Source organism: Brevundimonas sp. TWP2-1 (assembly GCF_049897645.1).
Classification (GTDB): domain Bacteria; phylum Pseudomonadota; class Alphaproteobacteria; order Caulobacterales; family Caulobacteraceae; genus Brevundimonas.
Map to the genome: position 1 here is coordinate 334,293 of NZ_JAFCWR010000002.1, position 111,061 is coordinate 445,353.

106 protein-coding genes, 2 tRNA genes and 1 pseudogene (2 of these 109 only partly in view) are annotated in these 111,061 nt (G+C 66.3%); 46 read left to right on the forward strand and 63 right to left on the reverse strand.

The window, feature by feature from the left end:
* The 4 genes from ACP7BH_RS11835 to ACP7BH_RS11850 form a co-directional block, all read right to left on the reverse strand.
* Positions 1-1,716 carry the 5' portion of a heme lyase CcmF/NrfE family subunit gene (locus tag ACP7BH_RS11835; RefSeq protein ID WP_425985439.1) on the reverse strand. It extends 273 nt beyond the left edge of the window, so only the first 1,716 of its 1,989 coding nucleotides appear in the window; it begins with the start codon at positions 1,714-1,716; its stop codon lies beyond the left edge, outside the window.
* On the reverse strand, positions 1,713-2,219 hold the full coding sequence (ccmE, locus tag ACP7BH_RS11840; RefSeq protein ID WP_425985441.1) for a cytochrome c maturation protein CcmE: 507 nt from the start codon (positions 2,217-2,219) through the stop codon (positions 1,713-1,715). The genes ACP7BH_RS11835 and ccmE overlap by 4 nt, the downstream gene beginning before the upstream one ends.
* Before the next feature lie 70 nt (positions 2,220-2,289).
* Positions 2,290-3,108, reverse strand: coding sequence for a c-type cytochrome biogenesis protein CcmI (gene ccmI / locus ACP7BH_RS11845; RefSeq protein WP_425985442.1), 819 nt, complete (start codon positions 3,106-3,108; stop codon positions 2,290-2,292).
* Positions 3,109-3,152: 44 nt separating this feature from the next.
* Positions 3,153-4,502, reverse strand: coding sequence for a hypothetical protein (locus ACP7BH_RS11850; RefSeq protein ID WP_425985444.1), 1,350 nt, complete (start codon positions 4,500-4,502; stop codon positions 3,153-3,155).
* 163 nt (positions 4,503-4,665) lie between these two features.
* On the opposite strand from ACP7BH_RS11850, the gene ACP7BH_RS11855 reads away from it, so the two are divergent.
* The 5 genes from ACP7BH_RS11855 to ACP7BH_RS11875 are packed head-to-tail and all read left to right on the forward strand — an operon-like array spanning position 4,666 to position 9,350.
* The gene (locus ACP7BH_RS11855) at positions 4,666-5,598 is read left to right on the forward strand and encodes an ABC transporter ATP-binding protein (RefSeq protein ID WP_425987065.1); all 933 of its coding nucleotides are present in this window, start codon (positions 4,666-4,668) and stop codon (positions 5,596-5,598) included.
* Positions 5,595-6,362, forward strand: coding sequence for an ABC transporter permease (locus tag ACP7BH_RS11860; RefSeq protein ID WP_425985446.1), 768 nt, complete (start codon positions 5,595-5,597; stop codon positions 6,360-6,362). Before ACP7BH_RS11855 ends, ACP7BH_RS11860 begins: the two co-directional genes overlap by 4 nt.
* A gap of 42 nt (positions 6,363-6,404) precedes the next feature.
* Positions 6,405-7,496: a hypothetical protein gene (locus ACP7BH_RS11865; RefSeq protein WP_425985448.1), complete on the forward strand. Its 1,092-nt coding sequence runs from the start codon at positions 6,405-6,407 to the stop codon at positions 7,494-7,496.
* 60 nt (positions 7,497-7,556) lie between these two features.
* A complete protein-coding gene (tldD, locus tag ACP7BH_RS11870) occupies positions 7,557-8,987 on the forward strand; it encodes a metalloprotease TldD (protein WP_425985450.1) in 1,431 nt (476 codons plus the stop codon).
* Positions 8,988-9,047: 60 nt separating this feature from the next.
* Positions 9,048-9,350, forward strand: coding sequence for a hypothetical protein (locus tag ACP7BH_RS11875; RefSeq protein WP_425985452.1), 303 nt, complete (start codon positions 9,048-9,050; stop codon positions 9,348-9,350).
* Positions 9,351-9,357: 7 nt separating this feature from the next.
* Here ACP7BH_RS11875 and ACP7BH_RS11880 read toward each other — a convergent pair whose 3' ends face one another.
* Positions 9,358-10,308, reverse strand: a complete 951-nt coding sequence (locus ACP7BH_RS11880) for a TraB/GumN family protein (RefSeq protein ID WP_425985454.1) — start codon at positions 10,306-10,308, stop codon at positions 9,358-9,360.
* Positions 10,309-10,453: 145 nt separating this feature from the next.
* Between ACP7BH_RS11880 and ACP7BH_RS11885 the strand changes: the two genes are divergently transcribed.
* A complete protein-coding gene (locus ACP7BH_RS11885; RefSeq protein ID WP_425985456.1) occupies positions 10,454-12,541 on the forward strand; it encodes a TonB-dependent receptor plug domain-containing protein in 2,088 nt (695 codons plus the stop codon).
* 72 nt (positions 12,542-12,613) lie between these two features.
* Here ACP7BH_RS11885 and ACP7BH_RS11890 read toward each other — a convergent pair whose 3' ends face one another.
* Positions 12,614-14,377: a peptide MFS transporter gene (locus ACP7BH_RS11890; RefSeq protein WP_425985458.1), complete on the reverse strand. Its 1,764-nt coding sequence runs from the start codon at positions 14,375-14,377 to the stop codon at positions 12,614-12,616.
* Positions 14,378-14,657: 280 nt separating this feature from the next.
* Here ACP7BH_RS11890 and ACP7BH_RS11895 point away from each other — a divergent pair, with 280 nt between their 5' ends.
* Complete coding sequence (locus tag ACP7BH_RS11895) at positions 14,658-15,809, forward strand: N-acetyltransferase (RefSeq protein ID WP_425985460.1); 1,152 nt, start codon at positions 14,658-14,660, stop codon at positions 15,807-15,809.
* Here ACP7BH_RS11895 and mscL read toward each other — a convergent pair whose 3' ends face one another.
* The 6 genes from mscL to aroA form a co-directional block, all read right to left on the reverse strand.
* Entirely contained in the window at positions 15,810-16,232 is a 423-nt protein-coding gene (gene mscL, locus ACP7BH_RS11900; RefSeq protein WP_425985462.1) for a large-conductance mechanosensitive channel protein MscL, read from the reverse strand.
* 38 nt (positions 16,233-16,270) lie between these two features.
* Entirely contained in the window at positions 16,271-16,561 is a 291-nt protein-coding gene (locus ACP7BH_RS11905) for an integration host factor subunit beta (protein ID WP_135193710.1), read from the reverse strand.
* A 246-nt stretch (positions 16,562-16,807) separates the two neighbouring features.
* Positions 16,808-18,511: a 30S ribosomal protein S1 gene (gene rpsA, locus ACP7BH_RS11910; protein WP_135193711.1), complete on the reverse strand. Its 1,704-nt coding sequence runs from the start codon at positions 18,509-18,511 to the stop codon at positions 16,808-16,810.
* 195 nt (positions 18,512-18,706) lie between these two features.
* A complete protein-coding gene (gene cmk / locus ACP7BH_RS11915) occupies positions 18,707-19,351 on the reverse strand; it encodes a (d)CMP kinase (RefSeq protein ID WP_425985464.1) in 645 nt (214 codons plus the stop codon).
* Between the two features lie 123 nt (positions 19,352-19,474).
* A complete protein-coding gene (locus ACP7BH_RS11920; protein WP_425985466.1) occupies positions 19,475-19,741 on the reverse strand; it encodes a hypothetical protein in 267 nt (88 codons plus the stop codon).
* Positions 19,741-21,048, reverse strand: coding sequence for a 3-phosphoshikimate 1-carboxyvinyltransferase (gene aroA, locus ACP7BH_RS11925; protein ID WP_425985468.1), 1,308 nt, complete (start codon positions 21,046-21,048; stop codon positions 19,741-19,743). The genes ACP7BH_RS11920 and aroA overlap by 1 nt, the downstream gene beginning before the upstream one ends.
* Before the next feature lie 125 nt (positions 21,049-21,173).
* Here aroA and ACP7BH_RS11930 point away from each other — a divergent pair, with 125 nt between their 5' ends.
* Both ACP7BH_RS11930 and ACP7BH_RS11935 read left to right on the forward strand, forming a co-directional pair.
* A complete protein-coding gene (locus ACP7BH_RS11930) occupies positions 21,174-21,629 on the forward strand; it encodes a TIGR02300 family protein (RefSeq protein WP_135193715.1) in 456 nt (151 codons plus the stop codon).
* 334 nt (positions 21,630-21,963) lie between these two features.
* Positions 21,964-22,039, forward strand: a tRNA-Ala gene (locus ACP7BH_RS11935).
* A 168-nt stretch (positions 22,040-22,207) separates the two neighbouring features.
* On the opposite strand, the gene ACP7BH_RS11940 is transcribed toward ACP7BH_RS11935, so the two are convergent.
* Positions 22,208-22,531, reverse strand: a complete 324-nt coding sequence (locus ACP7BH_RS11940; protein ID WP_135193716.1) for a hypothetical protein — start codon at positions 22,529-22,531, stop codon at positions 22,208-22,210.
* 107 nt (positions 22,532-22,638) lie between these two features.
* On the reverse strand, positions 22,639-23,712 hold the full coding sequence (gene rsgA / locus ACP7BH_RS11945; protein ID WP_425985470.1) for a ribosome small subunit-dependent GTPase A: 1,074 nt from the start codon (positions 23,710-23,712) through the stop codon (positions 22,639-22,641).
* A gap of 190 nt (positions 23,713-23,902) precedes the next feature.
* On the opposite strand from rsgA, the gene ACP7BH_RS11950 reads away from it, so the two are divergent.
* Positions 23,903-24,154, forward strand: a complete 252-nt coding sequence (locus ACP7BH_RS11950; RefSeq protein WP_055805252.1) for a DUF2171 domain-containing protein — start codon at positions 23,903-23,905, stop codon at positions 24,152-24,154.
* 19 nt (positions 24,155-24,173) lie between these two features.
* On the opposite strand, the gene ACP7BH_RS11955 is transcribed toward ACP7BH_RS11950, so the two are convergent.
* Positions 24,174-24,851, reverse strand: a complete 678-nt coding sequence (locus ACP7BH_RS11955; RefSeq protein WP_425985472.1) for a DUF1345 domain-containing protein — start codon at positions 24,849-24,851, stop codon at positions 24,174-24,176.
* Between the two features lie 80 nt (positions 24,852-24,931).
* Between ACP7BH_RS11955 and ACP7BH_RS11960 the strand changes: the two genes are divergently transcribed.
* Positions 24,932-25,108, forward strand: coding sequence for a hypothetical protein (locus ACP7BH_RS11960; protein ID WP_425985474.1), 177 nt, complete (start codon positions 24,932-24,934; stop codon positions 25,106-25,108).
* Positions 25,109-25,177: 69 nt separating this feature from the next.
* Here the strand turns inward: ACP7BH_RS11960 and ACP7BH_RS11965 are convergent, their stop codons facing one another.
* From ACP7BH_RS11965 to ACP7BH_RS11975, 3 genes are all read right to left on the reverse strand, one after another.
* Positions 25,178-25,930: a FadR/GntR family transcriptional regulator gene (locus ACP7BH_RS11965; protein WP_426043344.1), complete on the reverse strand. Its 753-nt coding sequence runs from the start codon at positions 25,928-25,930 to the stop codon at positions 25,178-25,180.
* A 68-nt stretch (positions 25,931-25,998) separates the two neighbouring features.
* Positions 25,999-26,868 carry a rhamnogalacturonan acetylesterase gene (locus ACP7BH_RS11970; RefSeq protein ID WP_425985478.1) on the reverse strand — a complete coding sequence of 290 codons (870 nt, stop codon included), beginning with the start codon at positions 26,866-26,868 and terminating at the stop codon, positions 25,999-26,001.
* 15 nt (positions 26,869-26,883) lie between these two features.
* Positions 26,884-29,865: a DUF6298 domain-containing protein gene (locus tag ACP7BH_RS11975; protein WP_425985480.1), complete on the reverse strand. Its 2,982-nt coding sequence runs from the start codon at positions 29,863-29,865 to the stop codon at positions 26,884-26,886.
* A gap of 119 nt (positions 29,866-29,984) precedes the next feature.
* Between ACP7BH_RS11975 and ACP7BH_RS11980 the strand changes: the two genes are divergently transcribed.
* Both ACP7BH_RS11980 and ACP7BH_RS11985 read left to right on the forward strand, forming a co-directional pair.
* Positions 29,985-31,574 carry a pectate lyase gene (locus ACP7BH_RS11980; protein WP_425985481.1) on the forward strand — a complete coding sequence of 530 codons (1,590 nt, stop codon included), beginning with the start codon at positions 29,985-29,987 and terminating at the stop codon, positions 31,572-31,574.
* 40 nt (positions 31,575-31,614) lie between these two features.
* Positions 31,615-33,243, forward strand: a complete 1,629-nt coding sequence (locus ACP7BH_RS11985; RefSeq protein WP_425985483.1) for a family 43 glycosylhydrolase — start codon at positions 31,615-31,617, stop codon at positions 33,241-33,243.
* A 21-nt stretch (positions 33,244-33,264) separates the two neighbouring features.
* On the opposite strand, the gene ACP7BH_RS11990 is transcribed toward ACP7BH_RS11985, so the two are convergent.
* Both ACP7BH_RS11990 and ACP7BH_RS11995 read right to left on the reverse strand, forming a co-directional pair.
* Entirely contained in the window at positions 33,265-34,572 is a 1,308-nt protein-coding gene (locus ACP7BH_RS11990; RefSeq protein ID WP_425985485.1) for a pectate lyase family protein, read from the reverse strand.
* A complete protein-coding gene (locus tag ACP7BH_RS11995; RefSeq protein ID WP_425985487.1) occupies positions 34,569-35,810 on the reverse strand; it encodes a family 43 glycosylhydrolase in 1,242 nt (413 codons plus the stop codon). Before ACP7BH_RS11995 ends, ACP7BH_RS11990 begins: the two co-directional genes overlap by 4 nt.
* A 194-nt stretch (positions 35,811-36,004) precedes the next feature.
* Between ACP7BH_RS11995 and ACP7BH_RS12000 the strand changes: the two genes are divergently transcribed.
* Complete coding sequence (locus ACP7BH_RS12000) at positions 36,005-39,415, forward strand: TonB-dependent receptor (RefSeq protein WP_425985488.1); 3,411 nt, start codon at positions 36,005-36,007, stop codon at positions 39,413-39,415.
* 101 nt (positions 39,416-39,516) lie between these two features.
* On the forward strand, positions 39,517-40,593 hold the full coding sequence (gene pelA, locus ACP7BH_RS12005; RefSeq protein WP_425985490.1) for a pectate lyase: 1,077 nt from the start codon (positions 39,517-39,519) through the stop codon (positions 40,591-40,593).
* A gap of 235 nt (positions 40,594-40,828) precedes the next feature.
* Here the strand turns inward: pelA and ACP7BH_RS12010 are convergent.
* Both ACP7BH_RS12010 and cpdR read right to left on the reverse strand, forming a co-directional pair.
* Positions 40,829-40,903 (reverse strand) — tRNA-Val (locus ACP7BH_RS12010).
* A 126-nt stretch (positions 40,904-41,029) separates the two neighbouring features.
* Positions 41,030-41,386, reverse strand: coding sequence for a cell cycle two-component system response regulator CpdR (cpdR, locus tag ACP7BH_RS12015; protein ID WP_017506825.1), 357 nt, complete (start codon positions 41,384-41,386; stop codon positions 41,030-41,032).
* Between the two features lie 112 nt (positions 41,387-41,498).
* On the opposite strand from cpdR, the gene ACP7BH_RS12020 reads away from it, so the two are divergent.
* Entirely contained in the window at positions 41,499-42,326 is an 828-nt protein-coding gene (locus ACP7BH_RS12020) for an N-formylglutamate amidohydrolase (protein ID WP_425985492.1), read from the forward strand.
* A gap of 259 nt (positions 42,327-42,585) precedes the next feature.
* On the opposite strand, the gene ACP7BH_RS12025 is transcribed toward ACP7BH_RS12020, so the two are convergent.
* Positions 42,586-43,269 (reverse strand): DUF599 domain-containing protein, encoded by a 684-nt coding sequence (locus ACP7BH_RS12025; protein WP_425985494.1) that lies wholly within the window; start codon positions 43,267-43,269, stop codon positions 42,586-42,588.
* A 129-nt stretch (positions 43,270-43,398) separates the two neighbouring features.
* Here ACP7BH_RS12025 and ppa point away from each other — a divergent pair, with 129 nt between their 5' ends.
* The gene (ppa, locus tag ACP7BH_RS12030) at positions 43,399-43,959 is read left to right on the forward strand and encodes an inorganic diphosphatase (RefSeq protein WP_425985496.1); all 561 of its coding nucleotides are present in this window, start codon (positions 43,399-43,401) and stop codon (positions 43,957-43,959) included.
* A gap of 66 nt (positions 43,960-44,025) precedes the next feature.
* Here ppa and ACP7BH_RS12035 read toward each other — a convergent pair whose 3' ends face one another.
* Positions 44,026-45,102: an aldo/keto reductase gene (locus ACP7BH_RS12035; protein ID WP_425985498.1), complete on the reverse strand. Its 1,077-nt coding sequence runs from the start codon at positions 45,100-45,102 to the stop codon at positions 44,026-44,028.
* Positions 45,103-45,236: 134 nt separating this feature from the next.
* Between ACP7BH_RS12035 and ACP7BH_RS12040 the strand changes: the two genes are divergently transcribed.
* Positions 45,237-45,797, forward strand: coding sequence for a TetR/AcrR family transcriptional regulator (locus tag ACP7BH_RS12040; RefSeq protein ID WP_425985500.1), 561 nt, complete (start codon positions 45,237-45,239; stop codon positions 45,795-45,797).
* A gap of 104 nt (positions 45,798-45,901) precedes the next feature.
* Positions 45,902-47,203 carry an ATP-dependent protease ATPase subunit HslU gene (hslU, locus tag ACP7BH_RS12045; RefSeq protein WP_425985502.1) on the forward strand — a complete coding sequence of 434 codons (1,302 nt, stop codon included), beginning with the start codon at positions 45,902-45,904 and terminating at the stop codon, positions 47,201-47,203.
* Here the strand turns inward: hslU and ACP7BH_RS12050 are convergent.
* Positions 47,193-48,518: a YihY/virulence factor BrkB family protein gene (locus tag ACP7BH_RS12050; RefSeq protein ID WP_425985504.1), complete on the reverse strand. Its 1,326-nt coding sequence runs from the start codon at positions 48,516-48,518 to the stop codon at positions 47,193-47,195. The two genes, hslU and ACP7BH_RS12050, sit on opposite strands and share 11 nt — an antisense overlap.
* A gap of 77 nt (positions 48,519-48,595) precedes the next feature.
* On the opposite strand from ACP7BH_RS12050, the gene prmC reads away from it, so the two are divergent.
* Both prmC and ACP7BH_RS12060 read left to right on the forward strand, forming a co-directional pair.
* On the forward strand, positions 48,596-49,480 hold the full coding sequence (prmC, locus tag ACP7BH_RS12055) for a peptide chain release factor N(5)-glutamine methyltransferase (protein ID WP_425985507.1): 885 nt from the start codon (positions 48,596-48,598) through the stop codon (positions 49,478-49,480).
* Positions 49,481-49,571: 91 nt separating this feature from the next.
* Positions 49,572-50,729 carry a zinc-dependent alcohol dehydrogenase gene (locus ACP7BH_RS12060; RefSeq protein ID WP_425985509.1) on the forward strand — a complete coding sequence of 386 codons (1,158 nt, stop codon included), beginning with the start codon at positions 49,572-49,574 and terminating at the stop codon, positions 50,727-50,729.
* Between the two features lie 257 nt (positions 50,730-50,986).
* Here the strand turns inward: ACP7BH_RS12060 and ACP7BH_RS12065 are convergent, their stop codons facing one another.
* From ACP7BH_RS12065 to clpB, 3 genes are read right to left on the reverse strand one after another with little or no spacing between them, the layout of a single operon-like run.
* Positions 50,987-51,637 carry a hypothetical protein gene (locus ACP7BH_RS12065; protein ID WP_425985512.1) on the reverse strand — a complete coding sequence of 217 codons (651 nt, stop codon included), beginning with the start codon at positions 51,635-51,637 and terminating at the stop codon, positions 50,987-50,989.
* Entirely contained in the window at positions 51,638-52,702 is a 1,065-nt protein-coding gene (locus tag ACP7BH_RS12070; RefSeq protein WP_425985514.1) for a ParA family protein, read from the reverse strand.
* Positions 52,703-52,754: 52 nt separating this feature from the next.
* The gene (clpB, locus tag ACP7BH_RS12075; protein ID WP_425985516.1) at positions 52,755-55,343 is read right to left on the reverse strand and encodes an ATP-dependent chaperone ClpB; all 2,589 of its coding nucleotides are present in this window, start codon (positions 55,341-55,343) and stop codon (positions 52,755-52,757) included.
* 174 nt (positions 55,344-55,517) lie between these two features.
* Between clpB and ACP7BH_RS12080 the strand changes: the two genes are divergently transcribed.
* Positions 55,518-56,162, forward strand: coding sequence for a LysE family translocator (locus ACP7BH_RS12080; RefSeq protein ID WP_425985518.1), 645 nt, complete (start codon positions 55,518-55,520; stop codon positions 56,160-56,162).
* A gap of 31 nt (positions 56,163-56,193) precedes the next feature.
* Here ACP7BH_RS12080 and ACP7BH_RS12085 read toward each other — a convergent pair whose 3' ends face one another.
* Positions 56,194-58,476 (reverse strand): TonB-dependent receptor domain-containing protein, encoded by a 2,283-nt coding sequence (locus tag ACP7BH_RS12085; protein ID WP_425985520.1) that lies wholly within the window; start codon positions 58,474-58,476, stop codon positions 56,194-56,196.
* Positions 58,477-58,651: 175 nt separating this feature from the next.
* Here ACP7BH_RS12085 and ACP7BH_RS12090 point away from each other — a divergent pair, with 175 nt between their 5' ends.
* From ACP7BH_RS12090 to ACP7BH_RS12100, 3 genes are all read left to right on the forward strand, one after another.
* Positions 58,652-60,538, forward strand: coding sequence for a BCCT family transporter (locus ACP7BH_RS12090; RefSeq protein WP_425985522.1), 1,887 nt, complete (start codon positions 58,652-58,654; stop codon positions 60,536-60,538).
* Positions 60,539-60,584: 46 nt separating this feature from the next.
* Positions 60,585-62,225: a serine hydrolase gene (locus ACP7BH_RS12095; RefSeq protein WP_425985524.1), complete on the forward strand. Its 1,641-nt coding sequence runs from the start codon at positions 60,585-60,587 to the stop codon at positions 62,223-62,225.
* 88 nt (positions 62,226-62,313) lie between these two features.
* Entirely contained in the window at positions 62,314-62,778 is a 465-nt protein-coding gene (locus tag ACP7BH_RS12100) for a hypothetical protein (protein WP_425985526.1), read from the forward strand.
* On the opposite strand, the gene ACP7BH_RS12105 is transcribed toward ACP7BH_RS12100, so the two are convergent.
* The 8 genes and pseudogenes from ACP7BH_RS12105 to ACP7BH_RS12140 form a co-directional block, all read right to left on the reverse strand.
* Entirely contained in the window at positions 62,775-63,494 is a 720-nt protein-coding gene (locus ACP7BH_RS12105) for a DUF4893 domain-containing protein (RefSeq protein ID WP_425985528.1), read from the reverse strand. The two genes, ACP7BH_RS12100 and ACP7BH_RS12105, sit on opposite strands and share 4 nt — an antisense overlap.
* A gap of 117 nt (positions 63,495-63,611) precedes the next feature.
* Positions 63,612-64,463 (reverse strand): ribokinase, encoded by an 852-nt coding sequence (locus tag ACP7BH_RS12110; protein WP_425985530.1) that lies wholly within the window; start codon positions 64,461-64,463, stop codon positions 63,612-63,614.
* Positions 64,460-65,412, reverse strand: a pseudogene (locus ACP7BH_RS12115) (nucleoside hydrolase). Before ACP7BH_RS12115 ends, ACP7BH_RS12110 begins: the two are co-directional and overlap by 4 nt.
* Positions 65,413-65,638: 226 nt before the next feature.
* Positions 65,639-66,316: an aspartate/glutamate racemase family protein gene (locus ACP7BH_RS12120; protein ID WP_425985532.1), complete on the reverse strand. Its 678-nt coding sequence runs from the start codon at positions 66,314-66,316 to the stop codon at positions 65,639-65,641.
* An 80-nt stretch (positions 66,317-66,396) separates the two neighbouring features.
* The gene (locus ACP7BH_RS12125) at positions 66,397-67,029 is read right to left on the reverse strand and encodes a hypothetical protein (protein ID WP_425985534.1); all 633 of its coding nucleotides are present in this window, start codon (positions 67,027-67,029) and stop codon (positions 66,397-66,399) included.
* A gap of 596 nt (positions 67,030-67,625) precedes the next feature.
* Positions 67,626-67,766, reverse strand: a complete 141-nt coding sequence (locus ACP7BH_RS12130; protein ID WP_425985537.1) for a hypothetical protein — start codon at positions 67,764-67,766, stop codon at positions 67,626-67,628.
* A gap of 10 nt (positions 67,767-67,776) precedes the next feature.
* Positions 67,777-67,992 carry a DUF3253 domain-containing protein gene (locus ACP7BH_RS12135; protein ID WP_425985539.1) on the reverse strand — a complete coding sequence of 72 codons (216 nt, stop codon included), beginning with the start codon at positions 67,990-67,992 and terminating at the stop codon, positions 67,777-67,779.
* Between the two features lie 35 nt (positions 67,993-68,027).
* Complete coding sequence (locus ACP7BH_RS12140; RefSeq protein WP_425985541.1) at positions 68,028-69,026, reverse strand: D-cysteine desulfhydrase; 999 nt, start codon at positions 69,024-69,026, stop codon at positions 68,028-68,030.
* 87 nt (positions 69,027-69,113) lie between these two features.
* Here ACP7BH_RS12140 and ACP7BH_RS12145 point away from each other — a divergent pair, with 87 nt between their 5' ends.
* Positions 69,114-69,941: a TIGR02587 family membrane protein gene (locus ACP7BH_RS12145; RefSeq protein WP_425985542.1), complete on the forward strand. Its 828-nt coding sequence runs from the start codon at positions 69,114-69,116 to the stop codon at positions 69,939-69,941.
* 6 nt (positions 69,942-69,947) lie between these two features.
* A complete protein-coding gene (locus ACP7BH_RS12150; RefSeq protein WP_425985544.1) occupies positions 69,948-70,337 on the forward strand; it encodes a hypothetical protein in 390 nt (129 codons plus the stop codon).
* Here the strand turns inward: ACP7BH_RS12150 and ACP7BH_RS12155 are convergent.
* Complete coding sequence (locus tag ACP7BH_RS12155; protein ID WP_425985545.1) at positions 70,334-70,741, reverse strand: BLUF domain-containing protein; 408 nt, start codon at positions 70,739-70,741, stop codon at positions 70,334-70,336. The two genes, ACP7BH_RS12150 and ACP7BH_RS12155, sit on opposite strands and share 4 nt — an antisense overlap.
* A 475-nt stretch (positions 70,742-71,216) precedes the next feature.
* On the opposite strand from ACP7BH_RS12155, the gene thiC reads away from it, so the two are divergent.
* Positions 71,217-73,046, forward strand: coding sequence for a phosphomethylpyrimidine synthase ThiC (gene thiC, locus ACP7BH_RS12160; RefSeq protein ID WP_425987066.1), 1,830 nt, complete (start codon positions 71,217-71,219; stop codon positions 73,044-73,046).
* An 84-nt stretch (positions 73,047-73,130) separates the two neighbouring features.
* Here thiC and ACP7BH_RS12165 read toward each other — a convergent pair whose 3' ends face one another.
* Positions 73,131-74,069 carry a hypothetical protein gene (locus tag ACP7BH_RS12165; protein ID WP_425985547.1) on the reverse strand — a complete coding sequence of 313 codons (939 nt, stop codon included), beginning with the start codon at positions 74,067-74,069 and terminating at the stop codon, positions 73,131-73,133.
* A 209-nt stretch (positions 74,070-74,278) separates the two neighbouring features.
* Here ACP7BH_RS12165 and ACP7BH_RS12170 point away from each other — a divergent pair, with 209 nt between their 5' ends.
* The 3 genes from ACP7BH_RS12170 (at position 74,279) to ACP7BH_RS12180 (ending at position 76,252) form a co-directional block, all read left to right on the forward strand.
* On the forward strand, positions 74,279-74,785 hold the full coding sequence (locus ACP7BH_RS12170; RefSeq protein WP_425985549.1) for an AAA family ATPase: 507 nt from the start codon (positions 74,279-74,281) through the stop codon (positions 74,783-74,785).
* The gene (locus ACP7BH_RS12175) at positions 74,782-74,958 is read left to right on the forward strand and encodes a hypothetical protein (protein WP_425985550.1); all 177 of its coding nucleotides are present in this window, start codon (positions 74,782-74,784) and stop codon (positions 74,956-74,958) included. Before ACP7BH_RS12170 ends, ACP7BH_RS12175 begins: the two co-directional genes overlap by 4 nt.
* 358 nt (positions 74,959-75,316) lie before the next feature.
* A complete protein-coding gene (locus tag ACP7BH_RS12180) occupies positions 75,317-76,252 on the forward strand; it encodes a hypothetical protein (protein WP_425985552.1) in 936 nt (311 codons plus the stop codon).
* A gap of 120 nt (positions 76,253-76,372) precedes the next feature.
* Here ACP7BH_RS12180 and ACP7BH_RS12185 read toward each other — a convergent pair whose 3' ends face one another.
* Positions 76,373-77,029, reverse strand: coding sequence for a DsbA family oxidoreductase (locus ACP7BH_RS12185; protein WP_425985554.1), 657 nt, complete (start codon positions 77,027-77,029; stop codon positions 76,373-76,375).
* A 67-nt stretch (positions 77,030-77,096) separates the two neighbouring features.
* Complete coding sequence (locus ACP7BH_RS12190) at positions 77,097-77,987, reverse strand: DUF1206 domain-containing protein (protein WP_425985556.1); 891 nt, start codon at positions 77,985-77,987, stop codon at positions 77,097-77,099.
* A 131-nt stretch (positions 77,988-78,118) separates the two neighbouring features.
* Here ACP7BH_RS12190 and ACP7BH_RS12195 point away from each other — a divergent pair, with 131 nt between their 5' ends.
* Positions 78,119-78,319: a hypothetical protein gene (locus ACP7BH_RS12195; protein ID WP_425985558.1), complete on the forward strand. Its 201-nt coding sequence runs from the start codon at positions 78,119-78,121 to the stop codon at positions 78,317-78,319.
* Between the two features lie 107 nt (positions 78,320-78,426).
* Positions 78,427-79,122: a Crp/Fnr family transcriptional regulator gene (locus tag ACP7BH_RS12200; protein WP_425985560.1), complete on the forward strand. Its 696-nt coding sequence runs from the start codon at positions 78,427-78,429 to the stop codon at positions 79,120-79,122.
* Here ACP7BH_RS12200 and ACP7BH_RS12205 read toward each other — a convergent pair.
* Genes ACP7BH_RS12205 through ACP7BH_RS12215 form a run of 3 tightly spaced genes read right to left on the reverse strand, consistent with a single transcriptional unit; the run spans position 79,119 to position 81,573 of the window.
* Positions 79,119-80,561 (reverse strand): sensor histidine kinase, encoded by a 1,443-nt coding sequence (locus ACP7BH_RS12205; RefSeq protein ID WP_425985562.1) that lies wholly within the window; start codon positions 80,559-80,561, stop codon positions 79,119-79,121. The genes ACP7BH_RS12200 and ACP7BH_RS12205 overlap by 4 nt on opposite strands.
* On the reverse strand, positions 80,558-81,238 hold the full coding sequence (locus ACP7BH_RS12210; protein ID WP_346494761.1) for a response regulator transcription factor: 681 nt from the start codon (positions 81,236-81,238) through the stop codon (positions 80,558-80,560). The genes ACP7BH_RS12205 and ACP7BH_RS12210 overlap by 4 nt, the downstream gene beginning before the upstream one ends.
* On the reverse strand, positions 81,238-81,573 hold the full coding sequence (locus ACP7BH_RS12215) for a hypothetical protein (RefSeq protein WP_425985564.1): 336 nt from the start codon (positions 81,571-81,573) through the stop codon (positions 81,238-81,240). Before ACP7BH_RS12215 ends, ACP7BH_RS12210 begins: the two co-directional genes overlap by 1 nt.
* A 220-nt stretch (positions 81,574-81,793) precedes the next feature.
* On the opposite strand from ACP7BH_RS12215, the gene ACP7BH_RS12220 reads away from it, so the two are divergent.
* On the forward strand, positions 81,794-82,168 hold the full coding sequence (locus tag ACP7BH_RS12220) for a hypothetical protein (protein WP_425985567.1): 375 nt from the start codon (positions 81,794-81,796) through the stop codon (positions 82,166-82,168).
* Positions 82,169-82,254: 86 nt separating this feature from the next.
* On the opposite strand, the gene ACP7BH_RS12225 is transcribed toward ACP7BH_RS12220, so the two are convergent.
* The 7 genes from ACP7BH_RS12225 to ACP7BH_RS12255 form a co-directional block, all read right to left on the reverse strand.
* Positions 82,255-83,124 (reverse strand): aldose 1-epimerase, encoded by an 870-nt coding sequence (locus tag ACP7BH_RS12225; RefSeq protein ID WP_425985569.1) that lies wholly within the window; start codon positions 83,122-83,124, stop codon positions 82,255-82,257.
* Entirely contained in the window at positions 83,121-83,990 is an 870-nt protein-coding gene (locus tag ACP7BH_RS12230) for an SMP-30/gluconolactonase/LRE family protein (protein WP_425985571.1), read from the reverse strand. Before ACP7BH_RS12230 ends, ACP7BH_RS12225 begins: the two co-directional genes overlap by 4 nt.
* A gap of 3 nt (positions 83,991-83,993) precedes the next feature.
* Positions 83,994-85,436 (reverse strand): aldehyde dehydrogenase family protein, encoded by a 1,443-nt coding sequence (locus ACP7BH_RS12235; protein WP_425985573.1) that lies wholly within the window; start codon positions 85,434-85,436, stop codon positions 83,994-83,996.
* Between the two features lie 80 nt (positions 85,437-85,516).
* Entirely contained in the window at positions 85,517-86,950 is a 1,434-nt protein-coding gene (locus tag ACP7BH_RS12240) for a sugar porter family MFS transporter (RefSeq protein ID WP_425985575.1), read from the reverse strand.
* 52 nt (positions 86,951-87,002) lie between these two features.
* Positions 87,003-87,761: an SDR family NAD(P)-dependent oxidoreductase gene (locus ACP7BH_RS12245; RefSeq protein ID WP_425985577.1), complete on the reverse strand. Its 759-nt coding sequence runs from the start codon at positions 87,759-87,761 to the stop codon at positions 87,003-87,005.
* Positions 87,758-88,900: a fumarylacetoacetate hydrolase family protein gene (locus ACP7BH_RS12250; protein ID WP_425985579.1), complete on the reverse strand. Its 1,143-nt coding sequence runs from the start codon at positions 88,898-88,900 to the stop codon at positions 87,758-87,760. Before ACP7BH_RS12250 ends, ACP7BH_RS12245 begins: the two co-directional genes overlap by 4 nt.
* A gap of 63 nt (positions 88,901-88,963) precedes the next feature.
* Complete coding sequence (locus ACP7BH_RS12255) at positions 88,964-89,977, reverse strand: LacI family DNA-binding transcriptional regulator (RefSeq protein ID WP_425985582.1); 1,014 nt, start codon at positions 89,975-89,977, stop codon at positions 88,964-88,966.
* A 237-nt stretch (positions 89,978-90,214) separates the two neighbouring features.
* Between ACP7BH_RS12255 and ACP7BH_RS12260 the strand changes: the two genes are divergently transcribed.
* Complete coding sequence (locus ACP7BH_RS12260) at positions 90,215-91,615, forward strand: tyrosine-type recombinase/integrase (protein WP_425985585.1); 1,401 nt, start codon at positions 90,215-90,217, stop codon at positions 91,613-91,615.
* A gap of 150 nt (positions 91,616-91,765) precedes the next feature.
* Here the strand turns inward: ACP7BH_RS12260 and ACP7BH_RS12265 are convergent, their stop codons facing one another.
* Positions 91,766-92,185: a BLUF domain-containing protein gene (locus tag ACP7BH_RS12265; protein WP_425985587.1), complete on the reverse strand. Its 420-nt coding sequence runs from the start codon at positions 92,183-92,185 to the stop codon at positions 91,766-91,768.
* 370 nt (positions 92,186-92,555) lie between these two features.
* Entirely contained in the window at positions 92,556-93,005 is a 450-nt protein-coding gene (locus ACP7BH_RS12270; protein ID WP_372691172.1) for a response regulator, read from the reverse strand.
* A 352-nt stretch (positions 93,006-93,357) separates the two neighbouring features.
* Here ACP7BH_RS12270 and ACP7BH_RS12275 point away from each other — a divergent pair, with 352 nt between their 5' ends.
* Complete coding sequence (locus ACP7BH_RS12275; RefSeq protein ID WP_372691173.1) at positions 93,358-93,639, forward strand: hypothetical protein; 282 nt, start codon at positions 93,358-93,360, stop codon at positions 93,637-93,639.
* A 145-nt stretch (positions 93,640-93,784) separates the two neighbouring features.
* Here the strand turns inward: ACP7BH_RS12275 and ACP7BH_RS12280 are convergent, their stop codons facing one another.
* Positions 93,785-93,961: a hypothetical protein gene (locus ACP7BH_RS12280; RefSeq protein ID WP_372691174.1), complete on the reverse strand. Its 177-nt coding sequence runs from the start codon at positions 93,959-93,961 to the stop codon at positions 93,785-93,787.
* A gap of 219 nt (positions 93,962-94,180) precedes the next feature.
* Here ACP7BH_RS12280 and ACP7BH_RS12285 point away from each other — a divergent pair, with 219 nt between their 5' ends.
* Positions 94,181-94,426: a hypothetical protein gene (locus ACP7BH_RS12285; RefSeq protein ID WP_372691175.1), complete on the forward strand. Its 246-nt coding sequence runs from the start codon at positions 94,181-94,183 to the stop codon at positions 94,424-94,426.
* 183 nt (positions 94,427-94,609) lie between these two features.
* Here the strand turns inward: ACP7BH_RS12285 and ACP7BH_RS12290 are convergent, their stop codons facing one another.
* Positions 94,610-94,897: a SemiSWEET family sugar transporter gene (locus tag ACP7BH_RS12290; protein ID WP_372691176.1), complete on the reverse strand. Its 288-nt coding sequence runs from the start codon at positions 94,895-94,897 to the stop codon at positions 94,610-94,612.
* Between the two features lie 176 nt (positions 94,898-95,073).
* Positions 95,074-97,689 (reverse strand): PAS domain-containing protein, encoded by a 2,616-nt coding sequence (locus tag ACP7BH_RS12295; protein ID WP_425985589.1) that lies wholly within the window; start codon positions 97,687-97,689, stop codon positions 95,074-95,076.
* Between the two features lie 1,216 nt (positions 97,690-98,905).
* Between ACP7BH_RS12295 and ACP7BH_RS12300 the strand changes: the two genes are divergently transcribed.
* Complete coding sequence (locus ACP7BH_RS12300) at positions 98,906-99,502, forward strand: DUF4142 domain-containing protein (protein ID WP_372691178.1); 597 nt, start codon at positions 98,906-98,908, stop codon at positions 99,500-99,502.
* 470 nt (positions 99,503-99,972) lie between these two features.
* Here ACP7BH_RS12300 and ACP7BH_RS12305 read toward each other — a convergent pair whose 3' ends face one another.
* Together ACP7BH_RS12305 and ligD are read right to left on the reverse strand one after the other, a co-directional pair.
* Positions 99,973-100,242 carry a hypothetical protein gene (locus ACP7BH_RS12305; RefSeq protein WP_425985591.1) on the reverse strand — a complete coding sequence of 90 codons (270 nt, stop codon included), beginning with the start codon at positions 100,240-100,242 and terminating at the stop codon, positions 99,973-99,975.
* A 1,288-nt stretch (positions 100,243-101,530) separates the two neighbouring features.
* Positions 101,531-104,200 carry a DNA ligase D gene (gene ligD, locus ACP7BH_RS12310; RefSeq protein ID WP_425985593.1) on the reverse strand — a complete coding sequence of 890 codons (2,670 nt, stop codon included), beginning with the start codon at positions 104,198-104,200 and terminating at the stop codon, positions 101,531-101,533.
* Positions 104,201-104,320: 120 nt separating this feature from the next.
* On the opposite strand from ligD, the gene ACP7BH_RS12315 reads away from it, so the two are divergent.
* Together ACP7BH_RS12315 and ACP7BH_RS12320 are read left to right on the forward strand one after the other, a co-directional pair.
* A complete protein-coding gene (locus ACP7BH_RS12315) occupies positions 104,321-104,557 on the forward strand; it encodes a DUF5961 family protein (protein ID WP_372691181.1) in 237 nt (78 codons plus the stop codon).
* 66 nt (positions 104,558-104,623) lie between these two features.
* Positions 104,624-105,475, forward strand: a complete 852-nt coding sequence (locus tag ACP7BH_RS12320) for a Ku protein (RefSeq protein ID WP_425985594.1) — start codon at positions 104,624-104,626, stop codon at positions 105,473-105,475.
* Here the strand turns inward: ACP7BH_RS12320 and ACP7BH_RS12325 are convergent.
* Positions 105,472-106,005 carry a hypothetical protein gene (locus ACP7BH_RS12325; protein WP_425985596.1) on the reverse strand — a complete coding sequence of 178 codons (534 nt, stop codon included), beginning with the start codon at positions 106,003-106,005 and terminating at the stop codon, positions 105,472-105,474. The two genes, ACP7BH_RS12320 and ACP7BH_RS12325, sit on opposite strands and share 4 nt — an antisense overlap.
* Positions 106,006-106,377: 372 nt before the next feature.
* Between ACP7BH_RS12325 and ACP7BH_RS12330 the strand changes: the two genes are divergently transcribed.
* On the forward strand, positions 106,378-106,863 hold the full coding sequence (locus ACP7BH_RS12330) for a hypothetical protein (RefSeq protein ID WP_425985598.1): 486 nt from the start codon (positions 106,378-106,380) through the stop codon (positions 106,861-106,863).
* Here the strand turns inward: ACP7BH_RS12330 and ACP7BH_RS12335 are convergent.
* Positions 106,860-107,117 carry a DUF6894 family protein gene (locus ACP7BH_RS12335; protein ID WP_425985600.1) on the reverse strand — a complete coding sequence of 86 codons (258 nt, stop codon included), beginning with the start codon at positions 107,115-107,117 and terminating at the stop codon, positions 106,860-106,862. The two genes, ACP7BH_RS12330 and ACP7BH_RS12335, sit on opposite strands and share 4 nt — an antisense overlap.
* A 165-nt stretch (positions 107,118-107,282) precedes the next feature.
* On the opposite strand from ACP7BH_RS12335, the gene ACP7BH_RS12340 reads away from it, so the two are divergent.
* The 3 genes from ACP7BH_RS12340 (at position 107,283) to ACP7BH_RS12350 (ending at position 108,139) form a co-directional block, all read left to right on the forward strand.
* Complete coding sequence (locus ACP7BH_RS12340; protein ID WP_425985602.1) at positions 107,283-107,444, forward strand: hypothetical protein; 162 nt, start codon at positions 107,283-107,285, stop codon at positions 107,442-107,444.
* 67 nt (positions 107,445-107,511) lie between these two features.
* On the forward strand, positions 107,512-107,691 hold the full coding sequence (locus ACP7BH_RS12345) for a DUF3606 domain-containing protein (RefSeq protein ID WP_425985604.1): 180 nt from the start codon (positions 107,512-107,514) through the stop codon (positions 107,689-107,691).
* Between the two features lie 298 nt (positions 107,692-107,989).
* Positions 107,990-108,139, forward strand: a complete 150-nt coding sequence (locus ACP7BH_RS12350; protein WP_372691188.1) for a hypothetical protein — start codon at positions 107,990-107,992, stop codon at positions 108,137-108,139.
* A 191-nt stretch (positions 108,140-108,330) separates the two neighbouring features.
* Here the strand turns inward: ACP7BH_RS12350 and ACP7BH_RS12355 are convergent, their stop codons facing one another.
* Positions 108,331-108,720 carry an AlpA family phage regulatory protein gene (locus ACP7BH_RS12355; RefSeq protein WP_425985606.1) on the reverse strand — a complete coding sequence of 130 codons (390 nt, stop codon included), beginning with the start codon at positions 108,718-108,720 and terminating at the stop codon, positions 108,331-108,333.
* Positions 108,713-108,991 (reverse strand): hypothetical protein, encoded by a 279-nt coding sequence (locus tag ACP7BH_RS12360; protein ID WP_372691190.1) that lies wholly within the window; start codon positions 108,989-108,991, stop codon positions 108,713-108,715. The genes ACP7BH_RS12355 and ACP7BH_RS12360 overlap by 8 nt, the downstream gene beginning before the upstream one ends.
* A 276-nt stretch (positions 108,992-109,267) precedes the next feature.
* Between ACP7BH_RS12360 and ACP7BH_RS12365 the strand changes: the two genes are divergently transcribed.
* Entirely contained in the window at positions 109,268-109,756 is a 489-nt protein-coding gene (locus ACP7BH_RS12365; protein WP_425985608.1) for a MucR family transcriptional regulator, read from the forward strand.
* Positions 109,757-109,800: 44 nt separating this feature from the next.
* Here the strand turns inward: ACP7BH_RS12365 and ACP7BH_RS12370 are convergent, their stop codons facing one another.
* Positions 109,801-110,109, reverse strand: a complete 309-nt coding sequence (locus tag ACP7BH_RS12370) for a hypothetical protein (RefSeq protein WP_425985610.1) — start codon at positions 110,107-110,109, stop codon at positions 109,801-109,803.
* A gap of 467 nt (positions 110,110-110,576) precedes the next feature.
* On the opposite strand from ACP7BH_RS12370, the gene ACP7BH_RS12375 reads away from it, so the two are divergent.
* A protein-coding gene (locus tag ACP7BH_RS12375) for a recombinase family protein (RefSeq protein WP_425985612.1) crosses the window boundary here: on the forward strand, positions 110,577-111,061 show its beginning. Its footprint extends 985 nt past the window's final position; the window shows 485 of its 1,470 coding nt (coding positions 1-485); it begins with the start codon at positions 110,577-110,579; its stop codon lies beyond the right edge, outside the window.

A 111,061-nucleotide genomic window follows, 5' to 3' on the forward strand; every position in this document is an offset into this window, starting at 1 on the left:
GCTGGCCCGGCCGCGATCATCGGTCGGCCGCACCGTCAGCCGGCCCTGCTCGGCCAGATAGTTCGGCCCCTCGACCACGCGCACCTCGTCCAGGGTGACGGTCCAGGGTCCGGCGGAGACGCTCTGGCCCAGCGACAGGGCGCGCGCCGTCTCGGCCTTGAAGCCCGTCTCGACCACCGCGCCCAGGATGAAGACCCCCAGGCCCAGATGCGCAAAGGTCATGCCCCAGGCGCCCAGCGGCAGGCCCTTCAGACGACGCAGGGTCTCGGCCGCCGACGCCCGGAACAGGCGCGCGCGTTCGGCCACCTCGGCCAACGATCCCAGGATCAGCCAGGCGCCCAGGCCGATCCCTGCGGCGGCCAGCGCCTTCTTCGGTTCCCACAGCGCATAGGCCGTAAGAGCCGAGACGATGGCCAGGCCCGCCGCGACGGCCAGACGCTGCATCGCGCCAGGCAGGTCGCCGCGCTTCCACGCCAGCAGCGGCCCGGCGGGCAGGATGATGAAGGCGACCATCATCAGCGGCGTGAAGGTGGCGGCGAAATAGGGCGGGCCGACCGAGATGGTCGCGCCGGATGCGGCCTCCAGGATCAGGGGATACAGGGTGCCCAGCAGCACGGTCGCCGCCGCCGCCGTCAGGAACAGGTTGTTCAGCACCAGGGCCCCCTCGCGGCTGACGGGGGCGAACATTCCGCCGCCCTTCAGCTGGGGCGCGCGCCAGGCGAACAGGGCGAAGGCGGCGCCGGCCGTGATCCCCAGAATAGCCAGTAGCATCAGACCGCGCTGGGGATCGACGGCGAAGGCGTGGACGGAGGTCAGCACCCCAGACCGCACCAGGAAGGCGCCCAGCATGGAGAAGGTAAAGGCCAGCAGCGCAAGGAAGACGGTCCAGCCCGCCAGCGCGCCGCGCCGTTCGGTCACGACCGCGCTGTGCAACAGGGCCGCCCCCGCAAGCCAGGGCATGAAGGAGGCGTTCTCGACCGGATCCCAGAACCACCAGCCGCCCCAGCCCAGCTCATAATAGGCCCAGAACGACCCCAGGGTGATGCCGACGGTCAGGAAGGCCCAACTGGCGAGCGCCCACGGCCGGACCCAGCGCCCCCAGGCCGGCCAGAAGGCGGTCTGCGCCCGTCCCTCGATCAGGGCCGCGACGGCCAGGGAGAAGCAGACGGAAAAGCCGACATAGCCCGCGTAGAGCAGCGGCGGATGCACCGCCAATGCCGGGTCTTGAAGCAGGGGATTCAGGGACGCGCCCTGGAACGGCGCGGGGTCCAGACGCGTGAAAGGGCTGGAGGTGAAGACGGCGAAGGCCAGGAACAGCGAGCCCAGCGCGCCCTGCACCGCCACGGCCGAAGCCTTGAGCCCGAACGGCAGGCCGCGCGCGCGCGACAGGGCTCCGCCGAAGACGGTCAGGACCAGGCACCACAGCAGCAGCGATCCCTCATGGCTGCCCCAGGCGCCGGCGACCTTGTAGAGCATCGGCTTGTCGGTGTGGCTGTTGGCCGCGACGTTGGAGACCGAGAAGTCGGAGACCACGAAGGCGTAGATCAGCGCCGCAAAACTGAGGGCGACCGCGCCCGCCGCCGCCAGCGCCGCGCCTTGGGCCGCGCCCGCCAGAACGGGGCTGCGTCGCGCGCGCCCGGTCGCCGACAGGCCCGTCTGCAGGATCGACAGCGCCAGAGCCAGCGCCAGGGCGAAGGCCCCAAGCTCAGCGATCATAAGCTGGTCTGCGCGCTATCGGCCTGCGGCCTGCTTGAGCGCGTTTCCGGGCCGTCCGGCCGCCACTCGCCCTTTTCCTTCAACCGCTCGGAGACCTCGCGCGGCATATAGTTCTCGTCGTGCTTGGCCAGGACTTGGCTGGCGTGGAATGTGCGGTCGGCGCCGAAGGCCCCTTGCGCCACGATCCCCTGCCCTTCGCGGAACAGGTCGGGCAGGTCGCCGTGATAGACGACGCGGGTCGTCGCGGCGTTGTCGGTGACGACGAACGCCACGACACCGTCGCCGGATTTCTGCACGCTGCCGGCCTCGACCAGGCCGCCCAGGCGGATGTTGCGCCCCTCCGGCGCCTTGTCTGCCGTGGCCTCGGACGGGGAATAGAAGAAGGTCACGCTGTCCTGCATCGCCCACAGCGACAGGCCGACCGCCAGCGCCAGGATCGGCGCCACGGCGGCGACGACCCACAGGCGACGACGCGCCTTCGGCGATTTAGGCAGCCAGCTCATGCGACGGACATTCCGGGTTCGGAGGACGGATCGGCGGCATATACCGCCGTCGCGGCGCGCGACCAACGCGTCATTGCGCGCCGTCCTTCGGCAGTCGCCGCTCCAGGTCCAGACGACGCGGGTCGGCCGGGTCGAGCGCGGCGATCAGGGGCGTCCACAGGGTGCGCGCCGATGCGCCGTCACCCCGCCGCAGGGCCGCCTCGCCCAGGAAGAAGCGCGCGCCCAGCTGATCCGGGTCAAGTTTCAGCGCCTCACGGAAGGCGGCCTCGGCGTCGCCGCCGATCTGGTCGTCATTGGCGACCACCAGGCTCTCGCCCAGCCGCGCCCAGGCCTGGGCGTCCTTGGGGTCGAGGGCGATCAGACGACGGAAGGCCGACGCCGCGCCCAGGGGATCGCCGGCCGCATAACGCGCCGCGCCCAGCATGGCCAGGGCCTGCCGGTCCTGCGGCCGTTCGCGCACGACCCGCGCGGTCACCGCCGCCAGTTGCGCCGGCTCCAGCCCCTCCAGGTTCGCCGCCCAGTCGTCGACGCGCCGCTCATAGGCCTGATCCGGCAGGCCGGGCGATCCGGTGAAGACATAGAGGCCCAGCGCGCCCGCGACGGTCACGGCGATCCCCCCCAGCACCCAGAACCGATCCTTAGGCCCCGCCACGGGGGTCGCGGTCGTCGTCATGGCCAAAAGCCGCCGCCCCGCCTCGGCTCGTGCGCTGGCATAGGCCGCGTCGTCCAGCAGGCCGCGCGCCTTCAGCCGATCCAGTTCCTCGATCTCGCGCGAGCCGGCCTGGGTCTCGGCCCCTGCGGCCGGATCGGCGCCGCGCCGTGCGCCTGTCATCACAAGCAGGGCGGCCAAGGCCGCCGCCAGTCCCGTCATCATCCAGAAGGCGATCATCCTCGCCGTCTAACCCATCCGCGAACGCCGGGCGAGGCGTCGTTTCAGCCCAGGCGCGCCATTTCCGCCGACGCCGCGCGCCGCCGCACGGCCCGCGCCGCCTCCAGCGCCTCGATCAGCGTCAGGAACCGCGCCGTCACCCCGACCAGACGCAGCACGTGATCGGCATTCTCCGCCTCTCCGTCCGCCACGCTGTCCAGCGCCTCGTTGGCCCAGGTGGACAGATAGTCCGTCAGTTCGATCTTCAACGCCGAACGGTCGGCCTCGCAACCGAAGGTGACGGCCGCGCCACGCAGGGCCGCAACCGCCGCCAGCAAGGCCGCCGCCGCCTCGATCGGTTCGCCGTCGCTGGGCGCTTCCAGCCAGGGGCACAGACGGGTCATGCGGCCGGTGATGGTCCGCCGCTTCATCGGCAGGGCCGCATGGACGGCGGCAGAGGTGGACTTCATCAGGCCCGACAACTGGCCCGAGACCTGGACCCGCGCCATCCGGGCCGTCTTGCCCCAACTGGAATCTGGCCGGACCTGCAGGCTTATGTCCATCTCGGCCAGCACGCCCGCGCACCAGGTCACGTCGTCCACGACGCCCAGCATGGCCGCCTCGCCCATCGACGGCCTTACGGCGGCGATCTTCTGCACCCGAGCCTGGACCGAGATCAGCATCCGTTCGACGAAGACGCCCATCTCCGAATGGCTCAGCGTGATTTCGCGGTCGGCCAGGCGACTGGTGCGCGTCACCACCCGCAACATCCGCTCGGCATCCGCCACATGGGCGAACAGGATGTCGATCATCCGACGCCCGCCGTCGGGCGACATCTCCAGACAGTCTTGGATCAGAAGCCTCAGCCCCGCCAACTGATTGTCGTCGGGCCGCTCCAGCCACACCGGCAAGCGCGGCAAGGCGGACCGCGCCAGCGGCGTCAAGTCGAAACAGCCGGCCAGCTCAGCCGGCGTCGACGGCGGCTCGCCCTCCGCCGGGCGCTGAAACTCGGGCCAGACCTCGCGCGGCCGATCGCGCAGCACCGCCGCCGCCTTGGCGCACAGCCGGTCTGCGGCCAGGGTCCATTCTCCGTCGGTGGTGACGCCGTCCAGCAGCGGCAAAAAGGCCTCTTCGCCCTGGATCGCCTGTCGCCATACACGGGCCAGAACCTGGGGCGGAAAGGTCAGGGCCGGGGCCCCGTCCGCGCGGGGATGGAAAAGGGGCAGCAGGGGACCAAAAGCGGTGGCGCGACGGGCGCGATCCCGGGCCTCGTCCCTGACGATGATCGCCAATTCGTCCGCCTTGTCGCCGCTCAATGCCGCGACGGCCGCGCCCAGCGTCGCCAGCGACTTGTCGGGACAGGCCTGGACGACGGCCGTCAGGGCGGCGCGGTGGGCGGCGGACAGGGACGACACGAAAGCTCCCGCCAACGAAGGGAAGGCCGCTCACTGTGCGGGCGATCCGGTTAACAACGACTTGGCGCCCTTGAGCCGGGCGCCCTCTTGAGTCAGGCGTAAGGCACGCCATATTGCCGCCACACCCCGGCCGGCGCCGCCGCGCCGCCGGAAAGGAATGCCCATGCCCGTAATCGAGATCGACGGCCTGACCAAGACCTACAAGTCGGGGCTTCAGGCGCTGAAGCGCATCGACCTGACCATCGAAAAGGGCGAAATCTTCGCCCTGCTGGGTCCGAACGGCGCCGGCAAGACCACCCTGATCTCCATCGTCTGCGGCATCGTCACGCCGACGACGGGAACGGTTGTCGCCGACGGCCACGACATACAAAAAGACTTCCGCGCCGCCCGCACCAAGATCGGCCTAGTGCCGCAGGAACTGACCACCGACGCCTTCGAGACCGTGCTGGCCACCGTCACCTTCAGCCGGGGCCTGTTCGGCAAGTCGCCGAACCCCGCCTTCATCGAAAGCGTGCTGAAGGACCTGTCGTTGTGGGACAAGCGCGACGCCAAGATCATGACCCTGTCGGGCGGGATGAAGCGCCGCGTGATGATCGCCAAGGCCCTGAGCCACGAGCCGGACATCCTGTTCCTGGACGAACCCACCGCCGGGGTCGACGTCGAACTGCGTCGCGACATGTGGGCCATGGTGCGCAAGCTGCGTGAGCGCGGCGTCACCATCATCCTGACCACCCACTATATCGAGGAGGCCGAGGAGATGGCCGACCGGGTCGGCGTCATCTTGAAGGGCGAACTGATCCTGGTCGAGGAGAAGTCGGCCCTGATGAAGAAGCTGGGCAAGAAGACCCTGACGCTGAACCTGATCGACCCGCTGACGGCCCTGCCCGCCGACCTGTCCGACGGGGGCCTGACGCTGAAGAACGACGGGGGCGAGCTGGAATACAGTTTCGACGCCAACGCCGACGACACCGGCGTGCCGTCGCTGATCCGCCGGCTTGAGGCGCTGAACATCGGCTTCAAGGACCTGAACACCCGCCAGAGCTCGCTGGAAGACATCTTCGTCAGCCTGGTCCACCAGAACGGAGCCGCGGCATGACCTTCAACGGATATGGCGTCTGGGCGATCTATCGCTTCGAGATGGCGCGCGCCCTGCGCACCGTCTGGCAGAGCATCGTCACGCCGGTCATCACCACGGCCCTCTATTTCGTCGTCTTCGGCGGCGCCATCGGCAGTCGAATGCAGGAGGTGGACGGCGTGCCCTACGGCGCCTTCATCGTGCCCGGCCTGATCATGCTCAGCCTGTTCACCCAGTCGATCTTCAACGCCAGCTTCGGCATCTACTTCCCCAAGTTCACGGGGACGATTTACGAAATCCTGTCGGCGCCCGTGTCGTCGCTTGAGATCGTGCTGGCCTATGTGGGGGCGGCGGCGACCAAGTCGGCGGTGCTGGGCCTCATCATCCTGGCGACGGCGGCCTTCTTCGTACCGCTGCAGATTCTGCATCCGTTCTGGATGATGGCCTTTTTGATCCTGATCTCGGTGACCTTCAGCCTGTTCGGCTTCATCATCGGGGTCTGGGCCAACGGGTTCGAGCAGTTGCAGATGATCCCGATGCTGGTGGTCACCCCCCTGACCTTCCTGGGCGGCGCCTTCTATTCCATCGACATGCTGCCCGACGGCTGGCGCACGGTGACCCTGTTCAATCCGGTAGTCTATCTGATCTCGGGCTTCCGCTGGGCCTTCTATGGTCAGGGCGATGTCGCGATCGGGATCAGCGTGGCGGCCACCCTGAGCTTCTTCGCCGTCTGCCTTGCCATCGTCATGTGGATGTTCAAGACCGGCTATCGGCTCAAGAACTGATCCGTCACGAAACGGGCCAGATCGCCAGCGATTGGGAAGACTATGTCCGACGACCAGAAGACCCCGCCTGAACCCTTCGCCCGCCCCGAACCTTTCGCTCGAAAGCCGGTGACGTGGGGACGCATGCCCGCGACGACCTTCCACGTCGGGCCGGTGCCGGTCGCGCCCAATCCGCTGGACCGCATCCCCAATCCGCCGCCGCGCAAGCCCTCGCCGCAACAGCAGCAAGCCTCGATCCAGACCCAGAGCCTGGCCTCCGGCGTGGCGCCCGCCAAGGGTCAGGCGGCGGCCCCCAGCCGGGCGCCCGTGCAGCCCCGGCCGCCGCGTCCGCAAACCGGAAGCATCCTGGGCGGATCGCTGATCCCCACAGCCCGCCCGGCTCAGACCGCGACGCCGCCGCAGCCCGCGCCTCAGCCCCTTCCCCAATCCCAACCTCAGCCCCAGCAATCGGCCGCTGCGGACTTGACCGTGCGTCCGCTGCCTACGCCGCAGGCCGCGCCTGTCCCCACGCCGAAGCCGGCGCAAGCCGCGCCGGTCGCAGCCAAACCCGTCGTCGCGCCGCCCGTGGCCTCCAAACCTGTCGTCGAGACGCCGGCCCCTGTCGCCGCAACGCCGTCGCCCCCTGTCACCCCCAGCTTCGCCCGCGCGCCGACCAAGCCCTCGCGCCTGCCGCTGTATGTCGGCGCGGGCGTCGCCGCCCTGCTGGTGATTGGCGGCGGCGTCTGGTTCGCCACGCGTCCGGCCTCCACGTCCGCCCCGGCGGCGACCGCCGCCGTGGCCCCCGAGGCGCCGCTGACCACGCCGCCGGCCGAGACGGTCCCGACGGGCGCAGCCCCCGTCGTTCAGGCTGAAACGCCGACGCCGGCGACACCCGCGCCAACTCAGACCGCTCCAACCCAAGCCGCCCGCACCACGACGACGACGCCGAGCGCACCGACCGCTCAGCCTCGCCCTGCGACCGCCGCGCCGCGCCAACCCACGCCGACGGCGGCCCAGCCCGCAGCGACGCCCGCCCCGACGGTTCAGACCGAGCCGCTGGTGGTCGTGCCGTCCACGCCGCCCCCGACCGCCGCGCGTCCCGGCGCCAGCGATCCCGACGCCCCGGTCGTGACCCGGCCCCAGCCGCTCGACTGATCCGAAAGATCGCGCGCCTCGGCAGGTGACGAAACGGCCTGCAGCCCCTACCTACAGGCCATGACCGTTCACGCCTCCCCGCCGCCCATCCTCGACGCCGCCGGCGTCGATACCGACGAAGCCCTGTCGATCCTGAAGACGGCCCTGGCCGGCGCCGACGACGGCGAGCTGTTCCTGGAACGGTCCGAGAGCGAGAGCCTGGTGTTCGACGACGGGCGGCTGAAATCCGCCGCCTATGACGCCACCGAGGGTTTCGGCCTGCGGGTCGTGGCGGGCGAGACCGCCGGCTATGCCCACGCCAACGAGATCTCGGCCGCCGCCCTGCGCCGCGCCGCCGACAGCGCCGCCTTGGCCAAGCAAGGTCACGCCGCCCGCGTCGCCGAGGGACCGCGCGCCACCAATCAGCAACTGTATGACGCGGTCGATCCGCTGGCCTCGCCGGCCTTCTCCGACAAGATCGCCCTGCTGGCCGAGATCGACGCCTGGGCCCGCGCCCGCGATCCCCGCGTGGTCCAGGTCTCGGCCTCCCTGGTCGGCGAACGCCGCGCCATCGAGATCTTGCGCGCCGACGAACGGGTGGTGCGCGACGTGCGGCCCCTGGTCCGGCTGAACGTCTCGGTCACCGTCGAACAGAACGGCAAGCGCGAGAGCGCCTCGTCCGGCGCGGGCGGTCGGGCCGGGTTCGAGACCTGGGTCGCGCCCGACCGCTGGCAGGCCCAGGTGGACGAGGCCCTGCGTCAGGCCCTGGTCAATCTGGACGCCATCGACTGCCCGGCGGGCGAGATGGATGTGGTCCTGGGGGCCGGCTGGCCCGGCGTCCTGCTGCATGAGGCCATCGGCCACGGCTTCGAAGGCGACTTCCACCGCAAGGGCTCGTCCGTCTTCAACGGCATGATGGGCCAGCGCGTCGCCGCCCCCGGCGTCACCGTGGTGGACGACGGCTCCATCGCCGGCCGCCGCGGCTCCCTGTCGGTCGACGACGAGGGCACGCCCACCTCGCGCACCGTCCTGATCGAGGACGGGATCATGGTCGGCCTGATGCACGACCGGCTGTCGGCCCGTCAGTTGGGCGTCGCCGCCACCGGCAACGGCCGTCGTCAGTCCTTCGCCCATATGCCCATGCCGCGCATGACCAACACCTTCATGGAAGGCGGCAAGGACTCCAAGGCCGACATGATCGCCAATACCAAGCGCGGCCTCTACGCCGCCAACTTCTCCGGCGGCCAGGTGGACATCACCAACGGCAAGTTCGTCTTCCAGTGCAACGAGGCCTATCTGATCGAGGACGGGGTCATCACCGCCCCGGTGCGCGGCGCCACCTTGATCGGTGACGGCGCCACGGCCCTGACCAAGATCCAGATGGTCGGCGACGATTTCGCCTTTGATCCCGGCGTCGGCGTCTGCGGCAAGGCCGGCCAGGGCGTGCCCGTCGGCATCGGCCAGCCGTCGCTGAAGATCGGCGGACTGACGGTCGGCGGCACGGCGGTCTGAGCCAGCGGAACCGTATCGCCACGCAGGGTGTTTCCTCGCCACACTGGAGAGGGAACATCCATGCCTACCGAACGCGAAGTCCAACATCCCGATGGCCGGGTTGAACGCATCACCGAAACCACCGCCGCCCCCACGACCGTCGTCGAGCGTCGCGGCAGCGGCATGGGTGCCATCGTCGCCCTGATCATTGGCCTGCTGGCCGTTCTGGTGATCGGCTATTTCCTGATGAACATGAACAATAGCGAAGCGGTCGAATCCAACGCCATCGCCGGCGCGGCCGAAAGCGTCGGCAACGCCGCCGACAACATCGGCGAGGCCGCCCGCGACGCCGTGCCGGAACGCGCGCCGGCTCCCGCTAACTAAGACCCCGTCAGGGGGCGGACGGACGCCACTCGGGACCCAGCGGTTCCAGCCCGTCCGCCTCCAGACGATCCAGCACGCCGCCCGGCTCGGCCAGCAGCCGCAAGGGCGCGATGGCGACCGTGACGCCGGGCTCGGCCAAGGCCTCGTCCACCGCCGTATTCCAGATGCCCCGCAGCGTCTCGCCCTGCCCCATCACCGCCCAGTAGGAACAGGCGTTCGTCGCCTGGTCCAACGAAGAGGCCAATACGGCGGGCACACGGCGCAGACGCCAGGCCTCGGCACGCTGCGCGGCCTCTTCGGGATGCGCCTCAGCCGCCGTCACCGCCGCCGTGATACAGTCCACATAGGCCTCGGGCGGCGTGGTCAGGATCTTGTCGACCATCTCGTCGCCGCGAAAGACGCCGACCGGCTCGGCCGGGGTGCGGTTGGTCCGGGCGGCGCGACGCACCACCTCCGACACCGGCCGCGCCCGACGCGCATAGCCGCCATGTTCCATCAGATCCGCCGACAGCATCAGCATGCTCTTGCGGCTTGGGCCCTCGCCCGTCACCTGCTCCACCCGGGCTTCAAGCTCGGGCGACAGATAGTCCGCGCTGGTGCGCTCGCCCGGCAGGCGCGTCAGGGTTCGCATCCGCCATAACAGCCGCCCCACGTCCGCCAGCGACGCCTGACCCTGCACCGGGAACAGCACACGGTCCGCTCGTTCGACCGCCGAGATCAGGGCGTCGGTGCGCCACTCCATATCGCGGGGCAGGCCGTCGATCGAGCCGACCAGGATCAGCACGCTGTCGCCGCGCCGCACCTCCCACATCGGCCCCTCGATCCGACGCGCCGTAACGACGATGTCCTCGACCGCATCGGAGGGCGCGTCGGAGGGGGCGTCCTGGGCCGAGACCGGTCCGGCCAGCGCGGCGACGGCCAGAACGGACAACAACAGGGAAGATGAGCGACTGATCATTACATCGCTGTAAGCCTTTCTACTGTCCTGCGTGTAATGAAATCGCTGTAATGATGTCGTCGATTTAATCCACCTTGCCGCCTTGTAACTGGAGATGAAGACGCCGGATCGGCACACCTCTCACCAACACACCGAGGGGAACTCCATGACCAAGACCCTGCTGCTGGCCAGCACCGCCCTGCTCTTCACCGCCGGCGCAGCCTTCGCCAACCCAGCCTTCGCCGGGGACGTACCGCAAGTCGCCGAGGCCCCCGTCCCGACCGGCCCCACCAATGAGGCGCCGCTGGCCGACGCCAGCCAGCGCGGCGTGCTGGTCTTCACACCCGACTTCTTCACGACCCAGCGCCCAAACACGGCGCTGGACATGGTCAACCGCGTGCCCGGCTTCTCGGTCGACGACGGCACGGGCGCACGCGGGTTCGAGGGGGCAGTCGGCAACGTCCTGATCAACAACGCCCGACCGGCGTCCAAGAACGACGCCGGATCCAATGTCCTGAGCCGCACCCTGGCTAGCCAGGTCGAGCGGATCGAGCTGATCCGGGGCGGCGCGCCCGGCATCGACATGCAGGGCTTCTCGGTCGTGGTGAACGTGATCCTGAAGACGGAGAGCAGCCGTCAGTCGATCCTGTCGTGGAACACCACCCAGTTCGAGGGCGCCGGTCAGGACCTGTATGGCGGCAGCTATCAGTTCACTGCCCGCAACGGCGCCCGCAGCTGGGGCGTCACCCTGTCTGACGGCATCAGCATGAGCGATTCCAATGGACCGGGCCGCCTGATCCGCCGCGACGCCGCCGGCAATGTCCTGCGCGACGAACTGACCGATACCGACGGCTACGGCGGCGGAAACTCCATCCGCGGCACCTACGCCGGCCCTCTCGCGGGCGGCAAGGTCGACCTGACCGCCCGCTACGGGATCAACGACTGGCAGGGCTACAACACCAGCCGATCCGCAACCGCCTTCCGTGAAAGCCTCGACAGCGAGGACAGCGACGGCGGCGAATTCGGCGTGACTTGGGAACGACCTCTGAACGACCGTTTCAAGCTGGAAACGCGGCTGATGCACGAGTTCGGCAGCTGGGACGGCGTCTCCACATATAACGTCCTGAACAACGGCGTGGACGCGCCTGAGCAGATCTTCGCCTATGAGGGCGAAAGCTCGGAAACCATTCTACGCGCCCTGGTTCGTCACGAGCGTTCGCCCAAACTGACCATCGAGACCGGCGGCGAGATCGCCTACAATATGCGTCAGACCGACCAGGCCTATACCGAGGGCGGCGTCGCCATTCCCCTGCCCAGCGCCTCGGTCAAGGTCGAGGAAACACGCGGCGAAGCCTTCTCCAAAGGAACCTGGCGCCTGCATCCCGACCTGACGCTGGAAGCCGGTCTGCGCCTGGAGGCCTCGACCATCAGCCAGTCAGGCGATGCGAACCAGGAAAAGAGCTTCTTCTTCGCCAAGCCGCGCTTCCTGGCGACCTGGACGCCGATGCCGAACAACCAGCTGCGTTTCCGTTTCGAGCGCGAACTGGGCCAGCTCGACTTCTCCGACTTCGCCGCCTCGGCCGACCTGGACGAGGAGAATGTCTATGGCGGCAACGTCGATCTGGAGCCCGAACAGCGCTGGATTTCGGAACTGACCTACGAGCGTCGCTTCTGGGGCGAGGGGATCGTCTCCATCGGCTATCGCCACGACCAGATCATCGACGCCATCGATCGCATCCCTCTGGCGGACGGCCTGTCGGCGGTGGGCAACATCGGCGACGGCACGCTGGATCAGCTGTCGCTGAACGTGACGCTTCCACTCGACAAGTTCGGACTGTCCGGCGCGCGCTTCACCTTCAAGAACGACTGGAACAAGACCGCCGTCACCGATCCGACCACCGGCGAGGAACGCCCCATCTCGGGCGTCCGTGCGACCCAAGCCAACGTCGGCATCGAGCAAGACATCACCAGCTGGAAGCTGCAGTGGGGCGTCAACTGGCTGCCCTATCTGCACCAGCCCAACTATTCGCCGGACCAGGTCTCGGCGTGGCGCGGAACAGATTACTTCGAGATGTTCGCCGAGTACAAACCCACTCCGACACTGTCGATCCGCGCCCAGCTGAACCTGTGGGACGACTTCACCCAGCGCCGTACGGTCTTCGCCGACCGCCAGACGCGCGCGGTCGCCTTCGTGGAAGACAGCGCCGCTGATCCCCGCACCTTCGTGTCGCTGCGCGTGCGCAAGACGTTCTGAGGCCAGACGTCGTCCAGCAAAAAGCCCCGGCGGAGCGATCCGCCGGGGCTTTTCTTCGTCAGGCAGTCAGGATCAGTGAACCCCGGACATGCCCTTCTTGAGCAGCGGCGAGATCAGCAGCAGGAAGACGCCGACGCCGACGCCCGTCCAGCCGATGGTGCCGAAGATCGACCCATAGGTTTCCAGCGCCAGGGCCGGGCTGGTCACGACGCCCGCGACCGTGTCGGTCGCCGTCGCCTTGGCGATCAGGCCGGCGACGATGTGCGCCACCGAGCTGGACAGGAACCAGACGCCCATCATCAGGCCAACTACGCGCGCCACCGACAATTTGGTGATCATCGACAGGCCGACGGGCGACAGGCACAGCTCGCCGATCGTGTGGAAGAAGTAGGTCAGGAACAGGAACAGCAACGGCACGCGGAAGGCCTCGTTAGCCTGACTGCCCGCCGCCCAGGTCAGGACCAGGAAGCCGAAGCCCACGAAGACCAGGCCGAACGAGAACTTGACCGGGGTGGACGGCTCAAGCTTGCGCTTGGCCAGCCAGACCCACAGAGCGGCCATGATCGGGCCGCCGATGACGATGATGCCGGGGTTGAACATCTGCGTATAGCCGGCGTTGAACCAGCTGGGCATCTGGGTCGACTGGTCGGCGAACAGGGTCAGCGACGAGCCGGCCTGTTCGAACAGCGCCCAGAACAGCACCGAGAAGAAGATCAGCACCTGGGCGACCAGCATGCGGCTGCGCTCGGCGCCCTTCAGGCGGAAGACGGTGAAACCGACGACCGAGGCGAAGATGACGCCCGCGATCCAGGGCAGGCCCGTCTCGATGATCTCGTGACGCTGCATCAGCAGCCAGGTCGGGATGACGGCGATGAGGCCGGCGATCCAGAAGAAGGGCACCAGCGGCACGCCCAGGATCGAACGCCCCTCGATCGGAACCGGCGGTCCGCCGCGACCTTCCAGCCACGACTGACCCAGCACGAAGGTCAGCAGACCCGCCAGCATGCCGATGCCCGCCAGGCCGAAGCCATAGGCCCAGCCATAGTTGAAGCCCAGATAGGAACAGGCGGCCGTGGCCAGGAACGAGCCCAGGTTGATGCCGACGTAGAAGATGGTGAAGCCGCCGTCGCGACGCGGATCGTTCTGCTCGTACAGCGAGCCGACGACGGTCGAGATATTGGCCTTCAGGAAGCCGACGCCGACGATGATCAGCGCCAGGGCCAGGAACAGCACGGGTTCGCCCAGCTTCTGGTCGCGCTCGGTCTCCAGCGTATAGCCGCCGGTCGCGGTGAAGGCAGGGAAGCCGGCTGCGGCGGCGGCCTGCGGCGCAGCCTGGGTCGCGGGATCCAGCGCGCCGGTCGGCGGCGTGCCCAGGCCCGTGCCGACAGCGGCGGCCGCCGCGTCTGCGGCGTTGGCGGCCGACGGTTCGGCGCCGACGGTCGAGACCCCTTCGGGCGTGATGGCGATATGGACCCGCTCGTCGCCGTTGACGGCGAACATCTTGCGGTTCTGGTCGCGGCCTTCGACCTGGATCTGATAGGTCGTGTCGCCGATGGTCAGGCTTTCACGTCCGCCCGTGCCTTCGAAGGCCATGGTGAAGTGGCCCAGCACCAGAAGGACGGCGCCGATGATGACTGCCTTGCGCGATCCCAGATATTTGTCGGCGATCATGCCGCCGATGACCGGCATCAGATACACCAGCGCGGCATAGGCGGCGTAGATGCCCTGGGCCTCGGCCGGACCGAACAGGAAGTGCTGCGTCAGGTACAGCACCAGCAAGGCGCGCATGCCGTAGTAGGAAAACCGTTCCCACATCTCTGTGAAGAACAGGATCACCAGCCCCCGCGGGTGCCCCAGGAAAGTCTTGCGAGGCTCTAGCGCCCCCCCATCCGTCGCTGTCAACGGCTCACTCCCAACTGCCGCGCCGCTATCGGGCGCGCGAAAGGCGCATACCCAGCACAGCGGGCGAATCCGAACAAGTGTTAAGGCCGTTGTGGGACAGCGTGCCGCGAAGACGCATAGCCAGACACAACCTGAAGTGATACAGGTTGGCGCCCATTCTGCAATCCTCGCGCCCAGGAAACGCCCCCGGTTTCATAATGGGAAGGAGCGCCCGATGTCCGTTCGACCCATCGTCGGATCCGACCATGAGGCCCTGAACCGGCTGCACCGCGACGTGGGCTGGCCAGAGCGGTCGCCGGCCGGCTGGCGCTGGCTGGAGGCCAATCCGGCGCGCCAGGACATCGCGGCCCCGGCGGGCTGGGTGGTCGCCGACGACCGGGACGAGGCCGTGGCCATGGTGGGCAACTTCGTCCAGCGGTTCCGGCACGGGTCGCGTCGTCTCTATGGGGCGACGGGCTTCTCGATCATCGTTCCGCCCAGCCGCAAGGGCGCCAGCCGCGCGCTGATCCGCACCTTCCTGAAGCAGCCGGGCCTGTTCGCCCGCTATACCTTCAACGCCAACGCCCGCTCGGCGCCGCTCTACAATCTGTTCGGCATGTCGCCCTGGCCGACCGAAACCCATGGGCTGAAGCTGTCGTGGGTGACGGACCGGCTGGTCTGCGCCCAGGGTCGGGTGCTGCGAAGCCTTCTGGGGCGCACCTCGGCGCAGACGGCCGCCAGGTTGGGCGAGCAACTGATGAACGGGCGGGTGTTTCGACAGACGGCCCTGTCCCTGTCGCCGCAGGTGACCGTGCTGCGCGACCTGTCGGACGGTTCGCCCTACGCCGACTTTTGGCAGGCGTTGGCGTCTGAGGATCGGCTGCTGGCGGATCGCAGCCCAGCAACCCTGCGCTGGCGCATGGCGGATCCCGACCTGACGCTGAAGCCAATGTTGCTGGCCTGCGTGCGCGAGGGCCGGATCGTCGCGACCGCCATGGCGCAGATGACCAAAACCAGCCTGATCGAGCCGCCGTGCCTGGACATCATCGACCTGGTCGCGCTGGAGACGGCGCAGGATGCGATCGAAGTGCTGACGCAGGCCCTGATCGACAATGCGCGAGACATGGGCGCCGCCAAGGTGCGGTTGCAGATGGTGACGCCGCAGATGCTGACGGCCCTGGGCGACCTGGCGAAGACGGCGCGGCGCGAAGGCGGCTGGGGCCATTGCCACGCCATCATCGAAGATCCGGCGCTGGCGGCCGCCTGGGCGCCGACCCCGTTCGACGGCGACTACGGCATCTGCTCGCGCACGCCGCCGGCGCCGACGCGGCTCAGCCGGCCGTCCGCAGCGCACGCAACCGCACGCGGCCGCGTTTCCAAGGCCTGATCAGACCTTGGGGCGGGCCTTCAGCTCGTCGCGGATTTCGATCAGCAGGGTTTCCGTCGCCGTCGGCGCCGAGGGCGCGGGATCGGGCTTGGCCGCTTCCTGACGACGCAGGACGTTGATCCCCTTCACCACCATGAAGACCACCCAGGCGACGATCAGGAACTGGATCACCGTGTTCAGGAAGGCGCCGTACTGGATCGCCACCTTCTCGATCGCCTCGGTCGTCGGGTTCTCGGCCCGCAACACCCATTCCAGTTCGGAGAAGTCGATGCCGCCGGTCACCAGGCCGATGGGCGGCATGACGACCTGATCGACCAGGCTCTTGACGATGCCGTTAAACGCCGCGCCGATGATGACGCCGACCGCCAGGTCGACGACATTGCCCTTGACCGCGAACTCGCGAAACTCAGACAGCAGGCTCATGGGACTTTCCTTGGAGGGTCAGAAGGCGAGGCGCAGGATCACGCGTCGCCGGAAGCGTTCAGCCGCTCGCGCAGTTCCTTGCCGCTTTTGAAGAAAGGCACGGCCTTGGCCGGCACCTCGACGGCCTCGCCGGTGCGGGGATTGCGTCCCGCCCGCGCCGGGCGCGACCGCACCGACAGGGCGCCGAAACCCCGCAGCTCAACCCGACCGCCCTCGGACAGGGCCGTGGTCATGGTGCCCAGGATGACGTTGACCAACCGCTCCACCTCCGCATGGGTCAGGTGGGTGTTTTCCATCGCCAGCTTTTCGATCAGTTCGGACTTGATCATCGATGCCCCTGCCAGCGCGTTTTGACAGGCCGTCTCGCCCGCCCGTCGATCCAGAAGCCCCACCCTAACCTTCGACCGGCTCTCGAAAAAGCCCTTATCCGCCAATGATGCGCGTCATTCGCAGGAATTATGTCCGCCAGCGAACACAACGGTGTCCCAGACAGAGAAAAGGGCGGCGGGATCGCTCCCGCCGCCCTCATCTTTTGACGCTACAGCAGAGCGCGCGGCGCTCCGCTGCTTAAGCGCTTAGTCCTTGGTGCCGGCGTTCTTCAGCGCGGCGCCCAGGATGTCGCCCAGCGAAGCACCGGAGTCGGACGAGCCGAACTGTTCGATGGCTTCCTGTTCGTCCTTCATTTCCAGCGCCTTGATCGACACCGAGACGCGGCGCGAGGCCTTGTCCACGGCGGTGATCATGGCGTCGATACGATCGCCGACGGCGAAGCGTTCCGGACGTTGCTCGTTGCGGTCGCGCGACAGGTCCGACTTGCGGACGAAGGCCGTGACCGGCGCGTCGTCTTCACCGAACTTGACCTCGATGCCGCCCGACTCGATCGACGAGACGGTGACGGTGATCTGCTGGCCGCGGCGATAGGTGTCGCCCTCGCCGATCGGATCGCCGCCGAGCTGTTTGATGCCCAGCGAGACGCGTTCCTTCTCGACGTCGACGTCCAGGACCTTGGCCTTGACCATCTCGCCCTTGCGGTAGCGCTGGATGGCTTCTTCACCCGACACCGACCAGTCGAGGTCGGACAGGTGCACCATGCCGTCGATGTCGTTGTCCAGGCCGATGAACAGGCCGAACTCGGTGGCGTTCTTGACTTCGCCCTCGACGGTCGAACCGATCGGGTTGTTGGCGACGAAGGCGTCCCACGGGTTGTCCTGAGCCTGCTTCAGGCCCAGCGAGATGCGGCGCTTGGAGGCGTCGACGTCCAGGACGACCACGTCCACTTCCTGAGAGGTGGAGACGATCTTGCCCGGATGGACGTTCTTCTTGGTCCAGGACATTTCCGAGACGTGCACCAGGCCCTCGACCCCGGCTTCCAGCTCCACGAAGGCGCCGTAGTCGGTGATGTTGGTGATGCGGCCCGTGTATTTGGCGCCGACCGGATACTTGGCTTCCACGCCGTCCCAGGGGTCCGACTGCAGTTGCTTCATGCCCAGCGAGATACGTTGGGTGTCCGGGTTGATCTTGACGATCTGGACCTTGACGGTGTCGCCGACGGCGAGAACCTGCGACGGGTGCGAGACGCGCTTCCACGACATGTCGGTGACGTGCAGCAGGCCGTCGATGCCGCCCAGGTCGACGAACGCACCGTAGTCGGTGATGTTCTTGACGACGCCTTCGCGGACTTCACCCTCGGCCAGCTGACCGACCAGTTCCGTACGCTGTTCGGCGCGGGCTTCTTCCAGGATGGCGCGACGCGACACGACGATGTTGCCGCGCGGACGGTCCATTTTCAGGATGGCGAAGGGCTGTTCCTTGCCCATCAGCGGACCGACGTCGCGGACCGGACGGATGTCGACTTGCGAACCGGGCAGGAAGGCCGAGGCGCCGCCCAGGTCGACGGTGAAGCCGCCCTTGACGCGACCGACGATGGCGCCGTTGACCGGCTGGCCTTCGGCGAACACGACTTCCAGACGGGTCCAGGCTTCTTCGCGGCGAGCCTTGTCGCGGCTGATGACGGCTTCGCCCAGGGCGTTCTCGACGCGCTCCAGGTAAACCTCGACATTGTCGCCGACCTTGGGCAGGGCGCCGTCGTCGCCCTGGCCGAACTCGCGCATGGCGATGCGGCCTTCGGTCTTCAGACCGACGTCGATGATGACGATATCTTTTTCGATGCCGACGACGCGACCGTGAACGACCTGGCCTTCGCCGAAGTCGCGACCCTGAAGCTGTTCGTCGAGCAGCGCCGAGAAGTCGTCGCGTGTGGGATTGAGAGTATCAGACATGAAGCTCTGGTGTTTCCGGTAGGGCTGTGGCGCGCGACCGAACGGCCCCGCGCGAGGTGGACGCCCCTCACACAGCAAGGCGCTGCGCCGAGGCGAGAGGAAAAGATAGGCAGGTCGTCAGGATGCGAGGCCGTTCAGAACGATCAAAACGCCCGCGGAAGCCGAGGATGGGAGCGTTGGATTTGCGATAGAGGGTCAGAGACCGTGTTTCGCGCGCGCCGCCTCGACGATACGGCGGGCCGCATCGAAGGCCGCCTCTATACCCATATCGGTCGTATCCAGCAAGACCGCGTCGTCGGCCTGGACCATGGGGGCCGCGCCGCGTCCCGCGTCACGTTCGTCCCGGCGCTGAATGTCGGCCAGCATGGCCTCGAAGGCGATGTCCGATCCACGCGCCGTCAGCTGCTTCCAGCGGCGGGTCGCACGGACCTGCGGCGTTGCGGTGACGAACAGCTTGGCCTGAGCATCCGGCGCGATCACCGTGCCGATGTCACGCCCGTCCAGCACCGCGCCGCCTGCCTGAGCCGCGAACGCCTGCTGCAATTCCAGCAAGGCCGCGCGCACCCCGGCGAAGCTGGCGACACGGCTGGCCGCCTCGCCCGCCTCGCCCGTCGTCAGTCGCGCATCGTCCGACAGACCGGACGCATCGAGCCCGCGCGCCGCTTCTGTTGCAGCCGCCTCGTCATCCAGCGACCCGCCGTCCTCCAGCACCCTCATCCCCACGGCCCGGTACAGCAGCCCCGTGTCCAGATGCGGCAGTCCATAGGTCTGGGCCAGGCGCGCGGCGATGGTCCCCTTGCCAGAGGCGGCCGGTCCGTCGACGGCGATGATCAGGGTCAAGCAGGTCTCCGCAGCGCGCAGCGCTTTCAATCTTGGTCCCGAACGCACGGGAGGGCGAACCTGATAGCGAGGATCGCACAACCAATCCAGCCGCAGGCCTTCAGTTGAAAGCCGCCAACCGGCTCACGTCCAGTCGTTCCACCGCGCCAGAACGACGACCGCGAACGCCGCCAGGCCCAACCAAACCAGACAGGCGACGCCGTTCAGCGCCACCGTCGAATAGAAGAAGAAATCGCCTTCCGCCCTCAGATGGACGGCGCCGTGCTTGCCCCTGACGCTGCCGGTCATCATCCCCTGCCACACGGTCCAGGCCGTCCAGCCGGCCCCGCCCAGACAGGTCAGAAGCGCGAGGACCGCGACGCCGCGATAAAGGACGTCGCGCGTCGGCATCATTCGATCCGCCCGCCCAGCCCGTTCATCATCTCGACGAAGCCGGGGAAGCTGGTGGCGATCATGCCGGGTTCGTCGACGGAGACCGGCTGTTCGGCGGCGAGGCCCAGGACCAGGTGGCTCATGGCGATGCGGTGGTCGTGGGCGGTGTGGACGGTCGCGCCGCCGCGAACCCCACCACCCGTGACGATGAAGCCCTCCGGCTCTTCCTCGACCTGGACTCCGCAGGCGCGCAGGCCCTCGACCATCAGCGAGATCCGGTCGCTCTCCTTGACCCGCATCTCGCCCACCCCGCGCATGACCGTGACGCCGTCGGCAAAGGCCGCCGTCGCCGCCAAGATCGGATATTCGTCGATCATCGAGGCGGCGCGCGCCTCAGGCACGACCACGCCCTTCAGGCCCGAATGCCGGGCGGTGATGTCGCCGACATCCTCGCCGCCGGCCTCGCGCCGGTTCGATATGGTCAGGTCCGCGCCCATCTCGATCCAGGTGTCGAACAGGCCGGTGCGCAGGCTGTTCAGCATCACGCCCTCGACCGTGACTTCCGACCCCGGCACGATCAGCCCCGCCGCCAGGGGGAAGGCCGCCGAGGACGGATCGCCCGGCACGGCGACGAAGGTTCCGGTCAGCGGCTGACCGCCCTTCAGCGTGACCTTCCAGCCCTTGCCCATCTTCTCCACGCCGACCTTGGCGCCGAAGGCGCGCAGCATGCGCTCGGTATGGTCGCGGCTCTTTTCCGGCTCGACCACCGAGGTGACACCCTCGGCGTTCAGCCCGGCCAGCAGAATGGCCGACTTCACCTGCGCCGAGGCCACGGTCTGCACATAGTCGATGGCCTTCAGCGTCCCGCCGGTCAGGGCCACCGGCAAGCGATCCTCGGCCGCCTGCCAATCGAACGCCGCGCCCATGTCGGCCAGCGGTCCGGTCACGCGCTTCATCGGCCGTTTCCTCAGCGAGCCGTCGCCGTCGAAGGTCGCCGTCAGCGGATAACCCGCCGCCGCCCCCATCAGCAGGCGCACCCCGGTCCCGGCATTGCCGCAGTCGATCACCGACGAAGGCGTCTTGAAGCCGCCCGCGCCCTCGATCCGCCACTTGCCGTCGCCCGTCCGCTCGACCTTGGCGCCGAACGCCTCGACAGCGCGCGCGGTGGCCAGAACGTCGTCGCCTTCCAGCAAACCCTCGACCTCGGTCACGCCCGACGCCATTCCCCCCAGGATCATCGACCGGTGCGACATGGATTTATCGCCGGGCGCGCGGACCTTTCCGGTCAGGGCGGACGAACGTCGTGCGGTCAGTTGGGAAGGCATATTCACCCGCTTCCGGCTGTATTGTCGAAACGGCCGCGCGGGCGGCGCGAAAGATGGCTTTTGACAGCGGGTCCAAGGGGTGGCAAGGGACCGCCCCGAATTCAACCCGTTGAAAGTGTCCTCACGTGGCCAATCCAGAACTGGGCGCCAAGCAGGTCTGCCCCAACTGCCAGGCGAAATTCTACGACCTGAACCGTAGACCCGCCCACTGCCCCAAATGCGCGACGGAATTCGATCCGGAAGAAGCGCTGAAGCTGCGCAGCCGCCGCGCTCGCCCCGGCTATCCGGCCGACGACGAGGCTGAAGACCAGGTCAAGGACAAGAAGGTCGATGGCGACGAGGACGAGGAAGAAGACGTCAAGACGCCCGAGATCGACGAGGAAGGCCACGAGCCCATCCTGACCCCGGACGACGAGGACGAGGACGTCCCCGCCGATGCGTCGGAAGAAGCCGGCATGGGCGCGACCGACGGTGACGACGATCTGGCCGACGACGATGACGACTCCGTGCCGTTCATCGAAGACGACGACGATGACTCGATCGACGACGAGATTGCCAAGCCGTCGCGCGACGACGACTAAATCTTTCTTGGGCCTACCGCGCTTCGCGCTACTTGAGGGCTTGTTTGGTGGGCCTATCGCGCTTCGCGCTACTTGAGGCCCGGCTTCCTCTGGGCTTCTTGCGATCAGGCTCAGATTCTTGTTGCACCCGCCGCATTTCCCGTTAGGGAAGCGCGGCGGGACAGCAGGCTTTTCCAGCCACTTCGGTTTGAAAAACCTGCGTATTTTCACCTCCGGGAACGCGGTGAAAATAAATCTCGAAACGGGCTTGATCGTAGAAAAGCCCTGACATAGTTTCCGCCGCCTCGCCGGGGGCCATCGCAAGATGAACCGGGCGAACCAGACCGACAGGTCCGGGGCTTTAGCTCAGTTGGTAGAGCGCTTGCATGGCATGCAAGAGGTCAGCGGTTCGACTCCGCTAAGCTCCACCATCGTCACCTCCGAGCACTGCAAGGTGCTCGGAGGGACGGCCATCCTCCCCTACATTCTTGATGCGGCGCACACGCTATTCGGCGCGCAATGAATGCGCTCGCGCTTCGTCCGATTGGCGGACCGCGGCAGGCGGCTCGATCCGAGCCTCCCGCCGCAATCGTCGCCGATCAGTTCTCGACTTCGGTCGATCCTTGCCGGAACTCTTCGGCGGGCACGAAGGCGGAGCCTTCTTCGTCCAGAACCCACACGCCGATCAGGGCGGGATGGTCCGGGGTGACGTCCTCGTCCAGCAGGTCGCCTTCATAGACGCCGACATTGCTGTAATCGAAATCCAGCAGCAGCTGAGCGGCCATGTCGATCATCTCGTCGGCCATGCGGCGCGCATAGCCGACGGCCTCGCTGGCGTCGGAAAAGTCGTCCGTCAGCGTGTTGACCTCTGCGGCCTCGCTGCCCTGGACGGCGCTGGTGGTGACAATGGTGAATGCGGACATGATGTTCTTTCTTGAGTCTAAGTCGCTCACCTAGCCTGTTTGGCGGCGCGACAGGCCTAAATTCTTAGAGGTCGAACAGGTCGAAAAAGCGAACGGGAAAGCCCCGATCAGTCCGCGCCGCCCCGATCGTTGCGCTTCGTCGCGCGATAGGCCTTCTGAAGCCCGCCCAGCCGCCGTCGTTCGGCGGCCTTGGCGACCCGCTCCGCCTTGTCCCCGGCCTCCGACAGTTCCAGCGTCAGCTTCTGGAAGTGCGCCCACCGCGAGGCCTCCAGCGTCCCATCCGCCAGGGCCGCCTGCACGGCGCAGCCCGGCTCGTTCGTATGGCTGCAGTTGGTGAAGCGGCACGCCTGCATCAGGCGCTCGATGTCGTCGAACACCGCCCCCACGCCCTCTTCGGCGTCGATCAGGCCCACTTCGCGAATCCCCGGCGTGTCGATGATCAGACCGCCGCCCGGCAGGGGGATCAGTTGACGGTGGCTGGTGGTGTGACGCCCCTGGTCGTCGGACGCGCGGATCGCGCGGGTCGCCATCCGGTCTTCGTTCAGGAAGGCGTTGACCAGGGTGGACTTGCCCACGCCGGACGAGCCGATCAGCACGCAGGTCTCGCCCGGCTTCACCTGAAGGCGCAGCGCGTCCAGGCCGACGCCTTCGCGGGCCGAGACCATCAGGACCGGACACCCCGTCTCCAGCGCCGCGACCTGAGCGGCCTCGGCTTGAGGATCGGCGCTGAGATCCGATTTCGTCAGCACGAGCACAGGCCGCGCCCCGCTCTCCCACGCGGCGGCCAGAAACCGCTGTATCCGGCGCGGGTTCAGATCCGCATTCATCGAGGTGACGACGAAGGCCACGTCGATATTGGCGGCCAGGATCTGCACCCGCCGCACGCTGTCGGCCGCCCGGCGCACGAAGGCGGTGCGGCGGGGCAGGACGGCATGGATGGTGGCGGTGCGGTCCTGAAGGTTCAACGACAACGCGACCCAGTCGCCGACGGCGGGATGGCCGACCTCCTGGGCCTCGTGACGCAGGCGGCCGGACGCCTTGGCCTGCAGTTCGCCCTCGTCCGTGGCGACCACATAGCCGTTGCGATGCTGGAGAACGACGCGGCCAGGCGCGTGCCCGGCCTGGGCCTGAGGCGCAAACGCCGTCGCCCAGGCGTCGGACCATCCATACTGTTCGATCAAATCAACGGCATCCCTGTCGCCTGCAATCCTCAGCCGGTGCGCTGAGCCGGTCTTGCGGCGCGATAATGCACCCAATGCCCGTCCCTGCCGCCTGTAAAACGCAAACGGCGGACCGTCCAACCGCAACGGGAACGGAATCCTGTCCGACGGGCTCCTGTCCTGTTGTTATTTTCAACCAGGAGAGACGGCGATGAGTGAGATCAAGGAAGGCATGGAGGTTATCGGGGCCGACGGCGTTCACGTCGGCGTCGTGGACCGGGTCGAGAGCGACCGGATCAAGCTGACCCGCCGCGAGAACACCGGCGCCCACGCAGACCACCACCACTATATCGAGAACGGCTTCGTCGCCGGCGTCGAGGGCGACAAGGTGCGCCTGTCGGCCAACGCCGACGTCGCCGTCACGCTCGAAGAAGAAGAGTCCGGCCGACCCGTCGATCTCTGATCGAAACGGCGGCGACGCCTCAGAACAGCGTCGCCGCCAGATTGACCGTCAACGCCAGGATGACGGCGTTGAAGAACCAGGCCACCAGGCTGTGCAGGGTCGCCAGGCCGCGCATCTTGCGACTTGAAATCTGGATGTCGGCCGTTTGGTTGGCCACGCCGATGATCAGGCCGAAGTGCAGAAAGTCCCAGTAGTCGGGCTCGTCCTCGCCGGGCAAGATCAGCCCGCCCTGATCGCCCTTGCCGTGCTCGCGCGGCGCATAGAAGCCGTGGGCGTAGTGCAGGGCGAAGATGATGTGCACATACAGCCACGACAGGCCCACCGTGCCGACCGAGAACACCGCCTGCCCCACCGTCGGCTCGCCGCTGCTCGTCACCATGGCCAGTACCAGCACCACGACGCTGGCGACGGCCGCCGCCATGCTGAGCGGCAAGACCAGGGCGCCCGCCTGATCCAGTTCGGCCGCACGGCGCCGGATCGCGTCCTGAGAGCGCACCCGGACGATGTGATAGAAGGTGACGATCAGAAAGGCCGCGACGCCAGCGTCCCAGCCCGCCGCCAGCCTGAGCGGCCAGCCGAAGCCCGCCGGTGTCAGCGCCGCCACCGCCGCCAGCACCAGCAGCCCCAGCCACAGCCACAGGGAGAAATGCAGACGGAACAGGCGCGCGACAAATCCCATGGCTTCGAGATCGCCCATTCCACGGACCAGGTCCAGCGAACGCGCATCCGACGCGCCACAAACAATTCCGACTAAGGCGCGCACCCACCGGCGGCGTGATGCAGATGTCGGCTATGGCGGATCACGCCCTGTCTCTCAGCCTGGCGATCACGCGCCTGCGACGATGGCGCGAGGCGTTCGGCGTCGCAGGTCGCCGCGGCAGCCTTCGGCGCCTTTTCGACCTGCACCGCGCCCCCGGCATGCGGGCCTTTCCCGTGACCCTCGGCTGGCCGTGACGGGCGTCACCCTCGCCTGGCCCCTGTATCCGAGATGCCGCCAGTGCAGCGCGACAACAAGCTAGGCGCTTAGGCCTTAGAGCCTGATCGCTCGGCTTCCACGCGACCAAATCCCGCATCGATGACTGAAATCATCGCCGCCGCCGCTCCCGCGCCGTCCCTGGCTTCGATAAGATCGACAATCCGCTCATGCGCATCGACGGTATCGCGGTGAAGTCTCAAATCCCGCGTGGGCGGGCTGAGCGTGAACACCTCCAGCAATGCGGTTTCGATGACACTGGCCAGGGACCGCATCATCGGATTTTTTGACGCCGCTCCGATGACGAGATGCAGCGAAAGGTCGGCTTGGGCGAAGGCGTATTCCGAACCATTCTCGACCCGCATCGCCTGAACGGCGGTCCGCATCGCAGCTAGATCCTCGACGGTCCGCCGGTCTGCAGCGAGCGCAGCCGCTGCGGGTTCGAGCGCGCGCCTGACCTCAGCCAACTGCCGGCGAAAGTTCGCATCCATCCCGCCGGAAACTTGCCAGGCCAGGACTTCCTTATCGAAGTAATTCCAGTGAACGGGTTCAGTGACGCGCGTGCCCACCCGTGTCTTGACGCTGAGAAACCCCTTGGCCGCCAGCGTCTTCAGGCCTTCACGCAAGGCCGTGCGGGAGACGCCGAAACGGTCGAGCAGATCGGCCTCCAGCGGCAGCTTCTCGCCCGGCGCCAATCGACCGGTCAGAATGTCCTGCGCCAACGCCCGCACGATCTGCTCGTGCGTGGACAGGACCTGCGTCGACCTGACGCGGCCGGCCGGGGTGTCGTTACTGGCGCTCATCCTGCAGTCGTAAGCTAGGCCGCTTCAAAAGTCTGCAAACCGATTCATATGATTATATCTTCCGCGCCTCAAGGCACCAGCACCCGACGCAAGGCGGGCACGGCCAGGATCAGATCGCGCGTCACCAGGGCGGCGAAGAAGTCCGCTCCCTCGCGCCCCAGGTGGGTGTAGTCGAACGACACCCGCGCTTGGCCCAGAGGCTCGACCGCGGCGTTGTTCTGGGCCGGAACCGCAGGCGTGGCGGGCGTCGGCGTCACGCCGGTCGAGCCGGGGATGGTCGTGCCGGTCAGCAGGGCGGCCGCGACCTCGGGCGAAGGGGGCGACTGGGCGAAGCGGGCCGCCATCATCGGCCCCAGGGCCTGGACGGCGGCGGCGCTGGACGTGTTCAGATCGACCAAGGGCGTCTGGGTTTCCTGGGCGACCCGGCGCACGGCCTCGGCCCAGGGTTCGAGATCGTTCTGCAACCGGCCGTCGACGAACTGACGCCGTGTCAGGGGCGTCAGCAGTACGGGGATGGCGCCACGTGCGCGGGTCTCCTCGACATAGCGTTTCAGATTGACGGGAAACTGGGTCGCAAGATCGGTAGAGCGGCCCGGCTTGCCCGGCTGGTCGTTGTGGCCGAACTGGATCAGGACATAGGTCTGGACGAAGCCAGGCGTGGACATTTCCGCCAGCGCCAGATTCCAGGACCCTTCCGCGAAATAGCTGCCGGAACTGCGCCCGCCCCGCGCCAGGTTCACGCAGGCGACGAAGGAGGTCACGTGGTCGGCGCAGAAGCTGGGGCCCCAGCCGCCGATCACCGCCGTGGTCGAGTCGCCGACCAGAATGATCTTGGACGCCTGAATCGGCGTGATGGGCGTGCCCCCAGGAGGAGGCGCGGGTGCGGCCTGAGGGGCGGCGAGCAAGGCGACGGATGACAGGATGGCGGCGAGCGTCATGGGATTTCCTTCGGTTCAGTTCGCACAGGCGGCGGTCGGTTCGAGCCAGGCGGCCCAAGGGGTCTGGGCCGTGCTTTCCAACCGTGTCGCGCCGGCGGGCAGGCAGGCGACGCCCTGGCCGCCGGCCCAGCGCACGGTCATCGGCCCGACCAATCGGCGCAGCGTCGCGGGGCCTTCGATCGCATAGACCAGCAACCGCCCCTCGGCGTCGGCGCCGCCCCAGGACGAGGGGCCGGCGATGACGCGGTCGGACGGTCGCATCCCCGCCCGCGCCGCCGCCGGGAAGGCCGCCTCAACGGCCCGGCTCAGATCGGGATAGGCGTCGTCGCCGTCCAGCAGGGCCAGATCGGCGCGGCGGTCGCGGTATTCGCGATAGGCGCGATATCGCATGGCGGGCGTGGACTTCCACAGATCGCGACGCACCTGGGCGGGATCGGCGCCGTTGGCCAGATCCTGGTGTCGGGCGATGGCGTCCACCTGTTCGCGCGGCGCCTTGTCGATGCCGCCTTGGACCGCGAACAGGGTCCCGTCTGGGCGATGGGTCCAGTGGTGGAACTCGACCCCGTCGATCGTGCGAGACAAGACCGGATCGTCCAGCACCGCGTCCGTCACCGCCTTGGGCGCCTCCAGCACGACCCAGACCGAACGGCCCGTCTCGGCCTCCCATTCGGCGATCGTCTCCAGCCAGAAACGGACGAAGGCGACAGGGCCGGTGTATTCCGGGTCGAGGCCGAAGATGACGTTAAACCGATCCTTCAGCGCGTCGAGCGTATGGCGGATATAGAGGCGATGCAGGTCGCGCCGCACCGGGTCGGAGACGTCCCAGAAGACCTCGGCGGCCGGAACCTCCATCGGCATGCCCGTCGCCTGGATCGTGTTCATCGGCCGCCAGGGGAAGTCCACGTAATGGGCGCGGCTCTCCAGCAGCCAGTGCTGCAGATACATGCGGTGATGCAGCACGACGCCGCGCCGCTCCGCCCGTTCGGCGAACCCGTCCAGCCGGTCGAAGAACCAGGGATTGAAGCGGGTCAGGTCGTATTTGCTCAGCCCGTCCCACGCCCTCCCCTGGCCGCTGCGGGCCCAGGGCAGTTCGATGAAGGGCGCCCAGACCTCGCCGTCCTTCTGATCCGGCGAGCCGTAGAAGTCATGATCAACGCGCCGCCGGTCGTACCAGAGGCCGTAGTTGTGCTGGACCACGTCGCCGGTGTTCAGCCCCGCGACCAGGGCGTCCAGGTCGTCGGTCAGGCCCGGTCCGATCTTGCCCGGCGCGAACCTGGTCAGGAAGGGGCCGGACCCGACGGCGGCGGCCGTCGGCATCTGGGCCTGGAAGAAGGCGAAGCCGATCTTGCGGACATAGGCCGGGCGGCCGCCGATCTGGAACCGGCCGTCGGCCAAGGTCAGGGGATGGCGTTCGTCGGATGGACGATGGGCGTCACGCCAGGCGGTGACCTCCGCCTCGGTCAGGTTCGGCGTTCCGCGCGACGGCGCGGGCAGGACGACGGGGTCGAGCGCGTCGAGCGCCTCGCGCCCCAGCCGCGCTTCCAACTGATAACGATACAGGCTGGCCGGTTTCTGCGGCTGGGCGCGGTGGAAGTCACGGCCTGGCTGGGCGCGTGGATCCTCCAGCACCCCGTCGCCGACTCGTTCGCCGCGACAGCCGACGGCGGCGTTCGACCCATCAGGGGGACTGCGCACCTCGACCACCGTCGCCTCGCAGTTCCACAGTAGGGAGTTGGCGGCGGACCAGCCGGCGCCCTGGGCCTCGCGCCCGCGATGGGTCAGGGTCAGGGCGCCGCCACGCACCTTGACCCCGTCGAACAGAGCGCCGGAGGCCCAGCTTTCCAGCGCACCACTGTCGCCCCTGGCGCCCGTGGCGGTGCAATCGAGGAAGACGTTGGGGCCGGCCGCCGCATGGCCCAGGCCGAAGTCGTGAATGCCGTCGCGGCTGTCGCAGCGGACGAACAGGCTCTGCTGGCCGGCCGTATAGAAGACCCGTCGGCGCCAGCCGCCGATCTCGGACACGGGGTCGGAGGCCGAGACGTCCTGAACCGTGATGCGCCGCGTCGTCTCGCCCAGATCGACCACCGAACCGACGAAGCCGCGCGCGGACAGATTGCGGATCCAACCGTCCTCGACCCCGTCGAAGGCGACCGCGTACCAGCTGTGATCCTCGTCCATAGGCCGTTCGGGATCGTGAGCGGACACCAGGGTCAGGCCCTCGATCCCCACCTCGCGGATGCGCGGCGTGGACGGTCCGCGCGTGACCAGGCCGCCGCCCATATCCGGATCTAGCGCCGTGGTCAGGGGGGCGTCGATCAGGACGGCGTCCGCCTGAACCGCCGTCACCGTGCGGTCCCAGACGATGTCGCGCGTGCCCGGCTTCCAGTTCAGCCGCCCCTCGGGCCGCCAGCCGACGAAATCGTCCATGCCCAAGGCGGTGATCCAGGCCTGCGTGCTCGGCCGCCGGATCGTGATCCGATCGCCGACAACCAGCCCTTCAGTCGAGGCCAGCGGCAGCCGCATCGCCCCCACCGGCGCGGCGCCGACGACCGGCAGGGGATCGCCGGACGGCGCAGCGCCCCCTTGGCCGGCGACGACGATCAGGGCGCGACGGTCCACGCCGGTCGCCACCACGGTCGTGCCGCCGTCGGCCGCGCCGCGCAGCACCACTCCGTCCGACGTGATGCGCACCTGACCCTCGACCTCATAGGTTCCGGCCGTCAACTGAACCACGCCGCGATGGCCGCGCCGGTCGGCAGGCCGTGTCGCTACGAGGTCGATCGCCGCCTGAATCCGTGCGCCGTCATCGCCCTCGACAGGCTCCACGATCAGGGTCGCCGGATGGATGGCCGGGGCCACGCCGCCGCCGCGATAACCGGCATGGGAAAAGTCGATGGCCGGTATCCGCCAGACGGCGCGCGGATCGGCGCTTTGCGCCCCCGCCACGCTCGACAGCGCGACCAGAGCTGCGGCCAAGCCGCCCATCCGCCATTTCATGGCCTTTCCTCCCTAGCCATTCGCCGAAAAGTATTATTATATTTCCAGACATGTCCAGCGGTGTCATTCCGCAAGTCGCCGTCAGAGCGTCGGACATCCGGGAAACGAAGGGGTCTTCGATGCTGAGCCGACGCACCTGTCTGGCGACTGCGGCCGGCGCTGCCCTGGCTGCGCCTCTGGCCGGCTGGCGCGCGGCCGAGCCGACGCGCGCCCAGGTGCTGGCGACAATGGCCCGAGCCACCCGTTTCATGACGGAGAAAGTGGCGGTCGAGGGCGGCTATGTCTGGTCCTACCTGCCGGATCTTTCGCGGCGCTGGGGCGAGATGGAGGCCTATCCGACCATGATCTGGACCCAGGCGCCGGGCACGCCGGAGATGGGCCAGATCTTCCTGGACGCCTGGCGGGCGACCGGCGACGACCTGTATTACACTGCGGCGATCCAGGCGGCGGACGCCCTGATCCAAGGCCAGCACCCGGCCGGCGGCTGGAACTACGTCATCGACACGGCGGGCGAAGCCTCGATCCGCCGCTGGTACGAGACCGTCGGCGCCAATGGCTGGCGGCTGGAGGAGTTTCAACACGACTACGGCAACGCCACCTTCGACGACCACGCCACGGTCGAGTGCGCCCGCTTCTTGTTGCGGCTGCATCTAGCCAAGGGCGAGACGCGGTTCCGGCCCGCAGTGGACAAGGCCGTCGACTTCGTCCTGAACAGCCAACTGCCGTCGGGCGGATGGCCCCAGCGCTGGCCCCGCGCGGGCGCTTTCGAGAACCACGGCAAGCCCGACTACACCGGCCTGATCACCCTGAACGACGAGGTGGCGGACGAGAACATCGACTTCCTGTTGCTGGTCCTGCAACAACTGAAGGACGAGCGGGTGCGCGAGCCGATCCAGCGCGCCATGGCCTGCTATCGCGATCTGCAACAGCCCGATCCGACGCCGGGCTGGGCGCTGCAATACACCCCCGACTTCAAGCCCGCCTGGGGCCGGACCTACGAACCCGCCGCCGTCTCGCCGCACACCACCGCTGCGGCCATCGGCAAGATGCTGGACTTCTATCGCCTCACCGGCGACCGCAGCTTCCTGGCTCGTCTGCCGCAGGCGCTGGACTGGCTGGAGCGGATGGAGGCGCCGGTCGAGGCCCACAACGACGGCAGAAACTTCTTCCGCTTCGTCGAGCCGGGGACCAACCGCTTCATCGCCGTGCATCGGCGCGGCTCCAACGCCCAGAATGGCGACTATTACGCCGACTTCGACATGACCGGCGCGAAGGCCGAGAAACATATCGACGTGGCCGCCCTGCGCCTGCGCGTGGTCCAGGCCTCGGCCCTGTCGCCGGAGGCGGCGACGCAGAACTCGCCGCTGCTGGGACGCGGTCCGTCGCTGATGCCGGACTATGTGATCACCCGTCCGCAGGCCGGTTCGGATCTGAACGCCGCCGTCCAGGGGCCGACCTCGGTCGCGACGCTGATCTCGGCCCTGAACGCCGAGGGCTACTGGCCCGTCGAGCTGAAGACCACCAGCCATCCCTATCGCGGCTCCGGCCCGGCCGAACCGCCGCCCGGCTTCATCGATCGCGGCCAGGTCGGCGACGACTGGGACACCTCGCCCTTCACCGAAGCCAGCGGACCGATGGGCATCTCCACCGGAACCTACATCAACGCCATGAGCCGGCTGATCGCCGCCGTCGCCTCAACGCCGGCCTGACCGCCGTCGCCCCCAAAAGACAAGGACAAAGGAAACGCTCATGAGATTCATCGACCGCCGCGCCGCCCTGACCGGCCTCCTGGGAGGCGTCGCCGCCGCCGCCCTGCCCGTCCGCGCCGCCTTCGCCCAGACCAACGAAGAGGCCGCGCCCCTGGGTCGCGAATGGGCCTCGATGAAGTGGCGTCGCGGGATCGAGGGCCAGCGGATGGCCGATCTGGGCAACGGGACCTTCCTCAATCCCATCATGTCGGGCGACCACCCCGATCCGTCGATCCTGAAGGACGGCGACGACTACTACATGACCTTCTCGTCGTTCGAGTCGGTGCCGGGCATCCATATCTGGCACTCGCGCGACCTGGTGAACTGGCAGCCGGTGATCGCGGCCCTGACGACCAACATCGGCTCGGTCTGGGCGCCCGAGTTGATCAAGCACGACGGCAAATTTTACTGCTACATCCCGGCCCGCTTCCCCGAATACCGCTCCAACTACGTCATCTGGGCCGACAAGATCGAAGGGCCGTGGAGCGAACCCATCGACCTGAAGATCCCGGCCAACATTGATCCCGGCCATATCGTCGGCGAGGACGGAAAACGCTATCTGTTCCTGAACGGCGGCGACCGGGTCAAGCTGACCGATGACGGCCTGGCGACCGACGGCCCGGTCGAGGAAGGCGTCTACAAGGCTTGGCGATATCCCGACGACTGGATCGTCGAAGGCTTCGCCCAGGAAGGGCCCAAGCTGCTGAAGCACGGGGAGTATTTTTACATGATCACCGCCATCGGCGGCACGGCCGGCCCGCCGACCGGCCACATGGTCATCGCCGCCCGGTCCAAGTCGGTCAACGGGCCATGGGAGGACTGCCCGCACAACCCCATCGTTCGCACCGCCTCGGGGGCCGAGAAATGGTGGTCGCGCGGTCACGCCACCTTGGTCGAGGGACCGACCGACGGCGACTGGTGGATGGTCTATCACGGCTATGAGAACGCCTACTGGAGCCTGGGCCGCCAGACCCTGCTGGACCCCATCGAATGGACAGACGACGGCTGGTTCCGCGCCAAGGGCGGCGACCTGTCCCAGCCCATCGCCAAGCCCCGAGGCGGCGATGCCGTGCCGCACGGCATGGCCCTGTCGGATGACTTCTCGACCGACAAGTTCGGCATCCAGTGGAGCTTCTACGATCCGCAGCCGAACGAGAAGGATCGCCTGCGTCGCGAGAACGGCGTCCTGCACATGAAGGCCAAGGGCAAGGCGCCGGTCGACTGTTCTCCCCTGACCTTCGTCCAGGGCGAGCAGGCCTATCAGATCGAGTGCGAGGTCGAGATCGACCCCGGCGCGGTCGCCGGCCTGATCCTGTTCTACGACCGCGCCCTGTATGCCGGCCTCGGTTTCGACGCGACCCGCTACGTCACCCACCAGTACGGCATCGAACGGGGCAGGCCGGCCAATCCGCACGGCCGGCGCATGTTCATCCGCCTGACCAACGCCTACCAGAACGTCTATTTCGACACCTCCGGCGACGGCGTGACCTGGCAGCGGTTCGACCGGGGCATGGAGGTCTCGGGCTACAACCAGAACGTCCGCGGCGGCTTCATGATGCTGCGCCCCGGCATCTACGCCGCCGGCGAAGGCGAGGTCCGATTCAAGAACTTCAAGTTCAAGGCTCTGTAGGACGGATCGGCAGGTCGAGCGTCAGCTCGGCCTGCCGTCATGGCGCGTCATCGTCGCCAGATCCCAGTCAGCCTCGACGAAAGCCCGCTGCGTCGGTGTTGGGGTCGGATAGCCGCCGACCGCCTTTTCGTCATCGATGATCCGGCCGGTCCCGTCGCGGACCTGCTGCAGGATGCGCCGGTCGATGGCGTCGCGCGCCCAGGGCCGCGCCCCGGCCTCGGCGAAGACCCAGGCCTCGACCTCACCCGACGGTCGGGCGTGGAAACCGGCAGGCCAGTGCGGCGACCGTTCCAGACGGGTGATCTTCGGGTCGCGGTCCGAGATGATCCCGATCTCCTGCATCGGACGGCCGTCGGCATGGCGCGCGGGATTGTCGACGGCGTAGAGGTCCAGATCACCCTGCCCCTCAACGATCAGGAACGGCAGGTCGGCGCGTGTCGAGGGGCCGCCGCGCGTCACGTTTCCGACGATGGACAGTTGGCCCACCTCCCACGGATGGCCGACCCATTCCTCGGCGTTCAGCGCATAGTGCATGCAGCGATTACCGGGGTCGTAGATCAGGTTGTTGGCCGTCACCGCATGGGCGCCGCCCTTGAACAGCTGGTTCCGCTCGTAGTCGTGGGCGTACAGGTTGCCGACGATCAGCACCTCCGTCGCATTGTCGTGGATCAGCGTGCCCTTCGAATGTTCGCCCTTGGCGTGGCTGGAATGGGAAAGGCCCTCGGCGACGATATTGCGGCTGAAGGTGATGCGGCGCGACGTGTTCCGACGCCATTGTTCGACCGTCTCCCCGCCGCCGAAGCGCGGGCCAGAGGCCGACAGGTTCTCGTCCGTGGCCCACGAGAACGAGCACTGATCTACGATCACGTTCCAGCCGCCCGAGGTGGTCAGGCCGTCCACCTCCCACCCGCTGCGGGGCGCCGCGCCGTTCGCGCCGGGCCGCACGCGGATATGGCGCACGATCACGTCATGGGTGCGGATGCTGACGCCGCCTTTGATCAGGGTGATCCCCGGCTCGGGCGCGGTCTGGCCCGCGATCGTCAGGAAGGGGGTCTGCACCCGGATGTCGTGACCGTTCAGGTCGATCACGCCGCCGACCTCGAACACGACGATGCGTGGCCCTTCGGCCTCCAGCGCCTCGCGCAAGGATCCCGGCCCCTCGCCGGCCAGGGTCGTGACCCGCACGATCCGCCCGCCGCGCCCGCCAAGCGTCGATGCGGCCCAGCCCATGGCGCCCGCAAAGGCCGGCTGCCCATCCCCGGCGAGACTGGACGTCGGCAGGGCGACCAATGCGGCGCCCGTCAGCAACAGGGTTCGGCGATCCATCATGACATCATCTCCGGCTTGGGCGTCGGCAAGGGCGGCAAGGGACGGGCGAAGGGCTGGTCCTTGGCGGCGACGATCCGCCCGGCGTCGTCGAACTCCACCCGGATCAGACCCGGCTTCTCGCGGAAATGGCTCTGTTCGTCATTGCCGAAGAAGGTGGACCACCACCGCCCTTCCCTGTCCTTGAAGACATTGCCGCCGCCAGCGCAGGGCGCCGCCTCGTGCCGCATCCGATAGGGGCCGTGGATGTTTTCCGACACGGCGAAGACGAAGGAGTACCGCCCCTCCACATTGCCGACCGCACCCAGGTAGTAGAGCCCGTCCTTCCTGAAGAGGGTCGCGCCTTCATAGCCCAGGATGTTCTCGCCGCGCAGGCAGCGGTCGCGGTCGCGGGCCACCAGACAGTCGGTCTCGACGAACGCGGTCTTGCGCCATTCCCCGGCATAGCCGGACAGGTCGTCTTTCAGCCGCACCATCTCGTCGCCCGAGCCATAGGTCAGATAGACGGCGCCGTCGTCGTCCTGGAACAGGGTGGCGTCGATGCCGCGCCGCAGGTGGGCATCTGGCGAGAAGGCGTATTCATACGGCCCCTCCGGCCTGCCCGTCGTGCTGCGCAGCACGCCCAGTCCCGCCCGGCTGACGCTGAAGCAGATGAAGTAGTTGCCGGCCAGATAGTGGATTTCCGGCGCCCAGATCGCGCGAAACGGCACCCCGCGCCGCGACCGCCAGGACTTCGCCCACCCGCCCTCGCGGTCCAGGCTCCATACCAGGCCCAGATAGGTCCAGTCGACCAGGGTCTCGGAACGCCACAGCTCCACCCCGTCGTTGAAGGCCCAGATGTTTCCGCCCGTGGAGCCTGTCATGTAATAGGCGCCGTCGCCGCCGATGCAGATCTGGGTATCGCGCAACTGCACCTGGATCAGCGGATGGATCGGCGGCAGCAGTCCCTTGTCCACGGCGGCCCCCGTCGCCGCCTCGCCCCAGGGCAAGACTGGATAGGGCATAGGGCGTCGGCCGCTGTAGCGCACGCCGGCCAGGCCCGACATCCAGCCGCCGCGCGCATCGTCCGGCTGCACCGGCAGGCCCGGCCCGCTGACGCCGGAATAGGGATAGGGATTGCGCGCCGGCGTCGGGATGATGCGGCCCGAGTCGTCCAGCGGCTGATCCGCCCATGCGCCGCGCGCCACGGCGACGCTCGCGATACCGGCCGCACCGGCCAGGAAGCCTCTTCTGCCCAACATCATCGCGCTCCTCCAAACGTCGTTATTTTATGTTGCAAGCGACGCCCGCTCGCGGCATGACACCGGTGACATTTCTGCTTGATGTCCAAATCGTATCATACTACTTTTTGATTGTGACCCGGCGCACCGGGAACAGGGGAAGTCGGCATCCAGCCCGCCAAGAGGCCAGGAGCGCGACTGCAACGGAGGGAAGAATGCGGAACCAACACACGGGATATCTGCTCGCGGCGGCCTCGCCGGCGGCTCTTTTGATGGGGGCCATGCTGTTCGCCGCCCCGGTCCAGGCGCAGGAAAACTCCGACCCGGAAGCCACCGAGGTCGGCGAAATCGTCGTCACCGGAATTCGGGCCTCGCTGGCCAGCGCGCTAAGCGAAAAACGCCGGTCGAACACCATCGTCGACGTCATCAATGCCGAGGACATCGCCGACTTCCCGGACGCCAACCTGGCGGAATCCCTGCAGCGTATCCCCGGCGTCTCGATCGACCGTGAAAACGGCGAGGGCAACTCAATCTCGGTGCGCGGTCTGGGCGGCGACTTCACCCGCGTTCGCCTGAACGGTCTGGAGACCCTGTCCACATCGGGCGCCAACAACGCCGACGGCGCCTTGCGTCGCGACCGGGGCTTTCAGTTCAACACCTTCGCCTCCGAGCTGTTCAACTCGCTGAAGGTTCAGAAATCGGCCGACGCCAAGACCGACGAAGGCTCGCTGGGCGCAACCGTCGATCTGATCTCGGGCCGTCCATTCGACTTCAGCGAACGCCGCCTCGCCCTGACGCTTCAGGACGCCTATTACGAGAACGGCGGCACGCACAATCCGCGCGTCGCCCTGCTGGCGTCGGACCGCTGGGACAGTAAGATCGGCGAGTTCGGCCTGATGGGCTCGGTCGCCTACAACGAGCGCAAGCAGAACATCGACAGCTATTCGCGCGGCATCGGTTCGAACGAATATCTTTACCGGGGCGCGACGTTCAACAACGCCGGATCGGGCGCGACGACCGATCCGCAGGGCTTCGCTCTGCCGATCGGCACGAACCCAGCGACCGCCCTTCCTCGGGTGACCAATCCCGAGGCCCGCAACCTGCTGATCGGGTCGAACCCGGCCGCCTACGCCCTACTGAACGGCGCTTCGAATCGCGGCTCGCTGGTTCACATTCCCTCGCTGGCCTCGCTGAACCACCGCGAAGTCGATCAGGATCGCCTGGGCGTCACCCTGTCGGGTCAGTGGCGGCCTTCGGATCGCACGACCATCAACTTCGACAACCTGTATTCGAAGCAGAACCAGGTCTCGACCAACTATCAGATCGGGCCGGTCGGCCTGAACCGGAACAACACCAACGGAAACCGCACTGGAACGGCCTTCAGCTATCAAACCGCGACGACGGCCAGCGCGACCAACAACTCCTACGCCAACCGCCGGGCCACCTACGCCAACTGCGCCAGCCAGGCCGCGACCGAGTTCCGCGACGCCATAGACTGCGGCCAGTCGATGTACGGCGGCACGCCTGTGTTCCGCACCGCGCCGGGTGCGACGAACCAGAACCTGGCCGCCGGCACGGGCAGCTTCAACCCGAACAACCTTGAGGTCTACGACTACTACAACCAGCCGGGATCGGTCGGTTACATCGCTCACCCGCAGTTCTTGGCGCAGCGCGGCGCCTTCATCGGACGGCCCTCTGTTCGGCTGATCGATGCGGGTCTCAGCGAGACCGGCGCCAACGCCGACTATCTGGTGCTGGGCAATGTCGACATGCGTTCGGCCGTCGATCAGGGGGGCTATACGACCGAGTTCCGCCAGAACTCGATCAACATCGAGCACGACTTCAGCGACACCTTCCGCATGTCGGTTCTGGTGGGCGATTCCAGCTCCAAGAACAACAACCAGGGCTTGCTGGCGGACTTCATTCGTCTGGACTCGGGTCAGGGCGTTCCCGGCAACGACTACTTCGTCTTCGACGATCGCGAAGGCGGCGACATGCCCAGCATTGACTTCGGCTTCGACGTCGCCGCCCCCAACAGCTGGGACTTCGTGAAGGGCTATTCGGCGCTGCGCCACTTCCGCACCGTCACCGAGAACGGCTACCAGACCGCCAAGATCGATTTCGAGTGGGACGCCAGCGACGACCTGAGCTTCAGCTTCGGCATCAGCAAACGCAAGTTCGACTTCTATTACACCCGCTTCGAGCGCCTGATCGGCGACACCATGAACCCCAGCCTGCTCGAAGGCGTGCGTTCAGGCTTGGTCGACGCCACCACCGTTTCGCAGATGGGCCAGCTGACCAGCTGGGGCGAGGGTCTGAACGTGCCCGAGGGCACGCCGACCAGCTTCTTCACGCCGAACCTGGATGCGTTCAAGCAACGCTTCGGCTTCGACTGCGACTGCATCAACGAATTCGGCGACTGGCGTCTGTCGGATCTGCGCAACGGCGGCACCAGCACCTTCTGGGTCGACGAGGACAGCCTGTCCTACTATGCGCAGGCCGACTTCCGCGTGCCCCTGTTCATCGGCGAACTGCGCGGCAACGCCGGCCTTCGTCGCGCCGAGACCAAGGTGGATTCCCGCGGTCGCTCGCCCAGTGGACGCCCCGTCCAGAACGAGAACGAATACAACGACACCCTCCCCTCGCTAAACCTGGTCTGGGAGTTGAACGACAAGCTGATCGTCCGCTTCGCCGCCGCCAAGGTCATGGCGCGTCCGCAGATGACTGCGCTGCAACCCGGCGTAACCGACTTTGCGGTGCCCGTCGGCGATCAGGGCGCCGCGGCGGCCTTCGACGGCTCCAACGCCCGCATTACCTTGGGCAACACCAAGCTGAAGCCGTTCCGCGCCACCAACCTGGACTTCAACGTCGAATGGTATTTCGCTAGCGACGCCATCCTGTCGGTCGCGGTCTTCCACAAGGAGATCGAGAGCTTCCCCCAGATCGTCCTGCGTGAAGGCAAGCTGAGCGAAATCTTCGACGCCGATCAGGTCGCCAATCTGCGCCTCGCCTTCGACGGGCTGACGGATGTGTCGTCCGACAGCCGGCGCGCCTATATCGACGCGGACCTGCCCTTCCAGGTGCGCCAGTTCAACGATGCGCCGGGCGGCAAGCTGAGCGGCTTCGAGATCGCCTATCAGCAGAACTTCACCTTCCTGCCGGGCTTCCTGAAGAACTTCGGCGTCCAGGCCAACTACACCAAGATCGATTCCGAGCTGGAATACATCCTGGACCCGGCGCGCAATCTGACGGGCACGGCGCCCTTCCTGGGGGCCTCGCCGGAATCGTTCAATGCGACCGTCTTCTACGAAGTGCCCAAGTGGAGCGCCCGCGTCTCCACCGCCTATCGCGCCGAGTACCAGACCACCTATCCGCTGGCGTCGGGCGGTTGCGATCCGGGCGCCTGCGACTCGCCGCTGATCAACGACTTCCTGGGTTCGTCCGAGACGCTGAACGTCGATGCGTCCTTTACCTACAAGCTGACGGACAATGTCACCATCACCGCCGAGGCGCTGAACCTGACCGATCAGGCGGACGAGCGTTGGGCCTATCAGGCCGATCCGGTGGTCGCCAGCTACGGCTCGACCGGCCGCCAGTACTTCGTCGGCGCACGGTTCGTGTTCTGACGACGATGTTCGACAGCTAATCTCTCCCAGGACGCTGTCCCTCGGGGACGCCGCGAAACATCGGCGTCCCTTCTTTTTTGCCGAAACCCGAAAGGCTCTCGATGAAAAGCACAGCACTGATTCTGGGCGTGGCCCTGACGGCGGCGATGCTGGCCCCGCCCCCCGCTTCGGCGGCGCCGCAAGAGGCCGTCGCCCCTTCTCCCGCCGTCGTCTGGAACACAGCCGTCGTTCGTCGCCCCGCCGACTGGTACGCCACGGCCGAGGTCCGGCGTCTGGCCGCGACAGTCGTCCTGCATCAGTCGGCCGAGGGCGGCTGGCCCAAGAACACCGACCTGTTCGCGGCGCCTCGCCCCGACGCGGACCCCGGCCTGGCCAATACGATCGACAATGGCGGCACGACCCTGCCGCTGACTTTTCTGGCCCGGACGATCACGGCAGGCGACACAAACAGCCGCGCCGCCTTCGACCGGGGCCTGGACTATCTGCTCGCCGCCCAGCAGCCGAACGGCGGCTGGCCGCAGTTCTTTCCCCTGCGTGGCGGCTATCACGACCAGATCACCTTCAACGACGACGCCATGGTCCATGTGCTGGAGCTATTGCGGGACGTGGGCGATGGGACAGCCCCCTATGGCTTCGTCGATGACGGACGACGCGAACGCGCGCGTCAGGCCGTGGCGCGGGGCGTGGACACCATCCTGCGCACCCAGATCCGCAAGAACGGCGTCCTGACCGGCTGGTGCGCCCAGCACGACGCTCAGACCCTGGCCCCGGTCGCAGCCCGCCGGTTCGAGCCGGCGTCGCTGTCCGGCCAGGAAACCGTCGGCATCGTCCATTTCCTGATGAGCCTGCCCGATCCGAGCGAGCATGTCGTCGCCGCCGTGGACGGCGCCGTGGCCTGGCTGGAGGCCGCCGCCCTTCGCGACACGACGGAGGTCTTCATCACCGACGCACAAGGCCGCCGCGACCGCGTCCTGGCGCCCAAGCCTGGCGCGCGCATCTGGGCGCGCTTCTACGATCTGGAAACGGGCCAGCCCATCTACATCGGCCGCGACGCCGTCATCCGTCATGACCTGATGGAGATCGAGCACGAGCGTCGCAACGGTTACCGCTACGTCGGGGTATGGGCCGAGACGCTGCTGGACAAGGACTATCCGGCCTGGAAGGCCGCCCACCACTGACAGCCCTCCTCCGCCCCTGCGCCTGACCCGAAGTCGATCAGACTTCATCGCGCCGCCGCGGGGAAATGGCCGGGCTGCGGCCTTGTCTGCCAGGCGCCGCCGTCGTTGCGGAACCCCTGTGACACCCATTTCGGGCCAGAGAGGGCGCACGGCCATCCCGTTCGCCCAATCAGGCGCCCAGCGGGCCTTCTGGCCGAAGCCCGTCAGCCGCAGTAGGCTAGGGTGTTGAAGGAAATGGTGGACGCGACAGGGATTGAACCTGTGACCCCCTCGATGTCAACGAGGTGCTCTCCCGCTGAGCTACGCATCCGCCGTAGGGCTCCGAAAAAGCTGTTCGGAGCGGGAAGAGCGGTCGTATAGCGGCGAGGCCGGGCTTCATCAAGCCGATTTCACGGCAAGAAAGAGATTTCTCGAAAACCGCCGTCAGATCAGCCGCTCAGGCGGCGACCATACGCTCGACCTCGTTGACTAGGTCGCGCAGGTGGACGGGCTTGGACAGGACCTTGGCGTCGGGCGTGGCCTGGGCGGCGGTCAGGGCGACGGCGGCGAAACCTGTGATGAACATGATGCGCAGGCCCGGCTGGCGGGCGGCGGCGACGCGCGCCACCTCGATCCCGTCCGCGCCCGGCATGACGATGTCGGTCAGCAGCAGGTCGTAAGGGCCGTGTTCCAGGGCGTCGATGGCGTCGTCGCCGTTCTCGCAGTCGATGACCTGATGACCCGCCCGCTCCAGCGCGCGCGTCAGAAACCCGCGCAACGAACCGTCGTCTTCGGCCAGGAGGATACGCGCCATTCGAAAAACACCCTTGAAACAGACGACCAGACTAGAGGTGCAACGGTAAACCGCCGATGAAATTCACCGATCAGCCGACTTCCTTCCACAGCGAAACCCGCTATGCGGGGACATGACCGACGGCGGCGACAGCTTTTCGATCACCGCGCCGGTCGCGGGCGTCAAGGCGACCGCGCTGGTGTTCGCCTCGCCCCATTCGGGCGACCGCTATCCCGACGACATGGGCGCCGTGCCCGACCTGTCGCTCTCCAGCCTGAAAAGCGCCGAGGACGCCCTGGTCGGGCGGCTGGTCGCGGACGGTCCCCGCTGCGGCGCGACCCTGATCGAGGGGCGGATCGGTCGGGCTTATGTCGATCTGAACCGCGACGCTAGCGAACTGGACCCGGCGCTGATCGACGGGCTGGATGGGCCGGTCGGCGCCAAGACGGCGGCCGGTTACGGCGTCGTGCCGCGCCTGGCGGGCGACGGGACGCCCCTCTATGCGCGCCGGTTGAGCCTGGCCGAGGCGCAGGGCCGCATCGATGCGGTTCATCGCCCCTATCACCAGGCGCTGGGCGAACTGATGCAGACGACGCGCGCGACGCACGGGCGGGCGGTGCTGATCGACTGGCATTCCATGCCGACGCGGGCAGTGGGGGCCGAGGTGGTGCTGGGCGATCGTTACGGTTCGGCCTGCAGCGCGCGGCTCAGCCGACGGCTGCGCGAGCTTTTCGAGGGGCTGGGCTGGCGGGTGGCGCAGAACCATCCCTATGCCGGCGGTTGGTCCACCCAGCGCTGGGGCCGGCCCGACGACGGCTATGAGGCGATACAGATCGAGTTGAGCCGGCGGCTGTATCTGGACGAGACGACGCTTCAGCCCGCCCCGACCTACGCCACGACGCAAAAGGCCCTGTCGCGCGTGATCGCCGCCCTCTGCGCAGACCATGGTCGGCCTGACTGATCGCTAATCAGATCAAAAAAAAAAAGCCGCACCCGAAGGTGCGGCATTAAAGTCTATAGGGAGGAAACGCCCAGGAAGGGCAAGACGCCCGGAGGCGTCAGAGGTCAACTTAGGTTGCGATGCACAATGGGTCAAGGCCGATATGCGCCTTTGCGGTCACGCCGTGTTACGCAAATACGGCCATGTAATCGGTAACATGGCGCGTATTAGACCAAAGTCGGGCGCCACCTCCCATCTCGCACTTGCGAAATAGCCGACCTCAATGCTCCAGCAACCGCCGCGCATTACGAATGGCCCGCGCGGCAGGCGAGGCTTCCTGGCGATAGATCAGCAGGCCGAACGACGAGGCCACCCCCAGCGCCAGCCACAGCGGCCCGAACAGCCAGGCCGCCGCCGCCAGGGCGAAATAGTAGCCCCGTACGCCTTGGCTGAATGAACTGAGGGCGGGGTTCAGAAGTTGCCCCGCCGCCTCGCTGAACGCCTTGCGGTCGGTGTTGGAATGCAGTTCGGGGGCCGAGCCGATCAGAGCCAGGGTGTAGTTCATCTGGCGCAGCGCCCAGATGAAATCCAGGAAGCCGCGCGCCAGGCAGACCAGCACCAGGGCCAGCTTGGCCTCCAGGATCTTTAGGGGCACGTTCTCGGCCCCGACGGCCGCAAATCCCTGCAGCGCGCTCTCGCCGCCGAACAATATGCCCCCCACCGCCGCGATCAGCAGCAGGTTGGTGGAGGCGAAGAAGGAGGCCGAGTTGATCGAATGGCCCATCAGCTGGCTGTCGATCAGCTTCATCTCGCGGTGGGTCATGGACTGCATCCACACCGCGCGGACATGCTCCATGTCCTTGTTCAGCGAGCCGCCCTTCCTGCTGATGAAGGCCAGTATGGGGCTGTATCCCAGCCAGCAGATGAAAAAGAGCGCCAGGGCGGCCCAGTCGGTCAAGGTCATGCGCCAGATGTCCGCGATGATGCGTCGCGACGCAAGCCTGTCCTGTGCAGGTCGTGCTTGCCGTAACGGGCTGGTCGGCTTATCACGCCTCGCCCTTTAGAATTTCGCAGTCGCAGCAAAGACCTCGCCATGAACCTTGACGCCATTCCGGTCGGTCCCAACGCCCCTTGGGACATCAACGTCATCATCGAGATCCCGCAGGGCGGCCTGCCGGTGAAATACGAGATGGACAAGGCGTCCGGCGCCCTGTTCGTCGATCGCTTCCTGCACACCGCCATGTATTATCCCGGCAACTACGGCTTCATTCCACACACCCTGTCGGACGACGGCGATCCCTGCGACGTGATCGTGCTGAACCCGACGCCGGTGGTGCCCGGCTGCGTCATCCGCTCGCGCCCCATCGGCGTGCTGAAGATGGTGGACGAGGCCGGCGGCGACGAGAAGATCCTGGCCGTGCCGGTCGACAAGCTGAACCCCTACTATACCGAGATCGCCAGCTATCGTCAGCTGCCCGCCATCCTGATCGAGCAGATCGAGCACTTCTTCACCCGCTACAAGGACCTGGAGAAGGGCAAGTCGGTCACCGTCCAGGGCTGGGGCGACGCCGGCGAAGCCGCCGACCTGATCGCGGCAGGCATGAAAGCCCACCAGGACAAGCTGGCCAAGACCAAGGCCGCCAACGCCGCCTGATATTGGCGACATCGGCAAGAGCTTTGAAGGCGCCCTCCGGCCGGAGGGCGCCTTTTTGCTAAGCGACTATTCCCGCCAACCCGAAACCTCATTGCCGCCGAACACCATGCGACGGATCGCTGGAGCCGTCAGCCCAAGGGTGAAACCCGGTTGCGGCGCGCTGGCGGCGTTCAGACGCGACATCTGTTCGTCGGTCAGCGCGAACGCCGTGGCGGCGATATTGCCCGCCAGTTGGCTGGCGTCGCGCACGCCGATCAAGGTCGAGGCGACACCGGGGCGTTGCATGACCCAGCGCAGCGCCACCTGAGCCGGCGGCCGACCGATCTCCTCGGCGACGGCTTTCAGCGTGTCCAGCACGATCCAGTTGCGGTCGACGAACTTGCTCTGGCCGAACGGATTGGCCCCGCTCAGACGCCCCGTGTTCGCCGTATCCTCGCGTCGGTATTTGCCGGTCAGGAAGCCGCCGGCCAGCGGGCTCCACGGCATGACGCCCATTCCACCCTCGACCGCGGCCGGGACGTGCTCGGCCTCGATATCGCGTGCGACAAGCGAATATTCCACCTGGATCGCGATCGGAGCCGGAACGCGTCGCTCGGCGGCCAGTGTCGCGGCTTTCATCGCTAGCCAGGCCGGCATGTCCGATAGGGCGTAGTAACGAATCTTGCCCGCCCGCACGAGGTCGCCCAGCGTCTGGACGATCTCCTCTATCGGCGTCACGCCGTCCCAGATATGCATCCAATAAAGGTCGATATAGTCGGTCCCCAACCGCTTCAGGGACGCGTCCAGGGCGCGGTGGATGTTCTTGGCCCCGGCGCCGCCGGCGTTGGGATTGCCCCCGCCAGCCTGAGCCGCTGACAGCGGACTGGCTGACCCATTGAAGGCGAACTTCGTCGATAGCACGACCTCGTCGCGGGACTTGGTCTCCCTGATGAACTGTCCCACCAGACGTTCGCTCTCGCCCCCGCCGTAGATGTCTGCGGTGTCGACGAAGTTTCCTCCGGCGTCGCGATAGGCCTGAAACACCTGACGCGACTCCGCTTCATCGGCGCCCCATTCGCCCGATCCAAACGTCATCGTCCCAAGGGCGAGCGGACTGACGACTAGGCCGGATCGGCCCAGGGTGCGAAATTCGGCCAGAGACATTTTTGTTTTCCTAACGGTCGCTACAGAACCAGTGAGCGTGCTGGCGCGACAGGTCAAGATGTTTCATAATGATTGCTATGGAATCTGCACGATCACCGCGACGTCCCGGCCGCCCGCTGTCCTTCAACCGCGACATGGCCCTTCGGCAGGCAATGCTTGCTTTCTGGCGTAATGGCTACGAGACGACCTCCATCGCCGATCTGACAGCGGCGATGGGGATCACGGCGCCCAGCCTTTACGCCGCGTTCGGCGACAAGAAGCAGTTGTTCCTTGAGGCCATCAGGCTTTACGCGGGCGACCCGAAGGCGATGGCCGACGGTATCGACGCCGCGCCCAGCGCCTTCGAGGCGGCGCGCGCCCTGATGACTGCCGCAGCCTGCACATATACCGGCGAGGAGACGCCTAGCGGCTGCCTGATGGCCAGCGCAACCGCCAGCGGTTCGGCGGCCTCGGCGGACGTTCAGCGGACTGTTGCGGACATCCGCCTCGGCATTCAACGCCGCCTGCGGGCTAGGATCGACCGTGACATCCAGGAGAAACGGCTGCCGCCAGACGCGGATGCCGCGGCGCTGTCAGGCCTGGTCATGGCCGTCATGCAGGGAATGTCCGTTCTGGCGCGAGACGGCGCGGGGCGATCGGCCTTGCTGGGCATCGCGTCCGCCGCTTTGCAGGCCTGGCCCGATCAGCCGCGATAGATGAGCTGCGGCGAAACGGCCGTCGGGATCCCGGATTGACGAAATCCTTCTCCGCGACGCCCTGCCCTCTCCCGCTCCGCTTGCGGGCCTCCTATCTGCACCGCATGACTGAACTGACCCCCCGCGAGATCGTCTCCGAACTGGATCGCTATATCGTCGGCCAGAACGACGCCAAGCGCGCCGTGGCCGTGGCGTTGAGGAACCGCTGGCGCAGGAAGCGCGTGCCGGCGGACCTGCGCGACGAGGTGACGCCCAAGAACATCCTGATGATCGGCCCCACCGGCGTCGGCAAGACCGAGATCGCGCGGCGCCTGGCCAAGCTGGCCGGTTCGCCCTTCCTCAAGGTCGAGGCGACCAAATTCACCGAGGTCGGCTATGTCGGCCGTGACGTGGACCAGATCGTGCGCGACCTGGTCGAGAGCGCCCTGATCATGGTGCGCGAGCGCAGACGCGGCGACGTGCGGGCCAAGGCGGAAGCCGCCGCCGAGGACCGGATCCTGGACGCCCTGGTCGGACCGGGCGCGGGGCCGGCGACGCGCGACAGCTTCAGGAAGAAGCTGCGGGCCGGAGAGCTGGACGACAAGGAGATCGAGATTTCGCTGGCCGACACCGCCTCGCCGATCCAAGGCCTGGACATTCCGGGCGGCGGCAATGTCGGGCTGCTGAACCTGTCGGAGATGCTGGGCAAGATGGGCGGCGGGCGCACCAAGACCGTCAAGCTGATGGTCCGCGACGCGACCACGCCCCTGATCGCCGAAGAGGGCGACAAGCTGCTTGATCAGGACAGCCTGACGCAAGAAGCGCTGATGCTGGCCGAGAACGAGGGCATCGTCTTCTTGGACGAGATCGACAAGGTCGCCGCGCGGCAAGGCGCATCCGGCGCCGATGTGTCGCGCGAGGGGGTCCAGCGCGACCTGCTGCCCTTGATCGAGGGCACCACCGTCTCGACCAAATACGGGCCGGTGAAGACCGACCATGTGCTGTTCATCGCCTCGGGCGCCTTCCACGTCGCCAAGCCGTCGGACCTGTTGCCCGAGCTTCAGGGACGGCTGCCGATCCGGGTCGAGCTGAAGGCCCTGACGCGCGACGACTTCAAGCGAATCCTGACCGAGCCCGAGGCCAATCTGATCCGTCAGAACCAGGCCCTGCTGGCGACCGAGGACGTGACGCTGACCTTCACGGACGATGCTGTCGAGGCCATGGCCGATGCGGCGGTGGCGGCCAACAGCGCCATCGAGAACATCGGCGCGCGCCGGCTTCAGACCGTGATGGAGCGGGTGCTGGAGGAGACCAGCTTCAAGGCCTCGGACCTGTCGGGCCAGACCGTGGCCTTCGACGGCGACGCCGTGCGCGAGAAGATGGACGCCCTGACCAAGGACGTCGATCTGAGCCGCTTCATTCTTTAGAGGCGGCCTCCACGGCCTTGCGGTTCTGGCGGTTTCGGAACCGGTCCGCCACCCGCTCGGCCTGGCGCTGGGTGAAGGCCAGGGCGGCGGGGTTGCCGCGTCGGGCGCCGATGCTGTCGGCGACCTTGGCGCCCCGCTCGCCGATCGGCAGCGGCTTGCCGGTCGTGGTGTCCACGGCGGTCTGGTGCTCGATCTCGGCGTTCAGCTCGGCGCCCATCAGGATCACCTGCACCGACAGCCAGGTCCAAAGCAGGAAGCCCATCATGGCCGCCAGCGGGCCATAGCTGTCGGTCCGCACGAAGTTGTTCAGATACCAGCTGAACAAGAAGGACACCGTCAGGCTGAGCACCGCCGCGAAGATCGCGCCCGGCGTGACCCAGCGCCAGCGCGCCCTCTGACGGCAGGGACCGAAGCGGTAAATGACGGTCAGGGCGGCGATATAGCCCGCCAGCAGCAGCGGCCAGCGCAACAGCGCGATGACGCCCCACTCCTCCTCCAGCCCGAACAGCCGCACCACCACCGGCACGCCGACGACCAGAACCGAGGTCAGCAGCACCGCGAAGATGGCCCCGACGGTGAACCCCATGCAGATCAGATTGTAGCGCACGAGGTTGCGCATCTCGATCTCGTGGTAGGCGACGTTCAGGCCGTAGAACAGCACCTTGACCGCCCCATTGGCGGTCCACAGCGACAGGGCCAGGGTCCAGATCAGGGTGAAGGTCAGCTGGCTGTTGGAGTTCTGTGCCAGGCGCTGCATCTCCCCGCCCAGGAACTCGGCGATGCTGGACGGCAAGAGGGCGTAGAGGACGTTCAGCCGCCCCCAGGCGTCGGACGGATCGGCGAACAGGCCGTACAGGGTCACGAACGTACCCAGCAGGGGGAACAGCGACAGCAGGGTGAAGAAGGTCACGCCCCCCGCCAGGAACCCGACCCGGTCACCGAAATAGGAGCCGCCGGTGCGCCAGACGATGTCGGACCAGCCCCTGTGCGGGATGTGCTCGGGCCGCCTGGCCATGCGGCCGCGGCCCGGCTCCTTGGCCTCATAGTCCTCGGGCGTGGGGGGCTTGGGCGGCAGGGGCTCGGGGCGTTCGGGACGCAGCTCGACCCCGACCTTGTGGCCCTGGCTGTACAGCAGGTGGGCCGCGCCCGCCCCGGCCGTCAGTCCCCCGACGGCCGCCGCCACATAGCGCCAGATCCCGCCGCCTCCCCCGCCCATGCTTTTGCCCCCCCGACGCGACGGACGCGGCGACGACGACAGGCTGCGGGCGAGGCTGGACAGAACGGACGGGCGGCGGGGGGACTTGCGGTCGGACATGGTCTGGCGAACGGTATAGCTGTCCGGCCGTTCCGCAAATGCTTGAAATCGGCGCCCGCGCGGGCCAATCAGCGACCATGACCGCATCCAACACCCTGCTGACCGCCTGGAAGGCCGCCCAGGCCAAGCTCAAGACCGGCCGCATCGACAGCCCCGCCATCGACGCCCGCCTGCTGCTGGAGGCCGCATCGGGCGCCAGCCGTATGGACATCCTGACCGACCCCTACCGCGTCATCACCGACGACCAGCTGAGCGCCTATGAGGCCATGGTCGAGCGCCGCCTGAGGCGCGAGCCGGTGTCGCGCATCATCGGCAAGAAGGGCTTCTGGAAGATCATGCTGAACGTCACCCCAGACGTGCTCAGCCCCCGCCCCGACACCGAGACCCTGATGGACGTGGCCATGCTGGCCTTCGCCCGGAACGAGGCGTTCGAGGCCATCGACCTGGGCACCGGCTCGGGCGCGATCCTGCTGGCGCTGCTGGCCGAGCGGCCGGCGGCCAAGGGCGTCGGCACCGACATCTCGTCGGAGGCCCTGGCCGTGGCCAAGGAGAACGCCGCCAACCTGGACCTGAACGACCGCGCCGTCTTCCTGCGCACCGAATGGGCGGCGGGCTTCGGCGACGCCAGCTTCGACCTCGTTTTGTCCAACCCGCCCTATATCCCCACCGACCATATCGCGACCCTGGACCCCGAGGTCCGTGACCACGACCCGCACCTGGCCCTGGACGGCGGTCCCGACGGCTTGCAGGCCTATCGCGACCTGGCGCCCGAGGTGAAACGCATTCTGAAACCCGGCGGCGTCTTCGCCGTCGAGATCGGCTGGGACCAGGGCCCGCAGGTCAAGGAACTGTTCGAGGCCGCCGGCTTCACCGACGTCAAGATCATCAAGGACCTGGGCGAACGCGACCGCGTCATCACCAACGGCCCGGACCCAAGGACCAACCCGATCCCCAAGGACTGATTTCGGCACGGTAACGCTTTGATTTTAAAGCGGAGCCTTAGGAACCGCGCCCGCGCAGCCGGATTGATCCCACTCAGATTGGAGATCCGACATGAAGGCGTTGTGCTGGCACGGCAAGGGCGACATCCGCTGCGAAGAGGTGCCTGACCCCACCATCGAGGACGGCCGCGACGCCGTCATCCGGGTGACGAGTTGCGCCATCTGCGGCTCGGACCTGCACCTCTACGGCGGCTTTGTGCCCGGCATGAAGCACGGCGACGTCATGGGCCACGAGACGATGGGCGAGGTCGTCGCCGTCGGCAAGGACAACGACAAGCTCAAGGTCGGCGACCGCGTCGTGGTGCCCTTCACCATCAGCTGCGGCGACTGCAAGATGTGCCGCGCCAGCCTGTTCAGCCTGTGCCAGCGCTCCAATCCCAACGGCACCGAACAGGCCAAACAGACCGGCTATCCGACCGCCGGCCTGTACGGCTACAGCGAGATGTACGGCGGTTTCGCGGGCGGCCAGGCCGAGTATCTGCGCATCCCCTACGCCGACGTCGGGCCGATCAAGGTGCCCGAGGGCCTGACCGACGATCAGGTGCTGTTCCTGTCCGACATCTTCCCGACGGGCTGGATGGCGGCCGAGAACTGCAACATCCAGCCCGGCCAGACCATCCTGGTGTTCGGCTGCGGGCCGGTGGGCCAGTTCGCCATCCGCAGCGCCTTCATGATGGGCGCCGGCCGGGTGATCGCCATCGACCAGGTGCCCGAGCGGCTGGCGCTGGCCCAGGCCGCCGGCGCCAAGACCCTCGACTTCTCCGAGGGCGACCTGCAGGAACGGATCAAGGCCCTGACCAACGGCGAAGGCCCCGATGCGGTGATCGAGGCCGTCGGCCTGGAAAGCCACGGCTCGGGCAGCCTGATGGAGAAGGTCCAGGAGACCGTCGCCGGCAAGCTGGAGCGCCCCTATGCGCTGAACGAAGCCATCGTGGCCTGCAAGCCCGGCGGGATCATCAGCCTGCCCGGCGTCTTCGTCGGCATGGTCCCCACGATGCTGGGCGCCTTCATCGGCAAGGCCCTGACGCTGAAGACCGGCCAGACCCACGTGCAACGCTATCTGGAGCCCCTGATGAAGAAGGTCCTCGACGGCGACATCGACCCCAGCTTCCTGATCACCCACAAGATCGGGCTGGAAGACGGCCCCGAGGCCTACAAGACCTTCCAGGGGAAGAAGGACGGCTGCATCAAGGTGGTCATCAACCCGTGACGCCGATTTCAGACTCTGCGGCGTGAAAAACACCGTCTGAATAGTGCAATTCGTCTCAAATCCGCCCTCCCCGGCTGTGCGGCGCGTCCGATGCGGACGAGCGGAAACAGGATCGCACGGTTTTGGAGGGCGGGCAGGAGAAGGGCGTGAAAATCCGTCAAATATTTGGAAACGCGCGGGTTTGCTGACGGCATTAGGATGGGTAGCTGTTTAAGACCAGTTCACGGCAAACCCCTCTGTGACACTCGCAGAGAAGATTAGACGGCCGCAGCTGTCGCTTGGTCCTGCCCTTCGTTTAACGTTCGTTTTAGCCACGATAATTTTCGCGCAATCCGCCCCCGACTATTTTCAAGCTGGCGATCTAGCGCCGCTGTTACCGATCTGCACTCCTCTCCAGAGAAGAACCTCGCAAAATTGAGAAAGAGATATCGATCGTCGTCAACCGACAGAGCAGCTTGTCTGTCTCCGCCTGACAGTTCCATAATATCGGCCAAATCGGGGGAAATCACGATACGAGGCACTTCTGCTTCGCTCGATTCTAGCCTGTAGGCATCTATAAGAGCAGAACTATAAACTATACCATCTTCTGAGTAATGCTTGCCGTAAGCCACACCGCCTCTCACAAGAACACCCATTTTTATGAGGTCGGCCTGAAGTCGCGTACACGCGTCTAAGAATGGAGCAAACGCCTCTTTAGAGAATAGAGTCGAGACAACAATTGAGTCAGAGAACAAATCAACTGATATTTTGGCATCTACATCACCAAGTGCCCGCGCTGCTAGCACCGCCTGTCTAATAGAATCCAAGTTCGAATCAGCCATCAACTCGGCACTGGAAAAGTCTTTTTTTACCTTTTCGGCGAATCCAAGGATATCGATGAAGGCGACGAAATATTGATCGACTTGCATTTAGAGGACCGTATCAATGCGGTCTGCTAAAGATTTCATTTTATCGGCAAATTTGTCGATCCGTGTCTTCGCGTCAGTCCATACATTGCCGGACCACGGCACTCCTCCGTTTAGAGATTTGGTATCTTCAGCTCCAATTTGGAATATAGCTTTACCGTTTTCCTGCATTATTGGACCAAGTCCTTGAAAATCAGGAATCTCTGCAATGATCCAGTTTGAGGGGTTCTCCTTCGCCAATAAATCAAAACCTTGGCTACCCACAGATGTAAGTGCGGGCACCAAGCTACCTTCAACCGCTTTGGGAATTTGATCCATCCAATAGCGATATGATGGCCTAGCTTGCCCACCATACATTTTGAAATTAGAAATTATGACGCCCAAGAATACTGGCGCACCCTTTGGCACTGGAAGCCCTAACTGGGAGAAAGCAGGTATGACTTGGGCATTTTCGCCAACCCATCTTGAGATTATTGTCGAAAGTGTCCCAATAGCTTGAACATTAAAGCGATCCGGCATCGTGGGCACAAAGAATCCATCGCAAACTAAAAAGCAGGCCCGAGTCAAAGCGCCTGAACTTGGCCCCACATCGAACACTACATAGTCGTAACTGCGGACGGCAGCCAAACGTCGAACGAAATCATCTATCGCGCCATACGTCCTCTTCTCGTGGGTCTTCGAAGAGTGTCGCTGCTGGTGGGCCTCGGAAAGATGATCTTCAATACTGCTGAGATCAACATCACCTCTGATTAAAAACAGATTCTCAGTAATTTCAACTTCAATGCCATCAGAAACCTCAACAGCAGGTATCGACCCCTCAATTCTGGGCTGAAGTAGTTCCAAAAGAGTCTTACCAGGAAGAACAGCTGCTTTTCCTGTCTCCAGCTCTTCTTGATCGGCCAATGCAAGTTGATGGGCCATCATGATCTCAGTACAATTGCACTGAGGATCTGCGTCGATAACTAGGACTTTCGACCCCTGAGCCGCCAAAAAATGGGCTAAGTTGAAGGTCGTCGTCGTTTTCGAGACACCTCCCTTGTGATTATAAAGCGTAACGACTTTTGTCATTTCATCCCCCGGTTGCGATGGACTATCGCAGTCGAGTGACGATGGCTAGCCCTCAGTGCACCCGCATCTTCCCGATCTCCAACCCGCCTTCACCTGCGGTGACGGCGATCACCCCGCCGTCCTCGATCTCGCCGGCCAGCAGCTTCCTCGCAATCGGGTCCACCAGCTCCTTCTGGATCACCCGCTTCAGCGGCCGCGCCCCATACGCCGGGTCGTAGCCGCGGTCGGCCAGCCAGGCCAAGGCGGCGTCATCGAGGGACAGGTTCAGGCGGCGGTCGGCCAGCAGTTTTTCGAAGCGTGACAGCTGGATCCGCACGATGCCGCCCATCTGTTCGCGGCCCAGGCGGTGGAACAGGATGATCTCGTCGATCCGGTTCAGGAACTCGGGCCGGAAGTGGGCGCGGACGGCGTCCATGACGAAGGGGCGGACGGCCTCGACATCGTCGCCCTCGCCCTGTTCGGCCAGATACTGGCTGCCCAGGTTGGAGGTCATGATGATCAGGGTGTTGCGGAAGTCGATGGTTCTCCCTTGCCCGTCTGTCAGGCGGCCGTCGTCCAGCACTTGCAGCAAGACGTTGAAGACGTCGGGGTGGGCCTTTTCGACCTCGTCGAACAGGACGACCTGATAGGGGCGACGGCGCACGGCCTCGGTCAGGGCGCCGCCCTCGTCATAGCCGACATAGCCCGGAGGGGCGCCGATCAGGCGGGAGACGCTGTGCTTCTCCATATATTCGGACATGTCGAGCCGGGTGATGGCGGCCTCGTCGTCGAACAGGAACTCGGCCAGGGCCTTGGTCAGTTCGGTCTTGCCCACGCCGGTCGGGCCCAGGAACAGGAAACTGCCCAGGGGACGGTTGGGGTCGTTCAGGCCGGCGCGGGCGCGGCGCACGGCGTCGGAGACGGCGGCCAGGGCCTCGTCCTGACCCACGACGCGGCCGCCCAGGGCGGTCTCCATCTGGAGCAGTTTTTCGCGCTCGCCCTCCAGCATCTTGTCGACGGGGACGCCGGTCCACCGGCTGACGACGGCGGCGATCTGTTCGGCGTCGACGACCTCGGGCGTCAGGGGGCCCTTTCCGGAGGTCTCGTTGGCCTCGGCCTCGGCCAGTTGTTTTTCGATCTGGGGGATCTGGCCGTAGGCGATCTCGGACGCGCGGCCCAGGTCGCCGGCGCGCTGGGCGTTGGTCAGTTCCAGACGCAGGCGGTCCAGGGTTTCACGCAGTTGCGCGCCCTGGCCGACCTTGTCCTTTTCGGCCTTCCACTGGGTGGTCAAGTCGTCGGACTGGCCTTCCAGATCGGCGATCTCGTCCTCCAGCTTTTCCAGCCGGTGCTGGGAGGCCTGGTCGGTTTCCTTCTTCAGGGCCTCGCGTTCGATCTTCAGCTGGACCAGGCGGCGGTCGATCTCGTCCAGGGCCTCGGGCTTGGAGTCGACGGCCATGCGCACGCGGCTGGCGGCCTCGTCGATCAGGTCGATGGCCTTGTCCGGCAGGAAGCGGTCGGTGATGTAGCGGTTCGACAGGGTCGCGGCGGCGACGATGGCGCTGTCGGAGATGCGGACCCCGTGGTGGACCTCGTACTTCTCCTTCAGGCCGCGCAGGATGGAGACAGTGTCCTCGACCGTCGGTTCGGCGACGAAGACCGGCTGGAAGCGGCGGGCCAGGGCGGCGTCCTTCTCGACGTGTTTGCGGTATTCATCCAGGGTGGTGGCGCCGACGCAATGCAGTTCGCCGCGCGCCAGGGCGGGCTTCAGCAGGTTGGAGGCGTCCATGGCGCCGTCGCCCTTGCCGGCGCCGACCAGGGTGTGCATCTCGTCGATGAACAGGATGATGCCGCCCTCGGCCGCTGTGACCTCGTTCAGCACGGCCTTCAGCCGCTCCTCGAACTCGCCGCGGTATTTGGCGCCGGCGATCAGGGAGCCCATGTCCAGCGCCATCACGGTCTTGTCGCGCAGGCTCTCGGGCACGTCGCCGTTGACGATGCGCAGGGCCAGGCCCTCGACGATGGCGGTCTTGCCGACGCCGGGCTCGCCGATCAGGACGGGGTTGTTCTTGGTCCGCCTAGCCAAGACCTGGATGGTGCGGCGGATTTCCTCGTCGCGGCCGATGACCGGGTCGATCTTGCCGTCGCGGGCGGCCAGGGTCAGGTCGCGGGCGTAGCGTTTCAGGGCGTCATAGCCGTCTTCGGCGCCGGCGCTGTCGGCGGTCTTGCCCTTGCGCACCTCGGCGATGGCGGCGTCCAGCTTGTCGGCGCTGGCGCCCGAGGCCTTCAGCACCTCGGCGGCGACCCCGCCCTCGCGCGCCAGGGCGGCCAGCAGGCGTTCGGTGGTGACGAAGGCGTCGCCGGCGGTCTTGGAGGCTTCCTCGGCGGCGGCGAAGACGCGGGCGGTGTCGCCGTCCAAATAGAGCTGGCCCGAGCCGCCGGTGACCTGGGCGCGCTTCTTCAGCGCGGTCTCGGTGTCGGCCTCGGCGCGTTTGGCGTCGCCGCCGGCGGCGGTGATCAGATTGCGGGCCAGGCCGTCGCGTTCCTCCAGCAACACCTTGAGCAGGTGTTCGGGGGCGAACTGCTGGTGACGGCGGGCGAGCGCCAGCGACTGGGCCGATTGGACGGCCTGTTTGGCGCGGTCGGAATAGAGTTCGAGATTCATGGTCTCCAGTCCCCTCGTGAGGCGGATAGGGTTCGGCTCGCCCTCTGCGGAGCAGCGCGCCGTTGAGATCGAGGTGGGTGTGACGATCGGGTCACACAAGGGGTCGGCGCGGCCCACATCGGGGCTGTCCGTTGCGCGCTCTGCGGCCTAGGCTTCGCTGAACAGGAGCGCACCGTGATCGCCCATTCCGCCTGGCCCGTCGATCCGGCCGTCATCGGCCCCTTTCTGATCGCCGTGGCCCTGATCGAGCTGACGCCGGGGCCGAACATGGGCTGGCTGGCGCTGGTCGCCCTGGCGCGCGGGCGGCTGGCCGGTTTCGCCGCCGTGGCGGGGGTGACGGTGGGTCTGGCGGTTTGGATGCTGGCGGCCGCCTATGGGCTGACGGAGGTCTTCGCCATCTGGCCGCCGCTATATCAAGGCCTGCGCTGGGCGGGCGTGCTGTTCCTGCTGTGGCTGGCGTGGGAGGCCTGGCGCGAGCCGGTTGCAGACGCAGAGCCGACGCCGGACGTGCGCTCGCTGCGGGGGCTGTTCCTGCGGGGCATGATGGGCAATCTGCTGAACCCCAAGGCGGCCGTCTTCTATGTGGCCCTGTTGCCGACCTTCATGCGGCCGGCCCACGGCGCGCCGCTGACCCAGGCCCTGACGCTGGGCGGGCTGCATCTGGCGGTGGCCGTCGTGGTCCACAGCCTGATCGTGATGGGCGCGGCGCGCGCGGCCGGCGCCGTGCTGCCGCGTGTCAAAGGTCCGGGGATACGGGCCGTCATGGCCGCCGGTCTCGTGGTCGTCGCCGTTTGGCTGGCCTGGGAGACGCGGACCTGAGCCCGCGCCTCCGAAACCGGGCGTTCCCGTATCAGCCGCCGGTCGTCGGGCCCTGGAAGTCGAACTGTTCGGGGCGACGCTGGCCGCCGCCGAAGTTCCAGGTCAGGCCGATATAGGCCGCACGCCCGCCGAAGCTCTGGTTCGAACGGTCGCGGAAGGTCGGGGTCGTCAGGGTGGTTGTCGAGCCGAAGTCGTCGAACACATCACGCACCGTCATCTGCATCGACCAGGCGTCGTTCAGCTTGCGGCGATAGCCCAGGTTGACCAGGGTCGACTGCTCACGCACGCCCTGGGCCAGCAGCTGGTCCCCGCTCCAGATGCCCGACACCTGGACGAAGTCCTTGGGCGTCGGTTGCCAGTTCACCGACAGGCGGCCAGAGACCGCGTCGCCGGAGCGATCCTGGGCGCCGACGATGCCGGCGGCGTCGATCTCCTGACGATAGACATTCAGGCTGGCGTTGTAGCGCAGGGTCGGCAGCAGCGGGCCGTTGGCGACCAGTTCCAGCCCGGTCGAGGTGCTGGCGCCCAGGTTCTCGGGCCGGGTCAGGAAAATCCCGGCGCCCAGGTCGCGGGTCGTCTGGCTGAAGGCCTTGTTGGTGTCACGGTAATAGAGGGTGGCCTGGTAGAAGGTCTGCTGCACCCGGCGCTGCCAGTTCAGCTCGTACGAGTCCGTTTCCTGGGGCTGCAGGTCCGGGTTGCCGGACCGATAGTTCTGCGGATCGCCATAGGTCAGGAAGGGGTTCAGATCGGCCGGGCCCGGACGCTGGATGCGACGGCTGTAGCTGGCGCGCACGGTGTCCTTGTCATTCAGCTTGTAGGACAGGTGGCCGGTCGGATAGGCGCGGAAATAATCCTGGGACGTCTTCACGCCGCTGGTGACCTGATCCAGGTCCAGGTTCGCCTGTTCCAGGCGCAGGCCGAACTGGGCCGACAGCTTCTCGCTGAACGGTTTTTCGTAAGTGACGTAGAGGGCGTGGACGACCTGATCGACGTCGAAGCGGTTTGACACCAGCGGGTCGGGCGTCAGCGCCGCTTGGGAAGGGCCGCGTTCGACGCCGTTGTCCAGCTCCAGCAGCGTGGCCTGCAGCTCATAGCCGAGGCGCAGCTTGCCGCCGTCCGACAGCGGCCGGACATAGGCGCTGGTGACGCCCCACTGGTCCTGTTCGTTCTTGTTGGCGGTGTTTTCGAGGAAGTTCGCGGCGGCCGGGATCTGCTGATCCACGAAGCTGTCGGAGGTGAAGTTGAAGCTGTTGCGGTCGAAGCGGACCTCGTTGGTCCATTCGTGGCCTTGGTCGTCGAAGCGCCGCAGCATCCGCGCCGTGGCGCCCGAGAACTGGCCCTTGAAGCGACCGTCGCCGGCGCGGCGATAGGCCGAGCCGATGCCTCCGGCCGCATCGTCGGCAGCGTACAGGGTGACGCCGTCGCCGCCGGCATCGACCTCTGTGTGGCGCAGTTCACCGACCAGCTGGGTCTTTGCGTCCAGATTGTATTCGGCGGACAGGCGGACGTAGGCGCTGTCGGACGCGCCGTCGATATCCTGGCTCTGGCGCGACTCCAGGAAGCGTCCCGAGCCCGTGTCCAGCCGTTCGCGCACGCGGCTTGTCTCCGACAGATAGCCGTCGTGGCGCAGGCCGACGTCGGCCGTCAGGGTCGTCTTGCCGTTCACATGGGCGACGCTGCCGCCGATGTTGTAGCGGCCGCCGTCGCCGACATTGGCGCGGATCGATCCGGTGGTCGTCTGTGTCGGCCGCACGGTCGTCGGCTTGGAGATCAGGTTGATGACCCCGCCCGAACCCTCGGGGCTGTAGGCCGCCGACGGATTGGTCATGACTTCGATGCGAGCGTATTGGGCGGCCGGAATCTGCTGGATCATCTGGCCGCGGCTGGGGCCGTTGAACTGGGTCGCCGGGCGGCCGTCGATCAGGATGGTGACGTTGGAGTCGCCGCGCAGGCTGACGTTGCCGTCGGGATCGACCTCGACCGAGGGAATGTTGCGCAGGGCGTCGGCAAGGGTGCCCGTCGTGGCCTGAAGATCATTGGCCAGGCTGTAGCTGGTGGAATCGATCGAGGTCCGCACATCGTTGGCGCGCGCGTTTACGACCACGTCGCCGACGCTGGCGGGCTGCTGGGCCGGTTCGGCCGCCTGGGCGCGGGGTGCGGGCGTTTGAGGGGGCGGCGTCTGGGTCGCCGCCGGGGTCGTCGGCTGGGCCGGGGCCTGGGTCGTCGATTGAGCCGGCGCCTGTTGCGCCAAGGCGGCGCCGGGCAGTACGGCCGCAGCCACGCCCAGCATGAGAACGAGTTTGGAGGAGGTCATGCCCCGGAAATCCTGAAAGTGCGCCCAGACGTCCGCGACGCCCTTCGATAAACGCTGCCTAACGATGCTACTTTGAAAAGCAAAGTTACATCTTCTTCATCCAGACGCCCGCTCGTCGAGCGTCCGGGGAACCGCCAGCTTCGCCATACGCTTTGACCCGATGCTGAATACAAAGATGAACCCGCGCGTCTTCTGGGGCGCGAGCGCCATCATCGCGATGCTGCTGCTTGTCGCAATCGTCGCCCCCGGACAGTCCGACCGTGTGTTCCAGAGCGTCCAGGCCTGGGTGATCGACACCTTCGGCTGGCTCTACATCGCCTCGGTCGCGGGGTTCGTGGGCCTGGTGCTGGTGCTGGCCATCGGGCCGACGGGCGCGCTGAAACTGGGGCCGGACGACGCCGAGCCCGACTTCCCCTACCTGTCCTGGCTGGCCATGCTGTTCGCCGCCGGCATGGGAATCGGCCTGATGTATTTCGGGGTCGCCGAGCCGATCCAGCACTATATCAACCCGCCCTCCGGCGAGGGCGGCACCTTCACCGCCGCGCGCGAAGCGATGGGGATCACCTTCTTCCATTATGGCGCGCACGCCTGGGCCATCTATGCGCTGGTCGGGCTCAGCTTGGCCTATTTCGCGCACCGAAAGGGCCTGCCGCTGACCCTGCGGTCGGGCCTGTCGCCGCTGCTGGGCAAGCGGATCAACGGCCCCATCGGCGACGCCGTCGACATCTTCGCCATCTGGGGCACGGCCTTCGGCATCGCCACCTCGCTGGGCTTCGGCGTGTCGCAGATGAACAGCGGCCTGACCTATCTGCTGGGCATTCCCCACACGCCGTGGGTTCAGGTGGGGCTGATCGCCGTGGTCATGGCGGCGGCGACCGCCTCGGTGATGAGCGGCGTGGGCAAGGGTGTGCGCCGCCTGTCGGAGTTGAACCTGACCCTGGCCGTACTGCTGATGCTGTTCGTGCTGGTGGCCGGGCCGACCAACTTCCTGTTCAAGGCGCTGGTCCAGAACTTCGGCCTGTATCTGGACCATTTCTTCGAACGGACTTTCACCCTCTACGCCTATGAGCCGCGCGCCTGGATGGCGGACTGGACCCTGTTCTACTGGGCCTGGTGGATCGCCTGGTCGCCGTTCGTGGGGATGTTCATCGCCCGGATTTCGCGCGGGCGGACGGTGCGCGAGTTCCTGCTGAACGTGCTGCTGGTGCCGGCCGGCTTCACCTTCCTGTGGATGACGGTCTTCGGCAATACGGCCATCAGCCTGGACATGGGTCAGGCGGCGGGGGCGATTTCCAACGCCGTCTCGACCGACCTGTCGATCGCCCTGTTTTATTTCCTGGAACAGCTGCCGGGCGCGGCCTTCACCTCGACCCTGGCGATCCTGCTGGTGGCGGTCTTCTTCGTCACCTCGGCCGATTCCGGCGCCCTGGTGATCGACACCATCGCCTCGGGAGGAGCCGACGAGACGCCGCGTTGGCAGAGGGTCTACTGGTGCCTTCTGCTGGGCCTGATCGCCGCGACGCTGCTGCTGGCGGGCGGGCTGGGCGCGCTTCAGGCCGCCACCCTGGCCGCCGCCCTGCCCTTCGTCCTGATCATGATCCTGCTGTCGATCGGCCTGGTGCGCCAGATGAACGCGGACCTGGCGGGGCGCAACGTCGAGACCGAGGGCCCGCCCCTGTCCGAACGGCTGAAGCGCATCCTGGCCCCCGCCAGCCGCGCCGACATCGTCAAGGAGATCGACCGTCACGGCCTGCCCGCGCTGGAGACGGTGCGCGCCGCCCTGGAGGCCGAAGAGCCGGACGCCGAGATCGGCACGGACGAGGCCGCCGCCTGGCTGACCTTGCGGCACGGCGAACGGACCTTCGTCTATCGCATCGGCGCGCGATCACGCCCGCGACCGACCATGACCGCGCGCGAAACCTCCCAGGGGCGCCGCCTGCTGGAGTGGCGGCTGATGGCCCAGACCGGCGACGGCGTCCGCCCGCACGACATCACCGGCTTCACCCAGGACCAGATCGTCGCCGACGTGCTGGAGCAACTTCAGCGGTGGCGACTGGCCTAGACGGCGCAGGGGCGCTAGCGTCCGGCGTCTTCGCTGGAGCCTGCCTATGTCCCTTCGTCTGTCGCGCCGTTCCCTGTTCGCTTCCGGAGGCGCGGCGGCGCTGGCGGCCCAGCCGGTCTTCGCCCAGACTGCGCCTGCGAACGACGATGCGTCGCTGGCCCAGGCGGTGGACGCCTATGTGGCGAAATGCATGGCGGCCTGGCCGGATCAGCCGGCGCTGGGCGTCGCGGTGGTCAAGGACGGGGCGACCGTCCTGGCGCGCGGATACGGCGTCAAGCTTCAGGGCCAGCCGGCGCGGGCCGACGAACACACCCTGTTCGCCATCGCCTCCAACACCAAGAACGTCACCGCCGCCGCCCTGGCCATCCTGGTCGACGAGGGCAAGGTGAAGTGGGACGAACCCGTCAAAACCTACCTGCCCGGCTTCACCCTGTCGGACCCCTATATCGGCGAACACATCACGGTGCGCGATACGCTGAGCCACCGGGGCGGGTTCGGCCTGGGCGCCGGCGATTTGCTGTTCTGGCCCAATTCCGACCGCACCCGCGCCGAGGTGCTGGCCCAGGCCGCCTTCGTGCCGATCGAAGACGGGTTCAGGGCGCGCTACCACTACTGCAACCTGATGTTCGTGGTCGCAGGCGCGGTGCTGGAGGCAGTGTCCGGCATGACGTGGGAAGATTTCATCCAGACCCGCATCCTGGACAAGGTCGGCATGACCGAGACCGTGCCGCTGGCGCGTCTGGCCGATCCGGCCAAGTCGGCCCTTCCCCACGGCCGGGTCGGGCCGCCGCTGCGTTACCAGGGCGTGATGACGCCGATCGCCAAGTCCATCGTCGAGGTCTGGAACTGGGACTCCGCAGCTGCGGCGGGCGGCATCTGCACCACCCCGACCGACTGGGCCAAATGGATCGCCGTGCGCCTGAACGACGGCAAGCTGGCGGACGGGACGCGGCTCTATTCCGAGGAGGCGGCGCGCGAGATGGTTCGGCCCAACATCATCGTCGGGTCGTCGCCCGGACCGACGGCGGAACTGCCCAACCGGGCCATCGCCTCGACCTATGCGATGGGACTTCAGGTCCAAGACTATCGCGGTGAGCGGATCGCCAGCCACGGCGGCGGCTCGCCCGGCGGCATCTCGGCGACCGTGCTGATCCCCGGCCGCAAGACCGGCTTCAGCATCTTCTCCAACGCCGAGGAAAGCTTCCTGCTGCGCGCGCTGCGCTCGGGGATTTCGGACATCTGCATGGGCAAGGTCGACGTCGACTGGATCGCCGACTCCAAGCGGCTTGAGGCCGACGGCAATGCGAAATCCATCGCCGCCGCCGCCGAGATCGACGCCAAACAGGCGGCCGGCGCCGCCCCGTCCATGCCGCTTGAATCCTACGCCGGAACCTGGCGCGATCCCTGGTACGGCGACATCGTCATCGCGCCGAAGACCGAAGGGCGCGGGCGCAATCGCAAGAGCGGGCTGTGGCTGACCTTCACCCACACCCCCGCCCTGCAAGGCTGGCTGGAGCCGTATGACGGCGAGACCTTCCGCACCCGTTTCCCGGACAAGCGCGAGGAGGACGCCTTCATCACCTTCGCCATCCTGACGGCCAAGCCGGCGACGGCGACGATGAAGGGCGTCAGCCCCGACATCGACTTCAGCTATGACTATCAGGACTTGCGACTGACGCGCGTTTGACCTTGGATGACCCTGTGACCCAGGGTCGCAAACCGGAACGGCCCTGGTGTCCTGACGCTGTCTTCCCATCAATCGAAGGGAGACCGTCATGTCCAAGACCCCAAACCCGCGCGCGCTGGATCGCGACGAGGCGGATATGGTCGAACAGACGAAGGCGTTGGCCGAGCGCTCGCCGGCGGAACTGCGCGACCTGATCGGGCGGCTGCGTGCGCGGCGCGACCGGGTGCAGCGTCAGATCCGAGGACGCGTCCGCGCGGGAGAGAGTGGACCGGATGCGGGCGCGCGCGAGAAGAAGGCGCTGCTGACCCAAGCCATTGCCCGCGTCGCCGATGAGATGGACCGGCGTAAATCCGGCGGCACGTCCGCGACGGCGACCGACAATCTGCGCGAGGCGGTTCGTCGCAAGGCCGAAAGCCCGACCTGGACCGGACCGGACGATCGCACCGCCGATCTAGGGCCCAGCGAAACGCCGAACACCAAGATCGCTCCGTCCGGCGCGCTTCACGCCGAGGGTATGCGCGCCGCGATCGCCCGCTCGACCGGCGCGCGCTAGCCGGTGATCTCAAGCAGCTCCAGCTTGGCCTCCTGCTTGGGCCACGGCAGGACCAGGCGCCAGCGGTTCTGGCCGACCCGCTCGATGACGCCGACCTGATCGCGCTCGGTCTTCTCGCCATAGGCGGGGAAGGTCTTCTCGTCGACGCCCCAGGCCTGGGCGCCGACATAGACGGCGCGGCGGTCGGTGTCGGGATAGATCAGGCCGCGCGTACGCTGCGACCCCGTCGTCTTGGTCAGGACCAGGTCGCCGCCCGGCGTCAGTTCGACCGAGCAGGCGAACCTGGGATATTCGACATAGGCCAGCCCTTGGCCCTCGACCCGACGGCCCATCTTGATGGTGCGGCAGCGATAGGTGCCCGGTCCCGGCTGGATGCGGCCGGTCTGGGCCGCGTTCGGATCGGCGAGCGGCCCCAGCGCCTCGACCTGACGGGCGAAACCGGCATCCTCGGCCTCGGCGCGACCCAGACGCCAGGCCTGGTCCAGCCGGCCAAGCAGGCTGGCGTCGGCCGGATTGACGAGCTGACGCCAGTCGTCGGTCCCGCCCTGAATTCCGCCCGACATCCCTGCGGCGGGCGCCGCTTGAGCCGGCACGCCTGCCGCCGTTTCGGTGACAGCGGGCGAGGTCTCGGCCGGGCTGGACGGGCTGTTGTCGCCGCAGGCCGCCAGGGCCGTCGTGGACATCAGGGCCAGAACGGCCAGAGGGCTGCGGCGCATGCGGGCGTCTCCATCGGTTGCGGACAACCCAACGGCCCAACCGCCGCCCGGTTCACCCTTCGATGGTCTTGCGCGGGTCCAGCATCAGGCCGGACACCGTCCCGGCGGGATAGCCCTTCATTGATGATGACCTAAAAGCGCCTCGACCTCTTCGCGCTCCGGCGCTGACGGCTGAGCGCCCGCGCGCGTCGCCGCGACGGCCCCGGCCGCACAGGCGAACCTCAGCGCTTCGGCGGGGTCCATGCCTTCCAGCAGCGCCACGACGATCGCCGCCACGAAGGCGTCGCCTGCGCCGGTCGCATCGACCGCCTCGACCACAGGCGGTGTCGCCCAGGCCATTTCGACGCCGCGCTGGTACATGGCCGCGCCCTTGGCGCCCTTGGTCACCACCACCCGGCCGCCGCCCCGGTGCAGGCTGTCGCCATAGTAGGCGGCCTCGATCTCGTTGACGACGATCAGGTCGGCGCGGCGCAGCAGGTTCTCCGACACCGGCCCGGCGGGCGCCAGATTGGCGCAGACGAAGCCCGTCGACCGGCCCACCGCCGCCTCCACCGTCGCGAGCGGCAGCTCCAGCTGAACGATCAACGCGCCCTCGATCCGCTGCGGCAGCTGTTCGGGCGTCACGAAATGATTGGCGCCGGCCGCCACCACGATCTGGTTCTCGCCCGACGGATCGACGGCGATCAGGGCCACGCCGGTCGGCGCCGCCACGTCCGTCTCCACCCCCGACAGATCGACGCCCATGTCCGCCATCAGGGCCAGGGCCTCGCCCGACATGGCGTCGTCGCCGACCCGCCCGATCAGGCACACCTCGGCCCCCAGCTTCTCCGCCGCCAGCGCCTGATTGGCGCCCTTGCCGCCGGGGTGGCGCGCCAGGGTCGCCCCCGTCACCGTCTCGCCCGGCGCCGGCAGGCTGGGCGCCGTGGCGACCAGGTCCAGGTTGATCGAGCCGACGACGGTGATCCTCATGCCCCCGTCCCTCGCGCCTGATCTCTGAGCTTTTCGACGATCAGGTCGAACACCCCCTGCCCGTCCGCAGACACGGCCCAGCGATGCCGCGCCGTCGCCGGATCGACCCGGAACTCCACCGCCGTATGCCCGCGCGTCAGCTCCGACGTCGTCTCGACCTCGATCCGGCAGGGCCGCGTCTCGAACAGGTCAGGCCTCAGCAGCCAGGCGATGGTGCAGGGGTCGTGCAGCGGGGCGGAATCCCAACCGACCACCTCGCGCTCGACCCGCTGCGAGAACCGCAGCATCGACGCCGTCGTCCGCGCCGCCTCGCTGTCGATGGCCTCGATGGCGGCGATCCGGTCCTCGGTCGCGCGCACCTGATGGGTCGCGTCCAGGCCCAGGGCGATCACCTCGCACCCCGACCCGAACACCACCGCCGCCGCATCCGGGTCGGCCCAGATGTTGAACTCGGCCGACGGGGTGATGTTGCCCCCCTCGGACCGCGCACCGCCCATGATCACGACCGGCCCCAGCCAGTCGGCCAGCCGCCGCTCACGCCGCATCGCCAGGGCCAGATTGGTCATCGGCCCCATGACGGCGACCGCCACCGAACCCTGCGGCCGGCTCATGACCAGATCGACGATGGCGTTGGCGGCCGGCCCGTCGCCGACGATGCCCGACGGCTGGAACGGCTCCAGATCGCCCATACCCTCCGGTCCATGGAACGCGCCCGCACCCGCCGGAGGCCGCTTCAGCGGCCGTTCCGCCCCGCCGTGCACCGGCACGTCCTCGCGCCCGGCGATCTGGCGCACGATACGCGCATTGCGCTGGGTCAGGGCGCCGGGGACATTGCCCCCACGGTGGTGACCGCCAGCAGGTTCAACTCGGGCGCCGCAAACGCCAGGAACAGCGCCACGGCGTCATCCACGCCGGGGTCGCAATCGATGATAAGGGACTGAATAGACACCCGCTTCGTTTGCCGCCCCAGAGGCCGGCTAGCAAGCCCCGTTCATACCCCTCTTTCGTCATTCTCCGGCGAGCGTAGCGAGACCGGGGAACCCAGCGGCACCGAAGGCGATGCTTCCGCCGCAGGATGCTGGGACATCTAATCCGCGACAGGTTCGCGCTCTCGCGCGCCGCTGGGTTCCGGGTCTCCGCTACGCTGCGCCCGGAATGACGAAAGAAAACGACATCTAACCCACACACGCCCCCACGCACGCCCGCGCCAGCACCTCGGCAGAGTCCGTCAACGCAACCGGCGCATCCTCCGCCCGCAGCAGCAACGGAACCTCCGTACACCCCGCGATCAAGGCCTGCGCCCCCGCATCCGCCAGCACGCCCGCCAACCGCAACATCCCCGCCCGCGCCGCCTCGCCCACATCGCCGCGCTTGACCCCATAGACCAGCCCCATGAAGGCCTCGCGGTCCGCGCCGTCCAGCAGCACCGCCTCGACCCCGCGCGCCGCCAGCGCGTGCCCGTACAGCCGCTTCCCGCCCGGCGTCGCCAGCACCCCGATCCGCTTCGCACCCGACACGACGGCCGCATCCGCCGTCGCCGCGATCATGTCGATGAAGCTCAGGCCATCCATCTCGCACACCGCTCGGATTCCCGCCGCCTGGGCATGGGCCGTGTTGCACGGCATGGCCATCACCTGCACCCCCGCCGCCGCCAGCCGCGCCGCCATCTGACCCAGCACCACCTCCGCCTCGCCCGGCCGCGTGTTCCGATCGGGAACCTGCGGGTTCATATCCATCAAAACCCTGATGTGATCCGCATCCCCCTGCGCCGGCGTCAACGCCTGCACCCGCTCCAGAAACACCACCGTCGCCGCCGGCCCCATGCCCCCGATAACGCCCAGGATCTTGGTCATGCCGCTACTCCAGAAAAAGCTTCGGTGTTTCGACGCAGCAAGACGACATCTCGCCTGGACGAAGTGCGCTCAGGGGAATGCTATCGAACGGGTTCGAACGGTTCGACCGACCACTCGGTGACGCGCCATTCTTGCCCGGCGATACGCCGCCAGACCTGACGATAGTCGGCGTATAGCGAGCCACTCTCTGGTTTGGCGGACTTGGACGCGTGCCCACTCACCTCCACCACCGTGGCCGACACACCATTGAAAGCAACCGGATGGAACCTCAGATCGCGCGATTCCTCCGACCTGGCGATCAGGAAATCCGTGGCTCCCCCTGCGTCGCGTCCGCCCGGGTTTGGCGGAACATCTTCACCGGCCCACCGCAGCCGGGTCCAAGGATTCACACCCGTGGCGCGAGCCCACTCCGCTCGCTTGCGGGCTACGGAGTCATCTTCCCCGACGCTCACGTCGCTGTGCGCCAGACCCATGACTTCGGCGGCGGCAACTTGGTCGCCGGTCAGCCGGAAGCAAAAATGAAGTCGTGTCACGCCTTCCGAAAGGAAGTCGCGAGAAATAGCCGCGCAACCGGGGAGCAGCCGCTCCGCCTGTTGGACTAGGAGGCGGGAAAAAAACAGTGTCCCACTGTCTTCGCAACTGCTCGCCGCCCGCTGTCGATTGATTGCCGGGCTTCGCGAGTCGGTAGTCGGAACGCCGATTTCCGCGAACACCGCCCCACCATCCATGCAGCCGCCCTCCGAGCCGCTCCTTGGAACAACGGCTAAGTCGGCGATTTGGCCTGCAGCCTGAACTTGACGCCAGACGTCTAGGGGGACATCGGCGCGCATCGACCTGCCGCCGCCCGCCATTACCTCGACTGCCGGGTTCCGTCCCGGGCGGCGAACGAAGGCAATCGCTGGCCGTGCTCCGCCTCCCTCAAGGTAGAATGCACGATAGACTTCGACCCCTTGGGTCGTCTCCACCTCTAAAGGCTGGAGCCCCAATTCTTGCCGCAGCTCAGCCCGGCCCGTTTCCGTGCATACCTCGTTTCGCCGCGCGCCCGTGCAATGCGAAGTGGGCGTAGGCGTTGCGAGCAATTGGAGCGCCAGGGCGAGCATTACGGACATCAGCAACCTTATGGCGCAATTTGTCCATCACTTCATCCACCTGTCGCCAACTGCCGAAAGTCATCCCAAGCGGCGCCTCTCGTCGTGTGGCACATGACCGCCGAATCCGCCGATTTCGTCTCTGTTCGCTATGGGTCGGTTTGCGAAGTGGGCGCCTGGCCCAAAAGCGAACCCCACGCCTCGGCATCTTTTGATGGAGCTCATTGGCGATCCTTCCGCCGCCGGGCGCGGCGCCTCTCGACAAGGACAGTGACGACCACGACGACCAGACCGGACACGAGCAACAGCACGCCGAACCCCGTGTAGTAGGACAGAAACTGAAGCCAATCGGTTCTGGTCATACTGTCTCTCCTATCCGCCGCGCCCGATCCGATACGGCCCCGCCCGCGTCGTCAGCCTTCGCCCCTTCCAGCTCAGGCGCACCAGCCCGTCGCTCACCATCTGATCGACCGCCGCGTGAACCTCAGGCATCGTCTCCCGCCATTCCCCCGCCGAACCAGCCGCCGCCCGCGCCACCTCGCTGGGACAGACGGTCGCGTCGTCCGCACGGGCGGCCAACAACGTCAAGGTCGCCTCGCGCGCGTCCACCCGGCTCACCGCCCTTACAGCGCCCGCTCGATCTCGCTCTGATAGCCGAACAACCCCTGCGCTCCGCCGGTGTGCAGGAAGACCACCGTCTCGCCCCGGAACTGTCCGGCCCGCGCCAGGGCGATCAGCCCCTTCATCGCCTTGCCGGAATAGACCGGGTCCAGCACGATCCCGTCCGTACGCGCCGCCAGGGTCAGGGCGTCGATCACCCCCTGGTCGATCAGGCCGTAGCCCTCGCCCACATAGTCGCAGTCGGCGACCACCCTCTCGCGCGTCACCCGCCCCGGCTGGCCCAGCAGGGCGGCCGTTTGCTCGGCCAGTTTGAAGACGTTCGCCTCCTGCTTCTCCTTCGGCGCCCGCACCCCGATGCCCAGCACCGGAATGTCCGCCCCCATGACCGCCAGCCCGGCGACCAGGCCGGCGTGGGTGCCCGCGCTGCCCGTCGCCGTCACGATGCGGTGGACCTCCAGGTCCATCTCGTCGGCCTGGACCACGATCTCGCGCGCGCAATCGACATAGCCGAGCGCCCCCACCGGGTTCGAGCCGCCGCCGGGGATGACATAGGGTTTGCCACCCCGCGCCCGCACGGCGTCCGCCGTCGTCTCCAGCTCCGCGACCATGTCCGTCCCGCCCGACACGGTGCGGATGCTCGCGCCGAACAGCCGGTCCAGCAGCACGTTACCGTTGCCGACATAGTCGCTGGCCTTCGACCCCGTCCGCTCTTCCAGAATGATCTCGCAGGCCAGGCCGTGCGCGGCCGCCGCTGCTGCGGTTTGCCGCACATGGTTCGACTGCACCGCCCCTTGCGTCACCAGCGTATCGGCGTCCTGCTCGAACGCCGCGCCCAGCAGGAACTCCAGCTTGCGCGTCTTGTTGCCCCCGCCCGCCAGGCCGGTGCAGTCGTCGCGCTTGATCCACAGATCCACGCCCAGCGCCTCCGACAACCGGGGCAGCGGCTCCAGCGACGTCGGCAGATGGGCCAGGCGGATGCGTGCGAAACGGGCGAGATGCATGGGGAACGGTTCCTGTTCACCGCCTTGATAGCGCGCGGACGTGACAGGCCCAAGGAGCCAAAGCCGCTCATCAAGCGTTGCCGCCCCATGACCGCCGCCGCCCCCTTCGACCTGCGCAAGGAGCGCGCCTACGTCCGCGATCTGGCCCGCGCCTTTGCCGGCGCCCTGGTGTTCAACATCCCGCTGCTGATGACGATGGAGATGTGGGAGCAGGGCGTGACCATGGAGCGCTGGCGGCTGCTGACCTTCATCCTTGCCGGCCTGCCCCTGCTCTACGGCCTGGCCTATTATGCGGGCTTTTCAACGCGGCGCGGGTTTCGAAACGACATGCTCGACACCGCCGTGGCCCTGGCGGTCGGCTTCGTCACCGCCTCGGTGCTGCTGATCCTGTTCGGCGTAGTCCAGTGGAACGCCCCGCCGCACGAGGCCATCGGCATGGTCGCGCTCCAGGCCGTGCCCGGCGCCATGGGTGCGCTTCTGGCCCGACGTCAGCTCAGCAGGGATGGGGGCGGCGACACGGACGAGGATGAGGCCTCCTATTTAGGCGAGCTGTTCCTGATGGCGGCGGGCGCCCTCTTCTTCGCCCTGAACATCGCCCCGACCGAGGAGATCATCCTGATCGCCTACAAGGCCACAGCCCTGCACGTCCTGGCCCTGATCGCCCTGTCGCTGCTGCTGCTGCACCTGATCGTCTTCAACGCCGGCTTCGCCGGTCAGGAAGAGGCGGATCATCCCCTGCACGCCTTCATGCATTTCACCCTGCCCGGCTACGCCATCGCCCTGGGGATCAGTTTGTTCGCCCTCTATGTCTTCGGGCGCACGGACGGGCTGTCGGTGCAGGGCGTGGCCCAGATCGCCATCGTGCTGGGCTTTCCCGCCGCCATCGGCGCCGCCGCCGCCCGCCTTCTGGTCTGAGGATCCATGCCCGCCAAATCGCCCGCCAAAGCCAAGTCCGACGACCCCGGCCGCCCCGTCCTGCAATGGGTCATGGCCGTGGTCGGCGCCGTGGTCACCCTGTCGGCCATCGCCATCGTGGTGTGGGAGGCCCTGCAACCCGCCGCGCCCCCGGCCCTCAGCGCCCGCATCGTCGCGGTCGAGGCCACCGCCGCCGGCCACGTCGCCACCATCCGGGTCCAGAACGACGGCGACGACACCGCCGCCGCGGTCGAGATCGAGGGCGTCCTGGGCGACCAGACCGCGACCGCCAGCCTCGACTACGTCCCGCGCCACGGCCACGCCGAGGCCTACCTCCGCTTCGACGCCGACCCGCGCGCGGCGTCCGTCTCGGTCAAGGGCTGGTCCGCGCCCTAGGCCGCCTGGGCCAGGGCGGCCTGCTGCATCCGCTCGACCGTTTCCTGGGCCGAGCCTTCGCCGCCGACGGTGGCGCTCAGCACGTCCTCCAGCGCCGGCGTCACGCGTACGCTGGCCATGGCCCAGCCGGAGAAGTCGCGGGCCTCGATGGACGCGCGTTCGATCACCACCACCTCGTCGTGGCGCGGGTCGTTCGCCAGCCGCGTCATCAGCCGATCCAGATCCGGCCCCGCCCCCTCCAGCACCTGCAGGAACCGGCCGTCGTGGATCATCAGGGCGCCGGTCAGGTCGTCGCGCGCATTGTTCCTCTGCGACACCGCCAGGATGTCCACCTGCATCAGCAGGCTGTCGGCGTCGCCGCGCGCTCTACTGGTATAGACGACGCGTTCCAGGGCCAGGCTCATGTCGTCTTCTCCTCCAGAGCCGCAATCCGGCCGTCGCCCGACCATAACCGATTAAAACTGATGCAACTACAAGGACTTGTGTACGATACCGGACAACTCGACTTCCCGGCTCGGGCGCGTTAGGGTGATCGCGTTCTCCGGGGGGTCGCGCAGCGCGCCTTCAGCGAGCGGTTCCAGCGAGCGGTTCGAAGGCGCGCCACTCAAGTGGGCGCTTTCCGGGCGGCGAACCGGCGACCACTTCGCCTGAAAGCGCCCAGCGGCTGAGATTGGCGTAGCCGCCTGACCCGTCGAACCTGATCCGGGTCATGCCGGCGAAGGGATGGGAAACGCTTTTGGTCCTCAAGACAGGACCGTCTCGCCCGACGTCGGCGGACCTCAACCGTTTGAGGCCGCCATGAACATCCAAGTCACGCCCCCCGCGCTTCCTGAAGAACCCAATGTGGATCTGGCTCTGAAAGACGCGCGCGACGCGGTCATGCGCGAAACCGGGACCATCCCGACCGGCGAACGCGCGGGCAGCCGCAAGGTCTATGTCGCCGGCGAGCTTTACCCCGACATCCGCGTCCCCTTTCGCGAGGTCGCCGTCCACCCCAGCGCCAATGAGCCGCCGGTCACCATCTACGACAGCTCCGGCCCCTATACCGACCCGACGGTGACCATCGACATCAAGAAGGGCCTGCCCCTGGTCAAGTCGTCGTGGCAACTGGATCGCGGCGACATCGCCCCGGTCGCGAACCCCCGCGAGGTCAAGCCCGAGGACAACGGCCACGCGTCCGGCAAGAACCTGGCCCCCCGTTTCGACACCAGCCGCCACCGCGTCTTCAAGGGCGTCGAGGGCCGCCCCGTCACCCAGTACGAATACGCCCAGGCCGGCATCATCACCCCCGAGATGGAATATGTCGCCATCCGCGAGAACCTGCGCCGCGAGCAGACCGCCCCCTGCATCCGCGACGGCGAGGACTTCGGCGCCTCCATCCCCGACTTCGTGACGCCCGAGTTCGTCCGGCAAGAGATCGCGCGCGGCCGCGCCATCATCCCGCACAACATCAACCACCCCGAGGTCGAGCCGATGATCATCGGCCGCAACTTCCTGGTGAAGATCAACGCCAACATCGGCAACTCGGCCGTCCTCTCCAGCGTCGACGACGAGGTCGACAAACTGGTCTGGGCCACCCGCTGGGGCGCCGACAACGTCATGGACCTGTCGACGGGCCGCAACATCCACAACATCCGCGACTGGATCATCCGCAACTCGTCCGTCCCCATCGGCACCGTCCCCATCTATCAGGCGCTGGAGAAGGTGAACGGCGTCGCCGAGGACCTGACGTGGGAGGTGTTCCGCGACACCCTGATCGAACAGGCCGAACAGGGCGTGGACTATTTCACCATCCACGCGGGGGTGCGCCTGCCCTTCGTGCCGATGACCGCCAAACGCGTCACCGGCATCGTCTCGCGCGGCGGCTCCATCATGGCCAAATGGTGCCTGTCGCATCACAAGGAGAGCTTCCTCTACGAGCATTTCGAGGACATCTGCGACATCATGCGGGCCTATGACGTCAGCTTCAGCCTGGGCGACGGCCTGCGTCCCGGCTCCATCGCCGACGCCAATGACGAGGCCCAGTTCGCCGAGCTGCGGACCCTGGGCGAACTGACCAAGATCGCCTGGGCCAAGGGCTGCCAGGTCATGATCGAGGGCCCCGGCCACGTGCCGATGCACAAGATCAAGGCCAATATGGATGAGCAGCTGAAACACTGCCACGAGGCGCCCTTCTATACGCTTGGCCCCCTCACCACCGACATCGCCCCAGGCTACGACCACATCACATCCGCCATCGGCGCGGCCATGATCGGCTGGTTCGGCACGGCCATGCTCTGCTACGTCACGCCCAAGGAGCATCTGGGCCTGCCCGACCGTCAGGACGTCAAGGACGGCGTCATCACCTACAAGATCGCCGCCCACGCCGCCGACCTGGCCAAGGGCCACCCCGCCGCCCGCCTGCACGACGATGCCCTGTCCCGCGCCCGGTTCGAGTTCCGCTGGGAGGACCAGTTCAACCTCGGCCTCGACCCCGAAACCGCCCGCAAATACCACGACGCCACCCTGCCCAAGGAAGCCCACAAGACCGCCCACTTCTGCTCCATGTGCGGCCCCAAGTTCTGCAGCATGAAGATCAGCCAGGACATCCGCCGCGATGCCCAGGCCCAGAACGACGCGGGCGGTTCACTGGCGGAGGCCGAGGCCGGCATGGCGGAGATGAGCGCGAAGTTCCGCGCCGGGGGCGGGCTGGTGGAGGTGAAGGTGTAGGAACCGGCCGCTCTCTGCGCGCAGTTTACCATGCCAGTAGTAGCAGCCCGACTGATGATGGCCGGGCCGCTACATCGTAGTTAGCTACTTCAACTGCGGCACCGGCTTGGCGGCGGTCACCAGCTTCGGGCTTAACGCTGCTATAGCCTGTTGCGCCTTCAACCCGCCCACCGATCCATCGGCAACCTTCGTGCTCAAATACTTAGGCATCTTGTCGGGCAGGTAAGTTTTTCGAACCCAAGAACGAAACTCAGGCAAGGCCTCATCGGGATACACCCACGCATCCTGCGGATTTGAAAGCGCTTGCGGGAAGTTCGATGGGTAATAATGCGGCACCTTCGTGCGCGACCCGTATACGTTATCTAGATTGCCGCTCGACCAGTGCCTACCCCAGTGCTGACCTATGCTGAGGTCAGGGATAAACTTATCTCCAAGCTCAATGCCTTGCTTGATAAGCGTGACGATAATATCAGATATCTCTTTGAAAACACTGAAATAACCATCAGGAACTTGATGGTAATTTAGCGTAACGCGATCGTGGAATTGCTTCCACGCCACCTTTGACGTTCCGTCCGGATTGTATCCGACTTGGGCGTAAACGAAGTCGTTGAAACCCTTTCGAGCTAATACGCGGTAGCTTTTGGCAGCTTGATCATTTTCGCCTCGCGCCTCAAACGCGTAATATTCAAGGACGGCCATACAAACAGGGCCGGGAACGATGTGGTGGATCGTGCCTGCACGTAGCACCGCCTGGAATGCAACGCTGTCGTCTACTCCCTGCACTCGAACCAATTCTCGAATCTTGGCTTCGCGCGGCTTAATCGGGACAGCGTCCCAATCGTTTGTAATTCTTACGATTTGCGAGTGATCGACGCCGCACATGGATGCGAGGCCACGCAAGTTCAAATAGGGAGTACCGTCAGAGAGTACGCCCATTCCTACGCCATTGATTTCCTGCTCGACAGCTACTTCTAAGCTCAATTCGAGTTGCACCTCTTTGGTGCTGAGAGTTACTTCATTCATAGATTTTTCTTTCCAATTCAGACTGTTATGGTGGTGCCGAACTGGACTGGAAAGCGACGCATCCCCCATGTAGAAATAGGGCTGCTCGATACGGACGTTGCAGTCCACGGTGCCCTAGCTGCATAAGCGCAGCGAGGGCACTATTCTCATTATAGCACACTTCCGGAATATGGCCAAGGTTTCTGCGCTGAGCGCACGAGAGCGGACCCATGCCCACCCTCGTCCTACTCGCCGGGCCGAACGGCGCCGGAAAAACCACCTTCATCAACGGGCTTCTTAGGGAGCGCGCTGAGACGTTTCAGTTCGTCAATCCTGACGAGGTCGCGCGCCCCTTGGCACCCGGTGTCGGTCGTGATCTGGCCGCCGGCCGACTGGTTCTGGAACGCCTGGAAAATCTGATCGCCGCCCGCTCCGACGTGGTTTTGGAAACCACTCTGGCCACACGCACCCACGCCCGGCGCATCCGCGAATGGAAGGCGGCCGGATACCGGTTCGAGCTGGTCTATTTGCGCCTGCCCTCGGTCGAGGCCTCCATTGCCCGCGTGGCGCACCGGGTCGAACGCGGTGGCCACGGCATTCCCGAGGAGACGCTGCGCCGTCGCTATCCGCTCAGCCTCCAATATCTGGAGACGACCTACAAGCCGCTGGCCGACCGCTGGGAAGTCTGGTCGAGTGGCGGGGACATGCCGGAACTGCTAGACTGGTTTCCAAGATGAGCCTTACCTTTGATCGCGAAACCATCGAAAAGGCCCTGCGGCGCGCCGCCTGGACCGCCAAACACGGCACGCGCGAGGAGCAGTCCGGCAAGTTCCTGCCGCCGCCCGGCTGGAAGGGGCATCTGGTCACCGCCGCCGACGCCCCGGCTGCACCGAAGAAGAAGCGGGCCTGACCTAATCCTCCCCCATCGGGGGTGGAGGCAGGGTCGCATGCGACCCAACGACCGACCGCGCAGCGGTGGAGGGGGCCGGCCGCGCATCGGCTAGCGCCCGTTCATCGCCGCTGTCAGAGACAACCGTCCGACACCGTGTCTGGCTCAAGCCCCCCTCCACCCCGGCGCAAGGGGCGCCGCGGTCCCCCTCCCCCGATGGGGGAGGAATGAGGGCTTCCTATACAACATGTCCCCTCCCGGACCGTTGAAATCCCTTACCTTTCCCTGAATCGACGCCGTCTACCCTAACACCCCCTGGGGCGGGGTTAGACTGAGGGGCGTCCCATGTCGGGGGCGGCGGCCTGGGGCCTGGGAGAGCATGGATCAGCATCAACCCCGCATTATCGCGCGCGGCGAGTGGGAGCAGAACGAGTACGGCGACCTGCTCTACATCCCCCGCCACAAGGCGCCGCCGATGGGCGATGCGCGCGGCAACATCGGCCCTCGGCAAGAGGGGCGCGATCCCGACGACCTGCCGGTCGACGAATACATCCCCGGCGACCCGACCGATCCGCGCATCACCGAGGCCCTGGCCTCGATGCGCGCCGAGAAGGAAGCCGCCGCCCGACACGAACTGGCGAGGGGCGAACCGGCGAGGAGCGAACCGACGCAGGGCGCGCGCGGCGGCTATCGCCCGGCGTCCGACACGGTCTGGGAAAACGCCCGCAAGGCCTATCTGGCCGGCGACACGGCCGAGGCGGTCAGCGCCCGTTACGGCATGGGCGTCAGCACCTTCCGCGCCCGCGCCAGCGACGAGGGCTGGCGGCGTCAGGACCAGGACGATCCCTCTTCCCTGCTTATGGATGAACCGATCGACCTGCGGTTCGAGACGGCGCAGGGCCTGCCCGACTTTGCCGAGATGGCGGCCCACGCCCTGGTGCGGATGGGCCGGGCGGTCCAGGCCGGGCGCGCGATGGAGGCGGCGCGGTGGGTGCGGCTGCACGCCCATCTGACCCGCCTGGCGCGCGAGGCGGAGCCGCCGGCTGCAAAGCCAGAGCCGAAACCGAAAGAACCCGACATGGCCGAACGCGCCACGGCCGTCGCGCGGGAGATCGGCGTCATCGCCCTGGAGGCCGCCGCCCTGACCCCCGGCGACTACGCCGGCCGCGACGCCCTGATGGCGCGTGTGGACGCGCTGGACGACCTGAAACCACCCCCGATTTCAGACGAATTGCACTATTCAGACGGTGTTTTTGCGCAAGGGGAGTCTGAACCCCTACTTCCTTCTCCCCTTGCGGGAGAAGGTGGCCCGTAGGGTCGGATGAGGGGTCGGTTCGGCCTCGAAATCTCGGTCCTCAGGTGACGGCGCAACCCCTCATCCGACCTCGCTGCGCTCGCCCACCTTCTCCCGCAAGGGGAGAAGGATCACGCGCGCCTAAACCTCCGACGCGATCTTCCTCAGGGCGTCCTCGAACGTCTGGGCCGGCTGGCCGCCGCTGATCAAATATTTGCCCTCCACCACCACGGCGGGGACCGAGGTGATGCCGCGCGAGCGCCACAGATCCTCGGACGCCCGCACGGCCTGGGCGTAGCGCCCCGAGGCCAGCACCTCGCCCGCCTCGGCCCGGTCCAGGCCGGCGGCCTCGGCGGCGCTGGTCAGGACCCCGGCGTCGGTCAGGTTGCGGTTCTCGGTGAAGTGGGCGGTGAACAGCGCCTGTTTCAGGGCCTTCTGCTTCTCGGGCGCCGTCTCGTGGGCCCAGTGCAGCAGACGGTGGGCGTCGAAGGTGTTCCAGATGCGGCTGTCGTCGGTCATCCGCATGTCGAAGCCGACCTCGCCGGCCCGCTCGCGGATCATGGCGCGGTTGGCGGCGGACTGCTCAGGGCTCGCGCCGTATTTGCGGCCGATATGCTCGACGATGTTTTCGCCCTCGGGCGCGATCTGGGGGTTCAGCTCGAACGGCTGAAAGGCGATGTCGGCGGCGATCCCCTCGCCCTTGAGGGCGTCCAGCGCCGTCTCCAGCCCGCCCAGGCCCACCACGCACCAGGGGCAGACCACGTCGGAAACGAAGTCGATCTTCAGGGTCTTGGTCATGGCGAGGGCCTTCTGGAACAGAGAGTGTTGCTTAAGGATATGGCGACGCCGCGCCGGGCGGCAAGCCCTAGCTCAGCAGATCCCCACCCAGGTTCTTGGGCGGCCGGATCCTGCGCCAGCGCGCCTCCACGAAGGCGAAGGCCCCAAAGGCCATCAGCCCCGCCGCCGTCAGCCCCAGGATCCACGACCCGCCCGGCTGGGCCTCCAGCGCATCCAGCGCCGCCGCCGTCGTCGTCACCTCGCCCGACCGCGCGTGCAGCCCGGCCAGCACCACGAACACCCCCAGCGGCAGATAGGCGAACCCCCGCGCCCCATAGCCCGCCCGCGCCAGGGCCGTCGCCGTCCCGCAGAAGGCCTTGGGACAGGCCAGGGCGTCGTCGAAGTCGTCCCGGAAGGCTCTCACGATATTGCCGACGCCGACGCCCAGCACCACCAGCCCCGCCCCGATCAGCAGCGCCTCTCCGAACGGCAGGCCCAGCAGGACGGCCGCCTTCTCCTGGTTCTCGGCGACGCTCTCGGCCTGGGCGGACGATGCGCTGGTCGCCTCGCCGAACTCGTCCAGATACTCGAACACCCCCGACGCCAGCACGCCGTAGAACAGGCCGCTGGCCGCCTGGCCCGCCCGCGTCGCCCAGCCCTTCAGGTCGGTCCCCTCATGGTCCGCGTCGAACACCGCCTGCAGCACCCGCCAGCCGACGAAGGCCCACAGGCCAAGCCCCAGCAGCACCAGCCAGACCTTGCCGAAGGGCTGGGCCGCCAGCCAGCCCGCCGCCCCGCTGGTCCCCACCGCCTCGCCGATCCGGTCGGTCGCCGCCAGCAGGGTCAGCGCCCCGGCCGACAGATAGACAAAGCCCCGCGCGCCGTATCCGACCCGCGCGGCCCACTCGACCAGCGTCGCCAGCGGCGGCAGGCGCCGCAGGACAGGGGCGCGTCTGAGAAAGGTCTTGGCGGCGGTCATTGCATCTCCGGCGGCGAGAAGCCCCCTAACGCCTTCGGCCCGGCAAAGGCTCCCGAACCTGCGCTGTGTCGACATCCGACAGACAGGGTCGCGGCCTCAAGGCTAAGGTTGACGGTCTGGGAGCCGTTCGCTTGCGCATCTACGAGTTTCATTTCTTCGACGAGGCCGACCGCCGCCCCCTGCTCGACTTCTTCGACGGGGCCGACGACGACATCGCCGTCGCCGCCGCCCGCAAGCGCCTGGCCGATCACGCCTCCTGCATCGGGGTCGAGGTTCATCAGGCGGAACGTCTGGTGGCCCGACTGGAACGGCCCGTAGCCGACGCCGGCTGATCGGTTTCGTACATATTGCGGTAAAATCAGGGCTTTTCCCCAGAAACCGGAGCCGGATACAGCTACGCTGTGTCGAGTTTCGACAGACGCGCGAAGCAGATCGCCTTATGCGCGAACTCATGCGCAGTCTCCCGCCGGGCAACCGGTTGATCCACGACCTGAATCCCGAAGACCGCGACGCCCTGCTGGCGATCGCCGTCCCCGTCGAATTCGCCTTGGGGCATGTGTTCAACGAGCCGGACGACGCCATCGAACACCTGCACTTCATCGACAGCGGCTTCTGCTCCTCGGTGGCGGTGCTGGAGGACGGCCGCACGGTGGAGACGGTGATGATCGGGCGCGAGGGCGTGCTGGGCGTCGTCGCCTCGGTCGTGCCGCACCACGCCCACACCCGCAGCGTGGCCCAGGTCGCCGGCACTGCGCGCCGGGTGGACGCCGCGCGCTTTCGCGCCCTGTCGGCCCAGCGGCCGGGCGTGCGCGACGCCGTCGGCGACTATATGGCCCGGCTTCAGGGCGAACTGGAGCAATCCACCGCCTGCAACGCCCTGCACCACGCGGGCCAGCGGTTCGCCAAATGGCTGCTGCGCTGTCACGACCGGGTCGAGGGCGACACGCTGAACCTGACGCAGGAGTATCTGGCCTCGATGCTGGGGTCGCAGCGCACCACGGTGAACGAGGCGGCGCAGGGGCTTCAGAAGGCCGGCGCCATCGCCTATTCGCGCGGCAGGATCACGGTGCTGGACCGGGCGGCGCTCGAACGGGCCGCCTGCGAATGCTACCGCCGGGGCGGCGACCCGCTCTAGTCCGCCTGGGCGGCGGGCAGTTCCAGCACGGCCTTCAGCCCGCCCATGTCGCTGTCCGCCAGGTTCAGCCGACCGCCATAGGCGCGGGTCAGGTCGTCCACGATCGACAGGCCCAGGCCCGAGCCCGGCGCGCTCTCGTCCAGCCGCGCGCCCCGTTGCATGACCGTGTCGCGTTGGTCGGCGGGCAGGCCCGGCCCGTCGTCCTCGACCACCAGGATCATCTGCCCCAGGCCGCTGCCGCCCGCCGAAACACGGACCCGGCGCTTGGAGAATTTGGCGGCGTTCTCGATCAGATTGCCCAGGATCTCCTGCAGGTCCTGACGCTCGCCCAGGAAGGACAGGTTGTCGGGCGCGCGCCAGTCGATCTCGACGTTCTTGTCGCGGAACACCTGTTCGATCATGACGGCCAGCTCGTCCAGCACCTCGGCGACGGGCGTCGTCTCGCCCAGGCCGTGGGCGGCGCGGGCCGCGGCGCGGGCGCGGCGCAGGTGGTGATCGACCTGGCCCTGCATGACCTTGGTCTGGCGCCGCACCAGTTCGGGCAGGTCGCCCGGGGTCGTCCCGGCCTCGGCCAGCATGACCGAGATCGGCGTCTTCAGCGCATGGGCCAGATTGCCCACGTGGGTGCGCTGGCGCTCCACCACCTCCTGGTTATGGTCCAGCAGACGGTTGACCTGTTCGGCCAGGGGCTGGATCTCCAGCGGATAGGAGCGCCCGATCCGGGCCGACTTGCCCTTGCGCACATCGGCGATCTCGTCGCGCAGGTCGAACAGGGGACGCAGGCCGACCCGCACCTGGATGAAGACCGCCGACACCAGGCCCAGGCCCAGGATCAGCATCGCCGTCCAGGTGAGGCGGGCGAACTGGCGCGTGTCGGCGTCCACCTCGGAGCGGTCGATGGCGGCGATGAAGATGACCGGATGTTCGTGCCGGGGAATGGACTTCATGCTGGCGGCTACGCTCATCGGCTCACGGGTCTCGGCGTCGTCCTTTGGGCCGATGGTGTTGAAGGTGATGACGTCACCGAACGCCGCGTCCAGCCGTTGCGGCAGATCGGACGGCAGCGTCAGGTCATAGCTCCACAAAGACGTCGATCGCGCGATGCTGACCAACCGCCCATCCGGCTGCGCCTCCAATATCTGCCAGTATTTGCCCGACAGCAGGCGCAGCGTCCGCGCGTCCTGAATCTGGGGAACGACCTCGTTTTCAGGGGTGCGGCTCGCGGCGACCACGATCTCGTCGATGGTCTCGTTCAGCATGACCCCGAGACGGCGCAGCGCCGATTCCTGAAAGGCCTGGGTCAGGACCAGGGCGGCGACCACCAGGGCCACCAGGATCCAGGCCGAGGCCAGCCAGATCAACCGCCGCGTCAGCGAGCGACCGGGCCGTCCGAACCAACGGCCCCAATCCTGACGCCTGGAAGCCGACGCCTCGGTCACGCCGCTTCGGATTCGCCCGCCAGAGGCGTCAGCCGATATCCCAGGCCGCGCACGGTCTCGATCCGGTCGGACCCGACCTTCTTGCGCACCCGGCCGATGAAGACCTCGATGGTGTTGGAATCCCGGTCGAAGTCCTGATCGTAGAGGTGTTCGACCAGTTCCGTGCGGCTGATGACCCGGCCCTGATGCATCATCATGTAATGCAGCAGCCGGTATTCCAGCGAGGTCAGGCGCAGGGGTTCGCCGTTAACGCTGGCCCGCGCCGCGCGCGGATCCAGCCGCAGACCGCCGCAGGCCAGGGTCGCCGAGGCGATGCCGGCCGAGCGACGCAACAGGGCGCGCAGGCGCGCCAGCAGTTCCTCGGTGTGGAACGGCTTGGTCAGATAGTCGTCGGCCCCGGCGTCGAAGCCCGCCACCTTGTCCGACCAGGCGCCGCGCGCCGTCAGGATCAGGACCGGCGTGGTCTTGCCGTCGCGCCGCCAGCGCTCCAGCACCGACACGCCGTCGATCTTGGGCAGGCCCAGGTCCAGCACGACGACGTCATAGGGTTCGTTCTCACCCAGATAATGGGCTTCCTCGCCGTCAGGGGCGTGATCCACGGCATAGCCCGCGTCGCCCAGCGCCGCCTTAAGCTGACGCGACAGATCCGCGTCGTCCTCGACCAAAAGCACCCGCATCAGTTCGGCCTGCGACGTTGATTGTTGTTGTCATCCGGGCGCGCCTGGCCAGTGCGGCCGTCGACCACGACCTCGCGCACACGGCCGTCACGTTCGACCAGGACGGAGTAGTTGCCGTCGCGGCGCGGTTGGGTGTCGATGGGGCGGCCGCCGCCGGCCGCGCCGCCACGGCGACGCGCCTCGTCCGGACTGACGCGCGGAGGCGGTCGATCCTGCGTCTGTTGACCCTGATCGCGCGATTGGGCTACCGCCGGCGTCGACAAGACGGGAGCGAAGGCCATGGCCAAGGCCAGGGCGGGCGCAGCGATGATGAGGTTGGCGGGTTTGCGGGACATGGCGACCGATCTAGGCCCAATCATCTGAACGGGCGCTGAATACGTCGTATAGTTTAAAGCCCGCGTCGCGCCAAACCGGCGAACGCCGATCCTGTCGAAGTTGTCACCGACATGAACCGAATCTGATCGGCGCTGTTCAGAACCGGCTCAGCCGCCGGATGGTCAACTCTCCTCATCGCTGGTCACCCCGATCGGCGCAGACCGTTTCAAGGAGATCGCCATGCGCAAGCTTATCGTCCCCGCCATCGTTCTGGCCGCCGTTTCGGTCGCCGCCCCATCCTTCGCGCAATCCTATAGCCGTCCGGCCCCGCCGCATCACGGCGCCCAGCACGCCGGCTATGGCGCCTGGCAGTCGATCAACGCCCGCCAGGCCAACCTGGACCGCCGCATCGACCAGGGCGTCCGCAACGGTCAGATCAGCCGCCGCGAAGCCACCCGCCTGCGTGGCGAGTTCAGCAGCATCCTGCGCCTGGAGGCCAACTACCGCCGCGGCGGCCTGACGGCCTGGGAGCGGACCGATCTTGACCGCCGCTTCGACCGCCTGTCGGCCCAGGTCAGAAGCGAGCGCAACGACCGCGACAACCGTCGCGGCTGAGTCTCCATCCCGTTGATGTCATGAGGGCGCGGCCGAAAGGCCGCGCCCTTTTGCATTTCGGCAAACCGACTTCGGCCGCCGCTCGACTAGAGCGGGAGCTCCACAGCCGACACCGTCATCGCCATCCCGAGGGTTTGACCCGGCGCCAGTCGCTGCAATCCGGTCTGTTCCGAGGACGGCGCATTGTGCGCGTCGGGTCGGTGGGTGACGGGTTCGACGCAGAAGAAGTCGGCCCCCGTCGGCGCATAGACCTGGGTCCAGCGTGCAGGCCTATCGGCCGTCAGCGTCACCCGGCGACCGCCGCCGTCCAGCACCGCATTGCCGGTCCAGCCCGCATAGGCGTGATCAACGAAGGGGGCGTCTGCGAGGGCCAGACCGTTCGACCAGTCCGCGATCTCGGCGGGGGGCGCCAGGCGTTCGGGAATCTCGCGGGCGTCGGTGATCCAGACACCCTGGGCCGACAGGGTCAGTCGGCTATCGGCATAGCGATGGAAATAGGGATGCAGGCCCAAGCCAGCGGGCATGGCCGCCTCACCGGTATTGGTCATGGACAGGGTGATCGTCAGGCCTTGATCCGTCAGTTCGATGACCTGATGCGCGCGCCACGGCCAGGGCCAGCCGGCCTCGTCGCCCGGCCAATCCAGGGTCATCTCGACTCCCCGCTCCGTCTGGCGTTCGATCGTCCAGGGCAGCAGCCAGGCGTCGCCGTGCAGGGCGTGGGGGGCGAACCGGTCCAGGGCGGTCAGTCGCACCGGGCGGCCGTCGAAGACGAAGCGTCCGTCGGCGATACGGTTGGCATAGGGGACCAGCGGGAAACAGGCGGTCTCCAGAATGTCAGTCGCGCCGTCCGGCGTGGGGCGGAACACCGGCTGGCCCTGCCAATCCAGGCTGAGCATCGCCCCGCCCTGTTCCGGCGCCACTGTGGCCCGCCAGTCGCCCGCTTTAAGCCGGATCACAGGCGGATCCGGTTCTGCGGCAGGCCCGGCGTCTCGACACGAGTGCGGTAAAGCCCGCCCAGGGTCGGCTGTTCCGCCCGCTTGTCGGCGTTCCCCAGCCAGGCCGTGGTCATATAGAGGTCGCGCAGATCCGGGCCGCCGAAAGCCGCCTTGGTCACCGTCTGGACCGGCATGTCGATCTTGCCGATCCGCGTGCCGTCCGGGGCGTAACGGGCCACGCCCCAGCCGTTGAACAGGCCGACGTGAAGCACGCCCGCCGCATCCATGCTGGGGCCGTCGGCGAACCCGTCCTCGGTCACGGCGAAGACGCGCCGGTTGGAGATCGCGCCGTCGTCATGATCGAAGGCCAGGACCGTCTTCTTCAACGTGTCGTGATGATAGAGGGTGCGGCCATCGGGGCTGAGGCAGGGGCCGTTGGTGACGCCATAGCCGTCGTCGTGCCGCGTCAGCTCGCCCCGGAACCAGCGATACAGGGCGCCGGTCTCGACCTGTTCGCTGTCGTCCATAGAGCCGAACCACAGCGACCCGTCAGGCGCGACGAAGCCGTCGTTCAGCCGGTTCTGCGGCCGGTCTTCCTCGACCGGCTGAAACCGCGAGAAGTCGCCCTGGTCAGGATCGAAGCGATACAGCCCGCCGCGCACGCCGCAGACCAGAGAACCGTCCTCGGCAGGCAGAGCAAATCCGGTCTGGTCCGGCGTGTCCCACGACCGCTTCTCAGCCGTCGCCGGGGTGTAGCGATGCAGCTTTCGACCCTTGATGTCGACGAACCACACCGCACCACGCGCCGCATCCCAGACCGGGCCTTCGCCCAGCTCCGCCTGGATGTCCCAAACCAATTCTGGCTGGGCCAGTTCCACATCGCTCATAGATCAGCTCGCCGAGTAGGAGGTCTTGATCTGGGTGTAGAACTCGACCGCCGCGAAGCCCTGTTCGCGTGAGCCGTAGCTCGACTTCTTCGATCCGCCGAACGGCACGTGATAGTCGACCCCGGCGGTGGCCAGGTTGACCATGGTCATGCCTGCGCGAGCGTTCCGCTGGAAGTCGCGGGCGTGTTTCAGCGACTGGGTGACGATGCCGGCCGACAGGCCGAACTCGACGCCGTTGGCGACGGCCAGCGCCTCTTCATAGCTGGCGACGCGGATGGTCGAGGCGACGGGGCCGAAGACTTCCTCGTTGTTGATGCGGGCGTCGGCGGCGGTGTCGGCGATCAGGGTCGGCTGGACGTACCAGCCGGGGGCGTCGAACGTCAGACGCTCGCCGCCGGTGACGATCCGTCCGCCGGCGTCGCGGGCGATGTCGATATATTTGTACGAGGTTTCGCGCTGGGCCTCGCTGACCGCCGGGCCCATCTGGGTGTTGGGATCTAGTGCGTCTCCGACGCGCAGGGCCGCAACCTTCTCGGCCAGGGCGGCGACGAAGCGGTCGTGGATGCCGTCCTGAACGATCAGGCGGCTGGAGGCGGTGCAACGCTGACCGGTGGCGAAGAAGCTGCCGTCCAGGGCCACGGCGACCGCGCGGTCCAGGTCGGCGTCGTCCAACACGATCAGCGGGTTCTTGCCGCCCATCTCCAGCTGCACCCGCGCCTGGCGTTTGACCGCGCCCTCGGCGACGCCCGCGCCCACGGCTTGCGAGCCGGTGAAGCTGATGCCGTCGATGCCCGGATGGGCCACGATGGCGCGGCCGACGTCCCCGTCGCCGATGACCATATTGACCACGCCCTTGGGCAGGCCGGCCTCATGCAGGACGGCGATCAGGGCCTCGGCCGTGGCCGGAGTCGGGCCGGCGGGCTTGATGACGACGGTGTTGCCGAAGGCGATGGCCGGGGCGATCTTCCAGGCCGGAATGGCGATGGGGAAGTTCCACGGGGTGATCAGGCCGAAGACGCCGACGGCCTGGCGATAGGTCTGGATCTCGACGCCTGGACGGGTCGAGGCCAGGTTCTGGCCGTGGACCCGCAGGGCCTCGCCGGCGAAATACTTCAGGATACGGGCGGCGCGCATCGTCTCGCCAATGCCCTCGGGCAGGGTCTTGCCCTCTTCGCGGGCCAGCAGACGACCGATCTGCGCCGCGCGTTCCATGATCAGGCTGCCAGCCTTGTCCAGCACGTCGAAGCGGACTTCCGGCGAGGCGTCGGACCAGCCGGGGAAGGCGGCGCGGGCGGCCTGAACGGCCTGATCCACCTCGGCGGCCCCGCCCTTGGGCGTGCGCGCCACGACGTCGCGCGTGTCCGACGGGTTCAGGCTCTCGCCCGCAAACGCGCCCGCGACCTTCTCGCCGCCGATCCAGTGCGAAAGTTCAAGCGTGTCGGTCATGGGATGTCCTTTTCATAAGGCTGACGGGCGGCGGGGGAGCGCCGCCCGTTTCGGGGAGATGGGTATGGACGGGCGAAAGATCAGCCCGTCATGTCTTCCAGTTCGCGACCGCGCGTTTCCTTCACCCAGGCCTGGACCAGGAAGAAGGAGATCAGGGCGCTGACCGCATAGAAGCCGTAGGTGATCACCAGACCGAGGGTCGCCGCCATCCACGGGAAGCTGACCGAGATGGCGAAGTTGGCGATCCACTGGGCGAAGCCGGCGACGGCCAGGGCCGAACCGCGCATCTGGTTGGGGAACATCTCGCCCAGCATGACCCACATGACCGGGCCCCAGCTGAAGTTGAAGAAGACCACATAGGCGTTGGCCGCGATCAGGGCGATCAGGCCGGTGTTGTCGTCCAGATGCAGCGACCCGTCGATCAGGGCCGCGCGCGAGAAGCACCAGGCGACCGTGCCCAGGGTCACGAACATGCCCGCCGAACCGATCAGCAGCAGGGGCTTGCGACCGATCTTGTCGATGACCGAAATTGCCGCCAGACAGGCCGCGATCGACAGGACGCCGGACAGGATGTTGATCTGCAGCGCGTCGTTCTCGGAGAAGCCGACCGACTGCCACAGCACCGCGCCGTAGTAGAAGACGATGTTGATGCCGACCAGTTGCTGGAACACGGCCAGGATCAGACCGGCCCAGACGATGGGGCGCACCTTCTTCGTCGCCGGGTCCAGCAGATCCGAGAATTTCGGCTTGTGGTCGGCGCTCAGCGAGGCGCGGATTTCACCGACCTTGCGGGCGCCGGCGGCGGGTCCGAACAGTTTGGACAGCACGGCCTGTGCCTGGGCGTCCTTGTTCTTGGCGACGAGGAAGCGCGGGCTTTCGGGGATGACCAGCAGGGCCAGTAGATAGATGGCGGCCGGCACGACCTGCAGCCAGAACATCCAGCGCCAGGCGGGGAAGCCCAGCCAGAAGTCGGCGGTCGATCCGCCGGCGGTGCGCGCCAGGACGTAGTTGGCCACGAAGGCGCCGGTCAGGCCGGTGATGATCATGATCTGCTGCACCGACGAAAGCCGACCGCGGATCGCGGCCGGCGTGACTTCGGAAATATAGGCCGGCGACAAAACCGAGGCCGCGCCGACGCCCAGTCCGCCGATGAAGCGGGCGATGATGAAGTGGGCCGAACTGTCCGCTGCGCCGGCCCAGAAGGCAGAGACGATGAACAGGACGGCGGCGATCTGCATCACCGTGCGACGGCCGATGGCGTCCGCCAGACGGCCGGCGATGAAGGCGCCGACGGCGCAGCCCAGCAGGATGGCGCCGACGTTGAAACCGGTGCCCAGCGCCGACAGGTTGAAGGCCGCCTCCAGCCCGTCCTGGGTGCCGTTGATGACGCCTGAATCATAGCCGAACATGAAGCCGCCGATGGTGGCGACCGCCACGATCAGGGCGATAAAGGCCATGTTGACGCGGTCGTCGCCCGCAATATCGGGGCCTGAGCCCCCCGTCGGTCCTGCCATCTCGATATTCCCTCCGAAACCCGTCTGACGCGGGCGTGAAACTCAGAAAACCCTATCGCCAGCCGGCGTCCACGAAATACTCGTGACCCGTGATCAGGCGCGCGTCGTCGGACGCGAGGAATAGGCCCAGCGCGGCGACATCGTCGGGCTGGAGCCGCCCGGGCAGGCACTGGGCCGCGACGATCTCGGCCTCGCCCTCGGGCGTGTACCATTTCATCTGGCGCGGGGTCTGGACGTTGCCCGGCACGATGCAGACCACGCGCACGCCGTCGCCGCCCAGCTCACGCGCCAGGGCCCGCGTCATGCCCTCGATGCCCGCCTTGGCGGTCTCGTACAGCGACAGGTCGGGCAGGCCCAGGTGCCAGCTGATCGAGCCGAGGTTGATGATCACCCCCCGACCCTGCGCGCGCATGCCCGGCGCGACCGACTGGGCCGCGAAATAGAGGTGGCGCAGGTTCACGTTGATTCGGTCGTCCCAATAGTCGGGCGTGACCTCGGACAGCGTATGGCGATCATCGTTGGCGGCGTTGTTGATCAGGACGTCGATGGGACCATGTTCGGCGACGACCTCGGCCAGGCGGCCTTGCAGGGCGCCGATGTCGGTCAGGTCGCAGGGACGGAAGGTCGGGGCCGGCGACAGCTCGGCCAGCGACGCCTCCAGCGCCCTGGAATCCGCCTCGGCGATGTCGAAGAAGACGACGCGGGCGCCCTGGCGCGCAAAGGCCTCAGTGAAGCCGGCGCCGATGCCGGAACCGCCGCCGGTGACAACGACCAGACGATCCTTCAGCGACGGATAGATTGCGCCGCTCATGCGGGGGCTCCCAAGAGGCCACGACCGGCCAGATTGCGCATCAGCTCCAGCACCCCGAACCGCCACGGCGGGGCCTGGTCGCAGGTCGCGACGATGTTTTCCAGCACGCCCAGCTTCTCGGAGGAGACGCGGACCCGGTCGCCGATGTTGTGAGTGAAGCCCTTGCCCGGCGCATCGCGGTCGTCGATCGGCGCGAACATGGTGCCGAGATACAGGGCGAAACCGTCGGGGTATTGGTGGGCGCTCAGGGTCTGGCGCACCAGTTCCTCGGGATCGCGGCTGATCAGGCTCATCGAGCTTTCGCCCGTCATGACGAAGCCGTCCGTGCCCTCGACCTCCAGCCGGACGGTCGCTGAGCGCACGTCGTCCATGCCGAAGCCGTCGTCGAACAGGCGGATGAAGGGGCCGACCGAGGCCGACGCGTTGTTGTCCTTGGCCTTGCCCAGCAGAAGCGCCGACCGGCCCTCGATGTCGCGCAGATTGACGTCGTTACCGAGGCTGGCGCCGACCGGCCGACCGGCAGGATCGCAGATAACGACGACCTCCGGCTCCGGGTTGTTCCAGGCCGAGTCCGACCGCACCCCGACCTCGGCGCCCCAGCCGACCGAGGCCAGCACCGGCGCCTTGGTGAAGATTTCGGCATAGGGGCCGATGGCGACCTCCAGATACTGGGACCACAGGCCCTCGGCGATCAGCTGGGCCTTGACGGCCTCGGCCTGTTCCGAGCCCGGCCGCAGATCCTTCAGGTCGCCGCCGATCCGGTCGAGGATGGATTGACGCACGGCATTGGCGGCGTCGGCGTCGCCGCGTGCGCGTTCTTCGATCACCCGTTCCAAAGCCGACACCGCGAAGGTCACGCCCGAGGCCTTGATGCATTGCAGGTCCAGCGGCGACAGCAACTGCACGCCTTCGGACGACCAGGCCGAGGCGACCGTCAGCTCGTCCAACGGCCCCATGTCCACGCCGGCCGTATCCAGATCGTTCAGCGCGACGGCCTGGGCTGTCGTCGCGACATGGGTCGAAAGATCATACAGCCGCCCGCCGCGCGCCAGCACAGGCGACGGCCCGGCCGAGGTCATTACGCGTCCAAGCAGGCGCGCGTCGCGCCAGTCCACTGGCAGGCACTCAGCAAGCAACAAGGTGTCATCCTCCTCACGTTCTTGGACGTGTTAGCGCTAACATCTTTTAGCGGGAGGCGGATGTCAATCGCTGGGCGAGGCGGTGCTTTCGCGGGCGATGAATTCGTGAGGAACCGGGCCGTCTTCCTCCCCGCCCCGCCCCAGGATGACGGCGGCGGCGCGGGCCATTTCGGCGACGGGCTGGCGGATTGTGGTCAGGGTCGGCCAGACGCTGGCGGCCAGATAGGTATCGTCGAAACCCGCCACGGAAATGTCGCCCGGCGTCGACAGGCCGGCGGCGTGAACGGCGGCCAGCACGCCCGCCGCCATGTCGTCGTTGCTAGCGAAGATGGCAGTCGGTCGCTGCGATCGCGCCAGCAGGCGTTGGCCCGCCTCGAACCCCGACCGATAGGTGAAGTCGCCCGCCTCGGCCCACAGCACAGCGCCGTCGATCGTATCGACAGCAGCCTGGGCGCCCTGGCGGCGGTCGGCGCTGGCGCTCTGGTCCTGGCGGCCCTCGACGAAGCCGATCTGGCGATGCCCCAGGTCCAGCAGATATTGCGTCATCTCGTGCGCCGCGCCCCGGTCATCGACCCGCAGGGAGACCAGCCCGTCGCGCATGACGGGCGCCGCCAGCACCACCGCCTTCATGCCGCTGGCCGCGATGGCGTCCAGGGTCGCAGCGGATTCGCCCAGCGGCGGCGGCACGATCACGCCCTGCGCCCCGCCGGCCGCCAGCCGCCGAACCGCCTCGCGCTCCTCGTCCGGCGCACCGGCCCGCGAAGGTTCGATCAGCAGCAGCAGACCCACCGACCGCGCCCCCTCAAGCGCGCCCGAAAGAACCTCGGCCAGATAGGCGTTCGACGGGTTGGCGTAGAGCAGCCCGATCCGCCCGCCCCCGGCCCGCGCCAGGATCCGCGCGGCGGGATCGGGCACATAGCCCGTCTCGCGAATGATGGCCTCGACCTTCTCGCGCGTCGCCTCACGCACGCGCGCATCCCCATTGACCACACGCGACACCGTCATCGGCGAAACACCGGCCAGGCGCGCGATGTCGCCCATGGTGTGATTGCGGTGCGGGCCGGCTTTGGTCGTCATAGCCACCTTGAGTAGCGCGGACGCAGAGGGATGGCGACCCCGGAGGGACTCCAACCCCCGACCTCGGCTTTAGGAACAGGTAAATCGTCTATTTCACGTTGTTTCAACAGTTCTCAATCTTATTCACTTGCCCATGTAATCAACAATTGGTTGTTTTCCGTTAATCACGGCGTAACCTCGAGTTTCTGCACGCTGCACCCCCAGCGTACCCCAGATCCTGCGGAGGGATTCTGTGTCATGCCGACCATAACGCTGACCGACCGATACATCCACGCCATCAAAGGCGTCCCCAATCAGCGACTGGAAATCTTCGATCAAAACTGTCCGGGCCTGCATCTGCGGGTCACTGGGACAACCAAGTCATGGGCGATGCGATATCGTGCCGCGGATGGACGACACGCCCGTCATCGCCTTGGAGAGTTTCCGACGGTGAACCTTCGCACAGCGCGACTTGAAGCGGGTCGTCTGCGCGAAATGATCGGACATGGCGGCGATCCCGTTCGCGAACGTCAGCTGATCAAGGAACAGGCGAGGCTTGAAGCCCTGGACACGTTTGGCAAGCTGCTCGCAGCCTACTGGGTGGCGTGCGAAACCGGTGAGTGGCAGCCCAAACGCAAGCGGAAGCGCGCGACGACCCTCAAATATGAGAAGCGTCTGTCTGAGCGGCATATTGAACCTGTCCTCTCAAACCAGCCACTTGCGAGCATCAAGCGCTCGACGATCAAGGCGCTGCTTCGCGACATGACGGCGAAAGGGATCGGGGCGCAAACCAACCGTGTCCAGGCGCTCATTCGTCAAGTCTTCAACTTCGGCATTGGCGAGGAGTTGGTCGAGATCAACCCAGCCATGGGGTTCGCGGCGCTGCACTCCGCCAAGCCTCGCCGCCGAGTCTGGAAGGACCCGGAGCTGCGACTGCTCTGGAAAGCCTTAGCTGGCCACACTCCATTGCGTACCCCCCAAGGCGACAGCGTCTATGTAAGCAGACCCGTCCGCATCGCCTTGCAGCTTGCGCTCCTGCTCTTGCAGCGCCGGACCGAAATCGCAGGCATGGACCTGGCCGAACTGGATCTCGACCAGGCGGTCTGGCTGATCCCTGCTGAGCGGATGAAGTCGGACCGTCCTCATCAAGTGCCGCTGCCGCCGTACGCGGTCACGCTCATTCGCGAGGCAATAGCCCTGACCAAGCTTCCATCAGATCGATTGAAGGGGCCCGTTTTCCCACATCAACGGGACTACACCGAGCCCATGCGCGCCGACGCGATGACCAGAGCAATGGACCGGCTGAGGGATTGCATCGGTGTGGAAGACGCGACGGTCCACGATCTGCGGCGCACTGGTTCGACCGCGCTAACCAGCGAAAGACTAGGTGTCAGTCCTTTCATCCGCTCGAAGGTCTTGGGGCACGGCACCGACGCGGGCGGCGGTGCTCAAGTCTCCAGCACCCACTACGACGCAAACGAGTATATGGTGGACAAGCGCGCCGCTCTGCGTGCGTGGGAAGCGCTGCTTCTGCGGATTGTCGAACACGGGCCCAGCGCCACGAAACCTTCCACTCACGTCGGCATCATCCGGAGCTCAATGTTCGGCCTGATGGCCGCCAACGACGCCGAACCGGTGGTCTTGGCGCAGGAACACTAGCGGCAGGGCGTAATGGGCGTCTGCTTCATCTCGCTCGGTACAGCGATCGGCCGACTTGCGCCACAGCGTCCAAAGGCCATCTGAGTTTGCGCTTATGGTTGGGGCTGCGAAAAATGGCGGGTGGTTTTGGGAAATAGGTAGCCCTTGGGTCTATAGAATTCCGTAGAGGCTCTCGGGCCGCTTGGTGAGTTCCAAGAGGGCGCTGACGACCTGAGCCCCAGTCCCTGTTTCGTTTATGATACGAAACGACTGCTCTTTCAGAGGCGTGTGATCGGGGAGCGCCATCACCCAGGACTCGAACAAGCGCCCGGGAGCGGGCCACCTGCCGAGGATGACGATATTGTCGTGACGGGGGTCTGCGGCAACTCGGGCCATCAAGGCGTCGATCGCCACTCCGGGACCTTCAACCACGTGGGTGAAATGACCATCGGGTTGGGCAAGGCAGCCGGTAATGCGATCGCGTTTATTGTTTCGCCGTGAGACTTCGAAGATGGCCTTCACGGCCGTTGTATCGTCCGGCGCCACAAGCGACCGGCTCCTGTACACCAGCCTCGTGAGCGACTTCGGCATCCCGGTCCTTCCATGCAAGACCAAGCGCCACACTCTGCCACGCTATGCGTGCGTCAGTCGCACCCGGATAGAAGTCTGAGCGGCGTCATTAGTTGCCGCGCATGTATTCCGAGGTCTAAGTTGACGTCCAAGCCAACGCTGCCGTTTCCGCGTGGCGGTTTCAGTCGCTGTGGCCCTGAGCCGGTCAGCCGTCAATCAAGGCAGCGCCACCAACCTGCTCTGCCGAGTAGACCGCATCACCCCGAAGAGGGCGCCGGGATTATTCACCGCAAGCCGGCGCCCGGGTTTGAGCGCTGGCGCCGATTTTTTGCACGAGGTTGACGCTTTTCATGGCGAAACCCATCGCCCGTTCTCTCGTATCGCCCCCCGCCTAGGTTGCCGTCGCGAACTCGGAACCAACTTCGTCAAACACTTCGAGGCCATTAGGCTTCGGCGGTGCAATGTGCCCCTGAAGGCGAGCCAGGAGGTAGTCCACGGCAAGCACCATGTCGGCGGCGTCGTAGGGCTTCGGCAGCGAGGCGATCGCAACCGTGCTCGCGGATCGTGCGCGGCTCACCTGGCCGCTAATCAGCAGGACGGGTATATCCAGGATCTTAAGAGCTTCGGCCAGTTCGACGCCGTCGTCTCCATGAGCAAGCTGAATGTTCACCAGCGCCAGATTGGGCGGGCTGCCTTGCGCGACTTCAAGCGCGTCGGCGATGCGGTCCGTCAAGTCGAGGACTTGGTATCCGGCATCTTCCAGTTCTCCCTTGAGGGCAGTCGCGATGAGTACATCGTCCTCAACGATCAGTAGGGTGTTGCCCGCTCGCAGTGGGGTCATCGTCTTTCCTCGAGATTCGGCAGCGATCGAAACTAGCGCCACGCGCTCACTCACACTCGCCCCCTGACCTCCTCAAGGCGCCAGGTTGTGCAAGGTTCCGCCAGCCGGCTTTCCGGACCGAACGTCGCGGATAGCGCCTGGGCGACGCGCTACCAGCTGCATCCAGCGAGACTTAATCGCGTACCGGATTGCGCCGCTTATTCCGGCTCGCTCTTTCGGAGGGCGGGCCCTTCGTCGATGAGCGTGCTTCAAAACCTGGGTGAGACGCCTCCGACAAGTCGTCTGAGCCAAACAACGAGGAACCCTACCGATCGTTGTCGGTTCAATCGGCTTCATAGGGAGGATCTACGTCATGGCTACTGAACATGAAGTGCGTCGGACTGACGGCACGGTTGAAAGGACAACCACCAATGGGACGGCTGTCGAGACGCGTCGCGGCAGCGGCATGGGCCCCATCGTTGCGCTGATCATCGGCCTGCTGGCGGTTCTTGTAATCGGGTACTTCCTGATGAACATGAGCAACAACGAAGCAGTGGAATCCAACGCGATCGCCGGCGCGGCCGAGAGCGTTGGCAATGCAGCGGACAATGTTGGCGACGCCGCGGGTTCCGCAGTCCCTTCTTCCGACCGATAAATTTGTTCACGGAACCCAGCCCGTCATCCGGAAAGGGTGGCGGGCCTTTTAGCGTGCCTCCCGGGCCACCTGGGCCGGGCTAGATTCCTGCAAACTCCATCGACTAATAGGCGCGAGCCTTCAGGCTCCGCTATCGACGCCAAGATCAGCGTTTGAATAGCGACAGAACCAAATCGTCGCCGTCCAACACATCCAGCTGCTGGATGCCCTGGTGTGCATAAAAGTAGTCGGTGGCGAGGCACGTGGCGTCGTCAATGTCGAAGCTCGGCAAACGCATCTTCGTAATATTTTGGCCAGGTTCAATGATGCGCATCCAGTACATAGCGTCACTCTAAGACGCTGCATTCCGTCTATCTACCGTCAACACGCCTAGGACTGGAAAGCTGTCGAGAGGGCCGTGTACATTTTGAAGGTCGTGTGTCCCCGGATCGAGCGGGCGGCGTAGATGTCGCCGATCCGCCGTGGAAAAGGTGGGGGAAGCTGTCGTCTGTCCACCTTCCGACACAGGCGAACGTCGGGGCTCCAAGCGGATTCGAATTGGATGCACACATTCGTCTTCGACAGCAATGCCGGGGCTGAGACCTCCTTATCCTGGTCCTGTGATCTACCGGACATCAACGTCGCGAAGAGGCAGGCGATAGAAACATTTGCGCACCTGCTGCTTCATGATGGCGCTGACTTTTGGAGCCGCCCTGCCGTTCAGATGACGGTGTCGAACCTAGAGGGGATGGTGTTGGTCAGGATCGATCTGGCGGCGATGGCGCCAGCATCGTCGCAGCGGCCCTAGAGGAACCGCGAGCGGCCCGTCAGCAGCTTGAGCAGGACGTCAGCGCCGATCAGTAGGGTGGCCAGCAAATTCATTCAAAGACACCATGCCGCCACTAGAGAGATCCAGTCACCATAACGATTGGTAATCCTCCAGGCTCCGTTTTCGAGGCCCCTCCCTCCGGAGAGCGGCCTTCTTCTGCGTTCACAGGTCTTGTGTTTTCGGGTCGCCGTCTCGGAAGCGCCATTTCATGAAGAGCACTCCCGACGCCATCACGAGCGCGAAACTGTTGGACACGGTCACCGGCCAAGCCTGGGTCATCACGCCGTACACGACCCACAGAATGAAGCAGGTTACGGTCAGCGAATATGTTTTGAGGCTGACTGACGAGGCGTCTCGCTCCCTCCAGATTTTGACGCCTTGCGGCGCAAAGCTGGTTATGGAGCAGATGGCGGCAGCTGATCCGACAATATTCGCTACGAGGTCGTTCATGCCTCCGCAACGGCGCTGGCCGAACCCATGTTCCAATGCGCGAGAGCGTACCCCGGCGCCCGCCTCACGGCCTGAAACATCGCAAGCCGCACCACCGCATGCCTGCGCCGATCAGTCGATGCGTGTTTTGCAAGAATTTTTGCAGGCTGTTGACCCGGGCCGACCAGCCGCCTCGGTCATCCAGAATCCCCCTCCAGTATAGACCTCACCCGCCGAGCCAGCGCCTTCAGTTCGAACGGCTTTGTCATGATGTGCATGCCGTCCTCGAGATTGCCTCCCGTGAGCACGGCGCTCTCAGCGTAGCCGGTGATGAACAGCACCTTCAGGTCGGGCCTCCTGGTCCTGGCGGCATCAGCCAGCTGCCGGCCATTCATGCCGCCGGGTAGCCCCACATCCGTAATTAGAAGTTCCGCCGAAGGCGTGGCGTTCAAAAGGGCGAGTCCCGACCGCCCATCCTCCGCCGCAACGAAGTCGAAGCCCGCGTCAGCGAGAGCTTCGGCCGCCAGCATGCGGATCGGCGCTTCGTCGTCGACAATGACGACCATGGCTCTCCGCGCTTGTTGCTGTGGTTGCTCATCCGCGTCATTTGCCGTCTCCGGCGCGACGACGCCCCGGAACCGGGGAAGGTGAATAGAGACGTTCGTGCCCTCGCCGGGGCGGGACGCGATGTTGATTTGACCGCTCGATTGCCTCACGAACCCGTAGATCATCGATAGTCCGAGACCCGTACCGTGGCCGAGAGGTTTGGTGGTGAAGAATGGATCGAAAGCCCGCGCGATCGTCTCCTCCGACATACCGACTCCCTTGTCAGCGACACTGAGCCGGACATAGTCTCCGAGCGCGCACTCAGGGCCCAGCACCGTTTCGTCGGCGATGGTTACGTTAGCGATCGACAGCGTCAGGTCGCCGCCGTCGGGCATCGCGTCCCTGGCGTTGATGCACAAATTCAATAGGGCGTTTTCGAGCTGACTGGCGTCGACGAGAACCGGCCATGGCTCTTCCATCGCGACCGTTTCCAGCTTGATGGCGGGGCCCACGGTCCGCTGGATCAGATCCTCCATCCCGCGTGTGAGAGAGAGCACGTCCGTCGCCTTCGGCTCTAGGGTTTGCCGGCGAGAGAACGCCAGCAGTCGGTGGGTCAATGAACTGGCCCTCTCGGCTGCGGTCTGGGCCACGCCCACGAACCGTTTGGTGTCCTCAATCCGTCCCTCTGCGATCCGCTTGGCCACCATCTCCAGGCTGCCGGAAATCGCGGTGAGCAGATTGTTGAAATCGTGCGCGATGCCGCCGGTCAACTGCCCTACGGCTTCCATCTTCTGGGCCTGCCGCAGCGCGGCCTCGCTGGCCATCAACTCGGTTGTTCTCTGCTCGACCGTGCGCTCGAGCGACGCAGCGAGCTTTGCAAGGTGGCGTTCCGCCCGCCGCCTTTCGCGTGCGGCAAGGGTGCGTTCTCCCACGTCGCGCATGAACTGCAACTCGTCATCCAACCAGACGCGGGGCGAAGCGTTGTTCGCGTAGAACAGGGCGACGGTTTCCCCTTGGTCGCGCAAGGGCATGTTGACAACCGCGAGCGCCGAAATCGCCTCCAGGGCCGCAACCGTGTCCTTCGTGCGCGAGTCGAGACGCGCATCGTCGAGGACGACGGTCTCGCCGCGCTTCAGGTCCTCGATGTAGCTCCCGTAGTCCCGGAAGTTGAGGGTGCCTGCCAGGCTCCGAATCCCCGGGGCGTTCCAGTCTCGCTGGATGGTGATGGTTTCCGTCGGCCGGTCGACGACGCCGAAGCCGACGCGATCAACCTCGAGAGTCGTGCCGGCGATTTCGCAGGCCGCGTGTGTCAGCTCGTCAGGGTCGGGGGTGTCGCGAACCGCGTCCGCCAACGCCATCAGCGCCGAGCGCAAACGCTCGGCGCGCACGCGTTCTGTAATGTCCGTGGTCACGCCGGCGATCCGGAGCGGTCTTCCGTCGGCGTCATGAATGAGGATTCCGCGGGCCTCCATCCATCGGATCGAGCCGTCTGGCGTGACGACGCGGTGATTGACGTGATAATCAGCGCCCTGGTCGATCGTCGCGTCGCTCTGAGCCCGGACAGCGTCTCGATCATCCGGGTGGATGAGGCTCTGTCGGTCTTCGTAGGTGAACACCGTGTCGGCAGGCCAGCCCATCAGGGTCTTGTAGCCGTCGGAAGCGACGAGCGTGCGAGTGCGGACATCGACGCTCCAGGCGCCTAGTCCCCCCGCCCGCATCGCAAGGTCCAGCTCGCGCTCGCGCTCGCGATCGACATGCAGACGGGCGGTAAGTTTTGCGCTCAGCGCGGCATTGTCGGACTGCAGATCGTCGAGCCGCTCGCGTTCGAGCGTGACATCGACCTGACTTGCGAAGAAGTAAGCCAGCTTGCCGTCGGCATCGAACACGGGCGCGAGCAGCAATCGGTTCCAGAACGGCTGACCGTCCTTGCGATGGTTCCGGATGTCGATTTCGATCGGCTGCACCGATGCGACCGCGTCATGGATCCGTCTGATCGTTTCCGGATCTGTCTCCGGGCCTTGGAGGAAACGGCAGTTCCGCCCGAGAATTTCCGCTCGCGTATACCCCGTGAGCCGACAGAAGGAGTCATTGGCGAATACGACAGGGTTATCGGATTGCCGCGGATCGGTGATGATCATCGGCATCCGGGTCGCCCTTACCGCGGCCACAAACGGATCATTGGAACTCTCGAGTCCCAGGACTTCACTGGCGATCCGTTCGGCATCCCGTTCGGCTTTGGGGGATCCGTCTGCAGTGGGCGGGCTCATGGGCTTCATCTGCCGTGAACTTAGCTGTGACGCCTTGAAACTCTCGTGACGCTCGCTGGTTCACACAGCAAAGCCAATGGGGGCGCCGTCCTGAATAGATGGCGTGGACGTGGTCGAACGGGAAGAAAGCCATTCGACAGCGTTTCGCCGCCGCTTGCCCGGGATCGAAGACGGGCGACAGGGCTGCAAGGGGTCGATTTAGGTCCTTCGCCTGGACGACAAAAGCAACGGCTGGTTAAGCGACGGCGGCAAGCTGAGTTGGCCAACCTGCAGCGACAGCGTGGCGAACCTGTTCCAGGAGACGCGTCGCCTCTATCGGCTTGGAGATATGGCCGTCAGCGCCAGCCGCCTTCCCGCACGGCGCGCCCGAACCATGGTTTTGCAGCCCCGCGCGCTGCTTCCGAGGACCGGCGATCCTCCGGCGCCCGCCATTTACGATCGTACGACCAACGCCCGCACATCTTCCTCTTCGGCCATCGCGGTACGGCCGCCATCTAAAGGATCGTGGGATGACGGACAAACCGGACTTGGCTGTCGAAAGCCCGCCGCCATGGTCGCGCAGATGCAGGCCCTGAAATCTTGATCGTCGCCCCCCGGACCGGACTAAACGGCGGCCTGAACGGTCATGACCATGGTGTCTGGAGCAGCGCTCAAAGGCGTACTGAACAAGGGGAAACTGAACGACGAGTTGATCGTTGAGCGCCGATTTCGTCAGTTCAGCCCAATATCCGCAGGTTCATGAGCACCACGCAGCCCGTTAAACCGATGCCGAGCAGGAGAAGGCCAGTCATCACAAGCCAGCTGCGATTGCGCCGTCGTTTCATGAGCGATTTATTATCGCGAGGGATCTCGGTTTTGAAGCAGATTTCAACGGAACGCGGCGAGCGGCCTGAACCTAGGAGAGGAAAGGCCGCCCGCCGCACGGAGTGGCGTGTGCTACCGGACCGCCACCCTCTCAGGCCGGCTCCGTCGAGACAACGACGTGAGGTTCACTGTGTTCCAAAAGTGCTGACCGGAGTGGCGGGCCGCATCCGTCCCTCCTAGGGCTGATGTCCGCTGATGGCCAAGAGATTCGGCGTCATTGAGGATGCGCCTCTTTGCGCCAAGGCCGCCTCACCAACAATGATGTCGGCCGCTCCGGCGTATGGGCGTTATCCGAGGGTCGGAACCTCAAGTGCGCGTGACGGGTTTCCCAGTTTTATAGGGAGACCCTTCCATGAAATATCTCACCCTCGCCAGCGTCGCATCGTTGGCCCTCCTCGCCGCCTGCAACCAGGGTGGCGACAGCGCCGCCCAGAACACCGGCGAGGCCGTCAACGCCACCCAGGACGCCACCTCCGGCGTTGTCGGTCAGACCTCGGCCATGACCATGGGGGCCAACACCGTCGACGGCTTCGTCACCGGCCTTGGCACCGGCAACATGTACGAGCTGGAAGCCGCCAAGGTCGCCGAGGCCAAATCGACCAACGCCGACGTCAAGGCGCTGGCTGCGATGATCACCAAAGACCACACCGATGCCGGCAAGAAGCTCGAAACCGCAGCCGCTGCTGCTGGACCCAATGTCGTTATCCCGACGGCGCTTGACGAGCGTCGGAAGGGCATGATCGACAATCTCAACGCCGCGACGCCAGGCGACTTCGACAAGGTTTATCTGGAACAACAGGTCGCCGCGCATAATGAGACCCTGACCCTTCTGAACGGGTTTGCCGACAACAGCGAAGCGCCCGGGCTGGCGAGCCTGGCTCGCGAACTGATCGCGCCGGTCACCATGCACCGCGATCGCGCGAAGGCGTTGCTGGATGCGATGAACTGAGACCCTTCGACTGAATAAGAAGACCGCCGCCCTGGGTTAGGGCGGCGGTCAGGTCGAAACGGAACGAGACGGTTCTTCGCAACCGGTCGCGATTTCACAACCGTCATCAGATCTGTCAGGTTCCACTCCGGGATTGCTGACATGGCGACAAAAAGAAGCCTCATCAGATCGCGCCGGCGCCCGGCTCCAGCGCAGCCAGCGCCTCGCGTGCAAACCGGTCGCACAGTCCTTGTGGCGGCCCTCGACGATGCGACAAAATCAAGCCTGCCCCATCGAAGAGATGACCGTAGCGGAAGACGCATCCGGCATGTGGTGATCGCCGGGGTTGACCGATCCCGTCATCAGACATGCAGCGGCGGGGAGTGATCGACTAAACCGCCTCGCAGCCCTGGAAAAGGCCACTCTTGCTGACCCGGAATATGTGGCGCACTTCTCCTTTCAACGGAGAGCCCAATGATCAGATTTCTCGATCACACACGAGCGCGAAGCGGGCATTGGAGGGTCGGCGTCTGGTTGGGCGGAGCCGGTCTTCTCATCATCCCCTGGATCGCTATGCGGTTTACCCCGTCGGTCGCATGGACGGCTTCCGACTTCGCCGCCATGGCGGGCCTATTGATCAGCGCCGGTCTCGCCTTCGAGGTTTTGATTTCAAAGACGATGAAGCCCTTGCCGAGACTGGTTATCGCTTCGACGATCATCGCCAGTGTTGCGCTGATCTGGGCTGAGGGCGCGGTCGGCATATTCCACTGATCCTATGTTCCCGGTCATTTAATTCGCCATAGCGCTGCAACTCGCGCCGATACCGCCATCGTTCCGCGACAGCCTTAAACGTCCGCCTACCCACACGGCACGAATATGGCCGCATCGCCTCGCCGGACGTCCTTATCGAACAGGCCACACAGCGCGTTCTGAGCCGATCGCGCAAAGGTAAAGATCCCCGATCGGCTGCGCTCAAATCTTTTGCTGGAGGCGTGAACGGTCGCAATCTCCGGAATCTACAGTAGGCGGCGTGCTTCGATCGTCCAGTAAGAGTGCTCCTAGCGCCCTTGGTCGAAGACGACCTCGCGGCCGTAGCCGCTGAGACGCCACTGGAATGCGATAGATTTAAGCCTTTCACTGCTACTGCCACCAAGACGGCCAAGGTCAGTCTCCAGATGGTGAGGATTGGATTTCGCGGCTAAGCCGCAGTCGTCTCGGTTCGTGCTGGAACGGCGGCCGGCGGTCTGGACGGCGGAAAACGTCGCCCAGGCCGCCAATCGTTTGAAGCAACCAGCATTTCGAAGAGTGTGAAAGTGTGCAGACCGACGGCGCGGATTGGCTCAGGCCGCGCCCGGCGGCTTGGTCAGGTGAAAACACCGGCTGAGCCGCCACGTTCGGGTGCCGTGTCTTTGAAAATGTGCAATGACCCGCTGGCGGAAAGCTAATGCTGATTGGTCGACCGCAGGGACGCCCTGTATCGTCCCCCACGTCGGGGCGTCCCACCCGGACTTCGACGCCGAACACAGACCTTGGCCGTCAGGCCAAAACGCACACCTTCCACTTCCACTATGGGCGGCAAGCAGGCATTTGCCTGAGTCCGCAGAGCGGGTTTTGGCCAACAATTCTGTCAACGGATTGACTGGTATACCGTGTCAAGCCGGTCTAGCGCGGCGGAGTTTGGCGCGCGTTTTCGGCCGGCCGTCGCCAAGCCGACACAGGAACGCGCCGGGGCACGCGCCGTTGGCCTGCCATGCCTCGCATCTACGAATTTCGCTATCACTACGGCGCCTCGCCCGATCCGGCGATCGAACACGCGGACCTGACCGATGACGCCCAGGCGGCGGTCCGAGCCGTCCGAGAATTGCTCGGGATGCCGAGCCGTCACGCGGTCGAGGTCTGGCGCGAGGGGGTCCTGGTCTTCGGCAGAACGCGGGCTCGACACTTGTCAGGAGACGGCGCAATCCGCCATGACTTTACAGTCCTGCAATCAGTAACGACCGACTCGACAGTCTAGAGACCGTTAATCGGAACGCCAGCCGGTAAGCCGAGCTACACCTTGCCGAGCCGCTTGATCGCTGGACCGAGAGGCCGTTCGCCCTCGCAATAGTCGTCCCAGGCGGTGAGTTTCCGAACCAGACCGGGGACGGTCCGGACAGTATATTTCATCGGATCCAGGCCCTTTTTCACCTGCGACCAGGTCAAGGGCATGGAGACCGGGGCCCCCGGGCGGCCGCGGGGCGAGAGCGGGGCGACAGCGGTGGCCATGCGATCGTTGCGAAGATAGTCGAGGAAAATCCGCCCCGTACGGTCCTTTTTGGCCATGGTGATCAGGAAGCGGTCGGGAGCATCTTGGGCCATGGCTTTGCAGACGTCTCGCGCGAAGGCCTTGGCCGTGGGCCAGTCGATCCCCTTGGCCGTCAGCGGGGTGACCACATGCAGCCCCTTGCCGCCGGTCGTCTTGCAGAAGCTGATGAGGCCCAGATCGGTCAGCCGGTCGCGAACCTCCTTGGCGCTGCGGATGACTTCCTCGAACGCGACGTCCGGCGCCGGGTCGAGGTCGAACACGAGGCGGCCAGGCTGTTCGGGCGCAAAGGGCTCGCTGTTCCAAGGGTGAAGCTCCAGCGCGCCGGTCTGGCCGGCCGCGATCAAAGCCTCCACCCGATCGAACTGCAGATAGGGCTGGCGATCGCCCCAAACCGTGACCTCGGTGATCAAGGACGACTGGCCCTTGCCCGAATGGCGCTGAAAGAACTTTTGATCCCCGTTGATCCCGTCGGGCATGCGGATCACCGAGCAGGGGCGGCCCTTCACATGGCGCAGCATCCACTCCCCGATGGCCCCGTAGTAGTGGGCCAGGTCGATCTTGGTCACCGGCCGGTCGTCGCCGGCGTCCGGCCACAGAACCTTCTCCGCGTGGGATATGGTGATCCCCTTGACGACCGCCGAGCCCTTGGGTCTCACGGTGGGGGTCTGGACCGTGGCGGTGGGTTTCACCTTGGCCGCAAGGGGTTCGGCCAGCTCGGTTTCGGCGGCGTCGGCCGGGACCTCGGCCTCGACCTCCGACGCTGGTTTATCCTCGCGCAGGCCCTTGAAGGCGGCCTGCCGGATTGAACCGTCGCCGGTGAAGCCTGCGTATTCGATCTCCGCCACCAACTGGGGTTCGACCCAATGAACGCCGGCGGCCTTCTTGGGGGCGCCCTTACCCGTGAACGGACTCTCCGGCGTCTCGAGCGCCTTGAGCCGGGGCATGATGCGCGCGACGGTTTCCCGCCCAAAGCCGGTGCCGATCCGGCCGACGTGGACCAGGGCGCCGTCGCGGTATACCCCCGCGATCAGGGACCGGAAGGCGTCGCCCGTCGTGGTCCAGCCCGCGATGACCACCTCATGGCCCTGGCGGCATTTGGACTTGGTCCAGGTATCGCTGCGGCCGGAGTGGTAAGGCGCATCCAGGCGTTTGGACACGATGCCTTCGAGGTCCATGCGGCAAGCCGACAGGAGCACCGCATCCCCGGCCGTCACGAAATGATCGACATAGCGAAGTGTGGCGGGGGCCTTGGCGACGGCGACCTCGAGTCTGGCCTTGCGTGCGGACAGAGGCAGGGACCGTAAGTCCTCGCGCCCCTCGAACAGCAGGTCGAAGACGAAAAAGACCAGGTTCTTCGTCTTCCCCTCGGAAATCGCCGCCTGCAACGCCGCGAAATCCGGAGCGCCGGTCGCATCCAGGGCGACGACCTCCCCGTCGTAGATCCCGTCCTTGAGCTTCGCCCCGGCGGCGACGATCTCCGGAAATTTCGCCGACCAGTCGAGTCCTTTGCGGGTCAGGAGGGTGGCCTTGCCGCCGACCGCGCGCAGCTGCATCCGGTAGCCGTCGAACTTGATCTCATGAGCCCAGGCCTCGCCCTTGGGCGGCTTCTCGGACGATTTGGTCAGCTGCGGCTCGACGAAGGTCGGCAGGGTTGAGACCGTCTGACCCTTGGCTTTCGATCCGGACCGCGCTTGCCCGGCCGGCGACTTCGCCCTTTTGCCCGAAGGCGGCGGAGCGGAGCTTTCCCGCTCGCGATTGCTTTGCCAGACGGCCCCGGCGTCAGGTCCTGCGGCCGTCATGAAGGATTTGACCTTCCGGCGCTTTCCCTCGGCGATCTCGGTCATGGTGCGCTTCGAGGCGATCGACCGGTCTGCATCGGTCGGGCCGCCGACATCGCCGTCGACCGCCGCCTCGTCGCGGTGTTTGATCAGCATCCACCCCGGCTTGGACTTGGAGACTTTGTCGGCCTTGAACCGGACAAGGACCCAGGACCCGTGCATTCGCTCGCCCTCCATGACGAACTTGAGCTCGCCCTTGGCCAAGGCTGCGCCGATGTCCTCGAATCCCTTTTCGGGGGCCCAGTAACCGCGGTCCCACAGCATGACGGAGCCGCCGCCGTACTGACCCTTGGGAATGGTCCCCTCGAAATCGCCGTAGTCGAGCGGATGATCCTCGACTTCCATGGCCAGGCGACGGTCCTTCGGGTCGAGCGACGGTCCCTTGGGCACGGCCCAAGAGCGGAAGGTTCCTTCGTACTCGAGGCGCAGGTCGAAATGCAGATGGCTGGCGGCATGCTTCTGAATCACGAAGCGCAGGGCCTCGGACGGCAGGACACGGGCGGCCTCACCTGAAGGTTCGGCCGTCTGCGCAAAGTCGCGCATCCGCTGATAGGTCGAGAGTTTGGAAGGCGCCATGGTTCCGATCCTGTCCGTCCTACTCGCTCAACGAACACGGTCCGCACACGATCCATGCAGGATCACCCGTCCGAATGAATCCTTTTCCAGACACAGGCGTTTGATCGGCAGGAGATCGCCATGCCCCCTCACGACACCCGCAGCTTTCGGGTCCACGCCCGCCATGTCGACGCCCACCTGGCCCGGGTGGTCGAGGAGGCCTCGTTCGAGGCGGCCGCCGTCGCCTATGTCGAGGATTTCCATCCGCCCGTGACCGACAGCCCGGACATCAGCGTCATCGTGCGCGATGTCGCCTCGGGACACGAACACTGCTTCAGAATCGACCTGGAGACGGGGGACACCGCGCCCTGCGGATAGGGAGCGATTCGTTCCCCGGAGTCGTTGTGGTTCCGAACGGCCGATATGCACGCAAAGGAATCTCTGATGGCGTCACGCCCAAGCTGGCAAGGACATCTGAAGCTGTCCCTCGTCACCTGCCCGGTGGCGCTTTACACCGCGACCAGCTCGGGCGGAGACGTCCATTTCAACCTGATCAATCCCAAGACCAACAACCGGATCAAAATGATCACGACGGATCCGGACACCGGGCCGATCGAGCGGTCGGACCTGGTCAAGGGTTATGAGGTCTCCAAGGGCGAGTACATTCTTCTGACGGATGAGGAGATCAAGTCGGTCAGGCTGGAGAGCACCAAGACGATCGACATCGAGCGATTCGTCCCCGGCGACGACATTGACCGCCTGTATTGGGACAACCCCTACTACCTCGCGCCGGACGGCAAGATGGCTCAGGAAGCTTTCGGGGTCATCCGCACCGCTCTGGAGCGCTCCGGCCAGATCGCCCTCGCCCGGGTCGTCATCTCGACGCGGGAACGGATCCTGGCTCTCGAACCGCGCGGCAAGGGCATCCTCGCCTACACGATCCGCACGGACGCCGAGGTTCGCAAGCCAGATGCGATCTTCGCCGGCATCAGCGACGCCGAGCCCGATGCGGACATGATCTCGATCGCCCAGCGCATCATCGAGCAACGGGAAGGGCCGTTCGACCCCAGTCTGTTCGTCGACCGCTACGAGGAGGCGCTGAAAGCGCTCATCGAAGAGAAGCAAAAGGGCCACCAACCGGCCAGGGTCGCCGAGCCCGAAGACACCAATGTCATCGATCTCATGTCGGCGCTGCGCGCGAGCCTTAGCGGCAAGTCCAAACCCGCCGCCAGGAGCCCGAAGGCAAAGACGAAGGCGAAGGCGGCCGCAAAACCAAGAGCCAAGAAGAGCGCCTAATCCGTCCCGCCGGCCTTTCGGTAGACACTGCGCGCCTCGACCACGGCCGTCGTCGCGGCCCTGCGTTTCTGGACGTAAAGGGCCTGTGCCGCGCTGCGGGCGGCGTCCAGTTCCTCCTGTTGTCGCCGGAACGCGGCCTCCTCCGCCCTTCGCGCCCTGTCGACCGCGCTGAGCGACGCCTCAGCCTTTGTCAGGGCGCTGCGATCCGAGGGCTGGGCTCGGGGTCGTGACGGAGCGACCGGTTTTGCCGCCGTCTTGAGGGCCGGGCGCTCGGGCGCGTCTGGCAGGATGGGCAGACTCGTCGCTTCTTTGGCGAACGGCGCGTTCGAGCCGACCGCGCGCTTCAGCACGACGCCAGGCTGGGAGAGGGCAGCCGCGATCGCCTCCGGATCCTCGACCTCATGCGCCTGACCGAAGGCGAACAGATCCTGTCGTGTTTCCCACGCCCGCAAGGCGGCGGCCCGGCTCGGAACAGCGACAATGGTGTCATAGAATCCAAACGGCGCCTGGAAGACCTTGAGGCGGCGCACCGGCGTCTTTCTCATCGCTGATCCTGTCCCTGGGCTTCTCGACAATTCTCGGCCAGGGGAGTCGTTCCCACCGGGTGGTTCGAGGCGTCAGAGGCTCGCGGTCACCCGGATCGTGTACTGGTCCTGCGAAGGTAAAACCCCTGCAGGAAGATCCCAGGTCGACAAGACCTGGCCGGCATGGCCCGTACAGTCGTCATCGCCAAAGCCGGTCGCCTGCAGAGTAGGCGGGGTCGACGCCCGATAGCCGCTCTCTCGCTATGGGGCGGTGGGCGCGTTCGGCCTCTCACCTTCCCGGCGCGTCGCCGCTACGCCGTCGATTTCGATCAGTTGCAACGACATTGGGCATCTCACGCCCAGCACAGCAGACTCCAGATGAACGCGTCCTCCCTCGTATCGCTGAACGTCTGGCAGGGCCGCTGGGCCAACGACAAAAGCCGCCTGACGAAGCAGCCCAACCCGGGAGCCGAAGTTGACCGCCCCTCTCACATGGACAGACTCCACAATCGCGTGACGCCGTGTCAGGTTCTGAAGGAACCAGGAGCATCGTCGATGGGAACGGAAAGCATCACCGAGGATGAGTTGGAGGCCTTCCACCAAAGGCTCCAGGGGCCTTTGGGTGAGGCGCTTCGAAAAACGGGCGTCATCCTGGAACGCCGGATGCGCGATCGTGGTACGTCGTGGGACGATCTTACCGATGATCAGGTGGCTGACGCCTTTGTCTCGGCATTTATGGAAGCGGCGCCCGAGGCCTACCCGGATGTAGATCGATGGACGATCAACAAAGCCCTCGCGGTCATGGCCGACACGCTCGCAATGGAGCTGGCCGCGAATGCTCCCGGCGGCCGCGCGGTGAACTAGCTCCCCTTGGGATGGGGATTGTGCAACGCCGGCGCCTTCACCGCGCTCAGATCCAGGCAAAACAGCATAAGGCCTGTCTCGTCCGAGACTGTCATCGTCACGTCTTCAGACATCCAGAACTGTGAGCCGTCTTCACTCAGCAGCTCTCCCAGCGTTTGGATCGCCTGAACCTGCGCCTCTCGAACGCTACCCAGGTCAGCGTCCCAGCTCTGGCGTCCGTGAACCCCGGCGTCGCTCTCAAATCGAAATATCATGGTCCGCTTACGGACTTGGCCTCATTTGGTTCCCGGCCTGGTATAGCGCCCGCGAAGCGAGAGAGCCGCCCGCTTCTGAGCGCTGACGGCCCGGGCTCTCACGCCAAGGAGAGTGGCGTCGCCAACACTCCACGCCACGTCTTAAAACCGCCGTGCGGGGTTTCTGTGCAGAGGACTGACCTGACCCTGGGAAGACGGACGACCCTCTTCAACTCGCGCGCGGGCGTGGAGCTGGAGTGCATCGAAGACGCCTTCGCCTTGAAGACCGTCGCCTCCCCGACGGATCCCATCATCCTCGACGGTCTGCAGCGCGGGCTTATCGATTGACCGACACCCGACACAGGAACAGGTGGTGGATTGCTGAGTTTTTCCTCGGTCAAAAAAGGAGAAAATCGTGACGGACGACAAATCCAAAAGCGGCGGCGCGGATCGCCGGCGCATCAGTTTGACCGAAGATTACGAAGTTCGAGATTGGGCGGCCAAGTTCAACGTGAGCGAGGAACGCCTACGCCAAGCCGTCGACAAGGTCGGCGATCAGGCCGATGCTGTCGAACAGGAGCTGCGGAGCCGATGAAAACCGATCAGCAAGCCGAAGCCGCCCTGCCGCCAGGTGTCGCGAAGGGCCGTCGTCTGGATACGACCCCGGAAGAGCAACAGCTTCAAGCCGGCGGCATTGGCCCCGGCGGTCAGGTCGGTCCGGATCCAACCACCCGCCGACTTCAGGAAGGCCGGACTTACGCGACTGACGAAACGCCAGGCCACGAGGGACCCATCTCCGGTTCTCCCGGTACGGCCAGTCCGACGCGTCCGCATGGAGACGGCGGCGCTGCCGCATCTGTCATCTCGACAACCGCACAGCGGAGGACCGCCTGATGGAAACCTTCCCCTGGGGGTTCGTCGTCATCGGCGGACCCGCGATCCTGCTTTGCGTCATCGTTTACGGCTACCTACGCGGCGCAAAGCGAGACAAAGAGATCGATCCCAATACACCGGGTGACGACCCTTCGAAGGGGATGAAATAGGCCCTAGGGCCGCGTCCGGGATGACTTCGCCATCCGACCTCTTCGTCCCTACGTCGCTTCAGCGGCGCCTCTACCGCCGGCCGTCCGGTTTCCAAGCCCTCTTGGGCCGGCGAAGGGCTGACAGCCAGCGCTGCGCTGGAAAAGCCCACCTGACCTGACGGCAGTCGATGATCAGCGAGACTGACTTCGGTTCAGAAGCCGAAGTCGATCTGATTGGGCGCGACTGAACGGCCGCGCCCTCTGGATCGCGCCCTCGCCTCAGGCTCTGGCGGCGCGGGCTCGGAGTTCCGATCCGCCGCCTGCGCCACCGGGCCGGACTTCGGCCGCCTCGGCATGCCGGGCAGACGCGGGCGTTCCGGCGGTCGGAAGGCCGCTGTCGGGCGCGACCGCCTCCAGGCCATCACCTCCGTTTCCCACCAGCAGACTCGGCCCGGTGACAGGGAGACGGGCTTGGGGAAGGCGTCGATCTGTTGAAGCCGCCAGACTGTGGTGCGACTGATACCGGTAATGGCCTGGACCTCGCGCCAGTTCAGCATCCGGTCGCCCGGGCCGCCGATGTCCACGTCCTTTGCGTCATCCATGACGGCGCCCTCTCGCAGCGGCCGGGGCGCCGGTTCTGAGCTCGGACACCTGAGACAGCGCCCAAGCCCGCAGAAGCCCGCGTGGATAATAGGGTTTCGCGCGCACATGCCGGCATGGGGGACCGCCCGCGCCGACCGACCAGAGCCGCGCCAGACTGGCGGGCTTGAGCCGGATGCCGAACGCCGCGAGGAAGGCGGACGCCTCCTTGCGGGTCAGCAGGTCGTTCGCGCCATCGTCCAGGCCTGCCGCGTCGATGGGTTCGGGGATCATGGCCGCCCCTCCGGTCGACTGCAGGCCCGCGACGAACGCAAGACATCTTTCGTCCGTATAGTCCATTGTAAAATAACACGATTTCTGCACGCGTAAATGCCGTGCAGAAATCGTGTAGATTATTCGGCGCTTTAGCCACGAAAGATGGCGTGAATTGACGGCCGCGTCCAATAGGGTGGAGCCACTTCATCCATATTGACGGTGGGGCGTGACCAGCTTGGCAAGGCGACAGGCATTGTCCTAAGCAGGATCTGTTTTGAATATGAAGGTCTACCCATGGCTGATGACACATACACCCCCGCATCCGACGCGCGGGACGGCACAATCGAACTGGTCAGCGCCTATGTCTCGAATACCAACACGCGCCTCACGGCTGAAGAGTTTCAGACCCTGATCCGCGATACCTTCGCCACGCTTTCGAGCCTCGATGTTTCGCCGACTGGGGTCGAGCTGGAAGCGACGGCGCCGGATCGTAAGTCCAAAGCCGAGATCAAGAAGTCGATTGGCGACGCCGCCCTGATCAGCTTCGAAGACGGCAAGCCGTACAAGAGCCTAAAGCGCCACCTTGGGACGCGCGGTCTTACCCCTGAGGACTATCGCGCCAAATGGGGTTTGCCGTCGGACTATCCGATGGTCCATCCGGCCTATAGCGCCCAGAGGTCGGAACTGGCTCGCGCCATCGGTTTGGGTTCAAAAGGGCGTCAGGCGAAAGCCGCCGCTGCTCCTGCGCCCAAGACCCGCAAACCCCGCCAGCCAAAGACCTGATGGCAATGGCGGACGTTCGCGCAACCGCTTGAACGTCCGCCCGCCTAGAACAGCGACAACTGCCTGCTCGCCTGATCGAAAGCCTTCCATTCCTGCGAACGCGACGCTTGGTCAAGCCACGCCTCTACGAAGGCTTCCGCGCTGTCGTAACCGTCCATCGCTGCCCTGGGAGTGAAGTGTGACCTGTATCCCGTCTCGGTGATCGGTAATGGCGCTCGCTCGGGTGACACGCTCACGACTTCCAGATGGGCCATATGGGTTCGGTCGTCATAGATCAGATAGTCGGCGTTCCATCGGATTTCGATCTCGATGCCGTTCCAGCGTGTCCGAGTTATTGAGTAGTCGTTCTTCATATCCGCCTCTGGGGTTTGGGTTCGTACTGAACCCTTGCCCGTCGGCGAGACTGGGGGAGCAAACGGAGCGGGAGGCTTCGCGGGGACCCGGCTGCAACGAACTCTGTGAGAGAAGCTGGGCGGATGCCTCTTCGGAGTGCGCAGGGGGCAACGCCTCAAGCTTCTTGCGATAGGGATTGTCACCCGAATGGGACGAGATCGCCGGCGCAGCCGGAAGCTCGGGGCACAGCCTAAAGCCCGCCGCGCACGGCGCGGATCGCCCGTTGAGATAACCACCCCATTACGGCGCCTGGTCGGTTTCACGACCTTCGTTCCGTAGGCCGCTAGGGATAGGGATAGGGCTAGCACCCGAATGGAATATGATCGCCAGCGAGGCCGGAAGCTCGGCCGCCCGCGTTGCGTGCTTTGACAAGCAAAGGTCGGGCGAGTGCTGATGTCCCAAGTCATAGATGACGCGGGAGATGAAAATGCAGGTTTCGCCAATTAGAGCGGCGCAGTACGTGCGTATGTCGACAGAGCGACAGGAATACTCGCCGACATTCCAGAAGGCGACCAATGAAGCCTTTGCGGTCGAGCATGGGATGCAGATCGTTCGGACTTACGAAGACGCCGCCGTTAGCGGGGTCTCTCTCCGGAAGCGAGACGGTCTAAAAGCCCTTTTGGCCGACGTGCTTTCAGGAGACAGCGGTTTCACCTGCGTCCTTGTTTACGACGTCAGCCGATGGGGCCGGTTCCAAAATTCCGACCAGGCCGCCTACTACGAGTTCATGTGCGTTCAGGCGGGCGTACCTGTCCTCTATTGCGCTGACGGCTTTAAAAACGACGGCAGTCCGATGTCGCAACTGATGAAGCATATCAAACGGACCATGGCGGGCCAGTACAGCCATGACCTTTCCGAGAAGGTGACACGCGCTCAGCGTGGACTATTGGCCCAAGGATTCTGGACCGGAGG

Excerpts from the sequence above, each read along its gene's own strand:
- ccmE (WP_425985441.1), bottom strand. The coding sequence starts at position 2,219 with ATGAGCTGGCTGCCTAAATCGCCGAAGGCGCGTCGTCGCCTGTGGGTC.
- ccmI (WP_425985442.1), bottom strand. The coding sequence starts at position 3,108 with ATGATCGCCTTCTGGATGATGACGGGACTGGCGGCGGCCTTGGCCGCC.
- ACP7BH_RS11855 (WP_425987065.1), top strand. The coding sequence starts at position 4,666 with ATGCCCGTAATCGAGATCGACGGCCTGACCAAGACCTACAAGTCGGGG.
- ACP7BH_RS11860 (WP_425985446.1), top strand. The coding sequence starts at position 5,595 with ATGACCTTCAACGGATATGGCGTCTGGGCGATCTATCGCTTCGAGATG.
- ACP7BH_RS11865 (WP_425985448.1), top strand. The coding sequence starts at position 6,405 with ATGTCCGACGACCAGAAGACCCCGCCTGAACCCTTCGCCCGCCCCGAA.
- tldD (WP_425985450.1), top strand. The coding sequence starts at position 7,557 with ATGACCGTTCACGCCTCCCCGCCGCCCATCCTCGACGCCGCCGGCGTC.
- ACP7BH_RS11875 (WP_425985452.1), top strand. The coding sequence starts at position 9,048 with ATGCCTACCGAACGCGAAGTCCAACATCCCGATGGCCGGGTTGAACGC.
- ACP7BH_RS11880 (WP_425985454.1), bottom strand. The coding sequence starts at position 10,308 with ATGATCAGTCGCTCATCTTCCCTGTTGTTGTCCGTTCTGGCCGTCGCC.
- ACP7BH_RS11885 (WP_425985456.1), top strand. The coding sequence starts at position 10,454 with ATGACCAAGACCCTGCTGCTGGCCAGCACCGCCCTGCTCTTCACCGCC.
- ACP7BH_RS11895 (WP_425985460.1), top strand. The coding sequence starts at position 14,658 with ATGTCCGTTCGACCCATCGTCGGATCCGACCATGAGGCCCTGAACCGG.
- mscL (WP_425985462.1), bottom strand. The coding sequence starts at position 16,232 with ATGAGCCTGCTGTCTGAGTTTCGCGAGTTCGCGGTCAAGGGCAATGTC.
- ACP7BH_RS11905 (WP_135193710.1), bottom strand. The coding sequence starts at position 16,561 with ATGATCAAGTCCGAACTGATCGAAAAGCTGGCGATGGAAAACACCCAC.
- rpsA (WP_135193711.1), bottom strand. The coding sequence starts at position 18,511 with ATGTCTGATACTCTCAATCCCACACGCGACGACTTCTCGGCGCTGCTC.
- ACP7BH_RS11920 (WP_425985466.1), bottom strand. The coding sequence starts at position 19,741 with ATGCCGACGCGCGACGTCCTTTATCGCGGCGTCGCGGTCCTCGCGCTT.
- aroA (WP_425985468.1), bottom strand. The coding sequence starts at position 21,048 with ATGCCTTCCCAACTGACCGCACGACGTTCGTCCGCCCTGACCGGAAAG.
- ACP7BH_RS11940 (WP_135193716.1), bottom strand. The coding sequence starts at position 22,531 with ATGTCCGCATTCACCATTGTCACCACCAGCGCCGTCCAGGGCAGCGAG.
- ACP7BH_RS11950 (WP_055805252.1), top strand. The coding sequence starts at position 23,903 with ATGAGTGAGATCAAGGAAGGCATGGAGGTTATCGGGGCCGACGGCGTT.
- ACP7BH_RS11955 (WP_425985472.1), bottom strand. The coding sequence starts at position 24,851 with ATGGGCGATCTCGAAGCCATGGGATTTGTCGCGCGCCTGTTCCGTCTG.
- ACP7BH_RS11960 (WP_425985474.1), top strand. The coding sequence starts at position 24,932 with ATGCAGATGTCGGCTATGGCGGATCACGCCCTGTCTCTCAGCCTGGCG.
- ACP7BH_RS11965 (WP_426043344.1), bottom strand. The coding sequence starts at position 25,930 with ATGAGCGCCAGTAACGACACCCCGGCCGGCCGCGTCAGGTCGACGCAG.
- ACP7BH_RS11970 (WP_425985478.1), bottom strand. The coding sequence starts at position 26,868 with ATGACGCTCGCCGCCATCCTGTCATCCGTCGCCTTGCTCGCCGCCCCT.
- ACP7BH_RS11975 (WP_425985480.1), bottom strand. The coding sequence starts at position 29,865 with ATGAAATGGCGGATGGGCGGCTTGGCCGCAGCTCTGGTCGCGCTGTCG.
- ACP7BH_RS11980 (WP_425985481.1), top strand. The coding sequence starts at position 29,985 with ATGCTGAGCCGACGCACCTGTCTGGCGACTGCGGCCGGCGCTGCCCTG.
- ACP7BH_RS11985 (WP_425985483.1), top strand. The coding sequence starts at position 31,615 with ATGAGATTCATCGACCGCCGCGCCGCCCTGACCGGCCTCCTGGGAGGC.
- ACP7BH_RS11990 (WP_425985485.1), bottom strand. The coding sequence starts at position 34,572 with ATGATGGATCGCCGAACCCTGTTGCTGACGGGCGCCGCATTGGTCGCC.
- ACP7BH_RS11995 (WP_425985487.1), bottom strand. The coding sequence starts at position 35,810 with ATGTTGGGCAGAAGAGGCTTCCTGGCCGGTGCGGCCGGTATCGCGAGC.
- ACP7BH_RS12000 (WP_425985488.1), top strand. The coding sequence starts at position 36,005 with ATGCGGAACCAACACACGGGATATCTGCTCGCGGCGGCCTCGCCGGCG.
- pelA (WP_425985490.1), top strand. The coding sequence starts at position 39,517 with ATGAAAAGCACAGCACTGATTCTGGGCGTGGCCCTGACGGCGGCGATG.
- cpdR (WP_017506825.1), bottom strand. The coding sequence starts at position 41,386 with ATGGCGCGTATCCTCCTGGCCGAAGACGACGGTTCGTTGCGCGGGTTT.
- ACP7BH_RS12020 (WP_425985492.1), top strand. The coding sequence starts at position 41,499 with ATGACCGACGGCGGCGACAGCTTTTCGATCACCGCGCCGGTCGCGGGC.
- ACP7BH_RS12025 (WP_425985494.1), bottom strand. The coding sequence starts at position 43,269 with ATGACCTTGACCGACTGGGCCGCCCTGGCGCTCTTTTTCATCTGCTGG.
- ppa (WP_425985496.1), top strand. The coding sequence starts at position 43,399 with ATGAACCTTGACGCCATTCCGGTCGGTCCCAACGCCCCTTGGGACATC.
- ACP7BH_RS12035 (WP_425985498.1), bottom strand. The coding sequence starts at position 45,102 with ATGTCTCTGGCCGAATTTCGCACCCTGGGCCGATCCGGCCTAGTCGTC.
- ACP7BH_RS12040 (WP_425985500.1), top strand. The coding sequence starts at position 45,237 with ATGGCCCTTCGGCAGGCAATGCTTGCTTTCTGGCGTAATGGCTACGAG.
- hslU (WP_425985502.1), top strand. The coding sequence starts at position 45,902 with ATGACTGAACTGACCCCCCGCGAGATCGTCTCCGAACTGGATCGCTAT.
- ACP7BH_RS12050 (WP_425985504.1), bottom strand. The coding sequence starts at position 48,518 with ATGTCCGACCGCAAGTCCCCCCGCCGCCCGTCCGTTCTGTCCAGCCTC.
- prmC (WP_425985507.1), top strand. The coding sequence starts at position 48,596 with ATGACCGCATCCAACACCCTGCTGACCGCCTGGAAGGCCGCCCAGGCC.
- ACP7BH_RS12060 (WP_425985509.1), top strand. The coding sequence starts at position 49,572 with ATGAAGGCGTTGTGCTGGCACGGCAAGGGCGACATCCGCTGCGAAGAG.
- ACP7BH_RS12065 (WP_425985512.1), bottom strand. The coding sequence starts at position 51,637 with ATGCAAGTCGATCAATATTTCGTCGCCTTCATCGATATCCTTGGATTC.
- ACP7BH_RS12070 (WP_425985514.1), bottom strand. The coding sequence starts at position 52,702 with ATGACAAAAGTCGTTACGCTTTATAATCACAAGGGAGGTGTCTCGAAA.
- clpB (WP_425985516.1), bottom strand. The coding sequence starts at position 55,343 with ATGAATCTCGAACTCTATTCCGACCGCGCCAAACAGGCCGTCCAATCG.
- ACP7BH_RS12085 (WP_425985520.1), bottom strand. The coding sequence starts at position 58,476 with ATGACCTCCTCCAAACTCGTTCTCATGCTGGGCGTGGCTGCGGCCGTA.
- ACP7BH_RS12090 (WP_425985522.1), top strand. The coding sequence starts at position 58,652 with ATGAACCCGCGCGTCTTCTGGGGCGCGAGCGCCATCATCGCGATGCTG.
- ACP7BH_RS12095 (WP_425985524.1), top strand. The coding sequence starts at position 60,585 with ATGTCCCTTCGTCTGTCGCGCCGTTCCCTGTTCGCTTCCGGAGGCGCG.
- ACP7BH_RS12100 (WP_425985526.1), top strand. The coding sequence starts at position 62,314 with ATGTCCAAGACCCCAAACCCGCGCGCGCTGGATCGCGACGAGGCGGAT.
- ACP7BH_RS12105 (WP_425985528.1), bottom strand. The coding sequence starts at position 63,494 with ATGCGCCGCAGCCCTCTGGCCGTTCTGGCCCTGATGTCCACGACGGCC.
- ACP7BH_RS12110 (WP_425985530.1), bottom strand. The coding sequence starts at position 64,463 with ATGAGGATCACCGTCGTCGGCTCGATCAACCTGGACCTGGTCGCCACG.
- ACP7BH_RS12120 (WP_425985532.1), bottom strand. The coding sequence starts at position 66,316 with ATGACCAAGATCCTGGGCGTTATCGGGGGCATGGGGCCGGCGGCGACG.
- ACP7BH_RS12130 (WP_425985537.1), bottom strand. The coding sequence starts at position 67,766 with ATGACCAGAACCGATTGGCTTCAGTTTCTGTCCTACTACACGGGGTTC.
- ACP7BH_RS12140 (WP_425985541.1), bottom strand. The coding sequence starts at position 69,026 with ATGCATCTCGCCCGTTTCGCACGCATCCGCCTGGCCCATCTGCCGACG.
- ACP7BH_RS12145 (WP_425985542.1), top strand. The coding sequence starts at position 69,114 with ATGACCGCCGCCGCCCCCTTCGACCTGCGCAAGGAGCGCGCCTACGTC.
- ACP7BH_RS12150 (WP_425985544.1), top strand. The coding sequence starts at position 69,948 with ATGCCCGCCAAATCGCCCGCCAAAGCCAAGTCCGACGACCCCGGCCGC.
- ACP7BH_RS12155 (WP_425985545.1), bottom strand. The coding sequence starts at position 70,741 with ATGAGCCTGGCCCTGGAACGCGTCGTCTATACCAGTAGAGCGCGCGGC.
- thiC (WP_425987066.1), top strand. The coding sequence starts at position 71,217 with ATGCGCGAAACCGGGACCATCCCGACCGGCGAACGCGCGGGCAGCCGC.
- ACP7BH_RS12165 (WP_425985547.1), bottom strand. The coding sequence starts at position 74,069 with ATGAATGAAGTAACTCTCAGCACCAAAGAGGTGCAACTCGAATTGAGC.
- ACP7BH_RS12170 (WP_425985549.1), top strand. The coding sequence starts at position 74,279 with ATGCCCACCCTCGTCCTACTCGCCGGGCCGAACGGCGCCGGAAAAACC.
- ACP7BH_RS12175 (WP_425985550.1), top strand. The coding sequence starts at position 74,782 with ATGAGCCTTACCTTTGATCGCGAAACCATCGAAAAGGCCCTGCGGCGC.
- ACP7BH_RS12180 (WP_425985552.1), top strand. The coding sequence starts at position 75,317 with ATGGATCAGCATCAACCCCGCATTATCGCGCGCGGCGAGTGGGAGCAG.
- ACP7BH_RS12185 (WP_425985554.1), bottom strand. The coding sequence starts at position 77,029 with ATGACCAAGACCCTGAAGATCGACTTCGTTTCCGACGTGGTCTGCCCC.
- ACP7BH_RS12190 (WP_425985556.1), bottom strand. The coding sequence starts at position 77,987 with ATGACCGCCGCCAAGACCTTTCTCAGACGCGCCCCTGTCCTGCGGCGC.
- ACP7BH_RS12200 (WP_425985560.1), top strand. The coding sequence starts at position 78,427 with ATGCGCGAACTCATGCGCAGTCTCCCGCCGGGCAACCGGTTGATCCAC.
- ACP7BH_RS12210 (WP_346494761.1), bottom strand. The coding sequence starts at position 81,238 with ATGCGGGTGCTTTTGGTCGAGGACGACGCGGATCTGTCGCGTCAGCTT.
- ACP7BH_RS12215 (WP_425985564.1), bottom strand. The coding sequence starts at position 81,573 with ATGTCCCGCAAACCCGCCAACCTCATCATCGCTGCGCCCGCCCTGGCC.
- ACP7BH_RS12220 (WP_425985567.1), top strand. The coding sequence starts at position 81,794 with ATGCGCAAGCTTATCGTCCCCGCCATCGTTCTGGCCGCCGTTTCGGTC.
- ACP7BH_RS12230 (WP_425985571.1), bottom strand. The coding sequence starts at position 83,990 with ATGAGCGATGTGGAACTGGCCCAGCCAGAATTGGTTTGGGACATCCAG.
- ACP7BH_RS12235 (WP_425985573.1), bottom strand. The coding sequence starts at position 85,436 with ATGACCGACACGCTTGAACTTTCGCACTGGATCGGCGGCGAGAAGGTC.
- ACP7BH_RS12240 (WP_425985575.1), bottom strand. The coding sequence starts at position 86,950 with ATGGCAGGACCGACGGGGGGCTCAGGCCCCGATATTGCGGGCGACGAC.
- ACP7BH_RS12245 (WP_425985577.1), bottom strand. The coding sequence starts at position 87,761 with ATGAGCGGCGCAATCTATCCGTCGCTGAAGGATCGTCTGGTCGTTGTC.
- ACP7BH_RS12255 (WP_425985582.1), bottom strand. The coding sequence starts at position 89,977 with ATGACGACCAAAGCCGGCCCGCACCGCAATCACACCATGGGCGACATC.
- ACP7BH_RS12260 (WP_425985585.1), top strand. The coding sequence starts at position 90,215 with ATGCCGACCATAACGCTGACCGACCGATACATCCACGCCATCAAAGGC.
- ACP7BH_RS12265 (WP_425985587.1), bottom strand. The coding sequence starts at position 92,185 with ATGCCGAAGTCGCTCACGAGGCTGGTGTACAGGAGCCGGTCGCTTGTG.
- ACP7BH_RS12270 (WP_372691172.1), bottom strand. The coding sequence starts at position 93,005 with ATGACCCCACTGCGAGCGGGCAACACCCTACTGATCGTTGAGGACGAT.
- ACP7BH_RS12275 (WP_372691173.1), top strand. The coding sequence starts at position 93,358 with ATGGCTACTGAACATGAAGTGCGTCGGACTGACGGCACGGTTGAAAGG.
- ACP7BH_RS12280 (WP_372691174.1), bottom strand. The coding sequence starts at position 93,961 with ATGTACTGGATGCGCATCATTGAACCTGGCCAAAATATTACGAAGATG.
- ACP7BH_RS12285 (WP_372691175.1), top strand. The coding sequence starts at position 94,181 with ATGCACACATTCGTCTTCGACAGCAATGCCGGGGCTGAGACCTCCTTA.
- ACP7BH_RS12290 (WP_372691176.1), bottom strand. The coding sequence starts at position 94,897 with ATGAACGACCTCGTAGCGAATATTGTCGGATCAGCTGCCGCCATCTGC.
- ACP7BH_RS12295 (WP_425985589.1), bottom strand. The coding sequence starts at position 97,689 with ATGAGCCCGCCCACTGCAGACGGATCCCCCAAAGCCGAACGGGATGCC.
- ACP7BH_RS12300 (WP_372691178.1), top strand. The coding sequence starts at position 98,906 with ATGAAATATCTCACCCTCGCCAGCGTCGCATCGTTGGCCCTCCTCGCC.
- ACP7BH_RS12305 (WP_425985591.1), bottom strand. The coding sequence starts at position 100,242 with ATGCCGACCGCGCCCTCAGCCCAGATCAGCGCAACACTGGCGATGATC.
- ligD (WP_425985593.1), bottom strand. The coding sequence starts at position 104,200 with ATGGCGCCTTCCAAACTCTCGACCTATCAGCGGATGCGCGACTTTGCG.
- ACP7BH_RS12315 (WP_372691181.1), top strand. The coding sequence starts at position 104,321 with ATGCCCCCTCACGACACCCGCAGCTTTCGGGTCCACGCCCGCCATGTC.
- ACP7BH_RS12320 (WP_425985594.1), top strand. The coding sequence starts at position 104,624 with ATGGCGTCACGCCCAAGCTGGCAAGGACATCTGAAGCTGTCCCTCGTC.
- ACP7BH_RS12330 (WP_425985598.1), top strand. The coding sequence starts at position 106,378 with ATGAACGCGTCCTCCCTCGTATCGCTGAACGTCTGGCAGGGCCGCTGG.
- ACP7BH_RS12335 (WP_425985600.1), bottom strand. The coding sequence starts at position 107,117 with ATGATATTTCGATTTGAGAGCGACGCCGGGGTTCACGGACGCCAGAGC.
- ACP7BH_RS12350 (WP_372691188.1), top strand. The coding sequence starts at position 107,990 with ATGGAAACCTTCCCCTGGGGGTTCGTCGTCATCGGCGGACCCGCGATC.
- ACP7BH_RS12355 (WP_425985606.1), bottom strand. The coding sequence starts at position 108,720 with ATGGATGACGCAAAGGACGTGGACATCGGCGGCCCGGGCGACCGGATG.
- ACP7BH_RS12360 (WP_372691190.1), bottom strand. The coding sequence starts at position 108,991 with ATGATCCCCGAACCCATCGACGCGGCAGGCCTGGACGATGGCGCGAAC.
- ACP7BH_RS12365 (WP_425985608.1), top strand. The coding sequence starts at position 109,268 with ATGGCTGATGACACATACACCCCCGCATCCGACGCGCGGGACGGCACA.
- ACP7BH_RS12370 (WP_425985610.1), bottom strand. The coding sequence starts at position 110,109 with ATGAAGAACGACTACTCAATAACTCGGACACGCTGGAACGGCATCGAG.